Below are 111,163 nucleotides of genomic sequence, written 5' to 3' on the forward strand. Positions count from 1 at the left end.
GTACGCCGCGCTCGACCCTGCCACCGGAGAGCTCGGGCCGGGTGAAACCGGTGCCTCCGCGCCGAACCCGCTGCGCCAGGCCTCCGATCACTGAAACTGTTGCGAAGCCTGACATTTTGGTGTGTTGCGGCCGAGAGGCGGTGCAGGCAGTAAGCTGCGGGGACCGGGCATCGCAGCCCGGAGGCATCGCTGGGAGGGCGGCATGACGCGGATGATGACGGCAATCGGGGCGCTGCTGATCGCGGGCACCGCGCAGGCGCAGGACGGCGACGCGCTGCTCGCGATGAGCTGGGACGAGATCGTCGAGACCGCGCGCGGCGGCGAGGTCAACATCTTCATGTGGGGCGGCGCCGACACCATCAACGCCTATGTCTCCGATTATATCGGCGGCATTCTTGCGGATGAGTACGACATCACCCTCAACCGCGTGCCGCTGGCCGACACGGCCGAGGCGGTCAACATCGTGCTGGGCGAGGTCGAGGCCGGGGCCGGCATGGACGACGGTGCGGTCGACATGATCTGGATCAACGGCGAGAATTTCCGCACCATGAAGCAGGGCGACCTCGTCTGGTGCGGCTATGTCGACAAGCTGCCCAATGCGAGCCTCGTCGATTTCGAGAATCCCGCCATCGCCAATGATTTCGGGGTCCCGGTCGAGGGCTGTGAGGTGCCCTGGAGCCGGGTGCAGTTCGCCTTTGCGCATGACACCGCCCGCACGCCGGAGCCGCCGCGCTCGATCCCCGAGCTGCTCGACTGGATCGAGGCCAATCCCGGTCGCTTCACCTATCCCGCGCCGCCCGATTTCACCGGCGCAGCCTTCGTGCGCCACGTCTTCACCCATGCGGCGGGCGGGGCGGATGCGCTGGTCGGCCCGTTCGACCAGGAGAAGTTCGACGCGGTGGCGGCGGACACCTGGAAGATCCTGAACGGCATCGAGCCGCATCTGTGGCGCGAAGGGGTGACCTACCCGACCTCGATCACCCAGCTGCAGCAGATGTTCGCCAACCAGGAGGTGGACCTGTTCTTCACCTATGACCCGGCCGAGATCGGCACGGCGGTGGAGAACGGCATCTTCCCCGAGACCGCGATGTCCTATGGGCTGAGCGACGGCACGCTGGCCAACACCAATTACATGGCGATCCCCGTGAACGCCGCCAACAAAGCGGCCTCGATGGTCACGCAGAACCTGCTGCTGTCGGGCGAGGCGCAGCTCAAGAAGGCTCAGCCCGAGATCTGGGGTGCGGCCGCCGTGATCGAGCCGTCGCGCGCCTCGGCCGAGGTGCAGGCGGGTTTCGCGACGCTCGAACGCCACCCCTCGGTGGTTCCGGTCGAAGAGCTGGGGCAGGCGGCGCTGCCCGAGCTTACCCCCGACTGGACCCGCGCGATCGAGGATGGCTGGATCCGCAACGTCGGCAATTGAGGTGATCGGGCGCGGGCATCCATGGCTGTCGCTCGCGCCCGCGCTTTGCGTGATCGCGGTGCTGTTCGGCGGCGGCCTCGTGCTGGGGCTCGCGGGCTCCTTCGGCATGGGGCGCGGCGGCGCCAGCGTGGACGCGTGGATCGCGGTGCTTTCGGAGGGGCGGGTCTGGCGTTCGCTCGGCCTGTCGCTCTGGATCGCCTTCGCCTCGACCGCGCTTGCCTGCCTTATCGGTCTCGGCGCCGCGCTGCTGCTGCGCCGCCGGTTTCCGGGGCAGGGGCTGGCGCGGCTGCTGTTCCAGATCAACCTGACTATCCCGCACGCCGTCGGCGCGCTGGGCATTCTGTGGCTGTTGTCGCAATCGGGCTTCGTCTCGCGGCTGTCGGCGGGCGCCGGGCTGATCGACGGTCCGGCAGGGTTTCCCGCCCTGACGCAGGATCGTTTCGCCATCGGCATCATCGCCCATTACGTCTGGAAGGAAGTGCCCTTCATCGGGCTGATCCTGCTGGCCAACATGCAGTCGCTCGGTGACGATCCCGAAAGCGCGGCACGGTCCCTTGGCGCGTCGCCCTTCGCGGCGATGCGGCTGGTGCTGCTGCCGCTGCTGATGCCGGCGCTGATCCGTGCGGGCGCCATCGTCTTCGCGTTCTCCTTCGGGGCGTGGGAGGTGCCGGTGCTGTTGGGCCAGAGCGCGCCCGTGGCGTTGCCGGTGCTGGCATGGCAGCGCTTCACCGATCCCGACCTCGCGACACGGCCCGAGGCGATGGCGATCGCGATGCTGATCGCGCTGGTGGCGGCGCTGCTCATTCGTGTCGCGATGGTGCGGCGATGAGCGCGCGCTGGCGGCTGGTGCTCGGCCTCATGCTGGTCGTCGCGTCCATGGCGCCGCTGCTGCCGCTCGGGCTGTGGTCGGTGGCGCGGGGTTGGTACTTTCCGCAGATCCTGCCCGCCACATGGACGCTGGAGCCTTGGGCACGGGCGCTGTCGCCACGCTCGGACATTCCCGAAGCCTTCGTGACGACCACCGCCATCGCGCTCGCGGCGGCAGCGCTGTCGCTGGTCTTGGGCATTCCTGCGGGACGGGCGCTGGGACTTTACCGTTTCCGTGGCAAGGCGCTGGTCGAGCTGGCGCTGCTGGCGCCGGTGATCGTGCCGGGCATCGCCGTCGGGCTGGGCATCCACGGCGTGTTCCTGCGGCTGGGCCTGACCAATTCGGCGCTGGGGGTGGTGCTGGTGCATCTGGTGCCGACGCTGCCCTATGTGATCTTCGTGATGTCGGGCGTCTTCGCCAATTACGACGCCGCCGCCGAGGCGCAGGCGCGCAGCCTCGGTGCCCGGCCGCTGCAGGTGCTGTGGCACGTGATGCTGCCGGCGATCGCGCCGGGCGTCGCGGTGGCCGGGCTCTTCGCCTTTCTCGTGTCGTGGTCGCAATACATCCTGACGCTGACCATCGGCGGCGGGCGGGTGGTGACGCTGCCCCTGCTGCTCTATGCGCAGGCCGGTGCGGGGCGCAACGACCAGGCCGGGGTGCTGGCGGTGCTGAGCCTCGCGCCCGGTCTCGTCATCCTCGCGCTGGTGGCGCGCCGGATCACCGGGCGCGGCGTGATGATCGGGGGCGCGGGATGACAGGATTGACGCTCGACCGGCTGTCGCTGCGCCATCCCGGCGCGGCGCGGCCCGCGCTGGAGGAACTGTCGCTCGAGATGGCGCAGGGCGAGATGCTCGCGCTGCTCGGCCCCTCGGGCTGCGGCAAGACCACGGCGCTTCGGGTCGTCGCGGGACTGATCCAACCGGATTCCGGCGACGTGCGCTTCGACGGAGCATCGGTTCTGCACCTCCCGCCCGAACGGCGCGAGGCGGTGCTGGTGTTCCAGTCGGGCCAGCTCTTCGCGCATATGGACGTGGCCACCAATGTCGGCTTCGGGCTGCGGATGCAAAGACGGCCCCGGGCCGAGATCGCTGAGCGCGTCGCCGAGGCGCTCGACCAGGTTCAGCTGCGCGACCTCGGCCATCGCCAGCCGCACGAGCTGTCTGGCGGGCAGCGGCAGCGCGTGGCACTGGCCCGGGCGCTGGTGCTCAAGCCGGGCCTGCTGCTGCTCGACGAGCCGCTGTCGTCGCTCGACGCCCATCTGCGCGGCGAGATGCGCGGGCTGATCCGGAGGCTCCAGCGCGAAACCGGCATCACCACGCTGGTCGTGACCCACGACCAGGAGGAGGCCGCGGTGCTGGGCGACCGGGTGGCCCTGATGCTGGGCGGCCGCATCCGCCAGGTCGGCGCCGGCGCGGCGCTTTGGAACCGGCCCGCCGATCTCGACGTGGCGCGCTTCTTCGGCGGCTGCAACTTCATCCCCGGCCGGTCGGCCGGCGGGCGGTTCGATTGCCCGCTGGGGCAGCTCGCGCTGCCGCCGGGGGCGCCCGAAGGCGAGGGCTGCCTGACGTTGCGGCCAGAGGCGATCGAGCCGGGCGAAGGGCCGAACGCGGTGACGGTGCAGGTGCTCGAGACGCGGTTCGAGGGGCTGCTGACCCGGATCACCGCCGAGGCGGGCGGGCTGCGGCTAGAGGCCCTGATGCGGGCGGGCGCGGCGCGCGGCGCGGCACCGGGGCGCGCGCTGCGCTGGCGGCTGCCGGCCGAGGCGCTCTGGGTGCTGCCCGGTGTCTGACCCTGACACATTGCCGCACGACCAAGTGAGAGCGCCGGCAGTGACGCGACGCGGCGCGACTGCTAGCCTCGCGGCTTACAAGGAGGCCCGATGTTCTCAGCCGAAATGATCCTCGACGCGACCCTGCTGCCGGCGATGATGATCGCCCTGTCGGCCGGGCTGCTGTCATTCCTCAGCCCCTGCGTTCTGCCGATCGTGCCGCCCTATCTTGCCTATATGGGCGGGGTGTCGGTGACCGAGCTGTCGGCGCCGGCGCGCGACCGGCGGCGGGTGATGACCGCGGCGCTGTTCTTCGTTCTGGGCCTGTCGACGGTGTTCCTGCTGCTCGGGGTCGCCTTCTCGGCGCTGGGCCGCGCGCTGCTGCAGTTCCAGGACTGGTTCAACCTGATCGCCGGGGTCACCATCATGGTGTTCGGCGCGCATTTCACCGGCGTGATCCGCATCCCGTTCCTCGATCGCGAGGCGCGTCTTTCGGGCGGTGACCGCGGCGGGTCGGCCTTTGGCGCCTACGTGCTGGGGCTGGCCTTCGCCTTTGGCTGGACGCCGTGCCTCGGTCCGATCCTCGGCACCATCCTCGGTCTCGCCGCGACCGAGGCCGACGTCACGCGCGGGGCGCTGCTGCTGGCGATCTACGCCGCCGGGCTGGGCATTCCCTTCCTGCTCTTCGCCGCCTTCTTCCCGCGCCTGACCGGCGTCATGGGCTGGATGAAGCGGCATATGGGCCGGATCGAGCGGACCTCGGGGCTGTTGCTGTGGACGGTCGGCCTGATGATGCTGACCGGGCAGTTCTCGGATTTCAGCTTCTGGCTGCTCGAAACCTTCCCGGCGCTGGCCGCGCTCGGCTGACGCCCCGGATGGGCCTTATGGACGCCCGTTTCCTCCTCTAGTCTGGGCCCGAGAGGAGAGCGGCGATGGATGGATCGACAACCGGGCGGGTGCGGCGACGGATCGTGTTCTACGTGCCGGGCTTCGATCCCATCCATCCGAGGCGCTATCGCGAGCTCTACCGCCGCGAGGCGGCCGCTCAGGCGGAAATCTCGGACATCGACATCGCTTTGACGGCGGCGCAGGGGCGCCGTTTTGGCTGGGACGTGACGGCGCGGATCGAGGGCGCCGAGGTGCGCTCCGAATTCGAGGTGCTCGTCTGGTCGGACATCGTGCGTGACCAGATGCGCGGCGGCGTGGTCGCGACCTATCTCCAGCTCCTCCGCACGGCCTGGACCTATATCGCCTCGGGCGCGCTGCGCCGATTGATGCGACTGCGCAAGGGGCCGGTGATCGCCGCGCTCTACCCGGTGGCGATGCTGCTCATGCAACTCGGCCTCGCGCTGGCCGCGGGCGCGCTGGCGGGGCGCGCGGCGGCCTGGGGCGCGACGCGGCTGGGGGTGCCGGGTGCGATCGCCTACTGGCCCGTGCTGATGGCGGTGTGCTGGGCGCTGCTGGAGTGGTTCCGGCGACACGATCGCCGCTTCTTCGCCTATTACCTGATGCATGACTACGCCTTCGCCGCGCGCTGGGGCGGGGCCAATCCGGACGCGCTCGAAGCGAGGCTGGCGCTGTTCGAAAACCGGATCGCGGCGGCGCTGCGCGCGGATGTCGACGAGGTGCTGGTGGTCGGACACTCCTCCGGCGCCCATCTCGCCGTCTCGGTCCTGTCGGACCTCATCCGCGCCGGGCGGCGGCCCGAGGGCGGGCCGAGCCTCGGCTTCCTGTCGCTGGGGCAGGTGGTGCCGATGATGTCCTTTTTGCCGCGCGCGGCGCGGCTGCGCGCCGATCTCGCATATCTGAGCGCGCGGGACGAGCTTGCCTGGGTCGACGTCACCGCACCGGGCGATGGTTGCGCCTTCGCGCTGTGCGACCCGGTGGCCGTTTCAGGCGTGGCGCCGGACCATCAGCGCTGGCCGCTGGTGATCTCGGCGGCCTTCACGCAGACGCTCAGCCCGGCGCGTTGGCGGCAATTGCGCTGGCGCTTCTTTCGGTTGCATTTCCAGTATCTCTGCGCCTTCGACCGGCCCGGTGATTACGACTATTTCCGCGTCACCGCCGGTCCGCTGACGCTGGCGGACCGCTTCGCGGGACGCGCCGCCTCACGCTCCGCGATCCGCCGCGCCCTGTCGCCGCACGTCACCACCGCCGCATGAGCCCGCTGCCGCCCAAACCGGTGCCGCGCGCGGCCCGGGTGTCGCTGTGGCGACATCTGCGCCTGTTCAGGGTCGACATTCTCTCGGCCCAGCCGGCGCGGCTCTACCGCGCCTGGATGGCCGACTTCCGCACGCCGTTCTTCCGTTCGGTGATGGTCAACGACCCGGCGCTGCTGCGGCTGGTGCTGAAGGAGCGGCCGCGCGACTTTCCGAAATCCGACCGGATCGCCGCCGGGCTGCGGCCGCTGCTCGGTCATTCGGTCTTTCTCACCAATGGCGAGCAGTGGGAGCGGCAGCGGCGGATCATCGATCCGGCCTTTGAGGGCGGACGCCTGCGCGAGAGTTTCGCCGCGATGCTGGCCGCCGGGGAGGCGGCCGCCGCACGGCTTGCGCCGCTGGCCGATGGCCGTCCGGTCGATATCGAACCGCAGGCGAGCCATGCCGCAGCCGACGTGATCTTTCGCACGCTGTTCTCGATCCCGATCGAGCATGAGGTGGCGGCCGCCACATTCGCCGCCTTCCATGCCCATCAACGCAGCCAGCCGCTTCTCAACCTCGCGGCCTTCGTGAAGGGGCCGAGCTGGATGCCCCGGCTGCATTCGCGCCGAACGCGGGCCACGGCGCGCGAGATCCGGGCGCTGATCGCCGGGTTGGTCGAGGCACGGGCGCGGGACATCGCCGAAGGCCGCGCGCCATCGGACCTCGCCACCAAGATCATGACCACGCCCGACCCGGAGAGCGGCGAAACGTTCTCCTCGTCCGAGATGGTCGATCAGGTGGCGATCTTCTTTCTCGCCGGGCACGAAACCAGCGCGGCGAGCCTGGCCTGGACGCTCTATCTGCTCGCGACGCATCCCGAGTTGCAGGAGCGCGCCGCCGAGGAGGCGAGGGGGTTCGACGGGACATTCTCGGCGCTGTCTGGGCTGAGGCTGATCCGCGACGTCACGCGCGAGGCGCTGCGGCTCTACCCGCCGGTACCGATGATGGTGCGCGAGATGACGCGCCCGGAGCGGTTCCGCGACCGGGCACTCGGACGCGGCACGCAGGTGGTGCTGTCGCCATGGCACCTGCATCGGCACGAACGGCTCTGGCGCGATCCGGACGTCTTCGATCCCGATCGCTGGAGCAGGCCCGAGGCCAGGGAGAGCGCCCGCGCGGCCTATATGCCGTTCAGCGCCGGTCCCCGCGTTTGTCCCGGCGCGGGCTTTGCCATGGCCGAGGCGGCGGTGCTGCTGGCGGCGCTGCTGCGGCGCTATCGCTTCGAGCCGGTCGAGGGCGACGTTCCGGTGCCGGTGGCCCAGCTGACGGTCCGATCGAAAGGCGGGATCAGGTTGCGGGTGACCGAGCGGGGTCAGGGAAACCCCTGAGGTCTGCCAGTTCGTAAGCGGGGAAAGGGGCGGCGTGCGGCGTGGTGTGAGGCCCAAGTCGGCCAATTCTGGCAGGGCGGTCAGGCCTCGACCCGGCGCGTCGCCCTCAGCGTTGCATGAAATGCCGAAGCACGAAGACCCGGATCGCCGAGGCGAGGCCGACATCGCCCCGGGCCTCGTCGATCTCGGCCGCCAGCCCGTTGATGGTTCGCCCCTCGGTCGCGGCGATGTCGCGGAAGGCGCGCCAGAACACGTCTTCCAGCGAAACGCTGGTGCGGTGCCCGTGCAGCGTCAGCGATCGCTTGACCGGGCGCCCGTCACTCATCGCGGCGATGCTGGTCGAGCCGCTTCGCCGCCGCTTCGGCCTCGGCCGCGTCACGAGACTTCTCGGCCTTGGAGCGGCCGAACTTCGCGGCATTGACGTCGGCACGGGCCCGTTTTTCGGCCCGCGCCTTCTGCTTCCTGAACTGGTTCAGGTTCACCGGCTTCATTTCGGGCCGATCATCTCCTCGGGGCGCACCACGCGGTCGAAGGTCTCGGCATCGACGAAGCCGAGGTTGATCGCCTCTTCCTTCAGGGTCGTGCCGTTCTTGTGCGCGGTCTTGGCGACCGTGGTGGCGTTGTCATAGCCGATGGTCGGCGCCAGCGCGGTGACCAGCATCAGGCTCTCGCGCATCAACTTGCCGATCCGCTCCTCGTTGGCCTCGATTCCCGCGACGCAGTTGTCTGTGAAGGCCACCGCCGCATCACCGATGAGTTGCATCGACTGCAGCACGTTGTAGGCGATCATCGGCTTGTAGACGTTGAGCTCGAAATGGCCCTGCGACCCGGCAAAACCCACAGCCGCGTCGTTGCCCATGACATGGGCGCAGACCTGCGTCAGCGCCTCGCACTGGGTCGGGTTGACCTTGCCGGGCATGATCGAGGAGCCGGGCTCGTTCTCGGGCAGCATCAGCTCGCCCAGGCCGCAGCGGGGGCCGGAGCCCAGGAGGCGGATGTCGTTGGCGATCTTGAACAGCGAGCCCGCGACCACGCGCAGCGCGCCCGACATCTCGACCATCGCGTCATGCGCGGCCAGCGCCTCGAACTTGTTCGGCGCGGTGACGAAGGGCAGGCCGGTGATCTTCGCCATGTTCTCGGCCACGGTCTCGCCCCAGCCCTGCGGCGTGTTGAGCCCGGTGCCGACGGCGGTGCCGCCCTGCGCCAGCTCGTAGATCGCCGGCAGCGCCGCCTTGACGCGGCGGATGCCCATCGCGACCTGGTGGGCGTAGCCGCCGAACTCCTGGCCCAGCGTCAGCGGCGTCGCGTCCATGGTGTGGGTGCGGCCGATCTTGATGATGTCCTTGAACGCCTCGGCCTTGGCCGCCAGCTCTGCGTGCAGCTTCTCCAGCCCCGGCAGCGTCACGTCGCGCGCGGTGGTGGCGACGGCGATGTGCATCGCGGTCGGGAAGGTGTCGTTCGACGACTGGCCCATGTTGACGTGGTCGTTGGGATGCACCGGCTCCTTGGAGCCGATCGTGCCGCCGAGGATCTCGATGGCGCGGTTCGAGATGACCTCGTTGGCGTTCATGTTCGACTGGGTGCCGGAGCCGGTCTGCCAGACGACGAGCGGGAAGTGATCGTCGAGCTTGCCGGCCACAACCTCGGAGGCGGCCTGGATCATCGCGTCGGCGAGCTTCGAATCGAGCTTGCCGCGCGCCTTGTTGGCCTCGGCGCAGGCCTGCTTGATGACGCCCAGCGCGCGGACGATCGCCACCGGCTGCTTTTCCCAGCCGATCGGGAAGTTCATGATCGAGCGCTGGGTCTGCGCCCCCCAATAGCGGTCCGAGCGGACCTCGAGCGGGCCGAAGCTGTCGGATTCGGTGCGGGTGGGGCTGGTCTGGCTCATCGCGATCTCCCTGGTATGCAGTCGCATGCCATCTACCGCGTGGGCCGCCCTCTGGGCAATCGTCTAAATGCCGGTGCTCAGGACTTGCGGAAGCTGTCGAGGCTGACGACCTGCGCGGCGCCCTTCTTCGCGGGCTCCTCCTCGGGCTCGGCCATCTCCTGCATCGGCGCCTCTTCGTCCTCGTCCTCCTCCTCGTCGTCCTGCGTCTCGAAGCGCAGGCCGAACTCGACCGAGGGGTCGACGAAGGTGCGGATGGCGTCGAAGGGGATGTAGAGCGGCTCCGGGCTGTCACCGAAATTCAGAGTGATCGAGAAGCCCTCGGAGGTGACAGAGAGACCGTCGAACCAGTGCTGGATGACGATGGTCATCTCGCCCGGATAACGATCGGACAGCCAGTCGGCGATCTCCACGTCGGGATGCATGGTGTCGAAGGTGATGAAGAAGTGGTGCTTGCCCGGCAGGCCTTCGGCCGCGACGCGCGACAGCACCTCCTGGATCAGCCCGCGCATCGCCCGATGCATGAGGTTTCCATAGTCGATCGAGCGATTGGCAGGCCGGGTCACGTTGCGTCATCCTTTAACGTTCGGGCCAAGCATAGGGGATTCGATGCTGGATGAAAGGGGGTCCGGCATCCTGTGGCGGCGCGAGCCCGCCGATGAGCTGCACCAGCTCCCGGCGCAGTTTCAGCCGGATCGCACGCGGGTAGTCGCGGTGGCCCCGCGCGGTGATGACGAAGCCGTCCCGCGTGGCGACGCGATTGCGGTAGAAGCCGGTGATGGCGAGGCCGAGGCTTTCGATCGCGAGCCCGTTGACGGTCACGCCCATCGCCTGTGCCCGGCGCTGCGCCGCGCCGACATCGCCGCCGTCATTGGGGGTGCCATCGCCCGAGACGTCGACCACACGGCGATGGCAGGCGGGCGCGACGGCAAAGAGGTCGAGCGCGGCGTCGAGCGCCTCGGCCGGGGCGGTGCCGCCCATGACGAAAGCGCGCGGCGTGGTCCGGACCGAAGTAGCGAGCGCCATGAGGGCAGCCCGGCCGCGCGGTTGAACCCAAGGCTGTGTGACGACCTGCTGGCGCGAATCCGACCATTGCAGCACCGCGATCGCGACCTGTCCCGAAAGCACGGCCTCGGCCACCACCGGATCGGTCAGCGCGTCGGCCAGCCCGTCGACCTGCAGCCGGTACTCGGCCTCGTCGACGGAGTTCGACACGTCCATCGCCAGCACCAGCGCCGTGTCGCAGGCGCCAGCCATAGCGGGCCACAGCGCGCAGCCGAGGGCGAGGAACAGCCGGAGCATGACCCATGCTGCACCGGGCCGAGGCGCGGCGGCAAGCGTCTTGTCCCGTCAGGGTGAATCTCGGCGGAGGGAGGAAGTGCAGGCTTCTGTTGCCAGGTGCCTGCGAACCCCGCCTAACGCGGCTAGGCGCTAGGGCTTAAGTTTCGGCGGACCGAGACTGCTTAAGCAGCCACAGCCATTGCCGGAGCACGGTTGTCGTTGGCAACTGTACATATCGGACCGATAACGGTGGTACCTCACCGGGACAAAGCCATCCTCTTTACACGTTCGTCGATCCTATTTCGGCCCCATCTGCCCCCAACGAGGGATGATTGGTGGAGCCGCCGGGTACCGCCCCCGGGTCCGATCCGCTTATTACAGGCGCGTTTATGTCCATAGTTCCACGAGGGAACGGGTCGAATATAGGTGCGGGCGCGGGCGATGAAAAGGGGGGGCGGGACCGAAAGCCTTGGCTCTCGACGCACCGGGTCGCATAGCATTCCGGCATGCGCATTTCGGTGGCCGCGATCCGCGCGCGCCGGTAGCCTGACCGGATGAACGAGACATCCTCCCTCACCATCCGCGCGGCCGAGCCGGGCGACGCGGCGGCGCTGACCGCGATGACGAACCTGCCCGGCGTGCGGCACGGCACGCTGCAACTGCCATTCGGCCCCAATGCGCGGCTCGAACAACGCTTGGCGGCCGGCCGCGAGGATCATCTGCTGGTCGGGGTGATCCGCGACGCGACCGGCGCCGAAGAGATCGTGGCCCATGGCGGGTTGTTGCCCCGCCAGAGGCGCAGGGCGCATGTCGGCGAGATCCTCCTGATCGTGCATGACGATCATGTCGGCCGAGGCCACGGTACTGCGATGCTGCGGGCGCTTCTCGATCTTGCCGATCACTGGCTCGGGCTGCGCCGCCTCGAACTCGAGGTGAACACCGACAACGTGGCCGCGATCCGGCTCTACGAGCGGCACGGATTCGAGATTGAGGGCACCAAGCGGGGCGACACGCTGCGGGCGGGCGAGCTGATCGACTGCCACATCATGGGGCGGCTGCGCGAGGCGCCGCGTCTGGCACAGACCCCCGCGTCGGACATTCGGTGACCGGGGCCGCGATCGCGGCCCCGACCATGTTTCGTTAAGAAAGGCTCAGAAGCCCGACTTGATCATCTCGAAGGTCTCGGCGTGCTGCTCGCGCCGCTCGTTGGGAATCGACAGCTGCGCCAGCACCGGCGCGTCGATCGGGGCGATGCCCGACGCCTCGAGCGTCGCTTCGTCGATCTCGCCCAGCGCGGCGGCGTTGGCCGAACCGAAGCCCGCCTCGAGCAGCGGCATCGCCGCTTCGGGCGCCAGCATCGCATTGATGTAGTCATAGGCCTGGTCTTCGGAGCCCGGCGCGTCCTTCATGTTGACGTAGCCGCACAGCCACAGCGATGAGCCTTCCTCGGCCTCGCGCTCGAAGCCGATCGGGCGGCCTTCCTCGACCATGGTCGGGTAGGTCTCGTTCCATGCCCAGCTCACCAGCACCTCGCCGGTGGCCATCAGCTGGCTCAGCTCGGCCGGGTCGGTCCAGTAGGTGCGCAGGTTGGGATGAACCTCGCGCAGCCAGTTCGCCGCCGCCTCGAACTGCTCGTCGGTGGCTTGGGTCCAGTCGGTGGTGCCGGTGGCGAGATAGGCCAGGGCGAAGGCGTCGTCGACGTTGTCGGGCAGCGCCATGCGGCCCGCATAGGCGGGGTTCTTGAACACCTCGAGCGTGGCGACGTCCTCGGCCAGGACCTCGTCGGGATTGTAGGCGATCGCGGTGGAGCCGAAATCGGTGGGGATGAAGAAGACATCGTCGCCACCGGCGCTCACCTGCTGACCGGTGAGGTTGCGGTCGATCGTGTCCCAGGCGTCGATCCGGCTCGTGTCCCAAGGCTCGATCAGCCCGCTCTCGGCCCATTTGGTGACCGAGCCCGCGCAGATATGAGTGATGTCGGCACGGAAGCCCGAGCGCAGTTTCTGGAACGCCTCTTCCTCGTCCCCGAAGAAGGAGAAGCTCGGTTCGCCATGGGTTTCCGAGAAGGCCGGGTGGAAGGCCGGATCCTCGAAGCCGGGATAGTCGAGCACGGTCAGCCCGCCCTCCTGCGAAACGGCGGCGGTGGCGAGGGCAGCGAGCGACGCGGCACCCAAGAGGCGGAACTTGTTCATTCATTGGCTCCCGTTGGCGCCGCGCTGACTGCGCGGCAGGTGGAGCCTAGAAGCGGCCCCGCGCCGCTTCAAGTGCCGTGCGTCACCGCCGATTGCACCATGCCGCGCGACGTGCATTCATGGCCGCCGACAGACGAGACCCGGGGAGGGATGCAGATGTTCAAGGCGCTTTTGGTCGAGAAGGACGAGGCGGGGGCGACCCATGCGGCGGTGCGCGAGCTCGAGGATGACCGGCTGCCCGAGGGCGAGGTCACGGTGGCGGTGGAGTATTCCACGCTGAACTACAAGGACGGGCTGTGCATCGGGCCGGGCGGTGGCCTCGTGCGGAATTACCCGCATGTGCCGGGCATCGATTTCGCCGGCACGGTCGAGGCCTCCGACGACGCGCGTTACAAGCCCGGCGACAAGGTGATCCTCACCGGCTGGCGGGTCGGCGAGGCCTATTGGGGCGGCTATGCCACCCGCGCTCGGGTCAAGGCAGACTGGTTGGTGCCGTTGCCCGAGGGGCTGTCCACGCGCGACACCATGGCCGTGGGCACCGCCGGTCTGACCGCGATGCTCGCGGTGATGGCGCTCGAGCAGCACGGGCTGAAGACCGGGCAGGGGCCGGTGCTGGTCACCGGCGCGGCGGGCGGCGTCGGATCGGTTGCCACGGCGATCCTCGCCTCGCAGGGCCATGAGGTCGCCGCCGTCACCGGGCGCCCCGAGACCGAGGATTACCTGCGCGATCTCGGCGCCGCGTCGATCGTGCCGCGCTCCGAGCTGAACGAGGTCACCAAGAAGCCGCTGGAGAGCGAGCGCTGGGCCGGCTGCGTCGACGCGGTGGGCGGGGCAATGCTGGCGCGTGTGCTGGGGCAGATGAATTACGGCGCCTCGGTCGCGGCGGTGGGCCTTGCGGGCGGCGCCGACCTGCCGGCCAAGGTGATCCCCTTCCTGCTGCGGGGCGTGAACCTCTTGGGCATCGACAGCGTGATGCAGCCCTATGATCGCCGGGTCGAGGCCTGGGAACGGATCGCGCGCGAGTTGCCGATGGAGAAGCTGCGCGCGATGATCCGGCCCGCGCGGCTCGAGGATCTGCCCGAACTCGGGGCCGAGATCCTCAAGGGCCAGGTGCGCGGTCGCGTCGTGGTCGAGGTCGCGGGCTGAGGTCTGTTTCGACACGCCCCGGTTGACCCCGCGCCGCGCCGCGCCGCGGGGTCGCGTTCCATGCTATGATATGACAGACGCACGATTTCTTGACCTCGGGCCTCCGGGCCTAGGTTTTTGCGTGATATCAAGCATTGGGGGTGACGATGACGACGCCGGACACCGATCCAGAGGCTGCGGAGACGACGCGGCTCATCGACGAGACCGACTACGAGGTCGGTCAGGACAACATCCAGACGCAGATCGGGCCATTCGGCCTCGACATCCACAACCCGGTCTTCCTGATCGCGGGGCTGGGGATCGTGGCGTTCGTTCTGGGCACGCTGATGGTGCCGGAGGCCGCGACCTCGGCCTTCAGCAGCCTGCGCGACTGGCTCACCGCCAACTTCTCGTGGTTCTTCATTCTCGGCGGCAACATCTTCGTGCTGTTCGGCCTGCTGCTGATCGTGACGCCGCTGGGCTCGGTCCGGCTGGGCGGCGCCAGCGCGCGGCCTGATTACGGCTATGCCGGTTGGTTCGCGATGCTGTTCGCCGCCGGCATGGGCATCGGCCTGATGTTCTACGGCGTCTCGGAGCCGCTGTCGCATTTCTCCACCTCGGTGGCCGAGGGCGCCGGTTCGCCCGAAAGCTGGGCGCCGCTGTCGGGGGCGCCGGGCGATCCGGAGGCCGCGCGCCGGCTCGGCATGGCCGCCACGATCTACCACTGGGGCCTGCACCCCTGGGCGATGTACGCCGTGGTGGCGCTGGCGCTGGGGCTGTTCAGCTACAATCAGGGCCTGCCGCTGACGATCCGTTCGGCCTTCTACCCGATCTTCGGTGAGCGGGTCTGGGGTTGGACCGGGCACATCATCGACGTGGTCGCGGTCTTCGCGACGCTGTTCGGCCTCGCCACCTCGCTGGGCTTCGGCGCCGAGCAGGCTCTGGCTGGCATGAACTTCCTGTTCGGCACCGGCGATGCGACCGAGGGCGGGCGCTACCTCTTCGGGCTGAGTTACGACAACCCGGTCATCGGCGCCGATGGCGAGGAGGTTGGCCGCACCGGTGCGGGCCTCAAGATCCTGCTGATTCTCGCGATCACCGGCATCGCCACGATCTCGGTCATGGCCGGTCTCGACGGCGGGGTGAAACGCGCCTCCGAGATCAACATGGTGCTGGCCTTCCTGCTGCTGCTCTTCGTGCTGTTCGTCGGCCCGACCGCCGAGATCATCACCGGCTTCTTCGCGGCGTTGTGGGCCTATATCGTGAACTTCCCGGCGCTGAGCCAGCCCTTCGGGCGCGAGGATGCCAACTTCAGCCAAGGCTGGACCGCCTTCTACTGGGCCTGGTGGATCTCCTGGTCGCCCTTCGTCGGCATGTTCATCGCCCGCGTCAGCCGCGGCCGCACGGTGCGCGAATTCATGATCGCGGTGCTGCTCGTGCCGTCGCTGGTCTGCGTGTTGTGGATGACCGTCTTCGGCGGCACCGCGATCACCCAGGTGGTGCAGGACAACTTCCAGGGCGCAGCCGAGGCGGCGCTGCCGGTGCAGCTCTATGAGATGCTGAGCCAACTGCCGCTGACCCAGATCACCTCGCTGATCGGTGTGGTGCTGGTGATCGTGTTCTTCGTTACCTCGTCGGACTCGGGTAGCCTCGTGATCGACACCATCACTTCGGGTGGCAAGGTCGACGGCCCGCTGCCGCAGCGGATCTTCTGGTGCGTGTTCGAGGGTCTCGTCGCGATCGCCCTTCTCCTGGGCGGCGGTCTCGCCGCGCTGCAGGCGATGGCGGTGGCCACCGGCTTCCCCTTCGCCTTCCTGCTGCTGCTGATGTGCGTGGCGATCTTCATCGCGCTGCGGAACGAGCGGAAGAATCCGCTTCCCTGATGTCAAAAGTGGCGGCCTCGGTTTTGGGGCCGCCATCTGCGCGGGCTTTTGCCGCAACGCGGCAAAAGCGCCGGCCGGAGGGGGTTTCCGCCACGGATCGCGCCCCTATCATCCCGCCCCATGATGCTGTTTCAGACATTCTCCGATCTCGGCCTCGGCTGGCTGCCGGCCTGGGCCGTGATCCTGATCGATTTCGGGCTCGCCATCGCGCTGGCCTGCCTCGTCCACGCGCTCATCTACCGCGCGCTGGGGCGCTGGGCGCAGAGCAGCGCGCTGTTCCGCCGCGAACTTGTGCGCCAGACGCGCGGTCCCGCCCGGCTCGGGCTGATCTTCTTCTTCATGGCCCCCGCCGCCGCCGTCGCACCGCTCTCGCCATCGGATGAGCGCGGGCTGCAGCACCTCGTGCTGGTGGGGACGATCCTCCTGGTGGGCTGGGTCGCGCGCGTGGTGCTCGACGTCTGGGCCAAGCTGCATCTGCGCCGCTTCACCCTCGATGCCGAGGACAACCTCCTTGCGCGCAAGCATGTCACCCAGACCAAGATATTCCTGCGCGTCGCCTCTGTATTGATCTCGATCGTCGCCATCGCCGCCGCGCTGATGACCTTCGAGGAGGTCCGCCAATACGGCGTGTCGCTGCTGGCCTCGGCTGGGGCGGCGGGCCTCGTGGCGGGCATCGCGCTGCAGCCGGTGCTCAAGAACCTCTTCGCGGGTATCCAGCTCGCCATGACCCAGCCGATCCGCATCGACGACGCGCTGATCGTCGAAGGGGAATGGGGCAATGTCGAGGAGATCACCTCCACCTATGTGGTGATCCGGATCTGGGACTGGCGCAGGATGATCGTGCCGCTGAGTTACTTCATCGAGCAGCCCTTCCAGAACTGGACCCGCGAGAACTCCACCCTGATCGGCTCGGTGCTGATCTATCTCGACCATTCCGCCCCGATCGACCGGATCCGCGACAAGGCACGCGAGATCACCGAGGCGAGCAAGCTGTGGGACGGCGACGTGTTCAACCTCGCCGTCACCGATTTCCGTGAAAGGGTGATGGAGGTCCGGGTGCTGGCCTCGGCCCGCAATGCCGGGCGCGCCTTCGACCTGCGCTGCGAGATCCGCGAGAAGCTGGTCGCCTGGATCCAGGCCGAGATCCCGTACGCGCTGCCGCGCACCCGCGAGGAGCTGACCGTGCAGACTGGCCATCCCGCGACGGAGGTGCGACGCGACGGCGTGGCTTGATCGAGCGGGCCGGGCGCTAGCTCCGGACCAAAGCGCCGAGGAGTTGCCGATGCCCGATCCGATCCTGCTCTGGTTCCGTCGCGACCTGCGGCTCGCCGATCACCCGATGCTGGCCGAGGCGCAGGAGACCGGCGCGCCGCTGATCCCGGTCTTTCTCCACGACGAGGTGGTCGAAGCGCAGGGCGCCGCGCCGCGGTTTCGCCTCGGCCTCTCGGTCGAGAGCTTCGCGCGCGATCTCGACGCCATCGGAGCAAAGCTGATCCTGCGGCGTGGCCGGGCGCTGGATAGCCTGCGCGCGCTTTGCGCCGAGACCGGCGCGCGCGCCGTCTGGTGGAGCCGCGCCTACGATCCCGGTGCCCGGGCGCGCGACGCGGAGGTGATGGCCGGGCTCGACGCCGAAGGAATCGAGACCCGTGACTTCCCCGGCCACCTGCTGTTCGAACCCGATAGCGTGGAGACCAAGACGGGCGGCTATTACAAGGTCTATACCCCCTACATGAAGGCGGTGCGCGACCGCCTGCCGGATGCGCCGCTTGCCCCGCCTGCGCGGCTGCCCGCGCCCGAAAGCTGGCCTCAGAGCGACCGTCTCGATGACTGGCACATGGCGCGCGGCATGAACCGGGGCGGCGCGGTGGTGACCAAATATCTGGTGGTAGGCGAGAGGGCGGCGCGCGATCGGCTGGATCGCTTCGTCGCGGAGCGGATCGCCGATTACGCCCTCGCCCGCGACCGACCCGACATCGAGGGCACCTCGGGCCTGTCCGAGAACCTCACCTATGGCGAGATCTCGATCCATGCCTGCTACCGGGCCGCGCTGGCGGCGCGCGAGGCCGGCGCCGAGGGGGCGGAGCATTTCCGCAAGGAACTGGTCTGGCGCGACTTCGCCTATCACCTGCTGCATCACACGCCTCGCCTGATCTCGCGCAACTGGCGCGCCGAATGGGACCGGTTTCCGTGGTCGGAGGACGGCGACAGCGCCGAGGCCGCCGCGTGGAAGCGGGGCCGAACGGGCATGGCGCTGGTCGATGCCGCGATGCGCGAACTCTACGCCACGGGGCGGATGCACAACCGCGCCCGGATGATCACCGGCTCCTACCTGACCAAGCACCTGCAGACCCACTGGAAGATCGGCCATGACTGGTTCGCCGATTGCCTCGTCGACTGGGACCCGGCCAACAACGCGCTGGGCTGGCAGTGGATCGCGGGCTCCGGCCCCGACGCCGCGCCGTATTTTCGGGTCTACAACCCCGTGAGCCAGGCCGAGAAGTTCGACCCCGACGGCGCCTATCGCCGCGCCTGGATCGCCGAAGGCCAGGCCGATCCGCCCCAGACCGCCTGCGATTTCCTTGCCGCCGCGCCACGCGCCTGGGGGCTTTCGGCCACGATGCCCTATCCCGAGCCGATCGTCGGCGCGGCCGAGGGGCGCGACCGCGCGCTGGCGGCCTATGCGACGCTGCGTGGCAGCGCTGAAGGAGGCGATGTCACGAACGGGTGACAACTGCGCCGCGATCCGTAAGCTGCTGGAAAGCACGGAGAGTGGCGATGATCCTGACCAGCACCGAGGGCCAGAGCGATTTGCCGCGCTACTTCGCGCAGGTCTTTGCCATGATGCAGGGCATGCGCGGCGGGCGGCTCGACTTCGTGCTGCCGGACGGGCGGCGATTCCGGGCCGAGGGCGCCGCACCCGGCCGCCATGCCGAGATCGCGATCCACGATCCCGACTGCTTTGCCCGGCTGATCCGCGAGGGGGACCTGGGGTTCTCCGAGGCCTACATGGACGGCGACTGGTCGACGCCTGACCTGATGACGCTCCTCGATCTCGCGCATGACGAGGTCGAGACGCTGTTCTACGGCTTTCCGGGGCAGGGCTGGCTGCGCCGGTTGGAGCGGATGCGCCATTGGCTGCGCTCCAACAGCCGGGGCCAGGCGCGGCGCAACATCCGCCACCACTACGACCTCGGCAATGATTTCTACGCGCTCTGGCTCGACCCTTCGATGACCTATTCATCGGCACTGTTCGAGGGCAGCCAGCAAAGCCTCGAGGCGGCGCAACGCCACAAATACGAACGCCTCGTCGACCGGCTGGGCGTGGTGCCGGGCGATCATGTGCTCGAGATCGGCTGCGGCTGGGGCGGTTTCGCCGAATACGCGGCGGGCGAGAGGGGGCTCAAGGTGACCGGGCTGACGCTGAGCGCGGCGCAGCTCGACTATGCCCGCGACCGGATCGCGCGGGCCGGATTGTCCGACCGGGTCGAGCTCAGGCTCGAGGATTACCGCGACGTGCGGGGCAGCTATGACGGCATCGCCAGCATCGAGATGTTCGAAGCGGTGGGTGAGCGTTACTGGCCGGTCTATTTCGACGGGCTGCGCGACCGGCTGCACCCGGGCCGCCGCGCGGCGCTGCAGGTCATCACCCTGCCGGATCACCGCTTCGCGCAGTATCGGCAGGGCGTCGACTTCATCCAGAAATACATCTTCCCGGGCGGCATGCTGCCCAGCCCCGGCATCCTGCGGCGCTTGGCGGAAGAGGCCGGTTTGCGGATGGAGAGCGCGGCCAGCTTCGGCGAGAGCTATTCGCGCACGCTCAGGATCTGGCACGAAAATTTCAACGCTCGCTGGGAAGAGGCACGGGCGCTCGGCTTCGACGCGCGTTTCCGCAGGATGTGGAATTTCTACCTCTGCGCTTGCGCCAGCACCTTTCGCTCTGGCAATTGCGATGTCAGCCAGTTCACGCTGAGCCGACCGGGCTGACCGGACCGCCCGATGCCGCAAGAGGAGACAGACAGATGCCGACCGCCTCGAAGCTCGTGGGCGCGCTGCTCTTCGCCGCGCTGGGATATGTCGTCTCGCTTATCGCCATGCCGCTGCTCGATGATCTCGAGACGATCCCGCGCACGCCCGAGATCAACGCGGTGATCGGGATTGGCATCGGCTGGTTCATGGCCGGTCCGCGCGCCGGCGGCGGCATCGTCGAAGGGCTCAGCAACGGCATCACCACGATGGTGGTCGGGCTACTCGCCGTGCTCCTGGTGCATGGCTCGCTTTACGCGCTGCGCGCCTCGATGCGCGGTCGGCACAGCGACCCCTCCGACACGATCGAGGCGATGGTCGATTTCATGCTGCAAAGCGCGCAGCGGCTGGCGACGCCCGAGGTGATCATCATGCTGCTGGCGGGCGGGGCCGTCATCGGGCTGCTGCTCGAGTTCACGCGCTCGCAGGCGGCCTGACGCATGGACATCTTCGTCTTCGGACCGCTGGCCGATCCGGCGACCTATCTGGCCGTGACCGGCAATCTTCTGGAAGGCCGGCCAGCCCGGCTCGATGGCCATGCCCTGCGCGGCGCGCCGGACGATGTGCCGGGACTCGTGCCCCAGCCCGGCGGCGTGGTCGAGGGCGTCGTGGTGGCGTCGCCGGAGGGCAGGGCGGCCCGACGATTGGCGGCCTACCACTCTGCGCTGGGTGCTGCGCCCCGCATGGCCGGTGTCTCCCCTGCGCAGGGACCGGCTTGCGAGGTCATGCTGCATACCACGACACCGGAGCAGGACGCCCCGGAATGGGACGAGGCGACATGGCGGGCCGGAGCGGCCGCGCGCTGGGCGCTGATGGCGGGCGAGATCGCCGATCATCAACCCCCGCTCGATCCCGCGAGCTTTGCCCGTCAACGGGGCATGATCGCAGCCCGGGCCGATGCGCGCCGGCGTGCCGCCGCCGAACCGGCTCCCGCCGAACTGCGCCATCCGGCGCGCCCAAACGACAGCGAGTGGCGCGAGGTTGCGCCGCCCGCAGGCCAGTTCTTCCGTTTGTCGCAGATGCGGCTGTCGCATCGCCGCTTCGACGGCGGCAGGGCCGAGGATCTGCCGCGCGAGGTGCTGGTCGGCGTCGATGCGGCGCTGGTGCTGCCCTACGATCCGCGGCGCGACCGGCTGCTGATGGTCGAGCAGTTCCGCAGCGGCCCGGCCCGGCGGGGGGCGGCCAACCCGTGGTGCCTCGAGCCGGTGGCGGGGATCGTCGACGCGGGCGAGAGCCCCGCCGAGGCGGCGCTGCGCGAGACCCGCGAGGAGGCGGGGCTGACGCTCGGGGCAGATCGGCTGATCCCGATCTTCGCCGGCTATCCCAGCCCCGGGTCGAGCACCGATTACTTCCACTGCTTCCTCGCCCTCGCCGATCTGCCGCAGGCCGAGGGCTGGCATGGCGGGCTGGAGGAGGAGCATGAGGATCTGCGGCTGCATGTCGTGGGCTTCGAGCGGGCGATGGCACTTGCCGCCACGGGAGAGATCGACGTGCTCCCGATGCTGGCCATGCTTCACTGGCTCGCACAGAATCGTGCGCGACTGCGCGCCGAGGCGGGAATGCGGGATGCTTGAGTTCCCGGCGCTCCCTGCCTATTGCTCGGGCAGAACAGGAAAGGCCGCCAAATGGACATCAAATCCGACCTCGCCGCCGCCGTCGGCAACACACCCCTGATCCGGCTGCGTGCCGCCTCCGAGGCCACGGGCTGCGAGATCCTGGGCAAGGCCGAGTTCCTGAACCCCGGCCAGTCGGTCAAGGACCGCGCCGCGCTGTGGATGATCCGCGACGCTGTCGCGAAGGGCACGCTCAAGCCCGGCGGCACCATCGTCGAGGGTACCGCCGGTAATACCGGCATCGGTCTCGCGCTGGTGGGCGCCTCGATGGGCTTCAAGACGGTCATCGTCATCCCCGAGACCCAGAGCCAGGAAAAGAAGGACATGCTGCGGCTCGCCGGGGCCGAACTGGTGCAGGTCCCCGCCGCGCCCTACCGCAATCCGAACAACTATGTCCGCTATTCCGGCCGCCTCGCCGAGGAGCTGTCCAAGACCACGCCCGAGGGCGTCCTCTGGGCCAACCAGTTCGACAACGTAGCCAACCGGCAGGCGCATATCGACGCTACCGGCCCGGAGATCTGGGAGCAGACGCAGGGCAAGGTCGACGGCTTCGTCTCCGCGGTGGGCACCGGCGGCACGCTGGCAGGCGTCGGCATGGCGCTTCAGCCCAAGGGCGTGAAGATCGCGCTGGCCGATCCTGAAGGCGCGGCGCTGCACAGCTTCTACACCACGGGCGAGCTGAAGGCCGAAGGCGATTCGATCACCGAGGGCATCGGCCAGGGCCGGATCACCGCCAATCTCGAGGGCTTCACCCCCGATTTCAGCTACAAGATCCCCGACAGCGAAGCGCTGCCGATCGTGTTCGATCTGCTCAAGCATGAGGGGCTCTGCCTTGGCGGTTCGTCCGGCATCAACATTGCCGGTGCGATTCGTCTCGCCCGCGAGCTCGGGCCGGGCCATACCATCGTGACGGTGCTGTGCGATTACGGCACACGCTACCAGTCCAAGCTGTTCAACCCCGATTTCCTCAAGGCGAAGGGCCTGCCCGCGCCGGACTGGCTCGACCGGGGCCCGTCTTCGATCCCGGGCGTCTTCGAGGACGCATGAGCGCCCCATCCTTCGCGGCCCGCGAGGGTGCGCGCCTGGCTCGGCGGCTGATGCTGCCGATCTGGCTCGTCATCGCGGCCGGACCCGTCGTCGCGCAAGGGATCGACCCGGCGCCCGGCGGGCTTTTCGACGCGCCCGAGGCGGCGCAGGAGGCGACCGATCCGGTGCCGTCCGACGCCCCGGCGGCAACCGTCGAAGAGGCGCTGAGCCCCGAGGTCGCCGAGGCCGAGGGCGAGCCGGCCGAAGGCGAGACCGCGCCGGCGGAGGGGGAGGCGGATGCCGAGCCTCTCACCCCCGCGACCGCCTATGGCCCGGAAACGCCGAGCCTGCCGGGCAGCGGCCCGCTGGCGCAGGTGCTGGCCGAGAGCGGCGTGGACTGGGATAGCTGGGAGCGCACCGCGGCGCGCAGCGCGGCGGTGTCCGAGCGCGGGCAGGGATCCGATTTCGCCCTGCAGCGCCTGCGGACCGATCTCGTGGTCTGGCGCGACCGGTTCCAGCAGGCGCGCAGCGCCAATTCGGCGCGAATCGCGACCGTCGAAGCGCAGCTGACCGCGCTGGGCGCCGCGCCCGAATCCGGCGCCGAGGACGATGCCGTCGCCGAGCGCCGCGCAGCCCTCAGCCAGGATCTGATGCGCCTGCGCGCGCCGATCCGTCTCGCCGACGAGGCCTATGCCCATGCCGACGGTCTGATCCGCGAGATCGACCGGCTGATCCGCGAACGCCGTGGCGCCGCGCTCGGCAATCGCGGTCCTTCACCGCTCAATCCCGCGCTCTGGCCCGGTGCGCTGGTTGTGGCCTTCGAGCGGGCCGAGGCGCTGGGAACCGAGCTGCTGGCGCGATGGACCACGCCGGGACTGCGCGAGGCCACGATCGCGGCGCTGGTGCAGGCACTGCCGCTGGCGCTCGCGGGCGGCTTGCTGATGCGGGCCGGGCAATGGGCGCGGCATCTGCGCCGCCGGATCCTCGAGGCCGACCGGCGCGGCTCGCGGGCCTTGGGCTTTGCGGTTTCTCTCGGACAGGTCGGGCTGCCCTTCGCGGGTCTCGTTCTGATCGCGCAGGCGCTCGAACGGCTGGGTCTCGACGGGCCACGCGCGGGCGCGCTGCTGGTGGCGTTGCCGGTCGCGGGTCTGTCGGTGCTGCTCGCCCGCTGGATGGCCGGGCAGTTCTTCGGCCCGGAGGCGGCGCAGCCGATCGCGGGCATCGCCATCCATCGCCAGAACCGGGCCCGCCGCTGGGTGATGTGGCTCGGCTGGGCGATCGCCTTCGAGCAGCTGTCGCAGGCCGCGATCACCAGCGCCGACGCCCCCGAGGGCGCGGTGGCGGCGCTCTACCTGCCGCTGCAGCTCTTGGTGGCGGTGCCGCTGTTCCTGCTGGGGCGGACCCTGGCGGGGGTGACGCATGACGCCGAAACCAGCCCGCCCACGCCGCAACCCGAGAACGCGCGGCGCGACACCACCGGCTTCCGGCAGACGCTGCTGTCGGTGCTCGGCAAGGTCGCGATGGTGGTGGCGGTGCTGGCGCCATTGGTGTCTGTGCTGGGCTTCGCGGCATTGTCCGAGGCGATCCTGGTGCCGGCGATCAAGACCATGATGCTGATCGGGGTGCTGGTGCTGCTGCAGCGGCTGGTCTTCGACGTCTGGACCGTTGCGACCGGCTCCGAGGATCTGGCCCGCGACGCGCTGGTGCCGGTGCTGATCGGGCTGTTCCTGATCCTTGCCGCCGCGCCGGTGCTGGCGCTGATCTGGGGCGCCCGGCCCGAGGATCTGGCCGAGGTCTGGACCCGCTTCCGCGAGGGCTATTCCTTCGGCGAGACGCGGCTACAGCCGACCGACCTGCTGTGGCTGCTGGTCGTGTTCGTGGTCGGCTACACGCTGACGCGCCTGGTCCAGCGGGCGCTGCGCTCGGTGGTGCTGCCACGCACCAAGCTCGATCTCGGCGGCCAGAACGCCGTCGCGGTCGGCTTCGGCTATGTCGGCATCACCACGGCGGCGCTGCTGGCGATCACCACCGCCGGCCTCGACCTATCGAACCTCGCCATCGTCGCCGGTGCGCTCTCGGTCGGCATCGGTTTCGGCCTGCAGAACATCGTGTCGAACTTCGTCTCGGGGATCATCCTGCTGATCGAACGGCCGATCGGCGAGGGCGACTGGATCGAGGTCGGCGGTCAGTCGGGCTATGTGCGCGACATCTCGGTGCGCTCGACCCGGATCGAAACCTTCGACCGGACCGACGTGATCGTGCCCAACGCCGATCTGGTGTCGAACCAGGTGACCAACTGGACCCGCGGAAACTCCGTCGGTCGGGTGATCGTGCCGGTCGGCGTCGCCTATGGCAGCGATCTGGAAAAGGTGCAGTCGATCCTGCGCGACATCGCCGAAGACCACCCGCTGGTGCTCGCCAACCCGGCACCGGCGGTGCTGTTCCGCGCCTTCGGGCCCTCCAGCCTCGACTTCGAGATCCGGGCGATCCTGCGCGACATCAACTTCGTGGTCGCGGTGCAGTCCGAGATGAACCACGAGATCGCGCGCCGTTTCAAGGCGGAGGGGATCGAAATCCCGTATCCGCAGCGGGATCTGTGGATCAAGAACCCCGAGACGCTGCGCCCGGTGGCGCCGGGCGACGAAAGCTGAGGCCGGGGCGGCCGGTTGGCGGCATCTCCGCTACTCGGCCGCCTCGCGACGCTGTTCGCCTTCGCGGCGTTCGGTCTCGGGCTCTGGCAGCCCCTCGCGCGACAGCAGGATCGCGATCGGCCGGAGCACCGGGATCTCCGAGCAGACGATCATCGCCGCCACGGTGATCGGCACCGACAGGAACATGCCCGGGATGCCCCAGACCGCGCCCCAGAAGGCGAGGCTGATGATGATCCCGAAGCTCGACAGCCTGAGCGCCCGGCCCATCATCATCGGGTCGAGCACGTTGCCGTTGATGAACTGGATCACCCCGGTGATCGCGAAGATCGCCGCGGTGGTGCGCGGATCGCCGAGCTGGACGTAGGCCACTAGCGCCACCAGCGCCGTGGCGACGATCGAGCCGATATTGGGGATGTAGTTCAGCAGGAAGGTGAGGATGCCCAGCGCCACGGCGAGCTCCAGCCCGAACAGCCCGGCCAGCGCCCAGACCATCACCCCGGTCATCAGCGACACCAGCGTCTTGACCGCGAGGTAGCGGTTCACCCGACGGATGATCGAGCCGATGATCCGACCGACCCGGTCGGCCTGCACCGGGTCGCCGACGAAGTTCACCAGCTTGGTCGAGAACCAGACTCGTTCGGCGAAGAGGAAGCCGACGAAGAGGATCACCAGCACGGTGCCCTGCATCAGGTTGCCGGCCTGGCTCGCGAAGGCGCGGATATAGCCGCCCAGCTCGATCGTGCTGACCGAGTTCAGCACCGCCGCCTCGGTGCTCTCGCCTGCCCATGAGAACAGCGCCGCGATCGCCTCTGGCGCCCGGTCGACATAGCTCAGCGTGGTGATCAGCACGGTGTTGACCTGCGCCAGCACCACGGAGGTGAGGAGCAGCAGCGCCGCGGCGATGGCCACGACCGCGGCGATCGAGGCGAGCCAGTTCGGAATCGCGAGCGGTCCGATGCGGGCGCGGGCGATGAAATTGATCGCGTCGCTCATCAGCGAGAAGATGACGATGGCGGTGACCAGCGAGATCAGCAGGAACCGCGCCTGCACCAGCAGGAACAGCACCACCGCGAAGGCGATGATGATCAGCGCCACGTCCTGGATGCGGTGCGGATCACGCGGGCCGCGCAGCCGATCCGGGTCGGAGCGCCTCGCGGGCAGGGGGGGTCGGGTCATCTGAGCGGCGTTCTCGTCGTCGTGCTTGCCGCCACAGTATGGGCGAGCCGCGGCCCGGGGGCAATCGAAGGCAAAACCCCGTCCTTCGCCCCCTTGCATTGCCCTGCGCGCTTGGCTACTGAGCCCGCAACGGAGCGGTGGCCGAGTGGTCGAAGGCGCACGCCTGGAAAGTGTGTAGGCGGGAAACCGTCTCGAGGGTTCGAATCCCTCTCGCTCCGCCAATCAATCTAAAAACTCCCATGCCAATCAAGCGTTTAAATCGCTGTGACGCTTCGGCGTCCCCCATTTTAGCCCCCATATGTTATCCGCATGGAGTGCCCCGGGGCCATTTCCCATAGTGTGGATACGAGCATTTGGCGGGTGATGTCGGTCCCTGAAGGTGGGGGCAAGCTTTCGGACACCCCGCCCCGGTCGTTTCGCCCGAACTCAATGCATGTGGTGAAGGAGCACGGGTATACGATGGCCTACTCGCTTTCATTTACCCTGGGGCATCGCCGCCTCTGGGGGCGTCGAATCGTTGCCTTGTATTAGTGCCGTCGGGCAGATTTGCATGAGCGGCTCAGGAGGGAGAACGTTGGGTAGGATTTTCAGCGCTTTTGTCAGCGTCTTCTTGTTCGTCGGAGCGGGACTTCTGAAAGGACTTTTCAAATCTGGCAAGCGTGTCGCACACTCATCAGGTGGAACTATTTGGCGCGGCGCAAAGGGATTCGTAAAGAACACCTATCGACGATAAATGGCGCAATCTGCTGCTAGGAGAACGGTTTAGCGAGACGTCTCGCGAGGTGTCTTATGGCGAGCAACTCGGTGCCGTACAGTCCGTGCTTGTATTGACCGTGCGCAGCGCCCCTAGGTGCCCCGCCACGCGCACCATGCATACGGCAAACGGACCAGCCTCGAACGGCTGGCGCTTGGCATGGCTGTCCTGTGCGTTTGGTTCTAGCAGAGCATCTGGATGCTGCTTGCAAACGTTGAGTAGGGTGCATGGGGTTAGCGCTGGTGTTTTTCATGACCCCCAGCGCTTTCCCCTGCTGGCAGCAGGTCCGTCATTCTGTGCCATATCCTTAAGAAGATTTATCGAACAATGAGGCTGTTGCTGTTCGCGCCGACTACTGGACGAGATAGCTGACTGTCCCCTGCATTCAGACAACGGAATGTCACGTCGTGATGAGCGACAGGGTCGCCAACCCAATCGGGGCGAACGTCTGACTGGCTCTGCATCACTACCATTTGTTGGCCTCGGCTGGCGCAGTATGCGTTTGCTTGCTCAAGACCAGCCTTCTTGGCCGCAAGCACGCCACCCAATTCGTTAGTAGTGACGATGCTGAACGTGTCGGGGCCCAGAGGCATAACCCCGGAAGTCTGAGCGCAGGCACCAAGTAAGGCAGTGAAGGCCAGGGGGATGAGTAAACGACGTTGGCGCATAGACCAGTATCCTTGAGTTGATTCCTTCTACATTCAGGATCGTTGGGGGTGAAGCAGTCGGGCGGAAGGCGGTTTTGTGCTTGATTGAAGCTTTAAGATTAACTGTGCCTCCATGGTTATGTCTGTCGCTTCCTCGGCGACATGGTGACAGCGCCCACAATAGCTTGCCCGCCGCTTTCAACCATTACCCGCTCAACCCTGACCGTCTGCTGCGCTTTCGCGCGATGCTTCTTTAGCGCCTCCATCTGCGCGAGGTAGGTGCGGCTGAGCCGGGTCATAGAGCGCTCCAGACTTTCGCGAACCTGATAGCTGCTCGACGTATCAACCATTCGCCGCGCCATCTCGGTCATCGCCGTATGGGTCGCTGTCATCTGCACGACGAGCATGGCCTCGATGCCGTCGCGGGGCTCGATCTCGACAGCCATGGCGGCAAGCAGGTCGCGGTAGTCCTCGCCTGACCTGCCCAGCGCGTTCATTGCCGTGCGCATGAGGCCAGACGCGGCCTCTCGCGTATTGGTCCCGAAAAGCCTCCGGAGTTGGTCAGGGCACTCTGTTTCGATGCTCACGACGCCTTTTGGTGAGGTGCTAAACGTCGGCGCGGTGCGTGGCTTGGAAGGCGTGGCGGGAAGCTGTGACATGGCCCGTTCCTTACAGGGGAGTGGTATATATTAGCGGTCCATCTCAGAACCCGAGGCGACCGGCAGAACCGGCCTGACGGGTTTCCGAGCGGACCCATGGCGTTTGAGGTGGTTTCGGGGCGGACCCATGGGCGAGGCTGACGGGTCCGCTACAGAACCGCGTTCTGTTTTTGGTTGCCACGACCGCCAGTCGTTCGAGGCCGTGCTCTGGGGCCTGCCGCTTTCGGGCTTGGTGGTGATGCGCCATTCGTTGGCCTGCCGCCCGTACCAGTTGCCTTGCTTGGTCAGGACCAAGAGGCCCTTGTCCTGCAACTCGTCGAAAGCGCGCTGGGCGGTCGCCTTGCCCATGCCGAGCGTCTCCGCCGCCTCGTTTAGCGACAGGAACAGCTTCCCGTTGTTCGCGCCGTTGTAGCGGGTGTGCAGCTCGAGCAAGACCTTGATCGCTGGACCTGACAGCGCACGCCATGCAGGCGACTTGAGAAGCGCGTAGGGGAGGGGGGCGTATTGCCCCTCCTCCGAACGCTTGCCTTTCCGGCCTCTAGCCATTGTGCGGGCCTCCATAGGCCAAGGATGCGATCAGTCGCGCCGTGGGTTCAGGCAGGCCGTGCTTGCGCATCACGCGGCGCGTTCCGGGCGTGGGGGTGCGGGTCGGGCTCTTGGAAAACACTGGGGTCATTTCCGCGCCTCCCGGCCGACGGGCGTGACCTCGACCGCGCAAGCAAGCCGGTAGCGCGCGTGGTGGCCCTTATAGGCCCCTTCGTGCGGCTCCATTTCCGTCTCAATGGAGATGCCCAGCTTGCGCAAGTCATGGACGTAGCCAGACCAGCGCGGCGCAGGACGCTCCAACGTGCTGAGGCCGCGCGGCCCGGCTTGTGCCAGTTGGTGCATAGTCCAGCCCAGCCGACCCTTGAGCCTAAGCGTGCGAGGGCGTTCGCCCTCCCGCAGAAGAACGTTCACTATCATGGCGATAGCCTCTTTCAGTGAGAGGCAGGCTCGGGTATGGATGGCGTGTGATGCACTACCCAGCGCCCGCGCTCTCGTTGAGACGCGGGTGTTGTTCTACCCGATGTTGGAATTGGCGACGGGGCGACTGGCAAGCCAGTCCCGCACGGCGCTTTCAGGCCATGCCACCGCGCGCTCACCCAGCCGGACGGGTCGCGGAAACTGCCCCTTCTGCATCATCGCGTAGAGGCTGGACCGGCTCAAGCCGGTCATATGTTCGACGTCAGGACGTCGGAGATGGCGTTGCGTCACGCACTGTCCTTTTCGGCTTGGCCCCTTGGAATCGCTTGCGCGGTCTTCGGGTCGGTGCAAGGGTCGAGCCTAGGACATTGATGAGCGTCAATTACGTCCTCAGCCCGTCGTTCCGGTTCTGATCAACCGGAGGGCGGGCTCTCTTGTCCTGCAATGGTACTTGAGAGTGCCCTATGGACACTATGTAGTGTATCATAGCACGTTCCAAGCTACAGATTGTGTTTGACACAGCCCTATCCACAAGAAATTGCGATTTTGCCACAACATGAAATCGCGAGTTGCGGCCCCTTGCTTTGCCTCGCAAGTCCTTATTCGGACTGCATTTCGTCAAGCTTTTGGTCGGGTCCGAAGATGTCTCGGCTCTGGCGGCTTGACAGGCCGACAGAGCCCCGGCTGGCTGCCGTGCCACGTCACCTGCATATGGCCCAAGCGCGCTGAGGAAGTGCTGAGTGACTGGAAACTAAAGGAATATCGCTGTGTCGCTAGCGTGCCATCTGGTGGGCGCATCGTACTTGCGGCGTGCTTACACTAGAACCGATCCATGAAGTTTCATGCGTAGGCCCCCCGGTTCACTGAGAATGCTATTTGGGATGGCCGAATGAAGCGGCTCTTTTCGTCTCGAACAAGCAGACAGAGCATCGAGAGCGTCGAGCGTGGCGCAACTGCTCCGGTATAGGGTACCTCATGTTTTAGCGCGAGGACGAGAACTCACTCATAATGAAGTCAGCCCAACCGCCCATCAATACGCGCCGCTTTTCGAACAGGTCCGACCGCGCATAGGCGGCTTCGGCCTTGTCACGGATTACATGCGCCAATGCGGCCTCGGAAACCTCGCGCGGCGCGTTGGTCTGCTCCTGTGCCCAAGTCTTGAACGACGTGCGGAAACCATGCACGTCGACATCAAATCCGAGTTCCTTGACCAGCTTGGCCAGGGTCATATCGGAGAGGGGCCGTCCCGCCTTCGCGCCGAGGAACACGAAGCCGGTCCCGGTGCCCAACGCCTGCGCCTGACGTAGCAATGAGACGGCATGGTCGCTGAGCGGCACGCGGTGCTCGCGCCCTGCCTTCATACGTTCGGCCGGAATCGTCCACACGGCTCGATCCAGATCCATTTCCGACCAATCGGCCAGCCGAACCTCGCCTGAACGGCAGGCAGTAATCACCAACAATTCGAGCGCCAGCTTGGTGAAGGGGCTCGCCTTGGACGCGCGGATGGCTTTGAGGCAATCTCTGACCTCGCCATAGGGCATGGCCTTCCGATGGCGCTGGGCACGGCTCTGGCGGGGCAGTGCGCTTGAAATGGATTCGGCGGGGTTGTCCTGCCGCCATCCCTGCGCGACTGCCCATTTCATCACCGTGCCGATGCGTTGACGAACACGGCGGGCGGTCTCTGGCTTCTCCAACCAAATGGGTTGCAGGACCGCCAGAACGTCGGCGGTGGTGATGTCTGGCACGCGATGGCCACCGATGTTGGGAAAAGCATAGGTTTCGAGCGTGGAGATAAATTGCGCGGCGTGCTTCGCGTTGCGCCAGGAGGGGACATGGATGGCGTGCACTTTGCGCGCGGCCTCCTCGAATGTGAGCGTCGCCTGTGCCTCGCGCTTGGCCCTGAGCGGGTCGCCACCTTGCCGGGCTTCCCTGCGGTTCTCCTGCGCCATCTCTCGCGCTTGAGCGAGGCTGACGAGCGATGCCGAGCCAAGACCGATTTCCGTTCGCTTGCCCCGAATGACAATACGTTGCACCCAGCGCCGGGCACCGCTTGCCTCGACCTTGAGGAACAGCCCGTGCCCGTCGGTGTATTTGCCCGGGGCTTTCACGGTTCGAACGAAGGCGGCAGACAGCGCCTTCTCCGGGTGACGTCCCGCTTTCAATCCTGTCCGCCCGTCTTGACCGTCCGCCATTACGTCCCCCATCCTCATGTGGAATATGGGGGACGAGACTGGAACCCACAAGCACCTAATCTCTCGTAAGCACCTGTATTTTATACGTTACGGGAATAGACTGGAATGCGCGGCGGCGGACTCTCGCTCCGCCATTCTCGATTATTTTCAGTAAGTACCAAATTTGCCTAGCCGGTCGGGAGACAGGCTATGCGGCCTCGCATTCTGGTTTCCAGCGAGTGGACCGATCGAAAATGTTCCGAGCTGCTTTAGCTGCGCGGAAGTGAGGGGCAATCGGCAATCCCGCGGGGCTCGGGCTTCCCCTGATGCCGAGACGGCTGGCCGTCGTGGTGACACGTCAGTTCTTTCCTGTTCCGCGAGGGAGGGGGCGCTGCGATGCGGTGGCAGTCTCCGTCCAACAATGCGGCCGCTATCCTTTCGCTGAGGCCGCCCTCTCCCATTGCCCTAATGCAGAACGTGCAGGCTCTGAGTAGTAGAGGGGCATGAAGAGTGTATCCCCAGAGTTGTTTGATCTCCCGTCTTGGGCGTGGATCCTGTTGCCGATCGTCGTGCTGCTTCTGGCCAGTCTCATGGATCGGAATGGCAGAATGCGCGGATCCGGGCTGGGCCTCATCGCGACGTCGCTGGTGATCTTCGGCGCCGTCGCGCTGACCCGGTGGTCCCACTTCGTCTAAAGCGAACGCGGCGTCTGGCGTAAACGCCGACCGTCCATTCATGCGCTGATCCATCTCGTCTTTGTGGGTCATTTGCCTGTCCGGGCGTCGGCGCGGGAGGCGAGGTGCCGTCCCGCATGGATCGCGTCGGTGGGATAGCGTCTCGTGCTGACATGGCGCTCGCTGCCCCTTGCCAGGGGTCGAGGGGACGCTCTTCTGCATGACCCATAGGATCGCCCTGATGCCCTCCGGTCGCCCCCCGGACCGGCATGTTCGATTGGGTTCCCGAGAGTTCCGCTGAGAAGCCGATGCGAGGCGGGTTGAATACGAGCGGGCGGGTGCAACCAACTGGGCTCTTTGAATGTTTGGCAGCAATTCATCGCATCCGTTCAGGAGTTTCCAAATTGGGTAAGTTATTTCGTTTGAACGCTGCCGCGCTTATCCTGGCCTTCGCCTCGAGCGCGCAAGCGGGGGGCCTTTCGGCGCCCATCCTCCAGCCGGGGCTGCCCCCCGTGGCCGGAGCGGAACGCGGCGTGGCGGGCGAGATTGCCTATAGCAACCCCGCCACCCGCCGCAGCGTCGCCGAGGCGCCGCGCTATGCAGCGTCCTGCGCCGCCGTGGCGCCGGTGATCCGGGCGCTTCAGGCGCAGGGCTTCTCCGCCTTCGATGTGGCAGTCGGCCCCAGCCAAGCGCGGATCGCCGCTATCCGCGGCGACGTCATGAACGAGTTCGTCTATGACTGCCGGACCGGTCAGCCGCTGTCGCAGCGCGGCGCACGCGTCCCCGCCAGCCGCGCACCGGGCATCACCTACGCGGCACGGGCCGAGAGCCGCGACTTCGTCGATCTCGGTGGTGCTGTCGGCACCGCCGCGACGGCCGCACTCGCGGCGAATGCTCTGAACGCCGGCGGCGCGTCGACCGATGCCACGCTGCAAGGCGGGGCGACGGTGGCGGGAAGCGCAGATCTTCCGCAGGCCGGTGGCACGACCGAGGTTGCGGCAGGGACGCAGGCGACCGGATCGGGTACGGTCGGCGGCACGGGCGGAACGACTGCAGTGGTCGACGCCACCGGCTCGGCTCCCGTCGGCGGTACAACCGTGACGGACGCCCGGGCGACCGGGACGGCGACTTCGACTTCGACCTCGACCGCAGTGGCGACGGCCAGCGCCGACGGTTCGGCGACGTCCGAAACCAGCACCGAAGCGCGCGGATCGCGTTCGGGGGGGCTGTTCGGCATGTTCAACAAGGACCGCCGCGACGACCGCAAGGCGCGGGATGACCATCGCGACGATGACGATGAAGACGAGGATCGCGACCTTGCCGATCGTGACCGTAATGGCAAGGATCGCGGACGGCGTGGCGGCTGCGGCGAGGTCGATGACGACGAAAACCGCTCGGACGGGAAAGACAATTGCGGACATGGCAACAATGCCGACGGGATCGACGAGGACAATCCCGGTCTCGCGAATGGTGGCGGGCCCGCCGACAAGGCCGGCTCCGGCAATGGCAAGGGCCCGGGGCAGGGTGGCCTCGGCGGCAAGGCCAAGGCCGACGCGTCCGGCAAGACCGACAAGGCGGCCAAATCCGACAGCAATGCCAAGGGCCCGAAGGGCCGCGGCTGACGCGACACGGTTGTATCGACCGCTTTGAAACTCCGAAGGCCCGCGCTTCCATGGCGCGGGCCTTGTCGCATTCGAAGCCCTGCGCATGACGACGCGTCGCCACGCGGCATGGGAACGGGTCGCCGCAGGCCACCTGTCGCCCGATCACACAGCGTTCGCTAAAACATGATCTGTGACGCTTGGTAAATCTCCGTGATTTGCCAATGTGTCGCGCCCACATAATATGATGGAAAGAAAAAGATTCGCCTTCCGGGGGGACGGACCGCGTGCCGAGCACGCCAACCGACGAGAGAATGGGCCGATGGATGTCTTTACCCGCTACGCCGAAAACTACGCCAGCTCGCGAACTGAGGAGCTGAGCCTGCAGGAATACCTCCTGCGATGTCGGGAGGACCCATCCGTGCGTGCCACCGCCGCAGAGCGGATGATGCGCGCGATAGGCGAGCCGGAACTGGTGGATACCAGCCACGACCAGCGGCTCGGCCGGATATTTCTCAACCGCACCGTCAAGATCTACCGCGCCTTCGAAAGCCTCTATGGCAACGAGGAGGTGGTCGAACGGATCGTCGGCTTCTTCCGCCACGCCAGCCAGGGCCTCGAGGAGCGCAAGCAGATCCTCTACCTTCTTGGCCCCGTCGGCGGCGGCAAGTCGACCATCGCCGAGATCCTCAAGGCGTTGATGGAAAAGGAGCCGATCTACGTTCTCAAGGCCGGTGACCAGATCAGCCCGGTCTTCGAAAACCCGCTCGGTCTGTTCGACCGCGAGCGGTTCGGCGATCTGCTGGAGGACAAGTACGACATTCCGCGCCGCCTGCTCACCGGGTTGATCAGCCCCTGGGCGGTCAAGCGGCTCGAGGAGTTCGGCGGCGACATCTCGCGCTTCTCAGTGGTGAAGATGCAGCCCTCGCGGCTCAGGCAGATCGGCGTCACCAAGACCGAGCCGGGCGACGAGAACAACCAGGACGTCTCGGCGCTGGTCGGCAAGCTCGACATCCGCAAGCTTGAACACATGGGCCAGGACGACCCGGACGCCTACAGCTACTCGGGCGGCCTCAACCGCACCACCCAGGGCCTGCTCGAGTTCGTCGAGATGTTCAAGGCACCGATCAAGGTGCTGCACCCGCTGCTGACCGCCACGCAGGAGGGCAGCTATACCGGCACCGAGAACATCGGCGCGATGCCCTATCAGGGCCTGATCATCGCTCACTCCAACGAGGCCGAATGGCGCCAGTTCAAGGGCAACCGCAACAACGAGGCCTTTCTCGACCGGATCTCGGTGGTCAAGATTCCCTACTGTCTGCGCGCCACCGAGGAAGCACGGATCTACGACAAGCTCCTGCGCGAAAGCTCTCTGGGCAGCGCGCCCTGCGCCCCGGAGACGCTGCCGATCCTCGCGCGCTTCTCGGTGCTCACCCGGTTGCAGGAGCACGAGAACTCGACCCTCTACGCCAAGATGCGCACCTATGATGGCGAGACGCTCAAGCATACCGACCCCAAGGCGCGCAGCATGCAGGAGTATCGCGACGCCGCCGGTGCCGATGAGGGGATGACCGGCATCTCGACCCGCTTCGCCTTCAAGGTGCTGGCCGAGACGATCAACCACGATGTCGATGAGGTCGGCGCCGATCCGGTGCACCTGATGTATGTGCTCGAACAGGCGGTCCGGCGTGAGCAGTTCCCCGAGGAAATCGAGGCGCGCTATCTCGATCATCTGAAGTCCGATCTCGCGCCGCGCTATGCCGAGTTCATCGGCGAGGAGATCCAGAAGGCCTATCTCGAGAGCTACGCCGATTACGGCCAGAACCTGTTCGACCGCTACATCGCCTATGCCGACGCCTGGATCGAGGACCAGGACTACAAGGATCCCGATACCGGGCAGATGTTCGACCGCGACGTGCTCGAGGCGGAACTGGCCAAGATCGAGAAGCCGGCGGGCGTGTCGAACCCCAAGGACTTCCGCAACGAGGTGGTCAAGTTCGTGCTCAGGGCACGCGCCGAGAACGAGGGCCGCAACCCCGACTGGCGCGGCTACGAAAAGCTGCGGCGGGTGATCGAGAAGCGGATGTTCAGCCGGGTCGAGGACCTGTTGCCGGTGGTGAGCTTCGGCGCCAAGCGCGACAAGGACACGGATGCCAAGCATGCCGAGTTCGTGGAGCGGATGGGCGAGCGGGGCTACACGCCGCGCCAGGTGAGGAGGCTCGTCGAATGGTACATGCGGGTGAACAAGGCCGGATGAGAAAGGGGCGGGCATGACGCATTTCATCGACCGCCGTCTCAACCCCAAAGGCCGCAACCTCGGCAATCGACGTCGCTTCATCGGCCGCATCAAGGCGCATGTGCGCGAAGCGGTCGACGCGAGCGTGCGCAAGCGCGGCATCACCGACATGGAGGCGGGCACCGAGGTTTCGGTGCCGCGCGACAGCCTCGGCGAGCCGAGCTTTCGCCACGCCTCCAAGGGGGGCACCCGCGAGGGGGTGCTGCCCGGCAACCGCGAATACCGCGCCGGCGACGAGATCCCGCGACCCCAGCAGGGCGGCGGCGGGGCCGGGCGGCAGGGCGCGCCAGACGGCGAGGGCGAGGACGACTTCGTCTTCGCGCTGTCGCGCGACGAGTTCCTGGACATCTTCTTCGAGGATCTCGAACTGCCCGACCTGATCAAGCGCAGCCTCGCCGGCAGCGCCGTGCATCGGCCGCGCCGCGCCGGGCTGTCGGTCACCGGCGCGCCCGCCAACCTCAATGTCGGCCGCACCATGCGCCGCGCCATGGGGCGGCGGATCGCGCTGCGGCGTCCGTCGGACGCCGCGCTCGAAGAGTTGCGGGACAGGCTCTTCGCGCTCGAGGCGGTGTTCGAGCCGGATGCCGAGCAGCGCGCCGAGATGGCCCGGCTGCGCGAGGAACTCGAGGCCGCGACCACGCATCGCAAGCGGGTGCCCTATCTCGATCCGCTTGATCTGCGCTACAGCCATTTCGAACCGCAGCCAGAGCCCCGCGCCCGCGCCGTCATGTTCTGCCTGATGGACGTGTCGGCCTCGATGGGGGCGCGCGAGAAGGACCTCGCAAAGCGGTTCTTCGTGCTGCTGCACCTGTTTCTGCGGCGCCGCTACGAGACGGTCGAGCTGGTCTTCATCCGGCACACCCATCTGGCCTCGGAAGTCGACGAGCAGACCTTCTTCTATTCGCGCGAAAGCGGCGGCACGATGGTCTCGACCGCGCTGGCCGAGATGCATCGCGTGCAGTCCGAGCGCTACCCCGCCTCGGAGTGGAACATCTACGCGGCCCAGGCCTCGGATGGCGACAACTACCAAGGCGACAGCCGCGACTGCCAAAGCTGGCTCGAGGGTGAGCTTCTCAAGGTCTGCCAGCACTTCGCCTATGTCGAGATCATCGGCGAAGCCGAGGCGCGGATCCTGCGCGACGCGGCGCGCGGCACCGAGCTGTGGATGGCCTATCGCGAGGTCGCCTCGCGCTGGCCCAACTTCGCGATGCGCCGCGTGGCCGGGTCGGGCGACATCTACCCGGTCTTCCGCGACCTCTTCGCCCGCAAGACGGAGGCGGCGCATGGCTGAGCTGCTCTTCGATGGCCCGGACTGGAACTTCGACACGCTCCGGCGCACCACCGAGGCGATCGAGGAGGTCGCGCGCGACGATCTCGGGCTCGACGTCTATCCCAACCAGATCGAGATCATCTCGACCGAGCAGATGCTCGACGCCTATTCCTCGACCGGCATGCCGCTGATGTATCGGCACTGGTCCTTCGGCAAGCAGTTCATCCATCACGAGCGGCTCTATTCCAAGGGCGCGCAGGGGCTGGCCTACGAGATCGTCATCAACTCGGATCCCTGCATCTGCTACTGCCTAGAAGAGAACACCATGCCGATGCAGGCGCTGGTGATCGCCCATGCCGCCTTCGGCCATAACCACTTCTTCAAGTCGAACCACCTGTTCCGGCAATGGACCGACCCGCGCGGCATCCTCGACTATCTCGACTATGCCCGCAATTTCCTCAGCCGCTGCGAGGAGCGCTACGGCCCGGGGCGGGTGGAGCGGACGCTGGATGCGGCGCATGCGCTGATGAACGCCTCGGTCTTCCGCCATCGCCGTCCGGCGCAGCCCTCGCTGCGCGCCGAGGCCGAACGCGCCGAGAAGCGGATCGAGGAGGACGAGCGCGCCGCCCACTATTTGTGGAGCCGGCTCGAGGCCGAGCGGCGCTCCGATCCTGGCGAGGACGAGATCGTGCAGCGGCGCCGTGCGCTCGGCCTGCCGGAGGAGAACATCCTCTACTTCCTCGAGCGCCACAGCCCGGTGCTCGAGCCGTGGCAGCGCCAGACGCTTCGGATCGTGCGCAACATGGCGCAGTATTTCTATCCGCAGCGCCAGACGCAGGTGATGAACGAGGGCTGCGCCTGCTTCGTGCATTTCCACATCCTCAACCGGCTGCACGAACAGGGCCGGATCGGCGACGGCGCGATGCTCGAGATCCTGCACAGCCATTCGAGCGTGCTGTTCCAGCCCGGCTACGATCACCCGGGCTATAGCGGGCTGAACCCCTACGCGCTGGGCTTTGCCATGATGCGCGACATTCAGCGGATCTGCGAGGCGCCGGAGGAGGAGGACCGCTCCTGGTTCCCGGCCATCGCCGGCTGCGGCGACTGGCGGGGCGTGCTCAAGGATGCCTGGGCCAATTACCGGGACGAGAGCTTTATCCAGCAGTTCCTCAGCCCCAAGGTGATGCGCGACCTGCGGCTCTTCGCACTGCGCGACGCCGAGAGCGAGGAGACGCTGCGCGTCACCGCCATCCACGACGAGGGCGGCTACCATGCGGTGCGCGACACGTTGGCGCGCAGCTACGACCTGTCGAGCCGCAGCCCCGACATCGAGGTACTCGACGCGGATCTCGCGGGCGACCGCATCCTGCGGCTGCGCCATACCCTGCGCAACGACGTCCCCCTCGATCCGCGCGAAAGCGAGGCGACGCAGGCCTGCCTGCGGGAGCTGTGGGGCTACGAGGTCGAGATCGAGGAGCTGCAAAGCTGACCGATTGGATGCTTCAAGCAAATATATTTTAAGCTTGAAATGAATCGGCGCCGGGCCTAGCCTTTCTCCGTAGCACCGGGGAGGGGCCATGAAGATCGTATGCATCGGAGGCGGACCGGCGGGGCTCTACTTTGCCATTTCGGCCAAGCTTCGGGACCCGTCGCACGAGGTGGTGGTGATCGAGCGCAACCGCGCCGACGATACCTTCGGTTGGGGCGTGGTGCTGTCGGACGAGACGCTCGACAACCTTGCTGCCAACGACCCCGTATCGGCCGCCGCGATCCGCGAGCATTTCGCCTATTGGGATGATGTCGCGGTGGTGAAGGGCGGCGAGCGGATCGTCTCCTCGGGCCACGGCTTCTGCGGCATTGGTCGCAAGCGTCTGCTACTGCTGCTGCAGGACCGCGCACGCGAGCTGGGCGTCGAGCTGCGCTTTGAAACCGAGGCCAGCAGCGCTGCCGACTATGCTGCGGATTATGACCTCGTGGTCGCGGCCGACGGGCTGAATTCCAAGACCCGAACAACGTTCGAACAGGAGTTCCGCCCGGAGATCGACCGCCGCCGCTGTCATTTCACATGGCTCGGCACGACCCAGAGCTTCGCCGACGCCTTCACCTTCATCTTCGAGAAAACCCGGCATGGCTGGGTCTGGGCGCATGCCTACCAGTTCGAGCCCGGCACCGCGACGTTCATTGTCGAATGTGCGCCAGAAACCTTTGCCGCCTGGGGCTTCGACAAGATGAGCCAGGAAGAGTCGGTCGCCACCTGCGAAGAGATCTTCCGCGACCATCTGGGCGGCCATCCCCTGATGTCTAACGCGCGCCATATCCGCGGCTCGGCCTGGATCAACTTTCCCCGCGTGCTGTGCGAGCGCTGGTACACCGACAACATCGTGCTCCTGGGCGACGCCGCCGCCACCGCGCATTTCTCGATCGGCAGCGGCACCAAGCTGGCGCTCGAATCCGCGATCGCGCTGGCTGACGAGATTGCCCGCGCGCCCGACCTGTCGACCGCCTTCGCCGCCTATGAGGAGGCGCGCCGCATCGAGGTGCTGCGCCTGCAATCGGCGGCGCGCAACTCGATGGAGTGGTTCGAGGAGGTCGGCCGTTATCTCGATCTCGACCCGGTGCAGTTCAACTATTCGCTGCTGACCCGCAGCCAACGGATCAGCCACGAGAACCTGCGCCTGCGCGATCCCGAATGGCTGAAGGGCGCCGAGCGCTGGTTCCAGAGCCGCGCCGGGTTGCCCGAGGACGCGCCCGTGCGCGCGCCGATGTTCGCGCCCTACAGGCTGCGTGGCATGGAGCTGAAGAACCGCGTCGTCGTTTCGCCCATGGCGCAGTACAAGGCGGTGGATGGCTGTCCGACCGATTGGCATCTGGTGCATCTGGGCGAGCGCGCCAAGGGCGGGGCGGGACTGGTCTATACCGAGATGACCTGCGTGTCGGCGCAAGGCCGGATCACGCCCGGCTGCCCCGGTCTCTACGCGCCGGAGCACGAGGCGGCATGGAGGCGGATCACCGACTTCGTCCATGCCGAGACGGATGCGAAGTTCTGCTGCCAGATCGGCCATTCGGGGCGCAAGGGCTCGACCCAGCTTGGCTGGGAGGAGATGGATGCGCCGCTGAAGGAGGGCAACTGGGAGACCATCTCGGCGAGCCCGATCCCGTGGTCGGACAACAATCCGGCGCCCCGCGAGATGACACGCGACGAGATGGACGAGGTGACGGCGCAATTCGTGGCATCGACCGAGATGGCCGCGCGCGCGGGCTTCGACATGATCGAGTTGCACGCCGCGCATGGCTATCTCGTCTCCTCCTTCATTTCGCCCATGTCGAACCGGCGCAGCGATGAATATGGCGGCAGCCTCGAGAACCGCCTGCGCTGGCCGCTCGAGGTGTTCCGGGCGATGCGGGCCGCGTGGCCCGATGACAAGCCTATGTCGGTGCGGATCTCGGCCAATGACTGGGTCGGCGAGCACGGCGTGACGCCCGACGAGGCGGTCGAGATCGCGCGCGCCTTCTCGCAGGCCGGGGCCGACCTGATCGACGTATCGGCGGGCCAGACCAGCATCGAGGCCAAGCCGGTCTATGGCCGCATGTTCCAGACGCCGTTCTCGGATCGCATCCGCAACGAGGCGGGGCTCGCGACCATGGCAGTGGGCAACATCTACGAGGCCGACCACGTGAACTCGATCCTGATGGCGGGGCGGGCGGATCTCGTTGCCATCGCCCGGCCGCACCTCGCCGATCCCTACTGGACGCTGCACGCCGCCACCGCGATCGGCGACCGCCACGAGGACTGGCCCGTTCCCTACCTGCCCGGCCGTGACCAGGCCTGGCGTCTGGCCGACCGGGCCGAGCAGATGCAGGAGCGGGTCTGATGCGGCTTGCGGGACACCACGCGCTGGTCACCGGCGGCGGCACCGGGGTGGGACGGGCCATCGCCCGCGCCCTGGCCGCCGAAGGGGCCCGCGTCACGATCACCGGGCGGCGCGAAGCGCCGCTCGAAGAGACCGCCGGGGGGCAGGCGGAGATGGGATGGATCACGGGGGACGTGACGCGCGCCGGGGAGGTGGTGCGCGTCGTGGAGCAAGCGACGCGAGAGCGCGGCCCCGTGACCATCGCCATCGCCAATGCCGGCGCGGCCGAGAGCAAGCCGTTTGCCAAGACCACGCCCGAGGATTTCGACGCGATGCTCGGCGTCAATCTGCACGGCGTGTTCAACCTGTGGCAGGCGGTGCTGCCGGGGATGCGCGAGGCGGGCCGGGGACGGCTCATCGCCATCGCCTCGACCGCCGGTCTCAAAGGCTATCCCTATGTCTCGGGCTATGTCGCGGCCAAGCACGCGGTGGTCGGACTGACGCGGTCGCTTGCGCTCGAACTGGCGCGTACACCGATCACCGTCAACGCGATCTGCCCCGGATTTGCAGAGACGCCGATGCTCGAAGAAAGCATCGACAACATCGTCGCCAAGACCGGCCGCTCGCGCGAGGAGGCCGCCAAGGCGCTGGCCTCGGGCAACCCGCAGGGACGCTTCGTGCAGCCCGAAGAGGTCGCCGATGCGGTGCTTTGGCTCGCGGGCGAAGGGGCCAGCGCGGTGACCGGGCAGGCGATCTCGGTATCTGGGGGCGAGATATGAGCGTCGAGGTTCAGGCCAAGGCGGGCAAGACGCGGCTCAGGCTGTGGCTGAAGCTCCTGAAGACCTCGAACGCGGTCGAGACGGCGCTGCGCGACAGGCTGCGCACCGAGTTCGGCACCACCCTGCCGCGTTTCGACGTGATGGCGGCGCTGGATCGTAGCCCCGAGGGGCTCAAGATGTCCGAGCTGTCGCGGCGGCTGCGGGTGTCGAACGGCAACGTCACCGGCATCGTCGACCGGCTCGAAGCGGAGGGCCATGCCGAGCGCCACGCCGTGGCCGGCGACCGGCGCGCCATGGAGGTGCGGCTCACCGGCAAGGGACGCGGGCATTTCGCCACGCTCGCGGCCGCGCATGAAGCGTGGGTCAACGAGCTGATGGGCGCGATCACCGAGGCGGAGGCGGTGCGGATCATGGAGGATCTCGACACCGTGGCTCGCGATCTGGAGGAGAAACGATGAGCGCGCATTTCAGGCTGGAGCGCGAGGGCGCGGTCGCCGTGGTTCGGCTCGACCGCCCCGAACGCAAGAACCCCTTCACCTTCCAGAGCTACGCCGAGCTGCGCGACTGGTTCCGCGACCTGGCAGCGGATGAAGAGATCCACGCGGTCGTCATCGCCCCGAATGGGGGCAACTTCAGCTCCGGCGGCGATGTCGAGGATATCATCGGCCCGCTCACCGAAATGGACATGAAGGGCTTGTTGGGCTTCACCCGGATGACCGGCGATCTGGTCAAGGCGATGCTGACCTGCGGTAAGCCGATCGTTGCCGCGGTGGACGGTGTGGCGGTCGGCGCCGGCGCGATCCTCGCCATGGCCTCGGACATCCGCCTCGCCACGCCAGAGGCCAAGACCGCGTTCCTGTTCAACCGCGTCGGTCTGGCGGGCTGCGACATGGGCGCCTGCGCCATGCTGCCCCGCATCATCGGGCAGGGGCGCGCGGCCGAGCTGCTCTATACCGGCCGGGTGATGACCGCGGATGAGGGCGCCGCTTGGGGCTTCTACAACCGCCTCGTCGGCGGCCACGAGCTTGAGGCCGAGGCGCTGAAGCTGGCGAGCCGCATCGCGGCGGGCCCGCGCTTCGCCAACATGATGACCAAGACCATGCTGCTGCAGGAATGGGACATGGGGCTGGAGCGCGCGATCGAGGCCGAGGCGCAGGCACAGGCGATCTGCATGCAGACCGAGGATTTCCGCCGCGCCTACCACGCCTTCATGGCGCGCGAAAAACCCGTCTTCGAGGGGGACTGACATGTCGGACAAGAGCTTCCTCGACTGGCCCTTCTTCGAGGAGAGGCACCGCGAACTGTCCGAGGCGCTGGAGCGCTGGGCCGGGCGGCGGCTGGGGGATATCGACCATGCCGATACCGACGCGGCCTGCCGGGAGCTTGTGACGCGGCTGGGGCAGGGCGGCTGGCTGGAGCACGCGGCGTCCGAGGACGGCAAGCTAGACGTGCGCAGCCTGTGCCTGATCCGCGAGACGCTGGCGCGGCATGACGGGCTCGCCGATTTCGCCTTCGCGATGCAGGGGCTGGGTTCGGGCGCGATCTCGCTGTTCGGCACGTCGGAGCAGAAGTCCGAATGGCTGCCCAAGGTGCGGTCAGGCGCGGCGATCTCGGCCTTTGCGCTGACCGAGCCGCAATCGGGCTCCGACGTCGCCAACCTCGCCATGACGGCGCGGCGTGACGGCGGTGACTGGGTGCTCGACGGCGAGAAGACCTGGATCTCGAATGGCGGCATCGCCGATCTCTACGTGGTCTTCGCGCGCACCGGCGAGGGGCCGGGTGCCAAGGGGCTGTCGGCCTTCATCGTGCCCGCAGATGCGTCGGGGCTGCACATCGCCGAGCGGCTCGAGACCATCGCGCCGCACCCGCTCGCACGGCTAGCCTTCGAAGGCGTGAGGCTGCCCGCCGACGCGATCATCGGCGAGCCGGGGCAGGGCTTTCGGATCGCGATGTCGGTGCTCGACGTGTTCCGCTCCACGGTCGCGGCGGCGGCGCTGGGCTTCGCGCGCCGCGCGATGGACGCGAGCCTCGACCGTGCCGCGTCGCGCGAGCTGTTCGGCGCGCCGCTGTTCGAGATGCAGATGGTGCAGGGCCACATCGCCGAGATGGCGCTCGATATCGACGCGGCGGCGCTGCTGACATACCGCGCGGCATGGATGAAGGACAGCGGCGCGCCGCGCGTCAGCCGCGAGGCGGCGATGGCCAAGCTGTTCTCCACCGATCAGGCGCAGAAGATCATCGACGCGGCGGTGCAGATCCATGGCGGCGACGGGGTGCGTTCGGGCTCGGTGCCCGAGACGCTCTACCGCGAGATCCGCGCGCTCAGGATCTATGAGGGCGCGAGCGACGTGCAGAAGATCATCATCGCCCGCGCCGCCATGGCGGCGCATGACAAGGAAGCCGCCGCCACGGCGGCGCACGCAAGTTAGGGCAGGGCCGCGCCGCCCGGGGAAGGGGAGAGCCCCGGCGGCGCGGATCAGGGAGGAGAGGAAGATGCTGGGACCGACCGCGCATGAGGACAGCTTCTCGCGCGACAACCTGCCGCCGATGGATCAGTGGCCGGAGCTTCTGCTCGACGGCTTCGAATACCCCGAGCGGCTCAACGCCGGGGTCGAGCTGTGCGACCGGCTGGTCGAAAAGGGCTTCGGGGACCACACCGCGTTGATCGGCAATGGTCGGCGCCGCAGCTACAAGGAGCTGATGGACTGGACCAACCGCATCGCGCGGGTGCTGGTCGAGGATTACGGCGTGAAGCCCGGCAACCGGGTGCTGATCCGCTCGGCCAACAACCCGGCGATGGTCGCCTGCTGGCTGGCCGCGACCAAGGCGGGGGCGGTGGTGGTCAACACCATGCCGATGCTGCGAGCGGGTGAGCTGTGCAAGATCGTCGACAAGGCCGAGGTCAGCTTGGCGCTCTGCGACACCCGGCTGATGGACGAGATGGTGGCCTGCGCCAAGCAGAGCCCGCATCTCCAGAAGGTGGTGGGCTTCGACGGCACCGCCAATCACGACGCCGAGCTCGACCGCGCCGCGCTCGACAAGCCGGTGACGTTTCAGGCGGTGGAGACGGGCCGCGATGACGTGGCGCTCATGGGTTTCACCTCCGGTTCGACCGGCGTGCCCAAGGCGACGATGCATTTCCACCGTGACCTGCTGATCATCGCGGATGGCTATGCCAAGGAGGTTCTCGGCGTGACGCCGGATGACGTCTTCGTCGGCTCGCCGCCCTTGGCCTTCACCTTCGGTCTGGGCGGGCTCGCGGTGTTTCCGCTGCGCTTCGGCGCCGCCGCGACGCTCCTCGAGACGGCCTCGCCGGCCAACATGATCGAGATCATCGAGAAGTACCGCGCCACGATCTGCTTCACCGCGCCCACCGCCTACCGCGCCATGCTGCGGGCAATGGAGGAGGGGGCGGATCTGTCGAGCCTGCGCTGCGCCGTCTCGGCCGGAGAGACGCTGCCCGCGCCGGTCTATCACGAGTGGATGGAGAAGACCGGCAAGCCGATGCTCGACGGGATCGGCGCGACCGAGCTTCTGCACATCTTCATCACCAACCGGCTCGACGACAGCCATCCGGGCTGCACCGGCCGCCCCGTCAGCGGCTATGTCGCCAAGGTGGTCGATGACGAGATGAACGAGGTGCCGCGCGGCACGGTCGGGCAGCTCGCGGTCAAGGGGCCCACGGGCTGCCGCTACCTCGCCGACGCGCGCCAGCGCGAATATGTCCGCGACGGCTGGAACCTCACCGGCGACGCCTTCACCCAGGACGAGGAGGGGCGCTTCCACTTCGCCGCGCGTTCAGACGACATCATCCTCTCGGCGGGTTACAACATCGCGGCGCCCGAGGTCGAAGCGGCGCTGCTGTCGCATGACGCGGTCGTCGAATGCGCGGTGGTGGCTCATCCCGATCCGGAGCGCGGGCAGGTGGTGCAGGCGCATGTCGTGCTGGCCGAAGGGCAGGAGCCCTGCGAGGCGATGGTCAAGCTGCTGCAGGATCACGTGAAGGCGCAGATCGCGCCCTACAAGTATCCGCGCTCCATCGTCTTCCGCGGCGCGCTGCCCAAGACAGAGAGCGGCAAAATCCAGAGGTTCCGGCTGCGCGAGGGATCGAAGTGACCGACGATCCCGTCATGCGGTTCGAGGGCAAGATGTCCTACACGGACTATCTCGGTCTCGACGCGGTGCTGACCGCACAGCATCCGCGCACCCAGGAGCATGACGAGATGCTGTTCATCGTGCAGCATCAGGTGACCGAGCTGTGGATGCGCCTCGCGCTGCACGAGCTGGACGCCGCGCGCACCGCCATCGCCGAGAACCGGCTGCGCCCGGCCTTCAAGATGCTGACCCGCGTGGCCCGGATATTCGAGCAGATGAACGCCGCGTGGGACGTGCTGCGCACCATGACGCCGAGCGAATACACCCGCTACCGCGACGCGCTGGGGCAATCCTCGGGCTTTCAATCCTGGCAGTACCGGCTGATCGAGTTCACGGTGGGCAACCGCAACGAGGCGATGATCGGCCCGCATCAGCATCGTCCCGACATCGTGGAGCGGCTGCGCGCCGAACTGGCACGGCCGAGCCTCTACGACACCGCCATCGGCTGCCTCGCGCGGGCGGGTTTCGACGTGCCGGAACAGGCCGCGCATCCCGACGACCGGGTGATGGCCGCATGGACCGAGGTCTACCGCGATCCCGAGACGCATTGGCCGCTTTACGAGCTGGCCGAGAAGCTGGTGGATTTCGAGGACTACTTCCGCCGCTGGCGCTTCAACCACGTCACCACCGTGGAACGGGTGATCGGCTTCAAGCGCGGCACGGGGGGCACGGGCGGCGTGAGCTACCTCAAGCGGATGCTCGAAATCGAACTCTTTCCAGAGCTTTGGCACTTGCGTACCAATCTATGACCGGCAGCAAGACCGGCATTCACAGGGAGACGAGAATGACCAGATACCTGACGACGACCGCCTTGGCGCTGTCGATGATCGGCGGTGCGGCGATGGCCGAACCGGTCAAGGTCGGCATGATCACCACGCTTTCGGGCGGTGGCGCCAGCCTCGGCATCGACACCCGCGACGGCTTCATGCTCGCGGTCGAGGAGGCGGGCAACCCGGAGCTGGAGGTCGTCATCGAGGACGACCAGCAAAAGCCCGAGATCGCGGTGCAGCTGTCCGACAAGATGATCCAGTCCGAGGATGTCGACGTGCTGACCGGCATCGTCTGGTCGAACCTCGCCATGGCGGTGGTGCCCGGCGCCACGCGGCAGGGCAAGTTCTACCTGTCGACCAACGCCGCGCCGTCGCAGCTCGCCGGCAAGGGCTGCCACGAAAACTACTTCTCGGTGAGCTACCAGAATGACAACCTGCACGAGGCGGCCGGCGCCTACGCCACCAACGAAGGCTTCGGGACCATGTTCATCATGGCGCCGAACTATCCTGCCGGTCAGGACAGCCTGGCGGGCTTCAAGCGCTTCTACGAGGGTGAAGTCGCGAGCGAGGTCTATACCCAGCTCGGCCAGACCGACTACGCCGCCGAGATCGCGCAGATCCGCGACAGCGGCGCCGACGGGCTGTTCTTCTTCCTGCCCGGTGGCATGGGCATCTCCTTCATGAAGCAATGGGCCGAGGCGGGCATCGACATGCCGGTCGTGGGTCCGGCCTTCTCCTTCAGCCAGGACATCCTGCCCGCCATCGGCGACGCGGCGATCGGGGTGAAGAACACCGCCCAGTGGTCGAAGGACATCGACAACGAGGCCAACGCGCACTTCGTCGAGGCATTCGAGGCGAAGTACGACCGTCTGCCGTCGCTTTACGCGGCGCAGGGCTACGACACGGCGCGGCTGCTGCTCGCGGCGATGGACAAGGCCGACATCTCGGATGCCGACGCCTTCCGCGAAGCGCTGCGCGCCGCCGAGTTCGACAGCGTGCGCGGCAAGTTCTCCTTCGGGCCGAACCAGCACCCGGTGCAGGACATCTATGTCCGCGAGGTGGTCTCCGAGGACGGCACGCTCACCAACAAGATCGTCGCGACGGCGATGGAAGACCGCGGCGACGCCTACGCCGAAGAGTGCAAGATGTGATCCGCGGCGGCGGGCGTTCGCGCCCGCCGCACCCCTGTTGAGAGGCCCGTCCCATGTCGATGATCCTGCTGATCGAACAGCTGCTGAACGGCATCCAGTCCGGTCTGATGCTGTTCCTGATGGCCGCCGGGCTGACGCTGGTCTTCGGCGTGATGGGGCTGATCAACCTCGCGCATGGCTCGCTCTACATGGTCGGCGCCTTTGCCTGCGCGGGCGTGGCCGCGGCCACCGGATCGTTCTGGCTCGGCCTCGCCGCCTCGATCGCGGCGGCGGCGGCGGCGGGCGCGATCGTCGAGGTGGCGGTGATCCGCAGGCTCTATGCGCGCGATCATCTCGACCAGGTGCTCGCGACCTTCGCGCTGATCCTGATTTTCTCGGAAGGAACGCGCTGGCTCTACGGCTCCTTCCCGCTCTATCTCAACGTGCCAGCCGCGCTTTCGGGCAGCGTGACCCTGCCGGGCGGCATCCAGTATTCGCTGTTCCGCCTTGCCATCATCGGCGCGGGGCTCGCGGTCGCGGTGGGACTGTTCCTGTTGATCGGCAAGACCCGGATCGGCGTGCAGGTCCGCGCCGGCGAGGCGGATCGCGAGATGATCGCCGGGCTCGGCGTCGATATCGGCCGTCTCTATACCCTCGTCTTCGCGCTGGGCGCGGCGCTGGCCGGGCTGGCCGGGGCGCTGGTCGGCACGATCCAGTCGGTGCAGGTCGGCATGGGCGAGCCGGTGCTGATCCTCGCCTTCGTTGTGATCGTCATCGGCGGCATCGGCTCGATCAAGGGCGCGCTGATCGGTGCGCTGCTGGTCGGTCTCACCGACACGATGGGGCGGGTGCTGCTGCCGCCGCTGTTCAGCCTGTTCATGGAGACCTCGGCCGCCACCTCGATCGGCGCGGCGCTGGCCTCGATGGCGATCTACATCCTGATGGCACTGGTGCTGGTCGTCCGGCCCGGTGGCCTGTTCGGAGCGCGGGCATGAGCGCGGCCGAGATCCCGGCGGCGGGGGCCCGGCGCGCGGCGCCTTCGCGCGAGACGCTGGTCAATGCGGGGCTCGGGCTGGCGCTGCTGGTCTTCGGGCTTGGCGCTTGGCTGCTCGACGAGCCCTTCCTGATCACGCTTGCCACCAAGGTGGCGATCCTCGCCATCGCCGGGGCCGGGCTGAACCTCGTGCTGGGCTATGGCGGGCTCGTCTCCTTCGGCCACGCCGCCTATTTCGGGATCGGCGGCTACACGTCGGGCATCCTCGCGCATCACGCGCTGAACTACTCGCCGATGTTCGAATGGCCCTTCCTGTTCGAGGGCTCCACCTTGATGCCGCTGATCTGGCTGTTCGCGATGGTCCTCGGCGGGCTGGCCGCGCTGGCGATCGGCGCGCTGTCGCTTCGGACCACGGGCGTCTATTTCATCATGATCACGCTCGCCTTCGGGCAGATGATCTTCTACTTCGCGATCTCCTGGCCGGCCTATGGCGGCGAGGACGGGTTGCCGATCTACGTGCGCAACGGCTTTCCGGGGCTGAACACGCTCGACCCGATCCAGTTCTTCGCGCTGGCCGTGGCAGTGCTGTTCGCAGTTCTGGGGCTGATCTCCATGCTGGCGCATTCGCGCTTCGGCCTCGCGCTTCAGGCGGCACGGCAGAACCGGCAGCGGCTGATGGCGGTCGGCATCCGGCCTGGCGGCGTGCTGCTGGTGGCCTTCGTCATTTCCGGCGCGATTACCGCGCTGGCAGGCGCGCTCTACGCCGATCTTAACCGTTTCGTCAGCCCCTCGATGCTGTCTTGGCACCTGTCAGGCGAATTGCTGGTGTTCCTGATCCTCGGCGGCACCGGGCGGCTTTTCGCGCCGCTGGCCGGGGCAGGGCTCTACATCACGCTCGAGCACGTGCTGGGCGGGGTGAGCGACTACTGGCAGTTCTACTTCGGCCTGTTGCTGCTGGGCGTCGTGCTCTTCGCACGCGGCGGGGTGATCGGTTTCCTGACGGGAGGGCGACATGGCTGAGCCAATCCTCGAGATCACCGGACTACGGAAATCCTTCGGTGCGCTGAAGGCGACCGACGACGTGTCGCTCGATCTGCGGCCGGGGGAGATCCACGGGCTGATCGGGCCGAACGGCGCGGGCAAGTCGACCCTGATCAAGCAGATCGCGGGCGAGATCACGCCCGATGCGGGCGAGGTGCGGCTCAGGGGCCGGTCGCTCTCTGGTATCGATGCGGCTGGGCGGGCGCGGCTGGGCATGGCGCGCAGCTTTCAGGTGTCCTCCGTGGCGCCGGAGTTCACGGTGCTGCAGAACGTCGTGTTGTCGGCGCAGGGTGCCTCCGGCGCCACCTTCCGTTTCTTCAGGCCAGTGATGCGCGACGCGGGCCTGCTGGCCACGGCGCATGATTGCATCACGCGGGCCGGGCTCTCGGGGCGCGAGACGGTGCCCGCAGCAGAGCTGGCCCATGGCGAGCGGCGCAAGCTCGAGATCGCGATGGCGCTGGCTCTGAAACCGGCGCTGTTCCTACTCGACGAGCCGATGGCCGGGATGGGCACCGAAGGGGCGCGGGCCTTGGGCGATCTTCTCGACGGGCTGCGCCACCGGGCGCCGATTCTGCTGGTGGAGCACGACATGGACGCGGTGTTCCGGCTGTCGGACCGGGTTTCGGTGCTGGTATATGGCCGCATCATCGCCACCGGCACGCCAGAGGAGATCCGGGCCGATGCCGAGGTGCAGCGGGTCTATCTGGGGGAGGAGGCATGAGCGCGCTTCTGGAGGTCGAGGACCTGACCGCCGCTTATGGCGCCAGCCAGGCGCTGTTCGGCGTGTCCCTGTCGCTGGGCGAGGGCCGGGCGCTGGCGCTGATGGGCCGCAATGGCATGGGCAAGACCACGACCATCGCCTGCATCATGCGGATGATGGCCGCGCGATCGGGTCGGATCGCCTTTGCCGGTCACGACCTCGCCCGGCTGCCGGCGCATCGCGCGGCACGGCTCGGGTTGGGGCTGGTGCCGGAGGGACGGCGGGCGTTTCGCGGCCTCACCGTGCGCGAGAACCTGATCGCCGCCGCGCGCCGGGGCGAATGGACGCTGGAGCGGGTCTATGCGTTGTTCCCTCGGCTCGAGGAACGAGCGCAGCAGCGCTCCGAGACGCTGTCGGGGGGCGAGCAGCAGATGCTGGTGATCGGCCGCGCGTTGACGACCAACCCCAAGCTTCTGATCCTCGACGAGGCGACCGAGGGCCTCGCGCCGGTGGTGCGGGCCGAGATCTGGGCCGCGATCCGCGCGCTCAAGGCCCAGGGCCAGTCGATCCTCGTGGTCGACAAGTCGCTGCGCGAACTGGCCGAGGTGGCCGATGACTGCGTCGTGCTGGAGCGCGGCCGCGACGTCTGGCACGGGACGCCTGCGGCGCTCACCGGCGACGTGGCGCAGCGCTTTCTGGGGGTCTGAGATGGGCTTCGTCACCACCCGCAAGGTGCGGTTCGAGCATTGCGACCCCGCCGGGATCGTCTTCTACCCGCGCTATTTCGAAATGCTGAACGCCTGCATCGAAGACTGGTTCGAGGACCGGCTCGGCCACAGCTTCGGCGCCATCCATGTCGAGGGCGGCCATGCCGTGCCGACCGCGCGCTGCGAGGTGCGCTTCACCGCGCCGAGCCGGATCGGCGATCCGCTGGCGCTCACGCTGCAGGCGCGGCGGCTGGGGCGCAGCAGCCTCGACCTTTCGATCGACGTGGCGAGCGGCGCGCAACCGCGGCTGCATGCCGATTTCACCCTGGTCCACGTGTCGCAGTCATCGGGCGGCGCCGTGGCCTGGCCCGAGCCGCTGCGCGCGGCCATCACCCGAGAACTTGAAGAAGAGGCGCCGCATGGCACATGAGATCATCCACCCCGAGGGCTGGGCGCCCGCCAAGGGCTATGCCAACGGCGTCCTGACGCAGGACGGGCAGCTGTTCGTCGGTGGCCAGATCGGTTGGACCGCCGCGCAGGTGTTCGAGGCCAAGGATTTCGTCGGCCAGATGGAACAGGCGCTGCGCAACATCCTCGCGGTAGTCGAGGCGGCGGGCGGCGGTGCCGAGCACATCACCCGACTGACCTGGTACGTCACCGACAAGCGCGAATACCTGGCCCGCCAGCGCGAGGTCGGCGAGGCCTATCGCCGGGTGCTGGGGCGGCATTTCCCGGCGATGACCATGGTTGTGGTGGCCGGTCTGGTCGAGGACAAGGCGCTGGTCGAGATCGAAGCGACCGCGGTGATCCCGCGCTAGGCCTCCGGCTCGGGGCGCAGCGGCACACGGCCGTCGGGCGTCAACAGCCAGATCTCGCGCCCCTCGATCACCGCCGCGGCGAGCGGCCGGCCATAGGCCGCGCCGCCGTCGAGATCGACGCGGTTGCCGAAGTGCCGGGGTCGTTCGAGCGCCGTGTGGCCATGCACCACGAGGGGGCCGTGATCCCGGGCATCCTCGAGCCATCCCTTGCGGATCCAGACGAGGTCGTCCTCGGTCTGCTCGGCCAGCGGCACGCCCGGGCGAATGCCGGCATGAACGAAGAGCGCCTCGCCCCGCGCGTGGTAGAGCGGCAGCGCCGCGAGAAAATCGCGATGCGCCGCGGGCACCTTCGCCACCGCCTCGCGATGCACCTCGTAGGGGTCGCGTCCCTTCACCGGCGCCACGCCATAGCTTTGCAGCGTGGTGTCGCCGCCGAGCCTCGGGTCGAGCCAGTCCAGATCCGGCCGCAGCCCCGGGTCCTGCCAGTCCGGATCCTCCAGGAATTTGCGGAACAGCCGGTCATGGTTGCCGAGCAGCACGATCCATGGCTGGCCAGCCTGACGGCCCTCGATCAGCATGTCGATCACCGCCCGGCTGTCCGGTCCGCGATCGGTCAGATCGCCCAGATGGATCACCGGGGCGTCGTCGTCATCGGTCCGTTTGCGGTCGGTCGCGATGAGGTCATGCGCCATCCGGAGCTTCTCCGGATGGCCGTGGATGTCGCCGATGGCGTAGCTGCGCGTGTTCATGCGGCCGAGCCTAACGCGCGGCGCCGTGGCGGCAAGCTCAACCGGGCAGGGCGGCGCGGTCGAGCGTGACGACGCGGTCAGCGCCGAACTCATGCGGGCCGGTGACGGTGCCATCGGGCCATTCCACCCTGACCCGGGCCCCGGTCTCCGCGCCCAGCCCGACATGCAACGGCCCGAGCCGCCCGCCGGCATGACCGCCGCCGATCGTGTTCTGCAGCACCTGGCGTCCGGCCCCGGTCTCGACCGTCACCACGGCGCCGATGGCAAAGCGGTTGCCGCCAGGCTGCCGCAGTTCGAGCCCCAGCCAGTGACCCGTGCCCTCGGTCACGTTGTGCCACAACTCGATCGGCGCGCGGCGGTTGACCACCACGAGGTCGAGCCGTCCGTCGCCGTCGAAATCGGCAAGCGCCGCGCCGCGCGCCCGTTCGGTCGTGGCGATCCCGGCCGTGACCGAGGCCTCCTCGAAGCGGCCATCGGTGCGCTGCATGAGAAGGTTGTTGGGGTCGCGCATGGCATTGGTGGGCATCTGGTCGACATTGCCCTTGGCAATGAACAGGTCGGCCCGCCCGTCATTGTCGACATCGCCGAACTCGGCATGCCAGCCGGTCGAGGGGCGCCCGTCATCGCCGAGATGCGGCCGCTGCGCGTAGGAGCCGATCGAGAAGGGCGCCGCGGCATAGCTGCCATCCGCCTGCGCCAGCTGCAGGAGCTGATCGCCCATCGAGGTCAGCATCACCTCGTCGCGGCCATCGCCATCGAGATCGCGGCCCGCGATGCCCATCCCCCAGAGCGAGACCCGGGGCCAGCCATCCGCCTCGGTCAGGAAGCGGCCCTCATCGATGTCCCACATCTGCTCGTAGCCGTCGCGGACATAGTAATGGCGGTCGTTTGAGATCCGCAGCGAGCGTCGCCCGCGCGCGTCGCGGGCGGCCAGCATCGACAGCGCACAAAAGCCAGGCTCGAGCGGCTCCGACCGCCACCCCGCGCCCTCGGGGCGCAGGATCGCGTTGGCGTCGCAGGTGCCGAACGGCCCTTCGGGGTCGTCGCGGTCGACATAGTTTCCGACCGCCATGACGGGGCGGGCGTCCTCCTCCCACCAGGCGGTGAAGGCGGTGGTCCAGGCGTCGCCCGCCGGCAGGCCGAGCGTCTCCGTGGAATCCTCGAAGCGGCAATCACCCAATCCGCGCAAAAGGAGGTTCGGCCCGGCCCGCATCACGAAGAGATCCGCCAGGCCATCGGCATCGGCATCGAGCGGGTAGGCGCCGGTGACGCCGGTCAGATCGGGCAGGGGCACGGTGTCGAAGGCGAAACCGCCACGGTTGCGCCATAGGCGGGCGGGAGACTCGCCGCCCGCGGCGAAAATGTCGGGCCGAGCGTCGCCGTCGCAGTCCATGACGGCCACGCCGCCGCCGACGAAATGCTCCCAGCCGCCCTCATAGGCGTGTGGGCCGAGCGCGGCCGAGCGGTCCTCGAACAGCGGTTGCGCCAGCGCCGCGTTGGCTCCGAGCGCGCAGGAGAGGGTTACGAAGGCGGCCACCGATACGCGCCAACCGCCGCGCGCAGGACGTTCTTCGCGCATCGTCATGCCGACCGCGCCTCGGCCAGAACCGTCTCGGTGACGGCGGCCAGCGCCAGCGCGCTGGCGCCGCGCGCCCAGACCAGATCGCCCCAGGCATGGATTTCGACCCGCGCGGGCGTGCGGCCCTCGACCAAAGTCATCGCCTGCATCTCGGCCAGCACCTCCTCGGCGTAGAGATAGTCGTAGCGCATCCGCTCGCCCGAGAGGATCACCAGATTGGGGTCGAAGAGCTGGATCACGTTGGACAGGCCGAGCGCCATGTAGCGTCCGGCGCGGTTGAAGATGGTGCGGGCGGCCCGGTTGCCGGCCTTGGCCTCGGCATAGAGCGCGTCGAGCATCACCTGCGGGCTCGATGGCGATCGGCCCAGCGCGGTGGCCGCCTCGCGCGCAAGGGCGTAGTCGGCGATATAGGCCTCGAGGCAGCCGCGCCGGCCGCAGCGGCACAGCGCGCCGTCGAGCTGCACCTTGGTATGGCCCAGCTCCATCCCCATGCTGCGCTCGCCGCGATAGAGGCGGTTGTCAATCACCAGCCCCATCCCGACGCCATGCTCGATGGTGACGACGGCGAAATCCGAGCGCTGCCGCCCGACGCCGAACCACAGCTCGGCCAGCGTCAGCATGTTGGCGTCGTTGTCGACCAGCACCGGCAGGCCGAAGCGGCGGCTGGCCTCGGCGCCCAGCGGCATGTCCGGCCCGAGATGCGGCGACCACAGCACCGTGCCTGAGGTGTGATCGACCATGCCCGACAGGCCGACCCCGACCGCGAGCAGCGCCTCGCGCGGCTGCTCGGCCTGTGTCAGCACCGCCTCGATCAAGGCCTCGATCTCGTCGCAGGTCTGGTCGAGAGAACGGCGCGTGGGCGGGGCGGGGCGGGCCGCGTCGGCCAGGATGGTGCCGGCGAAATCGGCCAGCACGGCGGTGTTGCGTTCGTCCGAGATCTTGATGCCGATCACGAGCCGTCCCTCGGGGACCAGTTCGAGCGCGACGGGCGGGCGGCCACGGGTCGCGGCGGCGGGGGCGGCGCCCTCGACCTCGCGCAGCAGTCCCATGGTGATCAGCTCGGAGGTGATCGTCGTCACCGAGCCGGCGCTGACCCCCAGCGCGCGGCTGATCTCGGCACGGGCGGCGCGCCCGTTGGCGCGGACATGCTCGAGGATCTGCTGACGCAGCGGCCGCGCTTCGCGCTGGCTGCCCGGCAGCATCGGCCCGACTCCCTGTTGCGGTTCTGCAACGGATGCGGCCTCCTCCGCCGCGTTCGCGTCGCTCATTGTTCTCTCCCCGAATTATCTGCGGGCTTCTCCGGGCCGAAATTTTCGGATCGCCCGAGATGGGTCCGGCCTGCCATAGATTGTTACCCTTATTGGGCAAGCTTTGGCAAAATATATTTTGACAATCGAATTAAATGTGCGAGTGTGACGCTCAACCGGTTTCCAGGAGGGACCGGCATCCCGGTGGGACGGGACATTTTCTAGGGAGGATACCCATGCGCAACGCAATTCTGGCCGCCGTCGCCCTGACGGCCGGCTTCAGCACGACCGCGATCGCCGAACAGCACGGCATGACCGTGGGCGTGAGCTGGTCCAACTTCCAGGAAGAGCGCTGGAAGACCGACGAGGCCGCGATCAAGGCCGCGCTCGAGGCCGCCGGCGCCGAATATGTCTCGGCCGACGCGCAGTCCTCGTCCTCTAAGCAGCTCTCCGACGTCGAGAGCCTGATTGCCCAGGGTGTCGACGCGCTGATCATCCTCGCGCAGGACACCCAGGCGATCGGCCCCGCCGTCGAGGCGGCCTTCAACGAAGGCATCCCGGTCATCGCCTATGACCGCCTGATCGAGGACGACCGCGCCTTCTACCTGACCTTCGACAACGTCGAGGTCGGCCGGATGCAGGCCCGCGCCGTGCTCGAGGCCGCGCCCGAGGGCAACTACGTGATGATCAAGGGCTCGCCCACCGATCCCAACGCCGACTTCCTGCGCGGCGGTCAGCAGGAAGTGCTGCAGGAGGCGATCGATTCCGGCGCGATCACCATCGTCGGCGAGGCCTATACCGATGGCTGGCTGCCCGCCAACGCCCAGCGCAACATGGAGCAGATCCTGACCGCGCAGGACAACCAGGTCGACGCAGTCGTGGCCTCGAATGACGGCACCGCCGGCGGCGCCGTGGCCGCGCTCACCGCGCAGGGCATGGACGGCATCCCGGTCTCGGGCCAGGACGCCGATCACGCCGCGCTCAACCGCGTCGCGCAGGGCACGCAGACCGTCTCGGTCTGGAAGGACAGCCGCGAGCTGGGCCGCGAAGCCGGCGAGATCGCCGTCGAGCTGGCTTCGGGCACCGAGATGAGCGCCATCGAGGGTGCCGAAGAGTGGACCTCCCCCGCCGGCACCACGCTGTGGGCCAAGTTCCTCGATCCGGTCCCGGTGACCCGCGAGAACCTCGACGTCGTGGTCGATGCCGGTTGGATCGACCAGGAGACGCTGTGCCAGGGCGTCACCGGTGACGTCCCCGCCTGCGCCGAATGACCCTCGCGCCCCGGCCCGGTGATCCGGGCCGGGGCCCTCGCGTTCCAACGCCATGCGCGCTCCCCCGCGCCGCTCTCCGTCCAGGAGTCCCCAGATGTCCGATACCGATACCGTTCCGAACGCCGCGCCCTCTGGGCAGCGGCCAGCGGAAAAGGCCCCCGCACGCTCCTTCATCAATCAGCTCGAGATCGACTTGCGCCTGCTCGGCATGGTCGGCGCCTTCATTGCCGTCTGCGTCGTCTTCAACGTGATGACCGACGGGCGTTTCCTGACGCCGCGCAACATCTTCAACCTGTCGATCCAGACCGTTTCCGTGGCGATCATGGCCACCGGCATGGTGTTCATCATCGTCACCCGGCATATCGACCTGTCGGTCGGTGCGCTGCTGGCCACCGCCTCGGCAGTGATGGCGATGATGCAGACCCGCTGGCTGCCCGACACGCTCGGCCTGCCGCTGGGCCACGCGGCGCTGCCCTGGCTCGCCATCGTCGCGGGCCTGATCACCGGTGCCGCGATCGGCGCCTTCCAGGGCTGGCTCGTGGGTTACCTCACCATCCCCGCCTTCATCGTGACGCTGGGTGGTCTGCTGATCTGGCGCAACGTCGGTTGGTACATCACCAGCGGCCAGACCATCGGGCCGCTCGACGAGACCTTCCAGGCCTTTGGCGGCATCAACGGCACGCTCGGTGCGCAATGGAGCTGGATCGCGGGGCTGCTCGCCGCCGCCTTCGCCGTGGCCGCTCTGTTCTCGGCGCGGCGCAACAAGATCGGCCATGGCTTCCCGGTCAAGCCGATCTGGGCCGAGGCGGTCGTCATGGCCATCGTCGCCGGTGCCATCCTGGGCTTCGTGGCGATCCTCAATGCCTATGAAATCCCGTCCCGGGTGCTGGCGCGCGACTTTGCAGCCCGCGGCATGGAGATGCCCGAGGGCTACACCGCCGCCTACGGCATTCCCTACTCGGTGCTGCTGCTGATCGCGGTGGCCGTGGTGATGACCGTGATCGCCCGCAAGACACGGCTCGGACGCTACATCTTCGCCACCGGGGGCAACCCCGACGCGGCCGAGCTTTCGGGCATCAACACCCGCCTGCTGACCGTCAAGGTGTTCACCATCATGGGCATCCTGGTCGCGATCTCGGCCGTGGTCGCCTCGGCGCGCCTGACCAACCACTCCAACGACATCGGCACGCTCGACGAGCTGCGGGTGATCGCCGCCGCCGTGATCGGCGGCACCGCGCTCTCCGGCGGGATCGGCACGATCTACGGCGCCATTCTCGGTGCGCTGATCATGCAGTCGCTGCAATCGGGCATGGCGATGGTCGGCGTCGACGCGCCGCTGCAGAACATCGTCGTCGGCACCGTGCTGGTCGCCGCCGTACTGATCGACATCATCTATCGCCGCCGCATCGGAGGGAAGTGAGATGGACCGCAACACCGATCCCCGCGCCAACGGCGCCAAGCCGCTGGTCGAACTCAAGGACATCCGCATCGCCTTCGGCGGCGTGCAGGCCGTCGACGGCGTCTCGCTCGACCTCTACCCGGGCGAGGTGGTGGGGCTGCTGGGCCATAACGGTGCCGGCAAGTCGACGCTGATCAAGATCCTCTCGGGCGCCTACAAGGCGGATTCGGGCGAGATCTGGATCAACGGCGAGAAGGCCAACATCCAGAGCCCTCGCGACGCGCGGCGCTACAACATCGAGACCATCTACCAGACGCTCGCGCTGGCCGACAATCTCGACGCCGCCTCGAACCTGTTTCTCGGGCGCGAGATCACCACCAAGATCGGCTTCGTCGACGACGCCAAGCAGGAGGCCGAGACGCGCAGGATCATGGCGCGCCTCAACCCCAACTTCCGCAAGCTCTCCGAGCCGGTTTCGGCGCTGTCAGGCGGCCAGCGGCAGTCGGTGGCCATCGCCCGCGCGGTCTACTTCAACGCCAAGATACTGATCATGGACGAGCCCACCGCCGCGCTCGGCGTCCACGAGACGGCGATGGTCGCGGATTTGATCAAGGAACTGAAGGCGCAAGGCCTCGGCATTTTCCTGATCTCGCACGACACGCGCGAGATGATGGATCTGTGCGACCGCGTGTCGGTGATGAAGAACGGCCAGCTGGTCGGCACCGAGCGGGTCGAGGACGTCACCGAGGACGACATCCTGTCGATGATCATTCTCGGCAAGAACCCGAAACGCGAAGCCGCCTGAACACACGCTCCGCGCGAATTCGGGGCCGCTCCGCAGGGGGCGGCCCGTTTTTATTTACACAGTCGTAACAGTGGCTTGCGCTGTGACCTCCGGTTGGCCGAGCTTGCCGGAGCTGCAGGGAGGGCGTAACCGCTTGCCGCGACGGCATGGGCCGCTAGGGTCTGCCGCAAGCGGGCAGGCCGACCCGGGGAGCGTGAGATGCAGACCGAGCAGTTCCGACAGATCGTGGAAGAGGCGCGCAGCGCGCCGTCGCCGCTCAACACCCAGCCCGCCCGCTGGCGGCGCAAGGGCGACGCGATCCTGATCGGCTGCGACCCCGAGGCGGTCCTGAAGGTATCCGACCCCAATGCCGTCGCGGCCGGTCTTGCCTGTGGCATGGCGGCCGAGGCGACGATCCTGGCGCTGTCGTCGCGGCGGATGGGCGCGGTCTTTACCGACCAATGGGCGCAGGATGACCGCGACACGCTGCCCGGGCTGCGGATGGCGGGGCGGATCACCCTCGAGGCACAGACCGACACCGACCCCCTGGCCAAGCAGCTGCCGCTGCGCTTCGGCCATCGCGGCCCATACGAGCCGGGGCCGGTGGATCTCTATGGCTGGACGCGACGCGACGCGCTGCTGATCACCGATGCCAGCCGGCGCGACTGGCTCGCCGACCTGTACGACCGGGCAATGCTGACCCATCTGCGAAGGCCCGAGGTTCGGCACGAGCTGTTGTCCTGGCTGCGGATTCGCCCCCGGCACCCGCGCAAGCGCTATGACGGGCTCGACCGGGCGGCGCTGCAGCTCGAGCCTCGAGCGGCACTCAAGGCAAGGCTGGCGCTGGGGCCGCTATGGCGACCGGCCGAGATGTTCGGGGCAGTGGGGCAGGTCACCAGCGAGGCCGAGCAGATCCGCTCGTCCGCCGTGATCGCGCTGTTCCACCGCCCCGCGACCGACAGCCCCGTCACTGCCGGGCGGGCGCTGCTACGGTTGCTCTTGGAGGCCACGAAGCTCGGTCTCGCGGCGTGGCCGATGGGGGTGCTGACCGCCGATGACGCGGCCCGCGATGAGATCGCCCGGACCGTCGGTCTCGACCCGGAAAGGCGGCTGCTTCAGGTCGTGCGGCTGGGCCGCGCCAAGTCCCGGCCCGGGCGGATGGCGCGGCGGCCTCTGGAAGAGTTGATCGTCTGACGTTCAGGCGTGACGGAGATCGGCCCAGATCGGCAGATGGTCCGAGGCGGCGGGGGCAGGCTGCTCGTGCCACACGCCGCTCCCTTCGACCACCACGCCCGCGCCGGTCGCGATCCGGTCGAGCGCGGCGACGGGGCGGCGCGAATGGTAGCTGCGCCCCGGCGCGTGGATCTCGAAACGCTTGGCCAGCCGTCCCAGCCCGACCCGTTCCGACCACTCGTTGAGATCGCCGGCCAGAACCGTGGGGCGCTGCGGCATGCGGTCGAGCTCGTCGAGGATATGGGTGAGCTGGAGCCGGCGTGAGCCGCGAAGCAGCCCCAGATGCAGCCCACCCACGCGCAACGGCCCGGCCGGAGTTTCTAGGTCGGCCGCGATGGCGCCGCGCGGCTCGAAGCCGGGCAGCACCATCCGGTGCAGGCCGCTGACCTCGATGCCCTCGCGCACCAGCATCGCGTTGCCGTGCCAGCCGAGGCTCTTGGCCGACTGCCCGAAATCCACCGCCCGCAGCCCGGAGAGCTGGCTCAGCTCGGTCAACGGGATCGCGGTGGGCCGGGCGCCGAGCCGCAGGTCGGCCTCCTGCAGCACCACGATGTCGGGCTCCAGCGCCGCGATCACGTTGCAGACGCGCGCGGGGTTGCGGCGCCGGTCGGTGCCGAGCGCCTTGCGAATGTTGTAGCTCACCAGCCGCAGCCGGCCGGGGCGAAGATGCGGATCGCTCATGGTCCCCTCACAGCATCGGCGCGCCGAGGCGGAACACGCCCTCGGCAAGGCGGCGGCCGATGTTCGGGCGCCGCACGCCTTCGCGGCACAGCGCGGTTTCGGCCTCGAACCAGTCGGACAGCAACGCCACCGAGGGCGCATCGTAGACGAAAACCGCCACCTCGAAGTTCAGGAGCATCGAGCGGACGTCGAAATTGGCCGATCCGGCCCAGGCGGCGCCGTCGATCACCCCGGCCTTGGCATGGGTCATCTGGCGCGGCAATTGCAGCACCCTTCCTCCGGACTCGGCAAGCGTGCGCAGATAGGCGCCGCGCGCGAAATCGGCAATCCGCTGGTTCGAGCGGGCCGGAACCATCACCCGCACGTCGACGCCGCGGCGCGCCGCGGTGCACAGCGCGGCGTTGAGCGGCTCTGTCGGCAGGTAGTAGGGCGTGGCGATCCAGACCCGGCGGGTCGCGGCGTGGATCATCTGCACCAGCACGTCGTGCAGCGGGTCGAGATGGGTGTCGGGGCCCGAGGGCACGACCTGCACCACCGCCGTGCCGGGGCGGGCGGCGACGTGAAGTTCGGGCAGTGGCTCGGCCTCGTGGTCGGCCACGCCCCAATCGGCGCGGAACAGGTCCCACAGCACTTCGACCGACGGACCCTCGAGCGTGAAGGACAGGTCGCGCCACAGCTCTGGTGCCCGCGCCCCCGGCGCGATCTGCGGCGGGAAGCCCATGTATTCGCAGCCGACATTGCGGCCGCCGGTCCAGGCGCGCGCCCGATCCGCGATGATCATCTTGCGATGGTTGCGCAGGTTCATGTGGCCCTTGAGCGGCCAGTTCAGAAAGGGCTGGTGCCACCGCAGCTGGCCCCCGGCAGCCTCGAAGCGGCTGAGCGCCTCGCGCGGGCACCAAAAGCCGCCCAGCCGGTCGATGATCAGCCGCACCTGCAGCCCCGCTTCGACCTTGGCGGTCAGCCGGTCGACGAAGTCTCGGCCGATCGCGTCGTCGTGGATCAGGTAGAAGGTGATGTCGAGCTCGTGCTCGGCGCCCTCGATCATCTCGCGCATCGCCTCGCGGGCATGCTTGGCATCGCGGTGCAGCTCGATCCTGTTGCCCTCGCTCGCCGCCGGGACGCCGTAGGCGCGGAATGCCTCCGACGGGCCGCCCGCCGGGTCGGGGCGTGCGCCGCCATTCATCGAGGAATAGCGGATGAAGGGATGCCGCGACCGGGTCTTGCGAAAGCCGAGCGCGAAGAACAGCGGGATCGCGGCCCAGGGCAGCAGGATGATCGCGAGGATCCACGCGGCGGCGGATTGCGGGGTGCGGCGCTGCTGCAGCAGCATCACCGTCGCGGTGAGCGCGAGACCGACACCGATCAGGGTCAGCAGAAAGGTGTCATAGTTGAACAATCGCGCGGGTTCCCTCTTCTGCGGCCAGATGTGAGCCAAACGCCGCATGGGCGCAACGGGGTTCCCGGCTGCGTGGCAAGGCCGCACAGACGTTGCGCATTGGCGGCAGTTGGACCGGGGATGGGCCGCCGCTAGCTCTTGCGTGACAGCCAGCGGAGAACGACATGGAACTTGGCCTCTATACCTTCGGCGATGTCGGACGCGACCCGGTGACCGGCGCGCAGGTCGATCCGGCGCTCCGCCTGCGCCAGCTGGTCGAGGAGATCGCGCTTGCCGACGAGGTCGGGCTCGATGTCTTCGGTCTGGGTGAGCATCATCGCCCCGACTATGCCGTCTCCGCGCCCGCGGTGGCGCTCGCGGCGGCGGCGGGACGGACCAGCCGCATCAAGTTGAGCAGCGCGGTGACCGTGCTCTCCTCGGACGACCCGATCCGGGTGTTCCAGCAATTCGCGACGCTCGACAACCTCACGGACGGGCGGGCCGAGATCATCGCCGGCCGCGGCTCTTTCATCGAGAGCTTTCCGCTCTTCGGTCACGACCTCGAGGATTACGAGGACCTGTTCGAGGAGAAGCTGCAGCTCCTGATGGCGCTGAACGAGGGTGAGGTGATCCGCTGGCCCGGCAGCGCGCACACCCACCAGATCCCCGGTCGCGGCGTCTATCCGCGCCCGGTGCAGGAGAAGTTGCCGATCTGGCGGGCAGTCGGTGGTTCACCGCAATCGGTCGCGCGCGCCGGTGCTCTGGGCCTGCCGATGGCACTCGCCATCATCGGCGGCGAACCCGCGCGCTTCGCGCCGCTCTTCGACCTCTATCGCAAGAGCGCGGCGCAGGCGGGGCATGATCCGAAGAGCTTGAAGACCTCGCTCAACGTGCATGGCTTCGTTGCCGAGACCAGCCAGCAGGCGGCCGACATCATCTACCCGGCGCAGGCCGAGGTGATGAACCGGATCGGCCGCGAACGGGGCTGGGGCCCGACCAATCGCGCCCAGTTCGACGCGGCGCGCGGTCCCAATGGCGCGCAGTTCGTCGGAAGCCCGGCCGAGCTGGTCGACAAGATCCTGGCGATGCACGAGATCTTCGGTTTCGACCGGATGCTGATCCAGATGGCGATCGGTGTGTACGACCACGCGCAGCTGATGAAGGCGATCGAGCTTCTGGGCAGCCGCGTGGCGCCCGAGCTGCGCCGCGCCACCGCCTGATGCGGGTCGGCGTCATTTCGGACACGCATGGTCTTCTGCGACCTGAGGCCCTCGCCGCGCTGGCGGGGGTCGACCACATCCTGCATGCTGGCGATATCGGGCGCGAGGGGCTGGTGGCCGAGCTGGAGCAGCTCGCGCCGGTTACCGCGATCCGCGGCAACATCGACACCGCACCTTGGTGCGCCGCCTATCCGGAGGTGGCGGAGCCGGAACTGGGTGGCACCCGCATCCACATGCGCCACGACCGCAAGACGCTCGATTTCGACCCGGCGGCCAGCGGAATCGACGTCGTGATCAGCGGCCATTCGCACAAACCGCTCATCGAAACGGTCGAAGGCGCACTTTATCTCAACCCAGGCGCTGCCGGGCCGCGCCGGTTCAAGCTGCCGGTAACGCTCGCGATTCTGGATCTCGGGGCAGGGGCGCCGCGCGCCGATCTTCTCCAGCTGATCGGCTGACCCGGCCAATGCCGCGCTGCGGCGTACGCAGCGGGTTGCCAGAACGATGCTCCTCCCGTAGCTTTCAACTAGTGAAATACAATTCCACTATGCGAAACTTCAGGGAGGAGACTGAAATGACGCGACTTCTGAAGGCGGCCCTCGCCTCGACGATTCTCGCCGGTGCCGCGCTCGGCTCCATCGCCCATGCCGAAACCACGCTGTTCTTCGGCGAGGCCGGTCCAAACCGCGGCGCCCGCGCCGAGGCGCTGAACTGGTTCGTCGAGGATGTGAAGGCTCGCACCGACGGCGAGCTGAACTTCGACGTGCAGTGGGGCGGCGCCCTGTTCAAGGCCGACGCCGCAGCCCAGGCCGTGGCCGACGGCGTGGCCGATGCCGGCACGATCATCGGTGTCTACTTCCCGCAGGAGATGCTGGCCTACGGCATCGCCGACCTGCCGGTGCAGAACCCCGACCCCTGGGTCGGCATGAAGGCCACCGACGAGCTGATGCGCGGCTCCGAGGCGATCCAGGCGAACCTCGCCGACCAGAACCTCGTCTATCTTGGCACCTACACCACCTCGGCGGTGCATATCGGCTGCAAGGGCGCGGCGATCCGCACGGTCGAGGACATCGACGGGCTCAAGGTTCGCGGCGTCGGCGCCTATGGCAAGACCTTCGCGGATTTCGGCGCGAACCTCGTCAACATGTCGATCTACGACGCCTATCAGGGCCTCGATTCCGGCCTGCTGGATTGTAGCCAGGGCTATTCCTATGCCGTTGGCGCGCTGAACCAGCAGGAGGTGATGGACAGCTACACCCTGCTGAACTGGGGCCAGGTCGGCGCGCTCGGCATCTTCATGAACAAGGACGCCTTCGACGCGCTGCCCGAAGACCAGCAGCAGGCGCTGATGGAAGCGGGCAAGGGCCTGTCGGACGAGTTCGGCCGTCTCGTGAACGCCGATAACGACGCCGCCATCGAGAAGATGAAGGAAGCCGGTGTCGAGATCATCGAGCTGCCCGCCGAGGAGCGCGCCAAGCTGGTCGAGAAGGGCAACACCTATCTCGAAGAATGGGCGACCCAGGCCGATGCCGCCGGTCTCGACGGCGAGGCGCTGCTCGAGGAGTATCGCGGGCTGATCGAGAAGTATCAGGCCGAGGTCGACGAGAAGGGCTATCCCTGGGAGCGCGGCTGACCCGCGACCTCGAGATCCCGGGCGGCGCGCCTCACCCGCGCCGCCCATTTCACACCACCGAACATCCGCGATGACCGGCGGGGGCATGGCCCGCGCCCGGTAGGGGAGTGCCGATGCTGAGCCGTATCGAGAGTTTCCTGCTCAACCTCGCCGCCGTGGCGGTGATCGGTCTGGGCCTGTTGATCACGTCGAGCGTGCTTCTGCGCGCGCTGTTCAACTCGGGCATCCCCGACACGATCAACATGGTGCGTGAGTTGATGGTGGCGGCGATCGTGCTGCCGCTCGCCGCCACCGCGGCGGCACGCGGCAACATCGTCGTCGAGGTGCTGTCGGAGCGGCTGCCGCCACGCACACAGGACTTGCTGGTCGTGCTGGGCTCCATCGTCGGGCTCCTAGCGCTGGCGCCGCTGATCTGGGCGGGCTGGAAGGAGGCCGTGCACACGTTGCAGTCCGGCAGCTACTTCTTCGGTCAGCTCAACCTCCCGAAATGGCCCGGCCGGGTGATCTTCCTGTTCGGCGTCTCCTTCTGCTGGCTCCGGCTGGCGATCCAGATGGTCGGCGACATCCGCACGATCCGCGCTGGACGGCGGGTGCTGATCGATCCGTCGCGCCCCGAGCATCACGAAGAGGTCTGAGACCATGGACGGCACTCTCATCGGTCTCGTGGCCTTCGGCGCGGTCCTGTTCCTGCTGGCGCTGCGCGTGCCGATCGCTTTCGCGCTCGCGGCGATTGCCACCATCGGCACCTTCGTCATCTTTGCCTTCCGCACCGGGACCTTCGCGCCCGAGCGGGCGATCCGACCGACCACCTCGCTGGTGTTTTCGAACAGCTTCGACCTGATCCACAGCTACGATCTGTCGATGATCCCGCTCTTCGTGGCACTGGGCCACATCGCCTATCGCGCCGACATCACCACCAAGATCTACCACGCCGCGCGCGTCTGGCTTGCCCGCGTGCCCGGCGGCGTCGCCATGGCCTCGGTCGTGGGCTGCGGCGGCTTTTCGGCGATCACCGGATCCTCGATCGCCTGCGCCTCGACCATGGGTCGGATCTGTACGCCCGAGATGCTCTCGGTCGGCTATGACAAACGGCTCGCCACCGCCTCGGTCGCCGCCGGCGGCACGCTTGGCTCGCTCATTCCGCCCTCGGTGCTGTTCATCATCTACGGAATCTTCACCGAGACCTCGATCAGCCAGCTGTTCCTTGCGGGCATCTTGCCGGGCATCGTGTCGCTCTTGGGCTTCCTCCTGGTGATCTTCATCTGGGTGAAGCGCGACCCGGCCGCGGCGCCCGCCTATACGGGCATCATTTCCATGGCCGATCGCGGCCGCGCCGCGCTCGAAGCCTGGCCCGCTGTGCTATTGTTCGTGATCATCGTCGGCGGCATCTATGGCGGCATCTTCACCGCCACCGAAGCGGCGGCTGTCTGCGTCTCGGCCGCGGTGCTGATCGGGCTGGTGCAGCGCAAGCTGACCTTCCGCGCGATCTGGGAGTCGCTGCGCGAGACCTGCATCCAGACCACCTCAATCTTTCTGATCGCAGCGGGGGCCAAGATCTTCGTGGCCTTCATCGCGCTCACCGGCGTCGCACCCGACATCGTCGAGGCGGTCACCGCCGCCGAGCTGTCGCCGGTGTTGCTGATGGCCGCGATCGCGCTGATCTATCTCGCGCTGGGGATGTTCCTGGACCCGATCGGCATCATGGTGCTGACCCTGCCGCTGATGATCCCGCTGATCGAGACCTATGGCTTCGACCTGATCTGGTTCGGCGTCGTCGTCATCAAGCTGCTGGAGATCGGCCTGATCACGCCGCCCGTGGGCCTCAACGTCTTCGTCATCGCCGGCGTGGTCGGGCGCGACGTGCCGATCGACCGCATCTTCGCCGGTATCGCGCGGTTTTTGTCGGTGGACGTCCTTGTGCTGATCCTGATCATGGCAGTGCCGGCGCTGTCGCTGGTCATACCCTATTCGATGTGAGGTTGCCGTGAAGATCACCGATGAAAGCCAGGATCGCCGTTTCGCCACCACGCTGGCCCGTGGGCTGTCGGTCCTGCGCGCCTTCCGGCCTTCGGATGACGGTCTCGGCAACGCCGAGATCTCGGAGCGGACCGGCCTGCCGAAATCGACCGTCTCGCGGCTGACCTTCACGCTGCAATCCCTGGGCTACCTGACCCATGCGCGCCGGCACGACCGCTACCGGCCGGGTCCCGCGCTGCTGGCGCTGGGCAACGTGGCGAGCGCCTCGATCTCCTTCGTCGAGCTGTCGGGGCCGATCATGCAGCGCGTGGCGGACGAGACGGCGACGCTGGCGCTGCTGTCGGTGCGCGACCGGGGCCGGGTGCTCATCACCAAGACATGGCGGCCGCAGAACGTCTCCTCGATCTGGCTCGAGGTCGGGCACCGCCTGCCGTTCAAGGGGTCGAGCTCGGGTCACGCCATGCTGGCCGCCCTTTCGGAGGAGGGGTTCGCCGAAGCCGTGGCCGACGCCGAAGGCCATCGCGGCCTCGACGAGGAGAGCGCACGCGCGGCGCGGCGCGAGGCCTATACCCAGCTCGTCACAGAGGGCTTCGTGATCGCCGATCCGGCGGCCTATTTCGCGTCCAACATCCACGCCGTGTCGGTGCCGTTCCAGTCGCGCGACCTGAGCGAGCCGGTGATCTTCACCTGCGGGGCCATGCCCAAGGATCTCAGCATCGAGCGGATGCGCGAGGAGGTCGGCCCGAAGTTGCAGGCCGGGGTGCGCGAGCTGGAGCGGATCATGGGGCAGGGGCCGTTCCTGACCCGGCACGATATCTAATCGTGCTCTTAATTCTGCATGTTGGAATTAAGATTTACATGTTGAAACTTGATCGGGCGATCGGTTAGGCTGGAGCCCGAGGAGGAGGATCAAATGGCAGGTACTGTGCATTTCGAGACCCGTGGCCGGATCGCGGTGATCACCGTCGACCACGCGCCGGTGAACGCGCTGGGCCGCGACGTCCGCGCCGGACTGGTAGCGGCGATCGAACGGTTCGAGGCGGAGGGCGCCGAGATCGCGGTGATCCACGGGGCGGGCCGGCTGTTCATCGGTGGCGCCGACATCTCGGAATTCGGCAAGCCGCCGCAGGAGCCGTTCCTGCCCGACGTGGTCAACCGCATCGAGGCCTGCACCAAGCCGGTCGTCGCCGCGATCCACGGCGCCGCACTTGGCGGCGGGCTCGAGATCGCGCTCGGCGCGCATTACCGCGTCGCCGTCCCGGGTGCTCAGCTGGGCCTGCCGGAAACCAAGCTTGGCGTCATCCCGGGCGCGGGCGGCACCCAGCGCACGCCGCGCCTGGTCGGGGCCGAGGCCGCGATCGACATGGCCACCACCGGCACGCCGGTCCCGGCCGCCAAGGCGGTCGAGATGGGGCTGGTGGACAGGCTGGGCGAAGGCGAGGCACTCGATGCCGGCCTGGCCTATGCCGAGGAACTGCTCTCGCAGGGCGCGGGCCCGCGCCCGGTGCGCAACATGGCCGCGCCCGAGCATGACGCCGCGATGTTCGATGCGCGCCGCGCCGCGCTCAAGAAGAAGCTGCGCGGTGAGGTGGCCCCGCTGGCCGCGCTCGATGCGATCGAGGCCTCGACCAAGTTGGGCTTCGATGAGGGCCTCGCCGAGGAGCGGCGCCAGTTCATGAAGATGATGGAGACGCCGCAGCGCGCGGGGCTCATCCACGCCTTCTTCATCGAGCGCAAGGTCGCCAAGCTGCCCGAGATCGAGGGCATCGCCCCCCGCGACGTCTCGGCTATCGGCGTGATCGGCGGCGGCACCATGGGGGCGGGCATCGCCACCGCGGCGTTGCTGCGCGGCCTGACCGTGACGCTGGTCGAGCGCGACGAGGAGGCCGCATCCCGCGCCCGCGCCACCATCGAAAAGAACCTCGCCGCGGCGGTGAAGCGCGGCAAGCTCAAGGAAGACAAGCGCGACGCGATCCTCTCGGGCGCGCTCTCCTGTGTCACCGGCTACGACGCGCTGGGGCAGGCCAACGTGATCATCGAGGCCGTGTTCGAGAGCATGGACGTCAAGAAGGACGTGTTCCGCGAGATCGACCGCGTGGCCAAGCCCGGCGCGGTGCTGGCCACCAACACCTCCTATCTCGACATCAACGAGATCGCGCAGGCCACGAGCCGTCCGCAGGACGTGATTGGACTGCACTTCTTCTCGCCCGCCCATGTGATGAAGCTGCTGGAGGTCGTGGTCGCGGACAAGACCGCGCCCGAGGTCACCGCCACCGCTTTCGCGCTCGGCAAGAAGCTCGGCAAGGTCTCGATTCGTGCGGGCGTCTGCGACGGCTTCATCGGCAATCGCATCCTGTCGCATTACCGGACCGCCGCCGATCACATGATCCTCGACGGTGCCAGCCCCTACCAGATCGACAAGGCGCTGCGCGATTTCGGCTTCCCGATGGGCCCTTATCAGGTGGGCGACCTCGCCGGGCTCGACATCGGCTACATGACGCGGCAGCGGAAAGCCGGTCAGCGCCACGAGCGCGACCGCTATCCCGGCTGGGCCGACACGCTCTACGAGATGGGGCGGCTCGGCCAGAAGACCGGGCGCGGCTACTATATCTACGACGAGGAGAGCCCGCGCGGCCGCCCCGACCCGGAGGTCGAGGAGATCATCGCCGCCGAGCGCGAGAAGCAGGGCGTGACCCCGCGCGATTTCACCGATGAGGAGATCGTCGAGCGCTACATGGCCGCCATGGTCAATGAGAGCGCCCGCGTGGTCGAGGAGGGCATCGCGCAGCGCCCGCTCGATGTCGATGTGACGCTGCTCTACGGCTACGGATTCCCGCGCCATCGCGGCGGCCCGATGCACTACGCCGATACCGAGGGGCTGGCCGTGATCCGCGACCGGATCGAGGGCTACGCCGCCGAGGATGATCATTTCTGGAAGGTCGCGCCGCTGCTCGCGCGACTGGCCTCCGACAATTCCACATTCGCCAGCCTGAACGGCTGAGAGGGAGAGACGACATGACCGACGCCGTCATCGTATCCACCGCCCGCACGCCGATCGGCAAGGCCGCCCGGGGCGCGTTCAACATCACCCATGGCGCCGACATGGCGGGCCACGTCGCCCGTCACGCGGTCGAGCGCGCCGGCATCGACCCGGCGCTGATCGAAGACGCGATCTTCGGCTGCGGCTATCCGGAATACGTCACCGGCGGAAACATCGCCCGCCAGGCGGTGATCCGCGCCGGTCTGCCGGTGTCGATCGCGGGTGCCACGGTCAACCGCTTCTGCGCCTCGGGCCTGCAGGCGGTGGCCATGGGTGGCCACATGATCGCGCAGGAAGGCGCCAAGGCGGTGCTGGTCGGCGGGGTCGAGAGCATCTCGATGGTGCAGCCGCCCGCACGCCATTCGCGCAATGCTTGGATCGAGGAGCACAAGCCCGAGCTCTACCACGCGATGATCGAGACCGCCGACACCGTGGCCAAGCGCTACGGCATCTCGCGCGAGGCGCAGGACGAGCTGTCGCTGCAGAGCCAGATGCGTACCGCCGAAGCCCAGAAGGCCGGGCGCTATGACGCCGAAATCGCGCCGATGGAAGTGACCAAGGCCGTCAAGGACAAGGAGACCGGCGAGGTCTCGCATGTCACCGAAACCATCTCGATGGACGAGTGCAACCGCCCCTCGACCAACCTCGAAGGCCTGCAGAAGCTGCAGCCGGTGCGCGGCGAAGGCAACTTCATCACCGCCGGCAACGCGAGCCAGCTCTCCGACGGCGCTGCCGCGCTGGTGATGATGGACCGCAAGGAGGCCGAGCGCCTCGGTCTCGACATCCTCGGTGCCTTCCGCGGCTTCGCCGTCGCGGGCTGCGAGCCCGACGAGATGGGCATCGGCCCGGTCTTCGCCGTGCCGCGTCTCTTGGAGCGTCAGGGCCTGACCGTCGACGACATCGACCTGTGGGAGCTGAACGAGGCCTTCGCCTCCCAGGCGCTCTACTGCCGCGACACGCTGGGCATCGACAACGACAAGCTCAACGTCTCGGGCGGTTCGATCTCGATCGGCCATCCCTTCGGCATGACCGGCGCGCGCATGACCGGCCACCTGCTGATCGAGGGCCGCCGTCGCGGCGCCAAGCTCGGCGTCGTCACCATGTGCATCGGCGGCGGGCAGGGTGCCGCCGGCCTGTTCGAGATCTACTGAGAAAGGGCCCGGCAATGGACCTGAACTTCACCGAAGAGCAGAAAGCCTTCCGCGCCGAGCTGCGGAGCTTTCTCGAGGAGCGGCTGCCCGAGCGGCTGTCCGAGAAGGTGCGCCTTGGCCAGCGCCTGACCAAGCAGGATTACGAGGAATGGCACGCCATCCTCAACGAGAAGGGCTGGCTCGCGGGCAACTGGCCGAAAGAGCATGGCGGCGCCGGCTGGAACGCGGTCGAGCGGCACATCTTCGAGGAAGAGACCACCGCCGCCCATGCGCCGCGCATCGTGCCCTTCGGTCTCGCGATGCTCGGCCCTGTGCTGCAGAAGTTCGGCTCCAAGGAGCAGCAGGATTACTGGCTGCCGCGCATTCTCAACGGTGACGATTGGTGGTGCCAGGGCTATTCCGAGCCGGGCGCGGGCTCCGATCTCGCCTCGGTCAAGACGACCGCCGTGCGCGACGGCGACCATTACGTGGTGAACGGGCAGAAGACCTGGACCACGCTGGGCCAGTACGCCAACATGATCTTCTGCCTCGTGCGCACCTCCAAGGAGGGCAAGCCGCAGGAGGGGATCTCCTTCCTGCTGGTCGACATGAACGATCCCGGCGTGACCGTGCGCCCGATCGTGCTTCTCGACGGCGAGCCGGAGGTGAACGAGGTCTTCTTCGACAACGTCCGCGTGCCGGTGGAGAACCTCGTCGGCGAGGAGAACAAGGGCTGGACCTACGCCAAGTACCTGCTGACGCATGAGCGGACCAACATCGCCGGGGTGGGCTTCGCCAATGCCGGTCTCGCGAACCTCAAGCGGATCGCGCGGCTCGAACAGTCGGGCGGCCGCCCGCTGATCGAGGACCCGCTCTTCGCGGCGAAGATCGCCGAGGTCGAGATCTCGCTGATGGCGATGGCCACGACCAACCTGCGGGTGGTCTCGGCCGCCGCCGCTGGTCAGGCGCCGGGCGCGGAAAGCTCGATGCTCAAGGTCAAGGGCACGGTGATCCGGCAGGAGATCAACGCGCTGACCAAGCAGGCGGTCGGTCCCTGGGCGATGCCCTTCGTCTCCGAGGCGCTGGAAGCGGGATCGAACGAGGGGCCGGTCGGCCCGTCCTACGCGATGTCTGCGACGCCGCATTACCTGAACAACCGCAAGCTCTCGATCTATGGCGGATCGAACGAGGTGCAGAAGACGATCATCGCCAAGGCGATCCTGGAACTCTGAGGGGCGGGACATGAACTTCCAACTGACCGAAGAGCGGCAGATGCTGCAGGACGGGCTGCGCCGCTATCTGGGCGAAGCCGTGACACCGCAGGCCCTCGAAGCCGCGCAGACCGCCGGCATGTCGCCCGAGATCTGGGCCGGCCTGTCCGAGATGGGCGTCGCCGGCGCGCTGTTCACCGAAGATCAGGGCGGCTTCGGCGGGGCCGGTTTCGACCTGATGGTGGTGTTCGAGGAGCTGGGCCGCGCGGGCGCGGTCGAGCCGATGCTCGAATTGCTGCTCGCCGGGCGGCTGGTCGCCGAGCTGGGCGACGAGACTCAGCAGGAGATCGTCGCGCAGGCGGTCGAAGGTGCGGTGCAGCTGGCCTTCGCGCATGGCGAACCGGCCAGCCGCTTCGACCTGGAGCGGGTCGAGACCCGCGCCGAGCGGAGCGGCGATGGCTGGACCCTCACGGGGCGCAAATCCGTCGTCGTCAACGGCGCCCAGGCCGATCACATCGTCGTCTCCGCCCGAACCTCGGGCGATGTTGCCGACCGCGACGGGATCAGCCTGTTCCTGCTGCCCAAGAGCATGGCGGGCGTCGAAATCCGCGACTACCCACTGAGCCAGGGTGGCCACGCGGCCGAGATCGTGCTCGACGGCGTGACGCTGCCTGCAGGCGCGCTGCTCGGCGCCGAGGGCCAGGCCTTCGAGGCGATCGAGACGGCGCAGGCCCGCGCCACCGCCGCGATCTGCGCCGACGCGCTCGGCGCGATGGAGACGGCGCGCGCGCTGACCGGCGATTATCTCAAGACCCGCAAGCAGTTCGGCCAGCCGATCGGCAAGTTCCAGGCGCTGCAGCATCGCGCCGCCGACATGCTGATCGAGATCGAGCAGGCGCGCTCGGCGGTGATCAACCTGTGCGGCCATCTCGAGGCCGACCGCAGCACCCGCGAGATCCACGTCTCCGCGACCAAGCACCTCGTCGGCAAGGTCGCGCGGCTCGTCGCAGAGGAAGCGGTCCAGATGCATGGCGGCATCGGCATGACCGAGGAGTACGACCTCGCCCGCTTCGCGCGGCGGCTTTCGATGCTCGACCAGCGCTTCGGCGACGCGACCTTCCATCTGGGTCGCTTCGTAAGGCTTCGGGCGGCCTGATGGCGGGGCCGGGGATCATCGAGGGCGAGACCGGCGCGCAGCGGCTGATCGGCTACGTGCTGGATGTCGGCCAGGGTGATGGCCGGGCGCGGTGTCACCTCACCGTGACGGCCGATCACACCAACCGGCACGGCATGCTGCATGGCGGCATCGTCGCGACGATCCTCGACAATGCGATGGGCGCCACCGGCAGCCTGTCGCGCGATCCCGGCGGGCGCTACCCGTTTCTGACTATCTCGCTCAACACCCAATACCTCGCCCCCGCCCGCGAGGGCGAGGCGCTGGTGGCGGTCGGGCGCATCACCGGGGGCGGACGCAAGATCCTGTTCATCGAGGGTGAGCTGCGGGGCGGTGACGACCGGCTGATCGCTACGGCAACGGGCGTGTTCAAGCCGGTACCGAAGCAGCACGCGGAGGGACCCGCATGAGCATGGCGCGGATCGAGGATCGCGGCGACCGGCTGGTGGTGTGGAACCTCAACGCGGCCCGACGCGGCGCGCTGACACCGGACTATTATGCCGCGCTGCAGGACGCACTGGAGACGGCGGGTCGCACCAGGCGCATCGCCTGCGTCGTCCTCGCATCCGAGGGCGGTTTCTTCTGCGCGGGCGGCGATCTCGGCGTTCTCGCCACCCGCGCGGCGCAGAGCGAGGCCGAGCGGCGCGGCAACATCGAGAAGCTGCACGACCTCGTCCGCGCCATCATCACCTGCCCCAAACCGGTCATCGCGGCCGTCGAGGGCGGCGCCGCCGGGGCGGGGCTGTCGCTGGCGCTGGCCTGCGACGTCACCGTGGCCTCCGACACCGCCCGCTTCACGGCCGCCTATGTGAAAGCCGGGCTGGTGCCGGATGCCGGGCTCACCCATTTCCTCTCCGCCCTGCTGCCGCGCGCGCTTGCGCGACGGATGGTGCTTCTGGGCGAGCCCGTCGGAGCGGATCGGCTGCACGCGCTCGGCGCGCTGTCCGAGCTGGCGCCAGAGGGCCAAGCCTTCGAGGCCGCGATGGCGCTGGCTGACCGGCTGGCTCGGGGACCGTCGGCGACGCAGGGCGCGATCAAGACGCTGATGAACAGCGCCGCGCAGGGTGATCTGATGGCCCAGCTCGATGCCGAGCGCGACGCCATGGCCCGTGCCCAGGGAACACCCGAGGCGGCCGAGGGCATCGCGGCCTTTCTCGACAAGCGGGCCCCTGATTTCGTCGCGCTTAGGGAGATGTCATGACCGATCCCCTTTTCGATACCGCCGTGACGCGCGCCTATGGCACCCGGCTGCCGATCGTCGCCGGTGGCCTGATGTGGCTGTCGGATGCGGCATATGTCTCGGCCTGCGCCCGCGCCGGGATCATCGGCTTCATCACCGCCGCAAGCTTTCCCGATCCCGACCGGCTCCGCGCCGAGATCCGCCGGACCCGCGAAATGGCCGAAGGCGGGGCCTTCGGGGTCAACGTCTCGATGCTGCCCAAGCTGGTGCCGGGCGAGCGCACCGCCGAGATCTTCGAGCTGATCGCCGAGGAAGGCGTGCGCTTCGTGGAGACCTCGGGCCGCAACCCGGCGCCATGGCTGCCGATACTGAAGGCCGCCGGCATCACCGTGCTGCACAAGGTGCCGAGCGTTCGCTTCGCCGAGAAGGCGCAGTCCGAGGGTGTCGACATGGTGTCGATCGTCGGCGCCGAGTGCGGCGGCCATCCCGGGCTCGATCTGGTGGGCAGCTTCGTCAACCTCGCGCTGGCCGAGCGGCGGCTCGACATTCCGTTCCTGATCGGCGGCGGCGTCGGTCACGGCGGCCAGCTCGTCGCGGCGCTGGCGGGCGGCGCCGCGGGCGTCGTGGTCGGCACGCGGTTCCTCGTGGCCGAGGAGATCACGGCGCATCCCGACTACAAGCGGGCACTGTCGGAGGCGAAGGAAACCGACACGATGCTCAGCATGTCGAGCGTGCGCAACACGATCCGCACGCTGCGCAACGAGACCTCCGAGACCGTGGCGCGGCTCGAGACCGAGAACCCGGAGATCGGGATCGAGGCGCTGCTGCCGCATGTCTCGGGCGCGATCGGGCGGCGCGCCTACGAGACCGGCGACGTGTCGCGCGGCATGCTGTCGGCGGGGCAGGCGCTCGGGCTCACGGGCCAGATCGAGCCGCTGGCCGCGATCATCGGCCGGCTGGAGGAAGAGGCGCGGGTCGCGCTGGCGCGGCTGCGCCCGGCGATCCTGCAGGGGCAGACGCAGGGGGAGTTGGCATGATGCAGGCACAGACGGATGGGGCGCGGCCGGTCGAGACCGGCACGCGCCGGGTGCACGAGCTGCTCGGCCGCCAGGCGCAGCTGCGCGGTCAGGCGCCGGCGCTGATCGACGCCGATGGCCGAACGCTCGACCACGAGGTGAGCGAGGCGGCGGCCGGCGAGCTGGCAAGGCTGTTCGCCGAGCGTGGCGTCGTCGCCGGCGACCGGGTGCTGATCGTGGCCGAGAACTGCGCCGCGACCGCGCTGGCGATTTTCGCGGCCTCCGCGCTCGACGCGATCGCGGTCCCGGTCAATGCTAGGATGACCGGCGCCGAGCTGGCGCGGATCACCGACCATGCCGGACCGCGCGCGATCCTCTACACCACCCATGTCTCGGCCGAGGCGGCCGGCCATGCCGAGGCGGCGGGGGCCGAACCCGTCGTCACCGCGACCGGCCGGCTCGCGCTGGCCAAGGGCCCCGGCGGCGCGCCCGAGCCGGCGGCGCAGGGGCCGGAGCAGACCGCCGTGATCCTCTATACCACCGGCACAACCGGCGATCCCAAGGGGGTGATGCTGACCCACGCCAACCTGCTCTTCGCCGGTGCCACCAGCGCCGCACTCAGGGGCATGGGGCCCGAGGACCGGGTTTATGGCGCGCTGCCGCTGACCCATGTCTTCGGCCTGGCCTCGATGCTGATGGCCGCGATGAGCTGCGGCGCCTGCGTGCAGCTCGAGACCCGCTTCGCACCCGACCGGCTGCTCGCGGCGCTGAAGCGGGGCGTCACGGTGCTGCCGATGGTGCCGCAGATGCACGCGCTGCTGATGAAGCACGTGGCCGGGCAGGGGCTCGACCGGCTCGAGGGCGCCAGGCTGCGCTACGTCTCGTCCGGCGCGGCGCCGCTTGACCCGGCCTGGAAGCGAAAGGCCGAGGCCTTCTACGGTCTGCCGCTGCAGAACGGCTACGGCATGACCGAAAGCACAGCCGGCGTCAGCGGCACCCGTAACCCGATCGGTGTGCCCGATGTCTCGGTCGGCCCGGCGCTTCCGGGGATCGAGATCCGCATCGATGCGCCCGATGCCGAGGGCGTGGGCGAGATCCGCACCCGCGGCCCGCATGTGATGAAGGGCTATTACCGCAACCTCGAGGCCACCGCGCAGGTGATCGATGCCGAGGGGTGGCTCGCGACCGGCGATCTGGGGCGGATCGACGCCGAAGGGCGGCTGCACGTGGTGGGCCGCTGCAAGGAGCTGATCATCCGCTCCGGCTTCAACGTCTACCCCCCCGAGGTCGAGGCCGCGCTGAACGATCATCCCGCCGTGGTGCAGGCCGCCGTGGTCGGCCGCTCGCGCGATGGCAACGAGGAGGTGCTGGCCTTCGTGCAGTGCACCGATCCCGTCCCCGAGCCTGCGACGCTGAAAGCCCATGTCTCGGAGCGGCTTTCGAGCTACAAGCGGCCATCGAAGATCCTGATCGTGGACCGGCTGCCTGCTGCGGCGACCGGCAAGATCCTGAAACACAAGCTGCTGGGCGTCTTCGCCGATCGCCTGGCCGCACTCGACGCGGAGGAGAAATAACATGCCCAAGGATATGCAGGGCCACGGCCCGGAACTCGCCCAGTTCGACTGGTCCGACCCCTTCCTGCTGGAGGCCCAGCTCGACGAGGACGAGCGGATGCTGCGCGACGCGGCGCAGGCCTTCGCGCAGGACAAGCTCGCCCCGCGCGTGACCGAAGCCTACCGCGAAGAGACGGCCGATCCGTCGATCTTCCGCGAGATGGGCGAGGCCGGGCTGCTCGGTGTGACCGTCGAGGAGGAGTTCGGCGGTCTCGGTGCGTCCTATGTCACCTATGGCCTGATCGCCCGCGAGGTGGAGCGCGTGGATAGTGGCTACCGCTCGATGATGTCGGTGCAGTCGAGCCTCGTGATCTACCCGATCCACGCCTATGGCTCTGAGGAGCAGAAGAAGAAATACCTCCCCGGCCTGTGCTCGGGCGAGCTGATCGGCTGCTTCGGCCTGACCGAGCCCGATGCGGGCTCCGACCCCGCCGGCATGAAGACCGTCGCGAAGAAGACCGACAACGGCTACCGGCTCTCGGGCTCCAAGATGTGGATCTCGAACGCGCCGTTCGCGGATGTCTTCGTGGTCTGGGCCAAGTCCGAGGCGCATGACGGCAAGATCCGTGGCTTCATCCTCGAGAAGGGCATGACCGGCCTCTCGGCTCCGAAGATCGGCGGCAAGCTCTCCTTGCGCGCCTCGACCACCGGCGAGATCGTCATGGATGGCGTCGAGGTCGGCGAGGACGCGCTCTTGCCGAACGTGCACGGCCTCAAGGGCCCCTTCGGCTGCCTCAACCGCGCGCGCTACGGCATCAGCTGGGGTGCGATGGGCGCGGCCGAGGCCTGCTGGCACGCGGCGCGGCAATACGGCCTTGACCGCAAGCAGTTCAACAAGCCGCTGGCACAGACTCAGCTTTTCCAGAAGAAGCTCGCCGACATGCAGACCGAGATCGCTCTCGGCCTGCAGGGCTCCTTGCGTCTGGGCCGGCTGATGGACGAGGGCCGCGCCTCGCCCGAGCTGGTCTCGCTGATGAAGCGCAACAACTGCGGCAAGGCGCTCGAGATCGCGCGCCACGCCCGTGACATGCATGGCGGCAACGGCATCTCCGACGAATTCCCGGTGATGCGCCACATGATCAACCTGGAAACCGTGAACACCTATGAGGGCACGCATGACGTCCATGCGCTGATCCTCGGGCGCGCCCAGACCGGCCTGCAGGCGTTCTTCTGAGACAGGAGCAGATGATGAAGATCCTAGTCCCCGTGAAGCGGGTGATCGACTACAACGTGAAGGTGCGTGTGAAGTCGGACGGTACGGGCGTCGATCTGGCGAACGTGAAGATGTCGATGAACCCGTTCGACGAGATCGCGGTCGAGGAGGCGATCCGGCTGAAGGAGGCGGGTGTCGCCTCCGAGGTGGTCGCGGTGTCGATCGGCGTGAAGCAGGCGCAGGAGACGCTGCGCACGGCGCTGGCGATGGGCGCGGACCGGGCGATCCTGGTGGTCGCCGCCGACGCGCCGGATCAGGACATCGAGCCGCTGGCGGTGGCGAAGATCCTCGCCAAGCTGGTCGAGGAGGAGCAGCCGCAGCTGGTGCTCTGCGGCAAGCAGGCGATCGACAACGACATGAACGCCACCGGGCAGATGCTCTCGGCGCTGCTGGGCTGGAGCCAAGCGACCTTCGCCTCCGAGGTGACGATCGACGGTGACAAGGCGCAGGTGACGCGCGAGGTCGATGGCGGTCTGCAGACGATCTCGGTGAAGCTGCCGGCGATCGTCTCGGTGGACCTGCGGCTGAACGAGCCGCGCTACGCCTCGCTGCCCAACATCATGAAGGCCAAGAAGAAGCCCCTGGACGAGAAGACGGCGGCCGATTTCGGCGTCGACGTCAGCCCGCGGCTGGAGGTGGTGAAGACCGCCGAGCCGCCGGAGCGCAAGGCGGGGATGATGGTCGGCTCGGTCGACGAGCTGGTTGAGAAGCTGAAGGATCTGGGGTCGTGGGATGAGCGTGCTGCTTCTGGCCGAGGTCACGGACGGCGAATTGAACCGTGACGCCACCGCCCGCGCCGTCTCGGCGGTGCAGGGTCTGGGCGATGTGACGCTCCTGTGCGTCGGCGCCAAGGCCAAGGACGCGGCAAACGCCGCGACGACGATTCAAGGCGTGGCCCGCGTGCTCTGCGCCGAGGATCCGCTCTACTCCCACCGCCTGGCCGAGCCGGTCGCGGCGCTGGTGGCGCAGCTGGCCGAAGGCCACGAGGTGATCGCGGCCCCCGCCACCACCGATGCCAAGAACGTCATGCCGCGCGTCGCGGCGCTCCTCGACGTGATGATCATCCCCGATGTGCTGGCGGTGCATGGCGACGGCAGCTTCGACCGCCCGGTCTATGCCGGCAACGCGGTGCAGACCGTGAAGTCGCGCGACGCGACCAAGGTGATCACCATCCGCACCACCGGCTTCGAGCCGGCGGGCGACGGCGGGTCGGCCTCGGTCGAGGACGTGGCGCCTGCCGCCGATCCGGGCCTGTCGGCTTGGGTCGAGGACAAGCTCGCCGAGAGCGACCGGCCGGAGCTGACCTCGGCGGGCATCGTGGTCTCGGGCGGCCGCGGCGTCGGCTCGCAGGAGAACTTCGCGCTGATCGAGAAGCTGGCCGACAAGCTCGGCGCCGCCGTCGGTGCGAGCCGCGCCGCGGTCGACTCGGGCTTTGCCCCGAACGACTGGCAGGTCGGCCAGACCGGCAAGGTCGTCGCGCCCGCGCTCTATGTCGCGGTCGGCATCTCCGGCGCGATCCAGCACCTCGCCGGCATGAAGGACTCCAAGGTCATCGTGGCGATCAACAAGGACGAGGAGGCGCCGATTTTCCAGGTCGCCGATTACGGCCTCGTCGCCGACCTGTTCACCGCGCTGCCCGAGCTCACCGAAAAGCTCTGAACGACAGAACGGCTCGGCGCAGCGCGCCGGGCCGTTTTCAGGCCGCTTCTGCGGTCTCCGGTTCGGCCTTGCGCATTCCTGGCGCCGACAGTCGCATCCGCCCCCTGATCCAGCCCGACAGCGCGTCGATCCCCAGCGTCAGCAGCGCCACGACGCCGAGCAGCAGCACGGTGCGATCCGTGCGCAGCTCCTGCATCGCCGCGTCGATGTGAAAGCCCAGCGTGGCGACTCCCAGCAGGCCGAGGATCGCGCTGTCGCGCACGATGATCTCCCAGCGATAGAGGCACAGCGCGAAGAAGTTGCCCGACAGGCGCGGCAGCAACTCCCACGCCGCCAGCCGCACCCCACGCGGGGCGTCCGGCCTCAGCCGCGGCGTCAGTGCGTCGCCCTGCCGCCCCATCAGGTGGGCGATGATCGCGCCGTTATGGAGCCCCAGCGCAAGGATCGCCGGTATCATCGAGGGGCCGGTGATCTGAAGGATCACGAAGGCGAGCATGTAGTCTGGGATCGAGCGGGCCAGCACCAGCGCCAGGTGCCCCAGCAGCGCGCCGGCCCGCCCCGTGACGCGCCGCACGATCAACGGGAAGCCTGTCACCGCGATCAGCGCGGCCAGCGCCAGCGCAAGCTGCGACAGCACCAACGTCGACAGGATGCCGGGCAGCGCCTGATCGCCGATGAGCCGGGAGAGCCAAGGGCCGAGCCCGGCCCAGTCGCCGGCGCGGATCGGCGCCGGCACGGCGTCGTGCAGAAAGCGCAGCAGTGCGCCGTCGCCCATCGGCGGCGCCGGGTGGCGCGCCAGCAGCCATAGCGAGGCCAGGAGCCAGAGCGGGGCGAGCCGCAGCCGCATCCAGTAGCGGATCGGCAGGATCAGCGCGAGATAGACGAGGATCGCCGTCGCGGCTGCACCGTATTGTGCCTGCCGGAAATCGGTCTCGAGCAGGTAGCCCAAAGTCGGCAGCCCGACGAAGCCCAGCACCGCCGAGGATCTGAGCCCGCATTCCAGCCGGTAGAGCGTGTAGGCGCCCAGCTCAGGCAGCGCCAGCGGCAGACGGCTCCACAGCAGCCGCGACAGTGGCGGCGTGCGGCGCGGCAGCGCGCGCGTGGCCGCCGGATCGGCCTCGGCGAGGTATTCGGCAAAGACCTTTGCGAAGATCCCGGCATAGGGCAGGGCGATCGCCAGCACCCCGGTGAGCGGCCCGAGGCCCGTGACGCCCAGCAGCAGGAGCGCCCAGAACAGCTCGTGGATGGAGCGGATCAGGATGCACAGCCAGCGCACCGGCGCGAAGCCGTAGGCGAGGCTCAGCGCGAAACCGGCCGTCGCGCCGGCAAAGACGCCGCAGACCGCGAAGGCCACGGTCAGCGCAGCCGCGTAGCCCAGCGCCGCCGGATCGCCGAATTCGGGCGCGAGCAGCCCGGCGCCGATCCGTTGCAGCGTCAGCCATGGATCGGGGCGGGCGAGGTCGAGATCGGCCAATGCCAGCGCCGCCAGGGTCGCGAGACCGAAGCCGGCGAGGACCCGCGCGGCGGACAGGCGGCGGGGGCGTGCCATTTCAGATCTCGTAGAGGCGGTGCAGCTCGGCCGCGTCGAGCCCGGCGGTCGGCCGGTCGAGCACGATCCGGCCGGCCCGTAGCCCGACGATCCGGGTGCCCACCGCCAGCGCCCGTGCCGGGTCGTGCAGGGCCAGCACCATGGTCGGAAACCGCGCGGCGAGCGCGTCGAGCAGATCGCCTGACTGGCGCGGATCGACCGCCGAGACCGGCTCGTCCGCGATCAGCGCATCGCCGCCCCTGAGCAGCGCGCGGGCCAGCGCCGTGCGCTGCTTCTGGCCGCCCGAGAGCGAGGCGACGCGGCGCCGGTCCAGCCCGGCGAGGCCGACCCGTTCCAGCATAGGCGCGACACGCGCCCTCTCACGCGAAGGCGGACGCAGCAGCACCCGCAGGCCGTAGGCCGATGAGTGATCGTCGAGCAGCCCCATCCAGGCGTTGTGGAACACCGAAAGCTGCGGCACCAGCCCGGGGTCCTGCGGCACCAGCGCGAGGCGCGGTGCCGGGCGGGCCGCCTCGAGCTTGAGGCGGATCGCGTTGAGCAGCGTGCTCTTGCCCGAGCCGCTGCGCCCCAGAAGCACCAGCCGCTCGCCGCGCGCGACCGAGAAGGACAACCCTTCGAGCACGGCGGTACCGTCCCAGGAGAGCGTCTCTTGGTCGAAGCGCAGGAGCGGCGCCGTTCCCATCAGTCGATCAAGTCGAGCTGTTTGGCGGTGCGTTCGATCGGCAGATAGAGGTCGTTCTCGGCCTCGATGAAGGCGGTGCGCGGGAAGCTTTCGAGGATCTGCGGATCCTCGAGCTCGATCAGCGCCCGCTGCACGCGCTTGGCAAAGCCCTCGCCCCAGCGCTCGTCCACGTCGCCACGGATGGTCCAATTGTAATCGGGGTAGGGCGGCGTGCGCCAGATCACCCGGGCGGTCTCGACCTCGGGCGCGCCTTCGGCCACGGCCGCGTCGAAGACGCTGTAGTTCAGCGCGCCGAGATCATAGGCGCCCGACGCCACGAGCCGCAGGGTCTGGCCGTGATCGCCCGAGAAACCGACATCCGAGAAGATCTCTTCCGGCGCCTCTTCGAACAGCCGGCGCAGGTGGTATTCGGGCATCAGCCGTCCGGAGGTCGACCCCTGCGAGCCGAAGGTGAAGCTCAGACCCTCGATGCCTTCCGGAAAGGCGTCGCCTTCGGGCTCGGTGATGCCGGTCGATTCATGGGCGATGAAATAGGTGACGAAGCTCTGATCCTCGACGCCCTGGGCGATCGCCTGGCTACCGGGCACGAGGCGACGCGCCTGCACGCCCGACAGGCCACCGAACCAGGCGAGCTGGATCTGGTCGTTGCGGAATGCGGTGACCGACGCCGCGTAGTCCTTCACCGGGACGTATTGCACCGGCACGCCGAGCCGCTCCTCGAGGTAGTCGGCGACCTTGCCGAAGCGGGCCTCGAGCTTGGTCTCGTCATCATCGGGGATGGCCGAGAAATAGAGCGTCGGCGTGTCCTGCGCCATCGCCGGCATGGCGGCAAGCAGCGCAGCGGCAAGGGCGACGGCACGGCGGGTGGGGTGCTGGGGCATCGGTCGGGCTCCGCTGGGGGTCGGCGCCCTTCTACGCCATGGCGCGCGCATGGCAAGGCGAACCACGTAACGTAAAATGGGCCCGCCCGCGCGCGGCGGTCGGGCCCATGCAGCCTGCGAAGGCCGGGATCAGTCCTCGATCAGCTCGAGGAGCTTCTTGGCGGCTTCCTCGGACGAGGCGGGGTTCTGGCCGGTGACGAGCTTGCCGTCGACCAGCACGTAGGGGGCCCAGTCCTCACCCTTGGAGTAATCGGCGCCCTTCTCCTTGAGCATGTCCTCGAGCAGGAAGGGAACCACGTCGGTGAGCCCGACGCCCTCTTCCTCGCCATTGGTGAAGCCGGTCACCTTGCGGCCCTCGACCAGCGGCTTGCCATCCTCGGTCTGGGTGTGACGGAACACCGCCGGTGCGTGACAGACTGCGCCGAGCGGGCGGCCGCCATTGACGAAGGCCTCGATGATGCGACGGCTGTCGGCATTCTCGGCGAGATCCCACATCGGGCCATGGCCGCCCGGGTAGAACACTGCGTCGTACTGGGTCGGATAGATCTCGTCGAGGCGCTCGGTGTTGGCCAGGAGCTCTTGGGCTTCCTTGTCTTCCTTGAAGCGGCGGGTGGCGTCGGTCTGGAAATCCTCCTCGTCGCTCTTGGGGTCGAGCGGCGGCTTTCCACCTTGCGGAGAGGCCAGCGTGACCTCGGCGCCCGCATCCTTGAAGACGTAATAGGGGGCGGCGAATTCCTCGAGCCAGAAGCCGGTCTTCTCGCCGGTGTCGCCGAGGCGGTCATGCGAGGTGAGGATCATCAGAATCTTGGTCATATGGTCTTTCCTTGAATACCAGGTGCGGAGCCGTTCAGGCGACGCGGATCACGCGTTTGCCGAAGGCCTCGCCGCGCAGCAGGCCAACGAAGGCCGAAGGCGCCTGTTCCAGCCCGTCGATCATCTCTTCGCGGTAAGCGATCTTTCCCTCCGCGACCCACTGGCCCATTTCATTGGCGAATTCGGGGTAGAGATGGCCGAAATCGTCGAAGATAATGAAGCCGCGCAGAGTGATCCGCTTGCGCAGGATCTGTCCCATGAGCCAGTTCATCCGGTCCGGCCCGTCGGGCAGCGAAGTGGCATTGTACTGCGAGATCAGGCCGCAGACCGGCACGCGGGCATTGGCATTGAGCTGCGGCAGGACCGCGTCGAGCACGGCGCCGCCGACATTCTCCCAGTAGATGTCGACGCCGTTCGGCGTCTCGCGCGCGAGGTCCTCGGCAAAGCTCTCGGCCTTGTAATCGACGCAGGCGTCGAAGCCCAAGGTCTCCACCGCGTGGCGGCATTTGTCGGGGCCGCCCGCAACGCCGACGGTGCGCAGGCCCTGCAGCTTGGCGATCTGGCCCACGGTCGCGCCCACCGGGCCGGTCGCGCCGCCGACCACCAGCGTCTCGCCCGCCTTCGGCTTGGCGATCTCGCGCAGGCCCGCCCATGCGGTGAAGCCCGGCATGCCCAGCACGCCCAGTGCCCAGGACGGGTTGGGCATGTTCGCGGGCAGCTTGTTGAGCCCGGCGCCATCCGAGACGGCATAGTCCTGCCAGCCGGAGAAGCTCACAACTCGGTCGCCTTCGGCGAAGTTCGGGTTGTTGGACTTCACCACTCGGGCCACCGTGCCGCCGACCATCGGCTGGCCGATCTCCACGGGGGCGGCATAGGAGGGCGCGTCGCTCATCCGCCCGCGCATATAGGGGTCCAGCGACAGGAACTCGGTCGCCAGCAGCACCTCGCCATCCTTGGGCTCGGGCACCGGCACGGTTTCAAGCCGCAGCGTGTTCTCGTCGGGCTCGCCCTTGGGGCGCTCGGCGAGAACCCAGCGGCGATTGGTGTCGGGGGATTGGGTCATGAAGTCGGTCCTTGTGGATCGATGAGCGCAGCCGTTGCGGCCAGGGCGCTGTCATAGGGGGCGGTGTCGCGCGACAGCCCACCCATCAGGCTCGCACCGAGCCAGATCTGGTAGAGCGTGGTGGCGAGCGCCTGCGGATCGGAATGGGCGGGCAGAGAACCGTCGCCGGCCCCCTCCCGGATGACCGCCGCCAGCCGGGCGACGATCGCCGAAACGCCGCGATCGAGCACCTCGCGCATGTCCGGCGACAGTTCCGCCACCTCGGCCGAGAGCTTCACCACGAGGCAGCGCGCCTCGTAATCCTCGCCCGACTGCCGGGTACGCCAGCCTTCGAAATAGGCCAGCAGCCGGTCGCGAGCGGGGAGGTTGGGCGCACCAAGCGTCCGAGCCAGGTCATCGGCATAGCCCTCGACGAAGCTGTCGAGCAGGGCGCAGCCGAAGGCCTCCTTGGATCTGAAGAAATGGTAGAAGCTGCCCTTGGGTACGCCGGCCTGCGTCAGCAGCTCGGAAAGCCCGACGCCGGTATAGCCGCGCCGCGCCACGAGGGCGCGTCCGGTAGCGAGGATATGCTGTCGCGTGTCGGTCATGATCCCCAGCTAGGCACCACTAGACCGGTCGTCTAGTAGTGCGCCGTGGCTTTTCTTTCTGACCTTGGGTAATCAGGGTCGAAGGGGCGGCGTTTGGCCGCCCCGACAGGGATTACTGGTTGGCGAAGCGGCCCTTGCGCGCGAGCACCTCGATTTCGTAGCCATCGGGGTCGGCGACGAAGAAGAACCGCGCCACCACGTCGCCGTCAGGGGCGAAATCCTTGATCTCGCGCGGCTGGTGACCGGCCTCGACGAGGCGGCCATGCAGCGTCTCGAGATCATCCTCGAGAAAGGCCAGATGGCCGTAGCCATTGCCAAGATCGTAGGTCTTGTCGCCCTTGTTCACCGTCAACTCCAGCTCGAAGCCGCTTTCGGGATTGCTCAGATAGATCAGCGAGAAGCTCTCGAAATCGAGGCGATCGGCGACCTCCAGCCCGAACAGCTCGTAGAACGCGAGCGAGCGGGCTTCGTCGCGCACGCGGATCATCGAATGGATCATCTTGGCCATGAGGCCCTCCTGTCTTCGCATGGGTTGAAGGCGGAATGCCCAAAACCCGCTGCGGGGTCCAGCCGCTCTCGACAGCGGTCGGGGGCCGGGCGAAGGTCGCCCGAACGGTCATGAGGGACGGTTGATGGTACGCGGCGCAGCTAGAGGTAAACGAACGATAGTGGTAATTTCTTTCCGTTCGGCCGCGATCCCGCTGTTTCCGGCAGCAGTCGCATGAGCGACATCGGTGCGCCCGGGCGCTGGCAGGCCCTGTCGCTGATCTGCGCCGGAGTAGTCTGCGCGATGACGAGCTGGTTCTCGGCCACGGCGATCCTGCCCGACCTGGTGCGCGACTGGGATCTTGGTCCAGCGGCACAGGCATGGCTGACCAACGCCGTCCAGCTCGGCTTCGTGGCCGGCGCGGTGGCCGCGAGCTTCGTCAACCTGCCCGATATCGTGGCGTTGCCACGGCTGATGACGGTTTCGACTATGGTCGCGGCGCTCGCCAACGCGGTGCTGCTGTTCGAGCCGGGGGCGGGGATCGCAATCGCGGCACGCGCGTTCACCGGCGCCGCACTGGCCGGGGTCTATCCGCCCGCGATCAAGCTGATGGCGACGTGGTTCACGCGCGGGCGCGGGCTGGCGCTCGGCTTTCTGATCGGGGCGCTGACGCTCGGCTCGTCCATGCCGCATCTGTTGCGCGCGCTGACCGAGGGGCTTGACTGGCGCGCGGTGGTGCTCGGCACGACACTGGCCACCGGGCTTGCCGCTGCCATCTTCGGGCTGGGCCTCGCCGAAGGGCCGCATGGCTTCGGCCGGGCCACCTTCGACCCAAGACAGAGCTTCGCGGTGCTGCGCGAGCGGGGCGTGATGCTCGCCAACTTGGGCTATTTCGGCCATATGTGGGAGCTCTACGCCATGTGGGCCTGGTTCCTGGCTTTCGCCACGGCGGCAGAGGCGGAAATCGTACCATTTCCAATGGGTTCTGCGTCGATGCTCACCTTCTTCGTGGTGGCGTCAGGAGCGCTGGGCTGTGTACTGGCCGGGGCCCTGTCGGACCGGATCGGGCGCTGCGCCACGACGGCATGGATGATGGGGCTGTCAGGCGCCTCGGCGCTTGCCATCGGCTTTGCCTTCGACGGGCCGGGTTGGTTCCTGGCATTGGTCGCGCTGGTCTGGGGGATCACCGTGGTCGCCGACAGCGCGCAGTTCTCCGCCGCCGTCACGGAGCTGGCCAAGCCGCATCTGGTGGGCACCTCGGTCACGCTGCAGCTCGGCATCGGCTTCGCGCTGACGGTGCTGGCGATCCAGATCATGCCATGGGTCGCGGAGGCGATGGGGGGCTGGCGCTGGGCCTTCCTCGTGCTCGTGCCGGGGCCGGTGCTGGGCACGGGCGCGATGCTGGTGCTGCGCCGCCTGCCGGAGGCGGCGCAGCTGGCGGGCGGGCGGCGCTAGGCCGCCCGCGCCCTCTCAGTAGAGCTTCGCGTCGGTGCCGTCCTTGCGCACCCAGGTGCCGAGGCCGATTTCGCCCAGCACCTTTAGGAACGGCTTGGGGTCCATCTCCTCGACGTTGCGCATCTCGCGCGCGTCCCATTCGCCGGTGGCGATCAGCATCGCCGCGGCGACGGGCGGCACGCCCGCGGTGTAGGAGATGCCCTGGCTGCCCACTTCCTCGTAGGCTTCCTTGTGGTCGGCCACGTTGTAGACGAAGACTTCGACCTCTTCGCCACCCTTCGTGCCCTTCACCAGATCGCCGATGCAGGTCTTGCCGGTGTAGTCGGGCGCGAGGCTCGACGGATCGGGCAGGCAGGCCTTCACCACCTTGAGCGGCACGACCTCCTGGCCTTCGGCCAGTTTCACCGGCTGCTCGGACAGCAGCCCGATGTTCTTCAGCACGGTGAAGACGTTGATGTAGTGCTCGCCGAAGCCCATCCAGAACCGCACGTCGGCGTGCGGATAGTTGGTCGCCAGCGAGTGCACCTCGTCATGGCCAGACATGTAGGCGCGCTGCGTGCCGACGACGGGCAGATCCCAGTCGCGGCCGACCTCGAACATCTCGTTCGATTTCCACTCGCCTTCCTGCCAAGAATACACCGTGCCGGTGAATTCCCGGAAGTTGATCTCCGGGTCGAAGTTCGTGGCGAAGTACTTGCCGTGGCTGCCCGCGTTGATGTCGACGATGTCGATGGACTTCACCTCGTCCATGTACTCGTCGATCGCCAGCCGCGCATAGGCGTTGACCACGCCCGGATCGAAGCCAGCGCCGAGGATTGCGGTCACGCCCTTCTCGGCGCAGCGCTCCTTACGCTTCCACTCGTAGTTGGCATACCAGGGCGGCGTCTCGCAGATCTTCTCGGGCTCTTCGTGGATCGCGGTGTCGATATAGGCGACGCCGGTCTCGATGCAGGCCTCCAGCACGTGCATGTTCACGAAGGCCGAGGCGACGTTGATGACGATCTGGGCGCCGGTCTGCTCGATCAGCGCGGCGACCGCCTTGCTGTCGGTCGCGTCCACGGCATGGGCCGCGAGGGCGCCGTCGGTCTTGTGGCTCCCCTTCTCACGGACGCTGGCGAGGATCGCCTCGCATTTCGCCTGCGTGCGCGAGGCGATGTGGATGTCTCCGAGCAGGTCGGCGTTCTGCGCGCATTTATGCGCCACGACCTGGGCGACGCCACCGGCGCCGATGATGAGGACGTTCTTCTTCAAGACCCTCGAGCCTCCTTTCGTGTTGCGCCGCCTCAGGACAGGGCGGCTTCGAAGTCACCATAGCCGAATTCGCGCACAGTCCTAACCGTGCCGTCGAGTTCGCGCACCGCGATGGCGGGCATGCGCACGCCATTGAACCAGTTCTTCTTGACCATCGTGTAGCCGGCGGCGTCGCGGATCGACACGCGGTCGCCGGGCTTCAGCGGCTCCTCGAAGCGGAATTCGCCGAAGATATCGCCCGCCAGGCAGGAGTTGCCGCAGACCATCCACTCATGCGCGCCGGTGTTCGGCGCGACCTTGGCGCTCTCGCGATAGATCAGCAGATCGAGCATATGCGCCTCGATCGAGCTGTCGACGATGGCAAGGTTCTTGCCGTTGTCGAGCGTATCGAGCACCGTCAGCTCCAGCGTGGTGGAATTGGTGATCGCCGCCTCGCCGGGCTCCAGATAGACCTGCACGCCATGGGTTTCGGAGAAGCGCTTGAGCCGCTCGGCCAGCTTTTCCAGCGGGTAGCCCGCGCCGGTGAAATGAATGCCGCCGCCGAGGCTGATCCAGTCCATGCGGCCGATGAGGTGGCCGAAGCGCTCCTCGATATGGCCGAGCATCCCGTCGAAGCGGTCGAAATCGGCGTTTTCGCAGTTGTTGTGGAACATGAAGCCCGAAACCTGGTCGCAGACCGTCTCGATCCGGGCGGGATCGTGCTCGCCCAGCCGCGAGAAGGGGCGGGCCGGGTCGGCGATGTCGAAGGAGGACGAGCTGATGCCGGGATTCACCCGCAGGCCGCGCACGTGATCGCGGGCCGCCGCGCCGAACCGCTCCAGCTGGCCAATCGTGTTGAAGATGATCTTGTCGGAATTTGCGAGCACGTCCGGGATATCGGCCTCGTCCCAGGCCACCGAATAGGCATGGGTCTCGCCCGGGAAATGAGTGCGTCCGAGCTTCACCTCGAAGGGGGACGAGGAGGTGGTGCCGTCCATGTATTCGCTCATCAGGTCGAAGACCGACCATGAGGCGAAACATTTCAGCGCCAGCAGCGACTTGGCCCCCGACAACTCGCGCAGGCGGGCGATCTTCTCGAGGTTGGGCAGCAGCGCCTGCTTGTCGATCAGGTAGTAGGGGGTACGCAACATCTCGGGGCTCCCTCGCGTGTCGGGCCACGTGCGGGTGGCGCGAGGGGCATATAGACATGCGCCGCGGCAGGCTCAACAGGAGCCGTAGGGTTCAGTCGTCGCGCCCCCAGCGCAGGAGTACCATCTCGTCGCGCTCCGCGGCTTCGCGCGCGGCCCGGTCCTGCGCGGCGCGCAGCTTGGCGCGGGCAGCCACGGTGGCGACGGTCTTCATCTCGCGGAAACCCTCGCGCATCGCCTCTTCCAGCGCCTCGGCCTGGGGCCGTAGCGCCTCGGCTGCGCGGTCGAGCGCGCCGATCTGCGCCCGCGCGTCGCGGATATAGGCGCCGACATAGGGCGCGGTCTCGATGCTGGTGATGCGGCCGTCGCGCGCAAGTGCAGCTGCGGTCTCTTCGCTCTGGCGGCGAAGCTCCTCCATTCGCGCGTTGATCCCGGCGAGCTCGACCGCGCGGGCCTCGATCCCGACGCGGTGCAGCCGCTCGATCAGCCGCAGGGCGCGGTCGCGCCTAGCCGCCATCGCGTGCCTCTTCGAGCGCCACCAGCGCCTCGCGCATACGGGTCAGGATCTCCGGAGGAAAGGCGTTGATCTGCTCGGGCGGCAGCAGCTGATAGGGTCCGACGATCTCCGCCGCCGGCTCGGCCTTTTCCTCCTTCGCGGGCTCTTCCGCCGCAACGGCGATCGCGGGGTGAGCCATCGAGAACGCGAGCAGGACCAGCCGGATCATGCCGCCGGAAGCTCCTTCTGCGCGGCCTCGACGCGGTAGAAGTCGGGCTGCTTGGAGGTGGGGATGTTGCCGCGGCCGATCTCGACGCAGATGTTCGGCGGGTGGTTGGCGACCATGGCGACGAAGATGTCGCGGATGATCATGTAGAAGGCGCCGTCCTCGTCCTCGATCTGCTTCAGCCGGCCCGAGATCGGCTGGACCATGCAGTAGGCGAGGAACACGCCGAGGAAGGTTCCGACCAGCGCGCCGCCGATCATCTTGCCCAGCACTTCGGGCGGCTGGTCGATCGAGGACATCGTCTTGATCACGCCGAGCACGGCCGCGACGATGCCGATCGCCGGCAGGCCGTCTGCCATGGTCTGGATCGCACCGGCGGCGCCGAGCGCCTCGTGGTGATGCTTCTTGATCTTGCGGTTGATGACGTCCTCGGTCTGGTACTTGTCGTCGAACTGCATTGCCAGCATCCGGAAGCTGTCGGTGATGAGTTCGGTGGCGAAGTGATCCTTGAGGATCGTCGGGTAGCGCTGGAAGATCGAGCTGTCCTTGGGGGTCTCGATATGCTCGTCGAGCGCAAGGATGCCCTTCTGCCTGTAGAGCCGTGCCAGCTCGTACATCAGGTTCAGCAGCGCCTCGTAGTCGGAGGCCTTCCATTTCGGCCCCTTCATCACCTTGCCGATGCCCTTGAGGGCGCTCTTGGTGACGGTCATCGAATTGGCGATCACGAAGGCGCCCAGCGCCGCGCCACCGATCATCATGCCTTCGAAGGGAAGGGCGTGCAGCACGATGTCCATGTTGCCGCCCGAGAGCATGAATCCCCCGAAGACAAGTCCGAAAACCATGGCAAGTCCGAGGATTAGGGTCATCGCAGCGCTCCGAAAACCTTGCTTTCGCGACACAGCATCGCGTGTTTCCGCTTAAACCGGATAAGGATAATTGACACCATTTCAAGCATAAACAAGGATAGTTCCCAAGATTGCGTCAGTGGTGTTTGAAATGAGCAGCGTCGAGACACTCGCCTATTTCCTCGAAGAGGACGCCCTGCGGGGCGTGATGCGGGATTGGCCGGCCGGCATGCAGCTGATGGTGCGGCTCGACGGGTCGGGGCGCTGCGAGCTGGTGGTCCATCATCGCGACGAGGCGGCGCGCGTGCTTGAAACGCTGCGCGAAGGCTTGGGCGAGGCGGTGGACACGCTGGCCGTGGTGCCGGAGGTCGAGGGTTATGCGACGCGCCGCGTGCGCTTCTCCGAGGAGCAGCAACTGCTGGCGCTGGCCGCTTCGGCCGATGGATTGAGCGAGAGCGCGCAGGATTACGCGATCAACTACCGCTTTGCGCGCGAGGAGGGGCTCGATCCGGAAACGGTGATCGGCCGCGACGCGCGCCGCTTCGCTGACGAGATCGAAAGCGATCTGCCGCAGGTGAGCGAGCGGCGCGTCGCCCGCCGCAACGCCGCCCCGGCCGAGCCGCGGCTTTTTCCGGAAGGCTTCGAGGCCGCCGACGACCCGGCTCGCCGCGAATGCGCGTTGGTGACTGCGCATCTGCACGGGCAGGGGGCGCGGGTCCGCCTGACGCTGGAGCCCGAAGCGCTCGCGCCCGGTGCGGCCGAGCTGCCGGTCACGGTGGAGAATGTCGGGCATAGCGAGGATTTCGGCTGCTTCGTGCTGCCGCGCGGCGCGCTGGCGGGTTGGGAGCCGGGGTTGCCCCTGGTGATCGACATGCCGCAGGCCCAGTTTCCCGAGGCCTGGGCGGCACGGTTCCGGCGCCAGACCCATCACGCGCAGGTCTCGATCACCGCGCGCGGCGTTTTCGTACGGCCGCAACTGCCGGCGCCCGAGGCCCCGGCTGAGGCACCGATGGTCGAGGTGCAGGAGGGGTGGCGTCTGGGCCGCCCGCTGCGCGCCGCGCTGCTGGTCGCGGGCATGCTGGCCGTGGGCGGCTCGCTACTGGTGGGCTGGAACCCGGGCGCCACGACCGAGCACAGCGCGGCGCCGCTGCAACCGGCGCGGTCCGGTCTGGCGGCTCTGACCAATGCCGGGGAGGTGGCGAGATGAGCCCCGCACCCGGCTCGAAGGGCCCGCCGCGATCGCCGGCCGTGCCGATCGAGACGAGCGTGACGCCGGATTACATCATCTGCCTGGAGACCGGGCGCAAGCTGGTGCTGCTGCGTCGCCACCTGCGCGAGACGCTGCACCTGACCCCGGAAGAATACAGGGCCCGCTGGGGCCTGCCGCCGGAATACCCGATGGCTGCGCCGAACTATATACGAAAGCGCAGCAGCTATGCACAGTAACCGCAATCAGTCGTTGATTATGCATGAAGCTTGTGCAAGGATAAATCTCGAACGTCGAAGAATTCGACTTGCCGCCAGCCGGCGGCCCGGCCCTTCGGGGACGGCAGGCGACGCCGGGTGGCGCGCACTCCCTGGATGAGAGGGCAGACATGACCAAATCGAATTCCAAGACCGAGCTTCTGAGCACGATCGTCGCTTCATACGCGTCGCGGCCCGACGTCACCTCCGACGACATCGTGGCGCTGGTCGCAAAGCTGAGCCGCGAGCTCGGCATCGCCGTTGAGGGCGATGCGGTAACCGAGGCCCACGCCGCCGTGCCGGGCGGGCTGACCCCGGCGCTGCCGCTGTCGCGCGCGGTGACACAGGACAAGGTTTTCTGCCTGTGCTGTGGCAAGGGCTTCAAGATGCTCAAGCGGCATCTGGGCGCCGAGCATGGCATGACCGAAGCCGAGTACCGCGCAGCCTTCGGCCTGCCCGAAGACATGCCGCTGGTCGCGCCGAGCTATTCCGAGCGCAAGGCGAATTACGCCCGCAAGGTCGGCTTCGGACGCTACAGCCGCGAGACCGCGCGGCAGGGCGACGAGACGGTCGACTGATCGACGACCACCCCCGACGCTGACGCGGCGCCAGACCGGCGCCGCTCGACATGGACCGGCCCGGGCGGGCCGGTGACAGGAGAGACGCGCCTATGCCCGCCGGTCAGACCATCATCATCAAGAAGATCGAGGACGATGGTCACCACGACCATCACGGCGGCGGCTGGAAGGTGGCCTATGCCGACTTCATGACCGCGATGATGGCGTTCTTCCTGCTGTTGTGGATCCTCGCCGCGAGCGAGGAGGAAACCCTCGAGGGACTGGCCGAATATTTCACGCCGACCATGTCGGCGATGCGCGGCGGCGGCGCCGAGGGGATGCTGAGCGGGCAGGTGGTCGAGCTGGCCGGCGAGCAGATCGCCTCCGACGGTGCGCAGGAGCCCGCACCCGACCTGCCGGATTTTGGCGCGAACAGCCCGCTCGAGGTGTTCGACAGCCGGCTGCGAGATGCCGAGCCCGAGGTGGTGGTCGAATACCTCCCAGCCGACGCGGCGCCGCCCAGCGCCGAGGAGATCGAGACCCGGCGCATGGCCGAAGCTGCGGCGCGGCTGCAGGAACGCGCCGATGCGCGCGCCGCACAGCTCGACGCCATCGAGGAGGAGATCGCGGCCCGGATCGCGGCGAATCCCAACCTGGCCGATCTCGGCGACAACCTGCGCCTCGACCGCACGCCCGAAGGCCTGCTGATGCAGATCCTCGACGAGGAGGAGCGCCCGATGTTCGCGACCGGCTCTGCCCGGATCGTGCCGCAGACCCAGGCGCTGATCGAGATCGTCGGCGAGACGATCCGAGACATGCCCCAGGTTGTGGCGATCTCCGGGCACACGGATTCGCTGCCCTTTGCGCAACAGGCCGGCTATGGCAACTGGGAGCTGTCCTCTGACCGCGCGAATGCAACGCGCCGGGCGCTAATCGACGCCGGTCTTCCCGCCGAAAGGATCAGCCGTGTCAGCGGTATGGCCGACACCATGCCGCTCTATCCCGACCGCCCCGAAGCGCCGCAAAACAGGCGGATCGGGCTGCTGCTCGAATATCCCGAGCCCGCGCTCGAGGCCGGTCAGGCGCCCCGCTGAATGCTGCCGTCGCCGCATTGCGGCGTGATGCAATCCGGCCACGGCTGCGCCAAGCTTGCCGCAATCGGGCCGAGGCTGCCCCATTTCAGCCCCAATTCGTGCATAGCCTGAACGAGCCCCGAACTGATGCCGCGGACAGGCCCGCGGCGGGGCGGACAGGGCAGGATGAACCGCAAAGCGGCGTCCGGCACTAAGACGAACAGACCCGGTAAAACAGGGCGGATCGATGCAGAGCAGTGACCTTCTCGAAGCCATCTGGCGCGGCGATGTCGCCTGCGCGGGCGACACCGACGCGGCGAGCGGCTTCGGCCGTATTCTCGACCGGATCATGCCGATGCGGCGCGTCGAACTTCAGCGCGGCGACCGGACGGGCGGGCAGGTCCTGCCTGAACAGACCGAGCTGATGCCCGCGCTGGCGCTGGGAGACGTGATCGAGGAAGAGCTCGAGCGCGTGGCACCCTATGGCGCGCTGGTGGTGATCCTCGATCGCGCCGCACTGCGCCCCGGCGCGGGCGAAGCGGCGCGGTCGCGGCTCGCCGGCCGTTTGGCGGGCGAGCTGCTGATCGATGCCGTACAACGGGGGGCCTTCCCGGTCGAGCACGAAACCGATGCGCTCTACCTTCTGGCGCTGAGCTACGATGCGCTCGCGCATAGCGAGACGATGCACCGCATGGGCCTGATCGCGGCGCCCTTCCGGGCCGGTCTGGCCGAGGTTCTGGCGGATTACTGGATCGGGGCCTCGGTGCCCGGCTCCGACGCCGCTCGACTGCTGGGCGGCTCGATCTTCCTCGGCAACCCCAGGCTGCGCGATTACCTGGCCGCCATGGATGCGAGCTTCACCGCACCTTCGGTCACGCTGGCGGACGCGGCGCTGATCGACTTCGAGGGCCGGGTGCGGGGACATGACGACTGGCTGCGCGCGATCGGCGCGCGCGTGGCGCAACGGTTGCTGCCGGAATCGGTCGACGCGGCGGCCCGACACTAAGGCTTCGAGCATGACCATGCCGATCACCATGACGACCAGCCAGATCGCCCCCGGTGCCACCAGCGCCGGGGGCGCGGCGCGTCGTGGGACCGGCGGGGATGGCGACGGAAGCGGGTTCGGTGCGCTGCTGGCAGCGAAGCGCGGCGAAGGTGCGCCCCCGGCGGCGCCGAAAGCCGCGCCGGCCAAGGATGCGGCCACCGATCTTCTGGAAGGCATCGCCGCCGCAGTGTCGGAGGCGGCAGCCACTGGCCTGACCGGAGAGGATGGTGTCCTGCAGCAAATGCAGCCTGGCGCGGCTCTCAACGGTTTCGCTGCCGGCTTCGACGCGGCAACCGTCAATCTGACCGGGCAGGGTGCCGTCTCCGCGCAAGCGGGGCTCGGCGCGGCGTTGCGTGATCTCGCCGCCGGGTTCGACGCGGCACAGGGCGGCGATCTGGTTGCCCGCCTCGATGCCCTCGCCGGTCCCGATGGGGTGGCGGCGACGCCCGGCGAGATGATCGGGGCCATGATCGAGGGGCTCGCCGCCACGACCGGGCGGTCGGGTGAGGAATTGCTTGCGGCGCTGGCCGGCGTGATGCCCCAGATGCCACAGCTCGCGACCTTGCTCACCGGTACGGCGGCCACCGATCTCGAAGGGGGCCTTGCCCCGGATTCTGCCCTGCAGGGGCTCGCGCTGCCGCTCCGGCCACAGGCCAGAAACGCTACCGTGTCCCAGCTGAGCGCCGGACGAGACATGCCGGTGACCCGCACCGATGCTGGTGGCGCCGCGAAGCCCGAACCCGGTTTGCTGCTCGGTGCGGCATCCGCCGGACAGGCAGCGCCTGCAGTCGAGATCGCTACTACGGACCCCCTCGCGCAGAACGCTCAGGCGGCCCGACCGCAGGGCTTTGCGGCGATGCTGGCCGAGGCGCTTGATGTCGGCCGGATCGACGCAACGCAGCCCGGCGGCGATCTACCCGAAAACGCGCGGCCCGGTGCGCTCGAACTGCCGCAGCAGGCGCGCCAGGCCGAGGCCGCGGCGCCGTTGCGCGCGCCGACCCCGGCCGCGCCGCCACCGCCGCCCAGCGGCTTCTCACGGGCGCTGACCGCGCAGATCCGTGAGGCCGGCGTTGTCGAGGGGCATACGAGGATCTCGCTCACCCCCGGTGGGCTGGGCGAGATCGAGATCGACCTGGCGCAGGAAAACGGCCAGATGCGCGTCGTGATCCGTGCCGAGAACCAGGCCGTGCTGCAGGCGCTGCGCGGTGACCGCGACGGGATCGCGGCGCTGCTGGGCGATGCGGGCGGGCTGGACGACGGTCAGCTGAGCTTCGAATCCTTCGCCCGGGGCGATGACCGCGACGATGACGGCGGCAAGGGCCGCCGGGCGCCGAGCCAAGGCGTGGACGGCGCGGAGACGGCCGAAGCCGCCCTGCCGGACGCCGTCATGCCGTCCCTCTCTACCGACCGCCTCGACATCATCACCTGACCCGACCGGAGCCCGTCATGACCACGCTGTCCCCGACCAGCGCCGCCTCGGCGCAAACCGCGCAGACGAGCGCCGCCGAGACGTCGCGCAACAAGCTCGACGCGGATTACCAGAGCTTCCTCAAGCTGCTGATCGCCCAGGTCTCGAACCAGGACCCGCTGGAGCCGATGGATTCGACCGCTTTCGTGTCGCAGCTCGCGCAGCTCACCCAGGTGGAGCAGTCGATCACCACCAACGAGACTCTGTCCAAGATCGAGACCCGCCTCAGCGAGGCCGGCAGCCGCTCCGACGTGATGCTGCTGGGGCGAGAGGTTCTCGTTCCCAGTGACCAGCTGTCGCTGCGCGATGGCAAGGCCGCCTTCTCCTACAGCCTGTCAGAGGGTGCGAGCCGCGTCTCGGCGCGGATCCTGACCACCGACGGCACGCTGGTGCGGAAGATCGACGATCTGCCGGTCACTTCTGAGGCCCGCCACCAGGTGGTCTGGGACGGGCGCGATCCCGACGGGCTTCCGGTGCCGGATGGCAGCTTCCGGGTCGAGATCGCGGCGACCGGCGCCGATGACGAGGCGGTGTCGCATATCACCTACGCCTCCGGTCAGGTCGAACGCCTGGCCTTCCGCGACGGTTGGCCGATGCTCGCGCTCGACACCGGTGCCGAGGTGTCCCCCGACAGCGTGATCAGCATCGAGTGATCCGGGGCGGCGGTGCGCCTAGTGCGTGACCGGCGCGTCGGTGGCGGTGCCGGCATCGGCCCGCCGCTGCGGCACGTCCTGGCGTGCCACGTCCTGTTTGAACAGGTTGGGAAACAGCACCTCGCTGACCGGCATGCCGATCGCCACGAGATCGGCCAGAACCCGCTCCGAGAGCGCGGCGGTATCGATCGCCGGCCCGGCCATGGCGGGCGTGCTCGCCGCCTCGGTGAGCGAGGCCAGCACGGCGTCGCGCATCCGCATCATCGTCTCCGGGCTGCCCTCGACCTCGTCGACGAGGCTCTCCTCGGGCATCGCCAGCGCGATGTCGGCCACCACATAAGTGATGCTGCGCGGCTTGAGCACCGGCACGGTCAGCCGCCCGATCTTCAAAAGCGGCGCGGTCGAGGCAGGCTCTTCGGAGTCCGCCCCTTCGGCCGCGGCATGCGCATCGGCCTGGGGGTCTTGGGGTGCCGGCGGAATTGCCGAGGATTCGTCCGCCACCCCGGGCAGCGCGTCGCTGAGGATTTCGGGCTCCGCGGCGGCGACCACCGTCTCGGAGGGGACAAGGAACAGCCCCGCGGCATAGCCACCCGCAAGGGCGGCCAGCGGCACGGCTGCCATCATGATCATGCTTTTCATCGGACCATCGCGTTAGAGGCGTATGGTCCCCGTATCACCCCGCATCGTGGCGGGGGTTTCTCCTCAGTAGGGCAAGATGATGTCCATCGCATCCTCGCCATAGCCGCGCTCCTGGGTGCGCGAGATCTGGCCGCGGCCGCCATAGGTGATGCGGGCTTCGGCGATCTTCTCGTAGGGGATGGTGTTGTTCATCTGGATATCCTCGGGCCGGATGATCCCGGCGACCCGCAGTTCCCGCAGTTCCTGGTTCACCTTGACCTCCTGGCGCCCGGCGATGACGAGGTTGCCGTTGGGCAGCTCCTGCACCACCAGCGCCGCGACCTTCAGCTCGATCGATTCGTTGCGGGTGATCGAGCCCGAACCGGAGACATCCGTGGAGGAGCCGATATCGACGATGTCGCCGGAAGGCAGGTCTTCGGGGCCGACGCCCGGCAGGATCTTGTCGATCTGGGTGCCGTAGCCGAACAGGGTGGGGAAGGCGACCGTGCTCTGGCCGTCGCGCGAGCGCTGGCCGGCGTTGCGCAGCTGCGCGCGGTCGTCGATCTCGATGTCGACGGTGAGGATGTCGCCCACCTGGCTGGCGCGCTGGTCGGCGAAGAATCCGCCCGAGCCGCCGCGCTCCCATAGCGAGGCGGCCTCGGCGCGCTGGTAGACGCGCGGCGGCGCCGGCGGCGGCATCGGCACCGAGACCTGCGCCGCCTCGGGCACGGTGACCGGGTTGACGGCGATCGGCGTGGTCTGCGGGTCGCGGTCGAAGCTGTTGCGCACGCCGCCGCAACCGGCGAGGAGCGCGCTGGCGAGCAGCAGATGGGGCAGGGCGCGCGGCAGGGTCGAATTCAACGGGTGATCTCCACGAGGCCCTCGGCGGCGGCGATGCCGGTGAGGGTGGTGTTGCTGGACGTGTTGACGATGCGGACCTCTTGGCCGCGATGCGCGTCCGACAGGGCCCGACCGGGTGCCTTGAGCCGCAGCGCGCCGTCGGTGAAGCTGATCGCGACCTCGTCGCCGCGCTCGATTACCAGGGGCTGCATCACCGACTGTACCATCACCGGGCGGCCCTCGGGCAGCATTCGGCGCACCTGCATGCCGATCACCGCCTCGGGATCGATCACCGCGTAGGGGCCGAGCCGTGCCTGCGGCAGCCGCAGCTCGGTCAGGTCACTCGCGGAGACGATGTCGCCGGGCATCAGCCGCCGGTTCGGCACCGGCAGCGGCACCATTACCGAGGCCAGACCGCTGACGCGGTGTAGCTCGCCGGTGTCGCCCACGGCGTTGGCCACGAAGCGGCCGGTGGTCGGATCCATCCAGAATTCGGCGATCAGCGCCGCCTCGGATGGCGGGTTGCCGGCGAAACCGATCTCGAACTCTGCCCGCTCGGGCACCGAGGGCCCGAGATGGTCGCGCGCGCGCTCCTCGACCAGCACCGGCAACGGCGCGGCCGAGGCGGCGGAAGCCGCCAGCGCGAAGAAGAAAGCCAGCGCGCGCATCACTTGATCTGGTTGGCGGCGGTCATCATCTGGTCGGCGGTCTCGAGCGACTTGGAGTTCATCTCGTAGGCCCGCTGCGCCGAGATCAGGTCGGTGATCTGCTGGATGATGTTGACGTTCGAATTCTCGAGATAGCCCTGACGCAGGATGCCGACGCCCGGATCGCCCGGGTTGGCGGGCACCGCGTCGCCCGAGGCGGTGGTCGCTTCGAGCAGGTTGGAGCCGAGCTGGCGCATCCCCGCCTCGTTGGTGAAGGTCGCCATGGTGATCCGTCCGAGCTCCACCGGGATCGGATCCGCGCCGACATAGGCCATCACCACGCCGGTCTCGGCGATCTCCACCTGCACGGTGTTCTCGGGCACGACGATGCCGGGATCGAGCTCGTAGCCCTGCATCGTCACCATCTGCCCCTCGGGGGAAAGCTGGAAGGCACCGTCGCGGGTATAGGCCTGCCCGCCATCGGGCAGGTTGACGGTGAAGTAGCCGCGCCCATCGATCGCGATGTCGAGCTGGTTCTCGGTCGCCATCAGCCCGCCCTGGGTGTTGAGCCGGACGGTCCCGGCGGTCTCGACGCCGAAGCCGATGTCGATCCCGGTGGGCCGCATCGTGCCCGCCTCGGAGGTCAGCGCGCCCTCGCGGCGGACCGTCTCGTAGATCAGGTCCTGGAACGCCGCCCGGCTCGACTTGAAGCCGGTGGTGTTGGCGTTGGCGATGTTGTTGGAGATGACGTCCACATTGGTCTGCTGCGCCAGCATGCCGGTGGCGGCGATTCCGAGGGCTTTCATCGTCGGGCTCCTGTATCGGGTCCGTGAAAAGGGGTCAGGCGCTGGTGTCGCCGATGCGGCGCAGCATGTCGCGCGTCAGGTCGTCCTCGCTGCTCACCAGCTTGAGCGCGCGCTCATAGGCCTGCTGGATCGCCATCAGCCGGGTCATCTCGACCACGGGCTGGACGTTGCTGGCCTCGATCGCGCCCTGCACGACGCGGGTGGCGTCGCCGGCCGGGCGGGCGGTGTCGGCGGCGCCCTCGGGCGGCACGAACATCCCCGCGCCGATCCGCTCATAGCCCTGCGCGTCGGGAAGGTCGAACAGGCCGACCCGGCCGATCACGCCGCCGGCCAGCGTCGAGATCGTGCCGTCTTGCGAAATCGTCACCTCGCCGCCGACATCCGGGGGCAGGGCGATCGGCGCCCCGCCGGGATCGAGCACGCGCGCCCCGTTCAGCGTCACCAGATTGCCGTCAGGCGAGAGCGCGAAGCGGCCGTCGCGGCCATAGGCGGTGCCGCCATCGGTCTCGTAGGCGAACCAGCCGTCACCCTGCAGCGCCAGGTCGAGCGGGTTGCCGGTGCGGCTCATCGCGCCCTGCGCCGGGTCCATGAAGGAGCCCTGGTCGATCAGGAAATCCGTCTCGCGCCCGTCCTCGGTACCGGTCTCGCGCAGCATGTAGCTGTCGAACACCACCCGTTCGCCCTTGAAGCCGGCGGTGTTGGCGTTGGCGATATTGTTGGCCGTCACGTCGAGCGCGTTGCGCATCGCCGTGGCAAGGGACAGCGAAACATAGGTGCCGTTGTCCATACTGCCCTGTCTCCCGTTTCCCACGATTCCCGACGCGTGGCCGGCTTTGTTGAGACTGTTGTTGCGCCAATGCGGAAAGCGATCAAGGATAGTCCTTGTCAATTCATGAGGTCGTGGCGGATTTGCCAAGATTACTCGGCATATGTCTTGGGCTGGCTATGACCAGCAGCGCGGCTCTGGCCGAAGCGCCGCCCGTGGCCGAACCCGTCACGGGTCCGCAGGCCGTGCCGGCGCCCGATCTCGAGCCGGGCTATCTCGATGCGCGGGGGCGCATGGTGTCGCGTTTGAGCGATGCCAGGGATCCAGAGCTGCGCGCCGATCTGCTGCTTGATCTGGCCCGGCTCGAAATCGGTCAGGCGCTGGCGCCCGAGGCGCTCTCGTTCCTGTCCGGCCTGCCCGAGACGCTCGACGCCGAGCGGGCGTTGCGGCGCGACAGGATCGCGCTGGCGGCCTGGGGCGTGGCGGGCGGCACCGACCCGGCGCCGCAAGCGGTCCGCTCATTGCTCTCTACGGATGTCGATTGGCCCGAACGCGCCGCCTGGCGTGCCCTGTCCTTCGCCCGCGAGGGCGAGATCCGCGCCGCCGCGAACGTGCTTCCCGAGGCCGGGCCCGCCCTCGACGCGATGGCGCCGGCGCTTGCTGCCGCGATCCTGCCGGAGTTGCTCGAGGCCGCGATCGAAGGCGGGTTGTGGGATACGGCGCATGGGCTGGCTCAGCGTTTCGACACCCATGCCGAGCTGCGCAATTCGCCCGCGTACCGGTTTCTGCTGGGGCGCGCGGCGCAGGCCGGCGGCAACCCGGTGATGGCCTTCGACAGCTATGCCATGGCGGCGGGCGGCGGCGACGCCTGGGCCCAGCGGGCACGGCTGGCGCTGGTCGATCTGGGCCGGGCCACCGGCGCGCTCGCGCCCGAGGACGCCGCCGAACTGCTGCGGCAGAGCTGGCGGACCTGGCGCGGTGACGCCCTGGAGGTCGCGACGCTGGAGCGCCTGGCCGAGGTCGAACATGGCCGCGGCGAGACCGAGGCCGCGATCGCCGCGCTGACGGAGATTCAGCGCCGCCATCCCGGCAGCGACGCGGCGCAGCAATCCGAGGCTCGGCTCGACGAGCTGGTGGCCGGGCTTTACGCGCGCGGCGGCCGCGGCGCGCTGCCGATCGCCGAATTCGTCGCCGCGCATCGCAGGTTGTCTCCTGACCTGATGTTCCGCCCGGGTTTCGTGGTCCATGCCGAGAAACTGGCGGCGCGGCTCCTGGAGATCGGCGCCACCGACGCCGCCGCGCGCGAATACGCCGCGCTGCGCGACCAGCTGGCGGTGATGGAGGATCTCGGGCTCGAAGAGGTGACGCCGGCGCGGCGCGACGCTCTGCGCCTCGCGCAGGCCGAAGCGCTGCTGCGCGGCGGCCAGACCGAGGCGGCGGCGCAGGCGCTGGGCACCGCGCCCGCCTCGGCACCGGAGTTGCGGGACCGGCTGGCGCTGTTGCAGGCCCGTCTGTCGAGCGCCGAGGGAGACGGCGAAGGGGTGATCGCGGTGCGCATGGAGGCACCGACCGAGGGATATCGCAGACTGCGTGCCGCCGCCCTGTTCGAGCGCGGCGATTGGGAGGCCGCGCGCGACGCCTATGTGGCGCTGTGGCGCGAAAAGGGGGCCGGTCTGGGCGAGGCGGGCACGATCCGCCTGCTGCTCGCGGCCCATCGCGCCGGGGATGCCGAGCTGGTGGCCGAGTTGCTGGAGCGTCTGCCCGATCTGGCCCGGACGCCCGAACTCGCCGAGGTGGCGCGTTCGCTCGCGCCGGTTGCGCCGCTGGCTCTGCCGATCGGTCAGAAATCCGCCACGGATCGGATGCAGGGTGCCGACGCGGCGCTGCGCCGAATCGAAACCGCAGCGGGGGATGGCTGATGCCCGCCCCCGTCCAGACCCGGCCGATGCCGGACACACCACCCGGCCCGGGCATCATCGCCCGCGGCGGCAAGACAATCGAAGGACAGCCGATATGAGCATTTCCTATGCCATGCAGACCGGTGTGAGCGGTCTGCGGGCGAATTCGACGGCGGTGGGCCGGATTTCGGAGAACATCGCCAACGCCAACACCGACGGCTACCGGCGCAGCTTCGTGCAGATGGTCACCACCAGCACGCTGAGCCAGAACGGCACGGTGGCGCCTTCGGGCGTGCGGGCGGTGCAAACCTCGGAGATCTCGACCGAGGGCGCGCTGCGCGCCACTGAGCGGGCGACCGATCTGGCGATCGGCGGGCCGGGCTTCTTCGTGGTCTCCAAGCAGCCCAACGAGACCAACGAAGCGAACTTCATGCTGACCCGGGCAGGCTCTTTCCTGCCCGACGAGAACGGCAATTTGCGCAACGCCGCGGGCTACTACCTCGCAGGCTTCCCCTACGATCAGACAGCCAATCTGGGCAACATCGACCGCAACCAGTTCGGCGATCTCAAGACCGTCAACCTCGGCAGCCTGTCGCAGACAGGCTCCCCCACCGGTGCGATGACGATCAGCGGCAACATCCCGGCCCAGCAGACCGGCCTGGCGACACCGGGCGAGCCGTTCCTGAGTTCGGCGGAGTATTTCAGCCCGCTGGGTGAGGCGCAGCGGATGCAATTCTCCTGGCAGCCCAGCGCCACGCCGAGCCAGTGGACGCTGTCGATCAGCGGTGCCGATGGCGCGCAATACGGCAACGTCACGGTGGATTTCCATGACAGCGGCCCGCTGGCAGGGGCGCCGCGGCTCTATTCGGGCGCTACCTCCACCGCCGCTGCACCTGCGAACTTCGCTTTTGACGAAGCGACTGGCGTGGCGACGCTGACGATCGACAACGGCGCGGTCCCGCAGATCGTCGAGGTGACGGTCGGCGCCCCCGACCAGCACACCGGCATGACCCAGTTCGCGGGTGACTACTCGCCGCTCAAGATCACCGCCGACGGTGCCGAGAGCGGGGTTCTGGTGCGGACCGAGATCGACGAGCGTGGCGACGTCTACGGCGTGTTCAACAATGGCAGCCGCAAGCCGCTCTACAACATCCCGCTGGCCGAGGTAGCCAACCCCGACGGCCTGCTCAAGACCGACGGCAACGCCTTCCTGTTGTCACGATCCTCGGGCAAGTTCAGCCTCAACCAGGCAGGCGAGGGCTCGGCCGGGACGCTGACGGCGGGCGCGCTCGAGAGCTCGAACGTCGAGGTGGCTCAGGAACTCACCGACCTGATCAGCACCCAGCGGGCCTATTCCTCGAACGCCAAGATCGTGACCACCGTCGACGAGATGCTCGACGAAACGACCAGACTGAAGCGCTGAACGCGGGGGGCAAAGGGCAGCAGAACGCGCCCGGCCCCGACACCGGAGAATCAGAATGAGCATTACCGGCGCCTTTCTCAACGCCCGCAGCGGTCTCGCCGCTGCCGAGGGCTGGGCCGACATCGCCGCGACCAACATCGCCAACGCCAACCGCACGGGCTATGCCAAGCGCAGCGCCCCGCTGACTCAGTTGCCGGGCGGTGGCGTGGCGATGACCGGCTTCCAGCGCGCCACCGACGCGGCGCTCGAGCAGGCGCATCGCAAGGAGGTCTCGCGCACCGCGACGCAGGAGGCCAGGGCCGATGCGCTCGAGGTCCATGCCGCGGCGCTGGGCGAGATCGATTCCACCACCGGCCTTTCCGGGCGGGTCTCGACCTTCCGCACGACGCTCGACGCGCTGGCCACGACGCCATCCGAGCCTGCGCTGCAGGAGGCCGCGGTCCGCGCGGCCGAAGGTCTCGCAACCACCTTGCGCGACGCCAGCGGCACGCTGGCCCGGACCGAGGAGCGGGTGCGCAACGCGGTGGTCGCCGACGTCACCGAGATCAACGACCAGCTGGCTCGGATCGTGGCGCTGAACGAGCGGATCGCCGGGCAGCAGCAGGGGACCGAGCGCCGGGTGATGTTCGAGGATCAGCTTTCGGAGAGCCTCGACAGCCTGTCGCAGTTGATCGACCTGCGGATGCAGACCGACGCCTCCGGGCGCATCTCGATCTACACCGCCGCCGGTGCGGCGCTGGTCGAGGACAACAAGCGGCACGAATTGAGCTTCGACACCAGTACCGGGCGGCTGACAGTCAACGATGTCGACATCACCCCCGGCGTCGCCGAGGCGCGCGGCTCGAGCGAGGGGGCGCTGGCGGGCAGGCTGGGCTTCCTGACCAATGACCTGCCGCGCCTCGAGCTGCAGCTCGACGAAATGGCGCGCAGCCTGGTGCAGGAGTTCGAAAAGATCGACACGACCCGCGCGACGGGCACGGCCGGTCTCTTCGTCGACGGCACGGCGCCTGTGGACGGGAGCGGTGTCCGGGCGGCCTTCGATCCCACCAAGAGCGAAGGTCTGGCCGGGCGCATCGCGGTCAACACGGCGGTCCGTTCTGAGGCGGGTGGCGCGGCCTGGCGGATGCGGGACGGGATCGGCGCGACGGTCCAGGGTCCGGCCTCGGACGGCAGCCGGGTCGCGGCCTTCGTCGATCTGCTCTCGACCGATATCTCCTATGATCCCGCGGCCGGCCTGGGAGACCGCCGGACGATCGGCGATTTCGCCGCCGGCCTCGTTTCGGCGCAGAAGCAACTGCACAACGATGCCCTTGCGAAATCTGAATCCCTCGCGGCGGGCCGGGACTCGATCCAGACCTCGCGCCAGTCGGTGCAGGGCGTCAACGTCGATGACGAATTGCAGCAGCTGATGCTGATCGAGCAGAGCTATGCCGCCAACGCGACGGTGATGAAGACGCTCGGCGAGATGATGGACACGCTGCTGGCAGCGGTGCGGTAAGGAGAGACCGGAATGATCACCCTGATGCGCACTTATTCCACCCTGCAGGCCAGCGTCGACGGACGCCGGCAGGTTGCCGATCTGAGCCGCCAGCTGAACCAGGCTGGCGAGGAGGCGACGACCGGCTACAAGTCGGATCGGTTCCGCGCGCTTGGCAGCCGGGCCGGCGAGGCGATGGCCACCCGCGCGCGGCTCGACCGGCTCGAGAGCTTCGCCACGATCAACGCCACGCTCGACCGCCGTCTCGAGATGACCGGCTCCAGCCTCGGCGACATGCGCGCCAGCCTGCAGACGGTCCTCGATCTCACAGCGCCCAGCACCGATGGGCAGGCCTATACCGGCACCCAGATCCAGGCGGCGGCGCGTGCCGCGCTCGACCAGGTGATCGGTCAGGTCAACCGCAGCTACGAGGGTGTCTCGCTGTTCTCCGGTGTCGCCAATGCCGGGCAGACGATCCAGCCCTATGACACGGTCAACCCGGCCAGCGGCCTGTCGCCGCGCGGAATGGTCGAGACTAGGATCGGCGCCTTGCCGATAGATGCTGCACAGGCCAACGCCAAGGCCGACGCGCTAGCCGCGATCTTCGATCCGGCCGCCACCGGTGCCGCAAGCTATCGCGAGACGGTCTATAACGGAGCGGCGCGTGACACTGCTGGCAAGGGCATGTCCGTGCGGATCGACGAAGAAGAGGTGCTGGACTACGGTGTCCAGGCCGATGATCCGGCCTTCTCCGAGATGCTGCGTGGCCTGTCGATGCTGGCGTCGGTCGACATCAGCATGCTCGACGATCAGGCGGCCCAAGCTTGGACCTCGCGCGCCTTCGAAGCGCTCGAAAACGGACGGACGGGGCTGCTTTCGGCCGAGACCCGGATCGGCGCGCAACGTCGCCAGCTCGAGGACACGATGGAGTCGCAGGCCGCGCGGGTCACGCTCTATCGTCAGCAGATCGACAGCGTCGAGGGCGTCGATCCCTACGAGGCCGCGACCCGGCTGACCCAGCTGCAGACCCAGCTTGAGGCGAGCTACGCAATCACGGCGCGGCTGTCGAAGCTGTCCTTCCTGAACTACATGTAACACGAATAACCCATGGATAGATTGCATAAATGCAACCTGTCCATGGATTGTTTCGACTGTTCTTGTGGCGCGCGGCGGCGCTCGGCTAGTCTCTAACCGGAACGCGTCATTCGGAGCAGCGCATGCGGAACGGGCTGAAACGGGGGATCGGACTGGCGATGCTTCTGGCCGCGACCCTCGGCGCGGTGCCGCTTGCCGCGGAGGTCCGGATCAAGGACATCGCCCAGTTCGAGGGGGTCCGCGAGAACCAGCTCGTCGGTTACGGCCTCGTGGTCGGTCTGAACGGCACCGGAGATTCGCTGCGCAACTCGCCCTTCACCGAGCGCTCGATCGAGGGAATGCTCGAGCGGCTCGGCGTCGGCAATCTGACCGACGAGCAGATGCGCACCCAAAACACCGCCGCCGTGATGGTCACCGCGATGCTGCCGCCCTTCGCGCGGCGCGGCTCGACCATCGACGTGGTGGTTTCCTCGCTGGGCGACGCCTCGTCCCTGCGGGGCGGTACCCTGATCGTGACGCCGCTGACTGGCGCCGACGGCGAGGTTTATGCCGTGAGCCAAGGCCCGATCGCGGTGGCCGGCTATGCAGCGCAGGGTGCCAATGCCAGCATCGTCGAAGGCGTCCCCACCGTGGCCCGGATCGAGAACGGTGCGACGGTGGAGAACGAGATCGACTTCGACCTTTCCGCCATGAATTCCATCCGGATCGCGCTCCGAACCCCCGATTTCACCACAGCCAAACGGATCGAGCAGGCGATCAATGCACATATGGGCGCGATCGCCAGGACGCTCGATTCGGGCACGGTCGAGGTGCGCTCGGCCGCCAAGGTCGACATCCCGGGGATGTTGGCCGAGATCGAGGGGCTGCGCGTGCAGCCCGACGCCATCGCCAAGGTGGTGATCGACGCCCGTTCCGGCACCATCGTGATCGGCTCCGAGGTGCGCATCGCCGAGGTCGCGGTGAGCCAGGGCGGCCTGACGGTGATCGTCAAGGAAGAGATCGAGGTCAGCCAGCCCGAGCCGATCTCGATCGGCAACACCGTGATCGTGCCGCAGACCGAGGTGACGGTCGAGGAACAGGAGGCGCAGTTCTCGATCCTCGAGGGCGATGTCAGCCTGCAGCGCCTCGTCGACGGGCTCAACGCCATCGGCGTCACCGCGAGCCAGACCATTTCGATCCTGCAGGCGATCAAGGCCGCGGGCGCGCTTCACGCCGATCTGGAGATCATCTGATGCAGATCACGCCCGGCGCGCCGTCGCCGGACCTGCGCGCCAAGCCGCGCGAGGCCGACCCGGAGACGATGGAAACCGCGAAGAAGTTCGAGGAGATGTTCCTCGCGCAGACCGTGGACGAGATGCTCAAGAGCGTGGATATCGGCACCTTCAGCGGCGGCCATGCCGAGGAAACCTGGCGCAGCTTCCTGGCGCGCGCCTTTGCCGAACAGATCGCAGATCAGGGCAGCACCGGTATCGCCCAGAGCGTGGCGCGCGCCATCGGCGCCTATGAGGGGAAGGGGGAGCAGGACGCATGAGCGACCATACCGATACGATCGATACCGACATCGCGGCGCTCTCGGCGCTGCTCGAGACCGAGATCGAGGAAATTCGCGGCGGCACGCTCGACCGTGTCGCCACGCGGCTCGAGGAGAAGGCGGTCCTGGTGGCCCGGATCGAGGCGCAGGGGCCGGAGATCGCGGCGCGGCTCGAGGCAGAGGATTCGGACGCCGAGGTGCTGCGCGACGCGCTTGACCGGCTGGCCGGTCTCGTCGCTCGCGATGCCGCGATTCTCGAACGGATGCGCCTGATCACGGCCGAGGTTTCGCGCGATCTCGAGCGCCTGCGCGCCCGCCACGGGCTGGCTGGGCTCTATGGTGCAGACGGAAACCGTAGCGCCAAAGACACGCTTTCGCGCAGCCCCATGGATAAGTCCGTATAGCGTCACAAACGCGCCCCAATTCATGGGTTTAACGATACCTACACCGCGGCGGTCATGCCGACTTCGTCAGAAAGACGATCGAACAGTTAGAATGCTGGAGAATACCAATGTCTTCGATCCTCACCAACAACTCCGCGATGTCCGCCCTCTCGACCCTGCGGAACATCAACAAGGGTCTCAGCCAGACTCAGGACCGCATTTCGTCGGGCCTGAAGGTGCAGTCGGCCAAGGATAACGCCGCCTACTTCTCGATCTCCGAGACGATGAAGGGCGACAGCGGCATGACCAAGTCGATCAACGAGGGCCTGACCCTGACCAAGAACGTGGTCTCGACCGGTCGTCTGGGCGCCGAGACTGTAAAGACGCTGGCCAAAGAGTTCACCGAGCGCGTCGCCTTTGCCCAAGCCGAGGGCGTCGATCGCGCAGAGGTCCAAAAGGAGCTCGACGAATTGGTCAAGCGCATCGGCGCGGCGATCGACCAGTCGTCCTTCAATGGCAACAGCGTCACCGACGGCACTGTCGCGCTCGAAACCGCTGACAAGTCGGGCGACAACCTGACCGTGGTCACCGGCGTGACCCGTGACAACACGGGTGCCTTCGGCACGTCCACCATCACCGTCGGGAAGGTCAATCTCGCCGCGATTAAGACTGCCCTCGACTCGATCGACATCACCGACAACACCGATGAGACTGCTGTAGCTGCGCAGGCCAAGGCCGGCACCATCGGCGGCAAGACCGCCTATACCGGCACCACCGCCGCTGCGCGGATGCAGTACAGCCTCGAGGTGGCGGAGGCCGCCCTGGGCTATGCGGTCGAGGCCGCGACCACGCTCGGCGTCGCCGAGAACACCCTCGAAGCGCAGCAGGAATTCCTGACCGCGCTTTCCGACCGCCTCGACAGCGGCGTAGGTTCGATGGTCGACGCGAACATGGAAGAGGAAGCTGCCCGCCTGCAGTCGCTGCAGGTCCAGCAGCAGCTCTCCAGCCAGGCTCTGTCGATCGCCAACCAGGCGCCGCAGAACATCCTGAGCCTGTTCCGCTAAGGCGATATAGGCCCGTCCCTTCCGGGGCGGGCCGTACCCATCTAGGCCCACCGGGCCAAACCACTTCCGAGATATCCGATCGGCCGACG

Annotated in this window: 108 protein-coding genes, 1 tRNA gene and 1 other RNA gene (1 of these 110 cut by a window edge); 75 read left to right on the forward strand and 35 right to left on the reverse strand. The window is 68.0% G+C overall.

What is annotated here, in order from left to right; translation table 11 throughout:
- The 8 genes from T8T21_RS01395 to T8T21_RS01430 form a co-directional block, all read left to right on the forward strand.
- A protein-coding gene (locus T8T21_RS01395; RefSeq protein ID WP_322336496.1) for a c-type cytochrome crosses the window boundary here: on the forward strand, positions 1–94 show its 3' end. The gene continues 1,058 nt to the left of window position 1, outside the view; only the last 94 of its 1,152 coding nucleotides appear in the window; its start codon lies beyond the left edge, outside the window; its stop codon occupies positions 92–94.
- A gap of 108 nt (positions 95–202) precedes the next feature.
- Positions 203–1,420 carry an ABC transporter substrate-binding protein gene (locus T8T21_RS01400; RefSeq protein ID WP_322336497.1) on the forward strand — a complete coding sequence of 406 codons (1,218 nt, stop codon included), beginning with the start codon at positions 203–205 and terminating at the stop codon, positions 1,418–1,420.
- Positions 1,392–2,249, forward strand: a complete 858-nt coding sequence (locus T8T21_RS01405) for an ABC transporter permease (protein ID WP_322336498.1) — start codon at positions 1,392–1,394, stop codon at positions 2,247–2,249. The genes T8T21_RS01400 and T8T21_RS01405 overlap by 29 nt, the downstream gene beginning before the upstream one ends.
- Complete coding sequence (locus tag T8T21_RS01410) at positions 2,246–3,043, forward strand: ABC transporter permease (protein WP_322336499.1); 798 nt, start codon at positions 2,246–2,248, stop codon at positions 3,041–3,043. Before T8T21_RS01405 ends, T8T21_RS01410 begins: the two co-directional genes overlap by 4 nt.
- Complete coding sequence (locus T8T21_RS01415; RefSeq protein WP_322336500.1) at positions 3,040–4,077, forward strand: ABC transporter ATP-binding protein; 1,038 nt, start codon at positions 3,040–3,042, stop codon at positions 4,075–4,077. Before T8T21_RS01410 ends, T8T21_RS01415 begins: the two co-directional genes overlap by 4 nt.
- 90 nt (positions 4,078–4,167) lie before the next feature.
- Positions 4,168–4,923: a cytochrome c biogenesis CcdA family protein gene (locus T8T21_RS01420; RefSeq protein ID WP_183473088.1), complete on the forward strand. Its 756-nt coding sequence runs from the start codon at positions 4,168–4,170 to the stop codon at positions 4,921–4,923.
- A gap of 65 nt (positions 4,924–4,988) precedes the next feature.
- A complete protein-coding gene (locus T8T21_RS01425) occupies positions 4,989–6,218 on the forward strand; it encodes a hypothetical protein (RefSeq protein ID WP_322336501.1) in 1,230 nt (409 codons plus the stop codon).
- The gene (locus T8T21_RS01430) at positions 6,215–7,585 is read left to right on the forward strand and encodes a cytochrome P450 (protein ID WP_322336502.1); all 1,371 of its coding nucleotides are present in this window, start codon (positions 6,215–6,217) and stop codon (positions 7,583–7,585) included. Before T8T21_RS01425 ends, T8T21_RS01430 begins: the two co-directional genes overlap by 4 nt.
- 106 nt (positions 7,586–7,691) lie before the next feature.
- Here T8T21_RS01430 and T8T21_RS01435 read toward each other — a convergent pair whose 3' ends face one another.
- From T8T21_RS01435 to ssrA, 6 genes are all read right to left on the reverse strand, one after another.
- Positions 7,692–7,910 (reverse strand): ribbon-helix-helix domain-containing protein, encoded by a 219-nt coding sequence (locus T8T21_RS01435; RefSeq protein WP_183473104.1) that lies wholly within the window; start codon positions 7,908–7,910, stop codon positions 7,692–7,694.
- Entirely contained in the window at positions 7,903–8,076 is a 174-nt protein-coding gene (locus tag T8T21_RS01440) for a DUF4169 family protein (RefSeq protein WP_322336503.1), read from the reverse strand. The genes T8T21_RS01435 and T8T21_RS01440 overlap by 8 nt, the downstream gene beginning before the upstream one ends.
- Positions 8,073–9,473, reverse strand: coding sequence for a class II fumarate hydratase (gene fumC, locus T8T21_RS01445; RefSeq protein ID WP_322336504.1), 1,401 nt, complete (start codon positions 9,471–9,473; stop codon positions 8,073–8,075). The genes T8T21_RS01440 and fumC overlap by 4 nt, the downstream gene beginning before the upstream one ends.
- Before the next feature lie 77 nt (positions 9,474–9,550).
- Positions 9,551–9,994: an SspB family protein gene (locus T8T21_RS01450; RefSeq protein ID WP_183473186.1), complete on the reverse strand. Its 444-nt coding sequence runs from the start codon at positions 9,992–9,994 to the stop codon at positions 9,551–9,553.
- A 55-nt stretch (positions 9,995–10,049) separates the two neighbouring features.
- Complete coding sequence (locus T8T21_RS01455) at positions 10,050–10,772, reverse strand: DUF1194 domain-containing protein (protein WP_183473113.1); 723 nt, start codon at positions 10,770–10,772, stop codon at positions 10,050–10,052.
- 75 nt (positions 10,773–10,847) lie between these two features.
- Positions 10,848–11,203: a transfer-messenger RNA gene (gene ssrA, locus T8T21_RS01460) on the reverse strand.
- A 102-nt stretch (positions 11,204–11,305) separates the two neighbouring features.
- Here ssrA and T8T21_RS01465 point away from each other — a divergent pair.
- Positions 11,306–11,857: a GNAT family N-acetyltransferase gene (locus tag T8T21_RS01465; RefSeq protein WP_322336505.1), complete on the forward strand. Its 552-nt coding sequence runs from the start codon at positions 11,306–11,308 to the stop codon at positions 11,855–11,857.
- 45 nt (positions 11,858–11,902) lie between these two features.
- Here the strand turns inward: T8T21_RS01465 and T8T21_RS01470 are convergent, their stop codons facing one another.
- Entirely contained in the window at positions 11,903–12,943 is a 1,041-nt protein-coding gene (locus T8T21_RS01470) for a type 2 periplasmic-binding domain-containing protein (RefSeq protein ID WP_322336506.1), read from the reverse strand.
- A gap of 156 nt (positions 12,944–13,099) precedes the next feature.
- Here T8T21_RS01470 and acuI point away from each other — a divergent pair, with 156 nt between their 5' ends.
- From acuI to T8T21_RS01515, 9 genes are all read left to right on the forward strand, one after another.
- Positions 13,100–14,089, forward strand: coding sequence for an acryloyl-CoA reductase (acuI, locus tag T8T21_RS01475; RefSeq protein WP_183473122.1), 990 nt, complete (start codon positions 13,100–13,102; stop codon positions 14,087–14,089).
- A 146-nt stretch (positions 14,090–14,235) separates the two neighbouring features.
- Complete coding sequence (locus tag T8T21_RS01480; protein WP_322336507.1) at positions 14,236–15,951, forward strand: BCCT family transporter; 1,716 nt, start codon at positions 14,236–14,238, stop codon at positions 15,949–15,951.
- A gap of 120 nt (positions 15,952–16,071) precedes the next feature.
- Positions 16,072–17,184, forward strand: a complete 1,113-nt coding sequence (locus tag T8T21_RS01485; RefSeq protein ID WP_322336508.1) for a mechanosensitive ion channel family protein — start codon at positions 16,072–16,074, stop codon at positions 17,182–17,184.
- Between the two features lie 49 nt (positions 17,185–17,233).
- Positions 17,234–18,679 carry a cryptochrome/photolyase family protein gene (locus T8T21_RS01490; RefSeq protein WP_322336509.1) on the forward strand — a complete coding sequence of 482 codons (1,446 nt, stop codon included), beginning with the start codon at positions 17,234–17,236 and terminating at the stop codon, positions 18,677–18,679.
- A 47-nt stretch (positions 18,680–18,726) separates the two neighbouring features.
- A complete protein-coding gene (locus tag T8T21_RS01495; RefSeq protein WP_322336510.1) occupies positions 18,727–19,935 on the forward strand; it encodes a cyclopropane-fatty-acyl-phospholipid synthase family protein in 1,209 nt (402 codons plus the stop codon).
- Between the two features lie 35 nt (positions 19,936–19,970).
- Positions 19,971–20,411 (forward strand): TrgA family protein, encoded by a 441-nt coding sequence (locus T8T21_RS01500; RefSeq protein WP_322336511.1) that lies wholly within the window; start codon positions 19,971–19,973, stop codon positions 20,409–20,411.
- 3 nt (positions 20,412–20,414) lie between these two features.
- Positions 20,415–21,548: an NUDIX domain-containing protein gene (locus T8T21_RS01505; protein WP_322336512.1), complete on the forward strand. Its 1,134-nt coding sequence runs from the start codon at positions 20,415–20,417 to the stop codon at positions 21,546–21,548.
- Between the two features lie 51 nt (positions 21,549–21,599).
- The gene (locus T8T21_RS01510; protein ID WP_322336513.1) at positions 21,600–22,634 is read left to right on the forward strand and encodes a cysteine synthase A; all 1,035 of its coding nucleotides are present in this window, start codon (positions 21,600–21,602) and stop codon (positions 22,632–22,634) included.
- Positions 22,631–25,264: a DUF3772 domain-containing protein gene (locus T8T21_RS01515; RefSeq protein ID WP_322336514.1), complete on the forward strand. Its 2,634-nt coding sequence runs from the start codon at positions 22,631–22,633 to the stop codon at positions 25,262–25,264. Before T8T21_RS01510 ends, T8T21_RS01515 begins: the two co-directional genes overlap by 4 nt.
- Positions 25,265–25,294: 30 nt before the next feature.
- Here T8T21_RS01515 and T8T21_RS01520 read toward each other — a convergent pair whose 3' ends face one another.
- Positions 25,295–26,440, reverse strand: a complete 1,146-nt coding sequence (locus T8T21_RS01520) for an AI-2E family transporter (RefSeq protein WP_322336515.1) — start codon at positions 26,438–26,440, stop codon at positions 25,295–25,297.
- A gap of 131 nt (positions 26,441–26,571) precedes the next feature.
- On the opposite strand from T8T21_RS01520, the gene T8T21_RS01525 reads away from it, so the two are divergent.
- Positions 26,572–26,661, forward strand: a tRNA-Ser gene (locus tag T8T21_RS01525).
- Between the two features lie 1,317 nt (positions 26,662–27,978).
- Here T8T21_RS01525 and T8T21_RS01530 read toward each other — a convergent pair.
- From T8T21_RS01530 to T8T21_RS01545, 5 genes are all read right to left on the reverse strand, one after another.
- The gene (locus tag T8T21_RS01530) at positions 27,979–28,500 is read right to left on the reverse strand and encodes a hypothetical protein (protein ID WP_322336516.1); all 522 of its coding nucleotides are present in this window, start codon (positions 28,498–28,500) and stop codon (positions 27,979–27,981) included.
- A gap of 30 nt (positions 28,501–28,530) precedes the next feature.
- Complete coding sequence (locus T8T21_RS01535) at positions 28,531–29,061, reverse strand: helix-turn-helix domain-containing protein (protein WP_407660083.1); 531 nt, start codon at positions 29,059–29,061, stop codon at positions 28,531–28,533.
- A gap of 111 nt (positions 29,062–29,172) precedes the next feature.
- The gene (locus T8T21_RS20820; RefSeq protein ID WP_407660084.1) at positions 29,173–29,463 is read right to left on the reverse strand and encodes a winged helix domain-containing protein; all 291 of its coding nucleotides are present in this window, start codon (positions 29,461–29,463) and stop codon (positions 29,173–29,175) included.
- A gap of 96 nt (positions 29,464–29,559) precedes the next feature.
- Entirely contained in the window at positions 29,560–29,754 is a 195-nt protein-coding gene (locus tag T8T21_RS01540; protein ID WP_322336518.1) for a helix-turn-helix transcriptional regulator, read from the reverse strand.
- Between the two features lie 689 nt (positions 29,755–30,443).
- On the reverse strand, positions 30,444–31,655 hold the full coding sequence (locus tag T8T21_RS01545; protein WP_322336519.1) for a tyrosine-type recombinase/integrase: 1,212 nt from the start codon (positions 31,653–31,655) through the stop codon (positions 30,444–30,446).
- Positions 31,656–32,137: 482 nt separating this feature from the next.
- On the opposite strand from T8T21_RS01545, the gene T8T21_RS01550 reads away from it, so the two are divergent.
- From T8T21_RS01550 to T8T21_RS01640, 19 genes are all read left to right on the forward strand, one after another.
- Positions 32,138–32,329: a hypothetical protein gene (locus T8T21_RS01550; RefSeq protein WP_322336520.1), complete on the forward strand. Its 192-nt coding sequence runs from the start codon at positions 32,138–32,140 to the stop codon at positions 32,327–32,329.
- Positions 32,330–32,577: 248 nt separating this feature from the next.
- Positions 32,578–33,930, forward strand: coding sequence for a hypothetical protein (locus tag T8T21_RS01555; RefSeq protein ID WP_322336521.1), 1,353 nt, complete (start codon positions 32,578–32,580; stop codon positions 33,928–33,930).
- A 301-nt stretch (positions 33,931–34,231) separates the two neighbouring features.
- Positions 34,232–36,166, forward strand: coding sequence for a PrkA family serine protein kinase (locus T8T21_RS01560; protein WP_322336522.1), 1,935 nt, complete (start codon positions 34,232–34,234; stop codon positions 36,164–36,166).
- A 13-nt stretch (positions 36,167–36,179) separates the two neighbouring features.
- Positions 36,180–37,496 (forward strand): YeaH/YhbH family protein, encoded by a 1,317-nt coding sequence (locus tag T8T21_RS01565; RefSeq protein ID WP_183475226.1) that lies wholly within the window; start codon positions 36,180–36,182, stop codon positions 37,494–37,496.
- Complete coding sequence (locus tag T8T21_RS01570; RefSeq protein WP_322336523.1) at positions 37,489–38,964, forward strand: SpoVR family protein; 1,476 nt, start codon at positions 37,489–37,491, stop codon at positions 38,962–38,964. The genes T8T21_RS01565 and T8T21_RS01570 overlap by 8 nt, the downstream gene beginning before the upstream one ends.
- Before the next feature lie 88 nt (positions 38,965–39,052).
- Positions 39,053–41,347 carry a bifunctional salicylyl-CoA 5-hydroxylase/oxidoreductase gene (locus T8T21_RS01575; RefSeq protein WP_322336524.1) on the forward strand — a complete coding sequence of 765 codons (2,295 nt, stop codon included), beginning with the start codon at positions 39,053–39,055 and terminating at the stop codon, positions 41,345–41,347.
- Positions 41,347–42,105, forward strand: coding sequence for an SDR family NAD(P)-dependent oxidoreductase (locus T8T21_RS01580; RefSeq protein ID WP_322336525.1), 759 nt, complete (start codon positions 41,347–41,349; stop codon positions 42,103–42,105). Before T8T21_RS01575 ends, T8T21_RS01580 begins: the two co-directional genes overlap by 1 nt.
- Positions 42,102–42,563: a MarR family winged helix-turn-helix transcriptional regulator gene (locus T8T21_RS01585; protein ID WP_322336526.1), complete on the forward strand. Its 462-nt coding sequence runs from the start codon at positions 42,102–42,104 to the stop codon at positions 42,561–42,563. Before T8T21_RS01580 ends, T8T21_RS01585 begins: the two co-directional genes overlap by 4 nt.
- A complete protein-coding gene (locus T8T21_RS01590) occupies positions 42,560–43,351 on the forward strand; it encodes an enoyl-CoA hydratase family protein (RefSeq protein WP_322336527.1) in 792 nt (263 codons plus the stop codon). Before T8T21_RS01585 ends, T8T21_RS01590 begins: the two co-directional genes overlap by 4 nt.
- Position 43,352: 1 nt before the next feature.
- The gene (locus T8T21_RS01595) at positions 43,353–44,534 is read left to right on the forward strand and encodes an acyl-CoA dehydrogenase family protein (RefSeq protein ID WP_322336528.1); all 1,182 of its coding nucleotides are present in this window, start codon (positions 43,353–43,355) and stop codon (positions 44,532–44,534) included.
- Positions 44,535–44,598: 64 nt separating this feature from the next.
- Complete coding sequence (locus T8T21_RS01600) at positions 44,599–46,221, forward strand: AMP-binding protein (RefSeq protein WP_322336529.1); 1,623 nt, start codon at positions 44,599–44,601, stop codon at positions 46,219–46,221.
- 14 nt (positions 46,222–46,235) lie between these two features.
- Positions 46,236–47,009, forward strand: a complete 774-nt coding sequence (kynA, locus tag T8T21_RS01605; protein WP_322337440.1) for a tryptophan 2,3-dioxygenase — start codon at positions 46,236–46,238, stop codon at positions 47,007–47,009.
- A gap of 35 nt (positions 47,010–47,044) precedes the next feature.
- Positions 47,045–48,181, forward strand: coding sequence for an ABC transporter substrate-binding protein (locus T8T21_RS01610; protein ID WP_183475234.1), 1,137 nt, complete (start codon positions 47,045–47,047; stop codon positions 48,179–48,181).
- A gap of 53 nt (positions 48,182–48,234) precedes the next feature.
- The gene (locus T8T21_RS01615) at positions 48,235–49,155 is read left to right on the forward strand and encodes a branched-chain amino acid ABC transporter permease (RefSeq protein WP_183475235.1); all 921 of its coding nucleotides are present in this window, start codon (positions 48,235–48,237) and stop codon (positions 49,153–49,155) included.
- A complete protein-coding gene (locus T8T21_RS01620) occupies positions 49,152–50,174 on the forward strand; it encodes a branched-chain amino acid ABC transporter permease (RefSeq protein WP_322336530.1) in 1,023 nt (340 codons plus the stop codon). Before T8T21_RS01615 ends, T8T21_RS01620 begins: the two co-directional genes overlap by 4 nt.
- Positions 50,167–50,916, forward strand: coding sequence for an ABC transporter ATP-binding protein (locus tag T8T21_RS01625; RefSeq protein ID WP_322336531.1), 750 nt, complete (start codon positions 50,167–50,169; stop codon positions 50,914–50,916). The genes T8T21_RS01620 and T8T21_RS01625 overlap by 8 nt, the downstream gene beginning before the upstream one ends.
- Positions 50,913–51,602 (forward strand): ABC transporter ATP-binding protein, encoded by a 690-nt coding sequence (locus T8T21_RS01630; RefSeq protein WP_322336532.1) that lies wholly within the window; start codon positions 50,913–50,915, stop codon positions 51,600–51,602. Before T8T21_RS01625 ends, T8T21_RS01630 begins: the two co-directional genes overlap by 4 nt.
- Position 51,603: 1 nt before the next feature.
- Positions 51,604–52,032, forward strand: a complete 429-nt coding sequence (locus T8T21_RS01635) for an acyl-CoA thioesterase (protein WP_322336533.1) — start codon at positions 51,604–51,606, stop codon at positions 52,030–52,032.
- Complete coding sequence (locus tag T8T21_RS01640; protein WP_322336534.1) at positions 52,022–52,420, forward strand: RidA family protein; 399 nt, start codon at positions 52,022–52,024, stop codon at positions 52,418–52,420. Before T8T21_RS01635 ends, T8T21_RS01640 begins: the two co-directional genes overlap by 11 nt.
- Here the strand turns inward: T8T21_RS01640 and T8T21_RS01645 are convergent.
- From T8T21_RS01645 to T8T21_RS01655, 3 genes are read right to left on the reverse strand one after another with little or no spacing between them, the layout of a single operon-like run.
- Positions 52,417–53,169, reverse strand: a complete 753-nt coding sequence (locus T8T21_RS01645; RefSeq protein WP_322336535.1) for a metallophosphoesterase — start codon at positions 53,167–53,169, stop codon at positions 52,417–52,419. The genes T8T21_RS01640 and T8T21_RS01645 overlap by 4 nt on opposite strands.
- Positions 53,170–53,206: 37 nt before the next feature.
- Positions 53,207–54,754: a CRTAC1 family protein gene (locus T8T21_RS01650; RefSeq protein ID WP_322336536.1), complete on the reverse strand. Its 1,548-nt coding sequence runs from the start codon at positions 54,752–54,754 to the stop codon at positions 53,207–53,209.
- The gene (locus tag T8T21_RS01655) at positions 54,751–56,016 is read right to left on the reverse strand and encodes an ROK family transcriptional regulator (RefSeq protein ID WP_322336537.1); all 1,266 of its coding nucleotides are present in this window, start codon (positions 56,014–56,016) and stop codon (positions 54,751–54,753) included. The genes T8T21_RS01650 and T8T21_RS01655 overlap by 4 nt, the downstream gene beginning before the upstream one ends.
- Before the next feature lie 215 nt (positions 56,017–56,231).
- Here T8T21_RS01655 and xylF point away from each other — a divergent pair, with 215 nt between their 5' ends.
- From xylF to T8T21_RS01675, 4 genes are all read left to right on the forward strand, one after another.
- Positions 56,232–57,266, forward strand: a complete 1,035-nt coding sequence (xylF, locus tag T8T21_RS01660) for a D-xylose ABC transporter substrate-binding protein (RefSeq protein ID WP_322336538.1) — start codon at positions 56,232–56,234, stop codon at positions 57,264–57,266.
- A 94-nt stretch (positions 57,267–57,360) separates the two neighbouring features.
- Entirely contained in the window at positions 57,361–58,686 is a 1,326-nt protein-coding gene (locus T8T21_RS01665; protein ID WP_221188894.1) for a sugar ABC transporter permease, read from the forward strand.
- 1 nt (position 58,687) lies between these two features.
- On the forward strand, positions 58,688–59,470 hold the full coding sequence (locus tag T8T21_RS01670) for an ATP-binding cassette domain-containing protein (RefSeq protein ID WP_322336539.1): 783 nt from the start codon (positions 58,688–58,690) through the stop codon (positions 59,468–59,470).
- Positions 59,471–59,668: 198 nt separating this feature from the next.
- The gene (locus tag T8T21_RS01675; RefSeq protein WP_322336540.1) at positions 59,669–60,643 is read left to right on the forward strand and encodes a nitroreductase family protein; all 975 of its coding nucleotides are present in this window, start codon (positions 59,669–59,671) and stop codon (positions 60,641–60,643) included.
- A 3-nt stretch (positions 60,644–60,646) separates the two neighbouring features.
- Here the strand turns inward: T8T21_RS01675 and T8T21_RS01680 are convergent, their stop codons facing one another.
- Both T8T21_RS01680 and T8T21_RS01685 read right to left on the reverse strand, forming a co-directional pair.
- Positions 60,647–61,363 (reverse strand): endonuclease/exonuclease/phosphatase family protein, encoded by a 717-nt coding sequence (locus T8T21_RS01680; protein WP_322336541.1) that lies wholly within the window; start codon positions 61,361–61,363, stop codon positions 60,647–60,649.
- 7 nt (positions 61,364–61,370) lie between these two features.
- Positions 61,371–62,759 carry a phospholipase D-like domain-containing protein gene (locus tag T8T21_RS01685; protein WP_322336542.1) on the reverse strand — a complete coding sequence of 463 codons (1,389 nt, stop codon included), beginning with the start codon at positions 62,757–62,759 and terminating at the stop codon, positions 61,371–61,373.
- Positions 62,760–62,923: 164 nt separating this feature from the next.
- Between T8T21_RS01685 and T8T21_RS01690 the strand changes: the two genes are divergently transcribed.
- The 17 genes from T8T21_RS01690 (at position 62,924) to T8T21_RS01770 (ending at position 80,804) form a co-directional block, all read left to right on the forward strand.
- Complete coding sequence (locus T8T21_RS01690) at positions 62,924–63,958, forward strand: LLM class flavin-dependent oxidoreductase (RefSeq protein WP_322336543.1); 1,035 nt, start codon at positions 62,924–62,926, stop codon at positions 63,956–63,958.
- The gene (locus T8T21_RS01695) at positions 63,958–64,416 is read left to right on the forward strand and encodes a metallophosphoesterase family protein (protein ID WP_322336544.1); all 459 of its coding nucleotides are present in this window, start codon (positions 63,958–63,960) and stop codon (positions 64,414–64,416) included. The genes T8T21_RS01690 and T8T21_RS01695 overlap by 1 nt, the downstream gene beginning before the upstream one ends.
- Before the next feature lie 116 nt (positions 64,417–64,532).
- Positions 64,533–65,591, forward strand: coding sequence for a C4-dicarboxylate TRAP transporter substrate-binding protein (locus tag T8T21_RS01700; protein ID WP_322336545.1), 1,059 nt, complete (start codon positions 64,533–64,535; stop codon positions 65,589–65,591).
- A 113-nt stretch (positions 65,592–65,704) separates the two neighbouring features.
- Positions 65,705–66,226 (forward strand): TRAP transporter small permease, encoded by a 522-nt coding sequence (locus tag T8T21_RS01705; RefSeq protein ID WP_322336546.1) that lies wholly within the window; start codon positions 65,705–65,707, stop codon positions 66,224–66,226.
- A gap of 4 nt (positions 66,227–66,230) precedes the next feature.
- Positions 66,231–67,568: a TRAP transporter large permease gene (locus T8T21_RS01710; RefSeq protein WP_183475253.1), complete on the forward strand. Its 1,338-nt coding sequence runs from the start codon at positions 66,231–66,233 to the stop codon at positions 67,566–67,568.
- A gap of 7 nt (positions 67,569–67,575) precedes the next feature.
- Positions 67,576–68,388 (forward strand): IclR family transcriptional regulator, encoded by an 813-nt coding sequence (locus T8T21_RS01715; RefSeq protein WP_183475254.1) that lies wholly within the window; start codon positions 67,576–67,578, stop codon positions 68,386–68,388.
- A 93-nt stretch (positions 68,389–68,481) separates the two neighbouring features.
- Complete coding sequence (locus T8T21_RS01720) at positions 68,482–70,569, forward strand: 3-hydroxyacyl-CoA dehydrogenase NAD-binding domain-containing protein (RefSeq protein WP_322336547.1); 2,088 nt, start codon at positions 68,482–68,484, stop codon at positions 70,567–70,569.
- A gap of 14 nt (positions 70,570–70,583) precedes the next feature.
- Positions 70,584–71,759 (forward strand): acetyl-CoA C-acyltransferase, encoded by a 1,176-nt coding sequence (locus tag T8T21_RS01725; RefSeq protein WP_322336548.1) that lies wholly within the window; start codon positions 70,584–70,586, stop codon positions 71,757–71,759.
- A gap of 14 nt (positions 71,760–71,773) precedes the next feature.
- Positions 71,774–72,970 (forward strand): acyl-CoA dehydrogenase family protein, encoded by a 1,197-nt coding sequence (locus tag T8T21_RS01730; RefSeq protein ID WP_322336549.1) that lies wholly within the window; start codon positions 71,774–71,776, stop codon positions 72,968–72,970.
- Between the two features lie 10 nt (positions 72,971–72,980).
- Entirely contained in the window at positions 72,981–74,105 is a 1,125-nt protein-coding gene (locus T8T21_RS01735) for an acyl-CoA dehydrogenase family protein (RefSeq protein ID WP_322336550.1), read from the forward strand.
- The gene (locus T8T21_RS01740; protein ID WP_322336551.1) at positions 74,105–74,533 is read left to right on the forward strand and encodes a PaaI family thioesterase; all 429 of its coding nucleotides are present in this window, start codon (positions 74,105–74,107) and stop codon (positions 74,531–74,533) included. Before T8T21_RS01735 ends, T8T21_RS01740 begins: the two co-directional genes overlap by 1 nt.
- Positions 74,530–75,324 (forward strand): oxepin-CoA hydrolase, alternative type, encoded by a 795-nt coding sequence (locus T8T21_RS01745; RefSeq protein ID WP_322336552.1) that lies wholly within the window; start codon positions 74,530–74,532, stop codon positions 75,322–75,324. Before T8T21_RS01740 ends, T8T21_RS01745 begins: the two co-directional genes overlap by 4 nt.
- A complete protein-coding gene (locus T8T21_RS01750) occupies positions 75,321–76,340 on the forward strand; it encodes an NAD(P)H-dependent flavin oxidoreductase (protein WP_322336553.1) in 1,020 nt (339 codons plus the stop codon). The genes T8T21_RS01745 and T8T21_RS01750 overlap by 4 nt, the downstream gene beginning before the upstream one ends.
- Positions 76,340–77,893, forward strand: a complete 1,554-nt coding sequence (locus T8T21_RS01755) for a class I adenylate-forming enzyme family protein (protein ID WP_322336554.1) — start codon at positions 76,340–76,342, stop codon at positions 77,891–77,893. Before T8T21_RS01750 ends, T8T21_RS01755 begins: the two co-directional genes overlap by 1 nt.
- 1 nt (position 77,894) lies before the next feature.
- On the forward strand, positions 77,895–79,106 hold the full coding sequence (locus T8T21_RS01760) for an acyl-CoA dehydrogenase (protein ID WP_322336555.1): 1,212 nt from the start codon (positions 77,895–77,897) through the stop codon (positions 79,104–79,106).
- A 14-nt stretch (positions 79,107–79,120) separates the two neighbouring features.
- Complete coding sequence (locus tag T8T21_RS01765) at positions 79,121–79,927, forward strand: electron transfer flavoprotein subunit beta/FixA family protein (protein ID WP_322336556.1); 807 nt, start codon at positions 79,121–79,123, stop codon at positions 79,925–79,927.
- On the forward strand, positions 79,878–80,804 hold the full coding sequence (locus T8T21_RS01770; protein WP_322335926.1) for an electron transfer flavoprotein subunit alpha/FixB family protein: 927 nt from the start codon (positions 79,878–79,880) through the stop codon (positions 80,802–80,804). Before T8T21_RS01765 ends, T8T21_RS01770 begins: the two co-directional genes overlap by 50 nt.
- 37 nt (positions 80,805–80,841) lie before the next feature.
- Here the strand turns inward: T8T21_RS01770 and T8T21_RS01775 are convergent, their stop codons facing one another.
- The 7 genes from T8T21_RS01775 to T8T21_RS01805 form a co-directional block, all read right to left on the reverse strand.
- Positions 80,842–82,353, reverse strand: a complete 1,512-nt coding sequence (locus T8T21_RS01775; protein WP_322336557.1) for a PhnE/PtxC family ABC transporter permease — start codon at positions 82,351–82,353, stop codon at positions 80,842–80,844.
- A gap of 1 nt (position 82,354) precedes the next feature.
- The gene (locus T8T21_RS01780) at positions 82,355–83,035 is read right to left on the reverse strand and encodes an ATP-binding cassette domain-containing protein (protein ID WP_322336558.1); all 681 of its coding nucleotides are present in this window, start codon (positions 83,033–83,035) and stop codon (positions 82,355–82,357) included.
- Complete coding sequence (locus T8T21_RS01785; RefSeq protein ID WP_322336559.1) at positions 83,035–83,916, reverse strand: putative selenate ABC transporter substrate-binding protein; 882 nt, start codon at positions 83,914–83,916, stop codon at positions 83,035–83,037. The genes T8T21_RS01780 and T8T21_RS01785 overlap by 1 nt, the downstream gene beginning before the upstream one ends.
- A gap of 129 nt (positions 83,917–84,045) precedes the next feature.
- A complete protein-coding gene (locus T8T21_RS01790; protein ID WP_183474927.1) occupies positions 84,046–84,729 on the reverse strand; it encodes a type 1 glutamine amidotransferase domain-containing protein in 684 nt (227 codons plus the stop codon).
- 34 nt (positions 84,730–84,763) lie between these two features.
- Positions 84,764–85,792, reverse strand: a complete 1,029-nt coding sequence (locus T8T21_RS01795; RefSeq protein WP_322336560.1) for an NADP-dependent oxidoreductase — start codon at positions 85,790–85,792, stop codon at positions 84,764–84,766.
- Complete coding sequence (locus tag T8T21_RS01800; RefSeq protein ID WP_322336561.1) at positions 85,789–86,379, reverse strand: TetR/AcrR family transcriptional regulator; 591 nt, start codon at positions 86,377–86,379, stop codon at positions 85,789–85,791. The genes T8T21_RS01795 and T8T21_RS01800 overlap by 4 nt, the downstream gene beginning before the upstream one ends.
- 112 nt (positions 86,380–86,491) lie before the next feature.
- Positions 86,492–86,887 (reverse strand): VOC family protein, encoded by a 396-nt coding sequence (locus T8T21_RS01805; RefSeq protein ID WP_322336562.1) that lies wholly within the window; start codon positions 86,885–86,887, stop codon positions 86,492–86,494.
- 213 nt (positions 86,888–87,100) lie between these two features.
- Between T8T21_RS01805 and T8T21_RS01810 the strand changes: the two genes are divergently transcribed.
- Positions 87,101–88,321, forward strand: a complete 1,221-nt coding sequence (locus tag T8T21_RS01810) for an MFS transporter (RefSeq protein WP_322336563.1) — start codon at positions 87,101–87,103, stop codon at positions 88,319–88,321.
- 15 nt (positions 88,322–88,336) lie between these two features.
- Here the strand turns inward: T8T21_RS01810 and T8T21_RS01815 are convergent, their stop codons facing one another.
- The 5 genes from T8T21_RS01815 to motA all read right to left on the reverse strand — a co-directional run bounded on the left by T8T21_RS01815 (position 88,337) and on the right by motA (position 92,287).
- Positions 88,337–89,572, reverse strand: coding sequence for a saccharopine dehydrogenase family protein (locus T8T21_RS01815; RefSeq protein ID WP_322336564.1), 1,236 nt, complete (start codon positions 89,570–89,572; stop codon positions 88,337–88,339).
- Between the two features lie 32 nt (positions 89,573–89,604).
- The gene (locus tag T8T21_RS01820) at positions 89,605–90,702 is read right to left on the reverse strand and encodes a carboxynorspermidine decarboxylase (RefSeq protein WP_322336565.1); all 1,098 of its coding nucleotides are present in this window, start codon (positions 90,700–90,702) and stop codon (positions 89,605–89,607) included.
- A gap of 91 nt (positions 90,703–90,793) precedes the next feature.
- Positions 90,794–91,216: a hypothetical protein gene (locus tag T8T21_RS01825; protein WP_183474934.1), complete on the reverse strand. Its 423-nt coding sequence runs from the start codon at positions 91,214–91,216 to the stop codon at positions 90,794–90,796.
- Complete coding sequence (locus T8T21_RS01830) at positions 91,206–91,424, reverse strand: hypothetical protein (protein ID WP_322336566.1); 219 nt, start codon at positions 91,422–91,424, stop codon at positions 91,206–91,208. The genes T8T21_RS01825 and T8T21_RS01830 overlap by 11 nt, the downstream gene beginning before the upstream one ends.
- Complete coding sequence (gene motA, locus T8T21_RS01835) at positions 91,421–92,287, reverse strand: flagellar motor stator protein MotA (RefSeq protein WP_322336567.1); 867 nt, start codon at positions 92,285–92,287, stop codon at positions 91,421–91,423. The genes T8T21_RS01830 and motA overlap by 4 nt, the downstream gene beginning before the upstream one ends.
- Positions 92,288–92,417: 130 nt before the next feature.
- On the opposite strand from motA, the gene T8T21_RS01840 reads away from it, so the two are divergent.
- The 7 genes from T8T21_RS01840 (at position 92,418) to T8T21_RS01870 (ending at position 98,526) form a co-directional block, all read left to right on the forward strand.
- Positions 92,418–93,473, forward strand: a complete 1,056-nt coding sequence (locus tag T8T21_RS01840; RefSeq protein WP_322336568.1) for a hypothetical protein — start codon at positions 92,418–92,420, stop codon at positions 93,471–93,473.
- Entirely contained in the window at positions 93,470–93,712 is a 243-nt protein-coding gene (locus T8T21_RS01845; RefSeq protein WP_183474938.1) for a MucR family transcriptional regulator, read from the forward strand. The genes T8T21_RS01840 and T8T21_RS01845 overlap by 4 nt, the downstream gene beginning before the upstream one ends.
- A gap of 149 nt (positions 93,713–93,861) precedes the next feature.
- Positions 93,862–94,308: a MucR family transcriptional regulator gene (locus T8T21_RS01850; protein ID WP_322336569.1), complete on the forward strand. Its 447-nt coding sequence runs from the start codon at positions 93,862–93,864 to the stop codon at positions 94,306–94,308.
- 92 nt (positions 94,309–94,400) lie between these two features.
- Positions 94,401–95,381 (forward strand): flagellar motor protein MotB, encoded by a 981-nt coding sequence (locus T8T21_RS01855; RefSeq protein WP_322336570.1) that lies wholly within the window; start codon positions 94,401–94,403, stop codon positions 95,379–95,381.
- 226 nt (positions 95,382–95,607) lie between these two features.
- A complete protein-coding gene (locus T8T21_RS01860) occupies positions 95,608–96,366 on the forward strand; it encodes a hypothetical protein (protein ID WP_322336571.1) in 759 nt (252 codons plus the stop codon).
- Positions 96,367–96,376: 10 nt separating this feature from the next.
- Positions 96,377–97,834: a flagellar hook-length control protein FliK gene (locus T8T21_RS01865; protein ID WP_322336572.1), complete on the forward strand. Its 1,458-nt coding sequence runs from the start codon at positions 96,377–96,379 to the stop codon at positions 97,832–97,834.
- Between the two features lie 17 nt (positions 97,835–97,851).
- On the forward strand, positions 97,852–98,526 hold the full coding sequence (locus tag T8T21_RS01870; protein WP_322336573.1) for a flagellar hook assembly protein FlgD: 675 nt from the start codon (positions 97,852–97,854) through the stop codon (positions 98,524–98,526).
- Positions 98,527–98,544: 18 nt separating this feature from the next.
- Here T8T21_RS01870 and T8T21_RS01875 read toward each other — a convergent pair whose 3' ends face one another.
- The 5 genes from T8T21_RS01875 to flgF form a co-directional block, all read right to left on the reverse strand.
- Positions 98,545–99,165, reverse strand: coding sequence for a hypothetical protein (locus T8T21_RS01875; RefSeq protein WP_322336574.1), 621 nt, complete (start codon positions 99,163–99,165; stop codon positions 98,545–98,547).
- Positions 99,166–99,228: 63 nt separating this feature from the next.
- Positions 99,229–100,005 (reverse strand): flagellar basal body L-ring protein FlgH, encoded by a 777-nt coding sequence (flgH, locus tag T8T21_RS01880; protein ID WP_183474945.1) that lies wholly within the window; start codon positions 100,003–100,005, stop codon positions 99,229–99,231.
- Complete coding sequence (flgA, locus tag T8T21_RS01885; protein WP_322336575.1) at positions 100,002–100,652, reverse strand: flagellar basal body P-ring formation chaperone FlgA; 651 nt, start codon at positions 100,650–100,652, stop codon at positions 100,002–100,004. The genes flgH and flgA overlap by 4 nt, the downstream gene beginning before the upstream one ends.
- Entirely contained in the window at positions 100,652–101,437 is a 786-nt protein-coding gene (gene flgG, locus T8T21_RS01890) for a flagellar basal-body rod protein FlgG (protein WP_183474947.1), read from the reverse strand. The genes flgA and flgG overlap by 1 nt, the downstream gene beginning before the upstream one ends.
- Positions 101,438–101,471: 34 nt before the next feature.
- Positions 101,472–102,224: a flagellar basal-body rod protein FlgF gene (flgF, locus tag T8T21_RS01895; RefSeq protein WP_322336576.1), complete on the reverse strand. Its 753-nt coding sequence runs from the start codon at positions 102,222–102,224 to the stop codon at positions 101,472–101,474.
- A 158-nt stretch (positions 102,225–102,382) separates the two neighbouring features.
- Here flgF and T8T21_RS01900 point away from each other — a divergent pair, with 158 nt between their 5' ends.
- The 8 genes from T8T21_RS01900 to T8T21_RS01935 all read left to right on the forward strand — a co-directional run bounded on the left by T8T21_RS01900 (position 102,383) and on the right by T8T21_RS01935 (position 111,074).
- On the forward strand, positions 102,383–104,122 hold the full coding sequence (locus T8T21_RS01900; protein ID WP_322336577.1) for a hypothetical protein: 1,740 nt from the start codon (positions 102,383–102,385) through the stop codon (positions 104,120–104,122).
- A gap of 94 nt (positions 104,123–104,216) precedes the next feature.
- Positions 104,217–105,524, forward strand: coding sequence for a flagellar hook protein FlgE (locus T8T21_RS01905; RefSeq protein ID WP_322336578.1), 1,308 nt, complete (start codon positions 104,217–104,219; stop codon positions 105,522–105,524).
- A 55-nt stretch (positions 105,525–105,579) separates the two neighbouring features.
- The gene (flgK, locus tag T8T21_RS01910) at positions 105,580–107,022 is read left to right on the forward strand and encodes a flagellar hook-associated protein FlgK (RefSeq protein ID WP_322336579.1); all 1,443 of its coding nucleotides are present in this window, start codon (positions 105,580–105,582) and stop codon (positions 107,020–107,022) included.
- 12 nt (positions 107,023–107,034) lie between these two features.
- The gene (locus T8T21_RS01915; RefSeq protein WP_322336580.1) at positions 107,035–108,096 is read left to right on the forward strand and encodes a flagellin; all 1,062 of its coding nucleotides are present in this window, start codon (positions 107,035–107,037) and stop codon (positions 108,094–108,096) included.
- Positions 108,097–108,218: 122 nt separating this feature from the next.
- Positions 108,219–109,328, forward strand: coding sequence for a flagellar basal body P-ring protein FlgI (locus T8T21_RS01920; RefSeq protein ID WP_407660086.1), 1,110 nt, complete (start codon positions 108,219–108,221; stop codon positions 109,326–109,328).
- The gene (locus T8T21_RS01925) at positions 109,328–109,627 is read left to right on the forward strand and encodes a rod-binding protein (protein ID WP_322336581.1); all 300 of its coding nucleotides are present in this window, start codon (positions 109,328–109,330) and stop codon (positions 109,625–109,627) included. The genes T8T21_RS01920 and T8T21_RS01925 overlap by 1 nt, the downstream gene beginning before the upstream one ends.
- The gene (locus T8T21_RS01930) at positions 109,624–110,031 is read left to right on the forward strand and encodes a hypothetical protein (protein ID WP_322336582.1); all 408 of its coding nucleotides are present in this window, start codon (positions 109,624–109,626) and stop codon (positions 110,029–110,031) included. The genes T8T21_RS01925 and T8T21_RS01930 overlap by 4 nt, the downstream gene beginning before the upstream one ends.
- A gap of 107 nt (positions 110,032–110,138) precedes the next feature.
- The gene (locus T8T21_RS01935; protein WP_322336583.1) at positions 110,139–111,074 is read left to right on the forward strand and encodes a flagellin N-terminal helical domain-containing protein; all 936 of its coding nucleotides are present in this window, start codon (positions 110,139–110,141) and stop codon (positions 111,072–111,074) included.
- Positions 111,075–111,163 lie beyond the last annotated feature (89 nt).

The organism is Limimaricola variabilis (assembly GCF_034371605.1).
In the GTDB taxonomy this organism is placed as follows: domain Bacteria; phylum Pseudomonadota; class Alphaproteobacteria; order Rhodobacterales; family Rhodobacteraceae; genus Limimaricola; species Limimaricola variabilis.

Excerpts from the sequence above, each read along its gene's own strand:
- T8T21_RS01400 (WP_322336497.1), top strand. The coding sequence starts at position 203 with ATGACGCGGATGATGACGGCAATCGGGGCGCTGCTGATCGCGGGCACC.
- T8T21_RS01405 (WP_322336498.1), top strand. The coding sequence starts at position 1,392 with ATGGCTGGATCCGCAACGTCGGCAATTGAGGTGATCGGGCGCGGGCAT.
- T8T21_RS01410 (WP_322336499.1), top strand. The coding sequence starts at position 2,246 with ATGAGCGCGCGCTGGCGGCTGGTGCTCGGCCTCATGCTGGTCGTCGCG.
- T8T21_RS01415 (WP_322336500.1), top strand. The coding sequence starts at position 3,040 with ATGACAGGATTGACGCTCGACCGGCTGTCGCTGCGCCATCCCGGCGCG.
- T8T21_RS01420 (WP_183473088.1), top strand. The coding sequence starts at position 4,168 with ATGTTCTCAGCCGAAATGATCCTCGACGCGACCCTGCTGCCGGCGATG.
- T8T21_RS01425 (WP_322336501.1), top strand. The coding sequence starts at position 4,989 with ATGGATGGATCGACAACCGGGCGGGTGCGGCGACGGATCGTGTTCTAC.
- T8T21_RS01430 (WP_322336502.1), top strand. The coding sequence starts at position 6,215 with ATGAGCCCGCTGCCGCCCAAACCGGTGCCGCGCGCGGCCCGGGTGTCG.
- T8T21_RS01435 (WP_183473104.1), bottom strand. The coding sequence starts at position 7,910 with ATGAGTGACGGGCGCCCGGTCAAGCGATCGCTGACGCTGCACGGGCAC.
- T8T21_RS01440 (WP_322336503.1), bottom strand. The coding sequence starts at position 8,076 with ATGAAGCCGGTGAACCTGAACCAGTTCAGGAAGCAGAAGGCGCGGGCC.
- fumC (WP_322336504.1), bottom strand. The coding sequence starts at position 9,473 with ATGAGCCAGACCAGCCCCACCCGCACCGAATCCGACAGCTTCGGCCCG.
- T8T21_RS01450 (WP_183473186.1), bottom strand. The coding sequence starts at position 9,994 with ATGCATCGGGCGATGCGCGGGCTGATCCAGGAGGTGCTGTCGCGCGTC.
- T8T21_RS01455 (WP_183473113.1), bottom strand. The coding sequence starts at position 10,772 with ATGCTCCGGCTGTTCCTCGCCCTCGGCTGCGCGCTGTGGCCCGCTATG.
- T8T21_RS01465 (WP_322336505.1), top strand. The coding sequence starts at position 11,306 with ATGAACGAGACATCCTCCCTCACCATCCGCGCGGCCGAGCCGGGCGAC.
- T8T21_RS01470 (WP_322336506.1), bottom strand. The coding sequence starts at position 12,943 with ATGAACAAGTTCCGCCTCTTGGGTGCCGCGTCGCTCGCTGCCCTCGCC.
- acuI (WP_183473122.1), top strand. The coding sequence starts at position 13,100 with ATGTTCAAGGCGCTTTTGGTCGAGAAGGACGAGGCGGGGGCGACCCAT.
- T8T21_RS01480 (WP_322336507.1), top strand. The coding sequence starts at position 14,236 with ATGACGACGCCGGACACCGATCCAGAGGCTGCGGAGACGACGCGGCTC.
- T8T21_RS01485 (WP_322336508.1), top strand. The coding sequence starts at position 16,072 with ATGATGCTGTTTCAGACATTCTCCGATCTCGGCCTCGGCTGGCTGCCG.
- T8T21_RS01490 (WP_322336509.1), top strand. The coding sequence starts at position 17,234 with ATGCCCGATCCGATCCTGCTCTGGTTCCGTCGCGACCTGCGGCTCGCC.
- T8T21_RS01495 (WP_322336510.1), top strand. The coding sequence starts at position 18,727 with ATGATCCTGACCAGCACCGAGGGCCAGAGCGATTTGCCGCGCTACTTC.
- T8T21_RS01500 (WP_322336511.1), top strand. The coding sequence starts at position 19,971 with ATGCCGACCGCCTCGAAGCTCGTGGGCGCGCTGCTCTTCGCCGCGCTG.
- T8T21_RS01505 (WP_322336512.1), top strand. The coding sequence starts at position 20,415 with ATGGACATCTTCGTCTTCGGACCGCTGGCCGATCCGGCGACCTATCTG.
- T8T21_RS01510 (WP_322336513.1), top strand. The coding sequence starts at position 21,600 with ATGGACATCAAATCCGACCTCGCCGCCGCCGTCGGCAACACACCCCTG.
- T8T21_RS01515 (WP_322336514.1), top strand. The coding sequence starts at position 22,631 with ATGAGCGCCCCATCCTTCGCGGCCCGCGAGGGTGCGCGCCTGGCTCGG.
- T8T21_RS01520 (WP_322336515.1), bottom strand. The coding sequence starts at position 26,440 with ATGACCCGACCCCCCCTGCCCGCGAGGCGCTCCGACCCGGATCGGCTG.
- T8T21_RS01530 (WP_322336516.1), bottom strand. The coding sequence starts at position 28,500 with ATGTCACAGCTTCCCGCCACGCCTTCCAAGCCACGCACCGCGCCGACG.
- T8T21_RS01535 (WP_407660083.1), bottom strand. The coding sequence starts at position 29,061 with ATGGAGGCCCGCACAATGGCTAGAGGCCGGAAAGGCAAGCGTTCGGAG.
- T8T21_RS20820 (WP_407660084.1), bottom strand. The coding sequence starts at position 29,463 with ATGATAGTGAACGTTCTTCTGCGGGAGGGCGAACGCCCTCGCACGCTT.
- T8T21_RS01545 (WP_322336519.1), bottom strand. The coding sequence starts at position 31,655 with ATGGCGGACGGTCAAGACGGGCGGACAGGATTGAAAGCGGGACGTCAC.
- T8T21_RS01550 (WP_322336520.1), top strand. The coding sequence starts at position 32,138 with ATGAAGAGTGTATCCCCAGAGTTGTTTGATCTCCCGTCTTGGGCGTGG.
- T8T21_RS01555 (WP_322336521.1), top strand. The coding sequence starts at position 32,578 with ATGTTCGATTGGGTTCCCGAGAGTTCCGCTGAGAAGCCGATGCGAGGC.
- T8T21_RS01560 (WP_322336522.1), top strand. The coding sequence starts at position 34,232 with ATGGATGTCTTTACCCGCTACGCCGAAAACTACGCCAGCTCGCGAACT.
- T8T21_RS01565 (WP_183475226.1), top strand. The coding sequence starts at position 36,180 with ATGACGCATTTCATCGACCGCCGTCTCAACCCCAAAGGCCGCAACCTC.
- T8T21_RS01570 (WP_322336523.1), top strand. The coding sequence starts at position 37,489 with ATGGCTGAGCTGCTCTTCGATGGCCCGGACTGGAACTTCGACACGCTC.
- T8T21_RS01575 (WP_322336524.1), top strand. The coding sequence starts at position 39,053 with ATGAAGATCGTATGCATCGGAGGCGGACCGGCGGGGCTCTACTTTGCC.
- T8T21_RS01580 (WP_322336525.1), top strand. The coding sequence starts at position 41,347 with ATGCGGCTTGCGGGACACCACGCGCTGGTCACCGGCGGCGGCACCGGG.
- T8T21_RS01585 (WP_322336526.1), top strand. The coding sequence starts at position 42,102 with ATGAGCGTCGAGGTTCAGGCCAAGGCGGGCAAGACGCGGCTCAGGCTG.
- T8T21_RS01590 (WP_322336527.1), top strand. The coding sequence starts at position 42,560 with ATGAGCGCGCATTTCAGGCTGGAGCGCGAGGGCGCGGTCGCCGTGGTT.
- T8T21_RS01595 (WP_322336528.1), top strand. The coding sequence starts at position 43,353 with ATGTCGGACAAGAGCTTCCTCGACTGGCCCTTCTTCGAGGAGAGGCAC.
- T8T21_RS01600 (WP_322336529.1), top strand. The coding sequence starts at position 44,599 with ATGCTGGGACCGACCGCGCATGAGGACAGCTTCTCGCGCGACAACCTG.
- kynA (WP_322337440.1), top strand. The coding sequence starts at position 46,236 with ATGCGGTTCGAGGGCAAGATGTCCTACACGGACTATCTCGGTCTCGAC.
- T8T21_RS01610 (WP_183475234.1), top strand. The coding sequence starts at position 47,045 with ATGACCAGATACCTGACGACGACCGCCTTGGCGCTGTCGATGATCGGC.
- T8T21_RS01615 (WP_183475235.1), top strand. The coding sequence starts at position 48,235 with ATGTCGATGATCCTGCTGATCGAACAGCTGCTGAACGGCATCCAGTCC.
- T8T21_RS01620 (WP_322336530.1), top strand. The coding sequence starts at position 49,152 with ATGAGCGCGGCCGAGATCCCGGCGGCGGGGGCCCGGCGCGCGGCGCCT.
- T8T21_RS01625 (WP_322336531.1), top strand. The coding sequence starts at position 50,167 with ATGGCTGAGCCAATCCTCGAGATCACCGGACTACGGAAATCCTTCGGT.
- T8T21_RS01630 (WP_322336532.1), top strand. The coding sequence starts at position 50,913 with ATGAGCGCGCTTCTGGAGGTCGAGGACCTGACCGCCGCTTATGGCGCC.
- T8T21_RS01635 (WP_322336533.1), top strand. The coding sequence starts at position 51,604 with ATGGGCTTCGTCACCACCCGCAAGGTGCGGTTCGAGCATTGCGACCCC.
- T8T21_RS01640 (WP_322336534.1), top strand. The coding sequence starts at position 52,022 with ATGGCACATGAGATCATCCACCCCGAGGGCTGGGCGCCCGCCAAGGGC.
- T8T21_RS01645 (WP_322336535.1), bottom strand. The coding sequence starts at position 53,169 with ATGAACACGCGCAGCTACGCCATCGGCGACATCCACGGCCATCCGGAG.
- T8T21_RS01650 (WP_322336536.1), bottom strand. The coding sequence starts at position 54,754 with ATGACGATGCGCGAAGAACGTCCTGCGCGCGGCGGTTGGCGCGTATCG.
- T8T21_RS01655 (WP_322336537.1), bottom strand. The coding sequence starts at position 56,016 with ATGAGCGACGCGAACGCGGCGGAGGAGGCCGCATCCGTTGCAGAACCG.
- xylF (WP_322336538.1), top strand. The coding sequence starts at position 56,232 with ATGCGCAACGCAATTCTGGCCGCCGTCGCCCTGACGGCCGGCTTCAGC.
- T8T21_RS01665 (WP_221188894.1), top strand. The coding sequence starts at position 57,361 with ATGTCCGATACCGATACCGTTCCGAACGCCGCGCCCTCTGGGCAGCGG.
- T8T21_RS01670 (WP_322336539.1), top strand. The coding sequence starts at position 58,688 with ATGGACCGCAACACCGATCCCCGCGCCAACGGCGCCAAGCCGCTGGTC.
- T8T21_RS01675 (WP_322336540.1), top strand. The coding sequence starts at position 59,669 with ATGCAGACCGAGCAGTTCCGACAGATCGTGGAAGAGGCGCGCAGCGCG.
- T8T21_RS01680 (WP_322336541.1), bottom strand. The coding sequence starts at position 61,363 with ATGAGCGATCCGCATCTTCGCCCCGGCCGGCTGCGGCTGGTGAGCTAC.
- T8T21_RS01690 (WP_322336543.1), top strand. The coding sequence starts at position 62,924 with ATGGAACTTGGCCTCTATACCTTCGGCGATGTCGGACGCGACCCGGTG.
- T8T21_RS01695 (WP_322336544.1), top strand. The coding sequence starts at position 63,958 with ATGCGGGTCGGCGTCATTTCGGACACGCATGGTCTTCTGCGACCTGAG.
- T8T21_RS01700 (WP_322336545.1), top strand. The coding sequence starts at position 64,533 with ATGACGCGACTTCTGAAGGCGGCCCTCGCCTCGACGATTCTCGCCGGT.
- T8T21_RS01705 (WP_322336546.1), top strand. The coding sequence starts at position 65,705 with ATGCTGAGCCGTATCGAGAGTTTCCTGCTCAACCTCGCCGCCGTGGCG.
- T8T21_RS01710 (WP_183475253.1), top strand. The coding sequence starts at position 66,231 with ATGGACGGCACTCTCATCGGTCTCGTGGCCTTCGGCGCGGTCCTGTTC.
- T8T21_RS01720 (WP_322336547.1), top strand. The coding sequence starts at position 68,482 with ATGGCAGGTACTGTGCATTTCGAGACCCGTGGCCGGATCGCGGTGATC.
- T8T21_RS01725 (WP_322336548.1), top strand. The coding sequence starts at position 70,584 with ATGACCGACGCCGTCATCGTATCCACCGCCCGCACGCCGATCGGCAAG.
- T8T21_RS01730 (WP_322336549.1), top strand. The coding sequence starts at position 71,774 with ATGGACCTGAACTTCACCGAAGAGCAGAAAGCCTTCCGCGCCGAGCTG.
- T8T21_RS01735 (WP_322336550.1), top strand. The coding sequence starts at position 72,981 with ATGAACTTCCAACTGACCGAAGAGCGGCAGATGCTGCAGGACGGGCTG.
- T8T21_RS01740 (WP_322336551.1), top strand. The coding sequence starts at position 74,105 with ATGGCGGGGCCGGGGATCATCGAGGGCGAGACCGGCGCGCAGCGGCTG.
- T8T21_RS01745 (WP_322336552.1), top strand. The coding sequence starts at position 74,530 with ATGAGCATGGCGCGGATCGAGGATCGCGGCGACCGGCTGGTGGTGTGG.
- T8T21_RS01750 (WP_322336553.1), top strand. The coding sequence starts at position 75,321 with ATGACCGATCCCCTTTTCGATACCGCCGTGACGCGCGCCTATGGCACC.
- T8T21_RS01755 (WP_322336554.1), top strand. The coding sequence starts at position 76,340 with ATGCAGGCACAGACGGATGGGGCGCGGCCGGTCGAGACCGGCACGCGC.
- T8T21_RS01760 (WP_322336555.1), top strand. The coding sequence starts at position 77,895 with ATGCCCAAGGATATGCAGGGCCACGGCCCGGAACTCGCCCAGTTCGAC.
- T8T21_RS01765 (WP_322336556.1), top strand. The coding sequence starts at position 79,121 with ATGAAGATCCTAGTCCCCGTGAAGCGGGTGATCGACTACAACGTGAAG.
- T8T21_RS01770 (WP_322335926.1), top strand. The coding sequence starts at position 79,878 with ATGAGCGTGCTGCTTCTGGCCGAGGTCACGGACGGCGAATTGAACCGT.
- T8T21_RS01775 (WP_322336557.1), bottom strand. The coding sequence starts at position 82,353 with ATGGCACGCCCCCGCCGCCTGTCCGCCGCGCGGGTCCTCGCCGGCTTC.
- T8T21_RS01780 (WP_322336558.1), bottom strand. The coding sequence starts at position 83,035 with ATGGGAACGGCGCCGCTCCTGCGCTTCGACCAAGAGACGCTCTCCTGG.
- T8T21_RS01785 (WP_322336559.1), bottom strand. The coding sequence starts at position 83,916 with ATGCCCCAGCACCCCACCCGCCGTGCCGTCGCCCTTGCCGCTGCGCTG.
- T8T21_RS01790 (WP_183474927.1), bottom strand. The coding sequence starts at position 84,729 with ATGACCAAGATTCTGATGATCCTCACCTCGCATGACCGCCTCGGCGAC.
- T8T21_RS01795 (WP_322336560.1), bottom strand. The coding sequence starts at position 85,792 with ATGACCCAATCCCCCGACACCAATCGCCGCTGGGTTCTCGCCGAGCGC.
- T8T21_RS01800 (WP_322336561.1), bottom strand. The coding sequence starts at position 86,379 with ATGACCGACACGCGACAGCATATCCTCGCTACCGGACGCGCCCTCGTG.
- T8T21_RS01805 (WP_322336562.1), bottom strand. The coding sequence starts at position 86,887 with ATGGCCAAGATGATCCATTCGATGATCCGCGTGCGCGACGAAGCCCGC.
- T8T21_RS01810 (WP_322336563.1), top strand. The coding sequence starts at position 87,101 with ATGAGCGACATCGGTGCGCCCGGGCGCTGGCAGGCCCTGTCGCTGATC.
- T8T21_RS01820 (WP_322336565.1), bottom strand. The coding sequence starts at position 90,702 with ATGTTGCGTACCCCCTACTACCTGATCGACAAGCAGGCGCTGCTGCCC.
- T8T21_RS01825 (WP_183474934.1), bottom strand. The coding sequence starts at position 91,216 with ATGGCGGCTAGGCGCGACCGCGCCCTGCGGCTGATCGAGCGGCTGCAC.
- T8T21_RS01830 (WP_322336566.1), bottom strand. The coding sequence starts at position 91,424 with ATGATCCGGCTGGTCCTGCTCGCGTTCTCGATGGCTCACCCCGCGATC.
- motA (WP_322336567.1), bottom strand. The coding sequence starts at position 92,287 with ATGACCCTAATCCTCGGACTTGCCATGGTTTTCGGACTTGTCTTCGGG.
- T8T21_RS01840 (WP_322336568.1), top strand. The coding sequence starts at position 92,418 with ATGAGCAGCGTCGAGACACTCGCCTATTTCCTCGAAGAGGACGCCCTG.
- T8T21_RS01845 (WP_183474938.1), top strand. The coding sequence starts at position 93,470 with ATGAGCCCCGCACCCGGCTCGAAGGGCCCGCCGCGATCGCCGGCCGTG.
- T8T21_RS01850 (WP_322336569.1), top strand. The coding sequence starts at position 93,862 with ATGACCAAATCGAATTCCAAGACCGAGCTTCTGAGCACGATCGTCGCT.
- T8T21_RS01855 (WP_322336570.1), top strand. The coding sequence starts at position 94,401 with ATGCCCGCCGGTCAGACCATCATCATCAAGAAGATCGAGGACGATGGT.
- T8T21_RS01860 (WP_322336571.1), top strand. The coding sequence starts at position 95,608 with ATGCAGAGCAGTGACCTTCTCGAAGCCATCTGGCGCGGCGATGTCGCC.
- T8T21_RS01865 (WP_322336572.1), top strand. The coding sequence starts at position 96,377 with ATGACCATGCCGATCACCATGACGACCAGCCAGATCGCCCCCGGTGCC.
- T8T21_RS01870 (WP_322336573.1), top strand. The coding sequence starts at position 97,852 with ATGACCACGCTGTCCCCGACCAGCGCCGCCTCGGCGCAAACCGCGCAG.
- T8T21_RS01875 (WP_322336574.1), bottom strand. The coding sequence starts at position 99,165 with ATGAAAAGCATGATCATGATGGCAGCCGTGCCGCTGGCCGCCCTTGCG.
- flgA (WP_322336575.1), bottom strand. The coding sequence starts at position 100,652 with ATGCGCGCGCTGGCTTTCTTCTTCGCGCTGGCGGCTTCCGCCGCCTCG.
- flgG (WP_183474947.1), bottom strand. The coding sequence starts at position 101,437 with ATGAAAGCCCTCGGAATCGCCGCCACCGGCATGCTGGCGCAGCAGACC.
- flgF (WP_322336576.1), bottom strand. The coding sequence starts at position 102,224 with ATGGACAACGGCACCTATGTTTCGCTGTCCCTTGCCACGGCGATGCGC.
- T8T21_RS01900 (WP_322336577.1), top strand. The coding sequence starts at position 102,383 with ATGACCAGCAGCGCGGCTCTGGCCGAAGCGCCGCCCGTGGCCGAACCC.
- T8T21_RS01905 (WP_322336578.1), top strand. The coding sequence starts at position 104,217 with ATGAGCATTTCCTATGCCATGCAGACCGGTGTGAGCGGTCTGCGGGCG.
- flgK (WP_322336579.1), top strand. The coding sequence starts at position 105,580 with ATGAGCATTACCGGCGCCTTTCTCAACGCCCGCAGCGGTCTCGCCGCT.
- T8T21_RS01915 (WP_322336580.1), top strand. The coding sequence starts at position 107,035 with ATGATCACCCTGATGCGCACTTATTCCACCCTGCAGGCCAGCGTCGAC.
- T8T21_RS01920 (WP_407660086.1), top strand. The coding sequence starts at position 108,219 with ATGCGGAACGGGCTGAAACGGGGGATCGGACTGGCGATGCTTCTGGCC.
- T8T21_RS01925 (WP_322336581.1), top strand. The coding sequence starts at position 109,328 with ATGCAGATCACGCCCGGCGCGCCGTCGCCGGACCTGCGCGCCAAGCCG.
- T8T21_RS01930 (WP_322336582.1), top strand. The coding sequence starts at position 109,624 with ATGAGCGACCATACCGATACGATCGATACCGACATCGCGGCGCTCTCG.
- T8T21_RS01935 (WP_322336583.1), top strand. The coding sequence starts at position 110,139 with ATGTCTTCGATCCTCACCAACAACTCCGCGATGTCCGCCCTCTCGACC.